The organism is Blautia sp. OM07-19 (genome assembly GCF_003481595.1).
Classification (GTDB): Bacteria; Bacillota; Clostridia; order Lachnospirales; family Lachnospiraceae; genus Blautia_A; species Blautia_A intestinihominis.
The window spans coordinates 58,085-173,427 of sequence record NZ_QULA01000002.1 but is presented as its reverse complement, the minus strand read 5'-3'; the positions used below and the strand labels follow the sequence as shown (position 1 = coordinate 173,427).

At 46.6% G+C, this 115,343-nt stretch carries 98 protein-coding genes, 1 tRNA gene, 2 pseudogenes and 1 other annotated feature (2 of these 102 running past the window's edge); of the genes and pseudogenes, 81 read left to right on the top strand and 20 right to left on the bottom strand.

Annotated features, from left to right (window positions below; genetic code table 11):
* From DXC01_RS03425 to DXC01_RS20495, 12 genes are all read left to right on the top strand, one after another.
* Positions 1 to 134: the final stretch of a transglutaminase domain-containing protein gene (locus DXC01_RS03425; protein WP_118252280.1), read on the top strand. 592 nt of this gene lie to the left of the window's left edge; the window shows 134 of its 726 coding nt (coding positions 593-726); its start codon lies beyond the left edge, outside the window; it ends in the stop codon at positions 132 to 134.
* 21 nt (positions 135 to 155) lie between these two features.
* Positions 156 to 968, top strand: a complete 813-nt coding sequence (locus tag DXC01_RS03420) for a hypothetical protein (RefSeq protein ID WP_118698262.1) — start codon at positions 156 to 158, stop codon at positions 966 to 968.
* Between the two features lie 72 nt (positions 969 to 1,040).
* Positions 1,041 to 2,552 (top strand): MBOAT family O-acyltransferase, encoded by a 1,512-nt coding sequence (locus tag DXC01_RS03415; RefSeq protein ID WP_118698261.1) that lies wholly within the window; start codon positions 1,041 to 1,043, stop codon positions 2,550 to 2,552.
* Positions 2,539 to 3,507: a hypothetical protein gene (locus tag DXC01_RS03410; protein ID WP_022213748.1), complete on the top strand. Its 969-nt coding sequence runs from the start codon at positions 2,539 to 2,541 to the stop codon at positions 3,505 to 3,507. Before DXC01_RS03415 ends, DXC01_RS03410 begins: the two co-directional genes overlap by 14 nt.
* A 123-nt stretch (positions 3,508 to 3,630) precedes the next feature.
* Positions 3,631 to 3,885: a binding site (T-box leader), on the top strand.
* Between the two features lie 62 nt (positions 3,886 to 3,947).
* Positions 3,948 to 5,603 carry a 2-isopropylmalate synthase gene (locus DXC01_RS03405; RefSeq protein ID WP_118698260.1) on the top strand — a complete coding sequence of 552 codons (1,656 nt, stop codon included), beginning with the start codon at positions 3,948 to 3,950 and terminating at the stop codon, positions 5,601 to 5,603.
* 187 nt (positions 5,604 to 5,790) lie between these two features.
* Positions 5,791 to 6,609 carry an FAD binding domain-containing protein gene (locus tag DXC01_RS03400; RefSeq protein ID WP_118698259.1) on the top strand — a complete coding sequence of 273 codons (819 nt, stop codon included), beginning with the start codon at positions 5,791 to 5,793 and terminating at the stop codon, positions 6,607 to 6,609.
* Positions 6,599 to 7,066: a (2Fe-2S)-binding protein gene (locus DXC01_RS03395; protein ID WP_022213745.1), complete on the top strand. Its 468-nt coding sequence runs from the start codon at positions 6,599 to 6,601 to the stop codon at positions 7,064 to 7,066. The genes DXC01_RS03400 and DXC01_RS03395 overlap by 11 nt, the downstream gene beginning before the upstream one ends.
* A 1-nt stretch (position 7,067) precedes the next feature.
* Entirely contained in the window at positions 7,068 to 9,362 is a 2,295-nt protein-coding gene (locus DXC01_RS03390; RefSeq protein WP_118698258.1) for a xanthine dehydrogenase family protein molybdopterin-binding subunit, read from the top strand.
* Positions 9,363 to 9,364: 2 nt separating this feature from the next.
* Complete coding sequence (locus tag DXC01_RS03385) at positions 9,365 to 10,396, top strand: DUF6077 domain-containing protein (RefSeq protein ID WP_118698257.1); 1,032 nt, start codon at positions 9,365 to 9,367, stop codon at positions 10,394 to 10,396.
* A 13-nt stretch (positions 10,397 to 10,409) separates the two neighbouring features.
* A complete protein-coding gene (locus tag DXC01_RS03380; RefSeq protein WP_118252273.1) occupies positions 10,410 to 11,216 on the top strand; it encodes a hypothetical protein in 807 nt (268 codons plus the stop codon).
* Between the two features lie 102 nt (positions 11,217 to 11,318).
* Positions 11,319 to 11,390, top strand: a tRNA-Arg gene (locus DXC01_RS03375).
* A 55-nt stretch (positions 11,391 to 11,445) separates the two neighbouring features.
* On the top strand, positions 11,446 to 12,366 hold the full coding sequence (locus tag DXC01_RS20495; protein WP_022213741.1) for an SH3 domain-containing protein: 921 nt from the start codon (positions 11,446 to 11,448) through the stop codon (positions 12,364 to 12,366).
* Positions 12,367 to 12,463: 97 nt separating this feature from the next.
* Here the strand turns inward: DXC01_RS20495 and DXC01_RS03365 are convergent, their stop codons facing one another.
* Positions 12,464 to 13,672: a polysaccharide deacetylase family protein gene (locus tag DXC01_RS03365; protein WP_022213740.1), complete on the bottom strand. Its 1,209-nt coding sequence runs from the start codon at positions 13,670 to 13,672 to the stop codon at positions 12,464 to 12,466.
* Between the two features lie 187 nt (positions 13,673 to 13,859).
* On the opposite strand from DXC01_RS03365, the pseudogene DXC01_RS03360 reads away from it, so the two are divergent.
* From DXC01_RS03360 to ybaK, 10 genes and pseudogenes are all read left to right on the top strand, one after another.
* Positions 13,860 to 14,534: pseudogene (locus DXC01_RS03360) on the top strand (pseudouridine synthase); the annotation flags it as partial.
* Between the two features lie 91 nt (positions 14,535 to 14,625).
* On the top strand, positions 14,626 to 16,584 hold the full coding sequence (gene ligA, locus DXC01_RS03355; protein WP_118698256.1) for an NAD-dependent DNA ligase LigA: 1,959 nt from the start codon (positions 14,626 to 14,628) through the stop codon (positions 16,582 to 16,584).
* Between the two features lie 35 nt (positions 16,585 to 16,619).
* On the top strand, positions 16,620 to 17,561 hold the full coding sequence (gene metA / locus DXC01_RS03350) for a homoserine O-acetyltransferase MetA (protein ID WP_022213738.1): 942 nt from the start codon (positions 16,620 to 16,622) through the stop codon (positions 17,559 to 17,561).
* A gap of 29 nt (positions 17,562 to 17,590) precedes the next feature.
* A complete protein-coding gene (locus tag DXC01_RS03345; protein ID WP_118698255.1) occupies positions 17,591 to 19,093 on the top strand; it encodes a Na+/H+ antiporter NhaC family protein in 1,503 nt (500 codons plus the stop codon).
* A 30-nt stretch (positions 19,094 to 19,123) separates the two neighbouring features.
* Complete coding sequence (locus tag DXC01_RS03340) at positions 19,124 to 19,732, top strand: C39 family peptidase (RefSeq protein ID WP_118698254.1); 609 nt, start codon at positions 19,124 to 19,126, stop codon at positions 19,730 to 19,732.
* Positions 19,733 to 19,819: 87 nt separating this feature from the next.
* A complete protein-coding gene (locus DXC01_RS03335) occupies positions 19,820 to 20,419 on the top strand; it encodes a zinc dependent phospholipase C family protein (protein WP_227221891.1) in 600 nt (199 codons plus the stop codon).
* Between the two features lie 175 nt (positions 20,420 to 20,594).
* Positions 20,595 to 22,607: an NlpC/P60 family protein gene (locus DXC01_RS03330; RefSeq protein ID WP_118698282.1), complete on the top strand. Its 2,013-nt coding sequence runs from the start codon at positions 20,595 to 20,597 to the stop codon at positions 22,605 to 22,607.
* 152 nt (positions 22,608 to 22,759) lie between these two features.
* The gene (locus tag DXC01_RS03325) at positions 22,760 to 24,013 is read left to right on the top strand and encodes a transglutaminase domain-containing protein (RefSeq protein WP_243111543.1); all 1,254 of its coding nucleotides are present in this window, start codon (positions 22,760 to 22,762) and stop codon (positions 24,011 to 24,013) included.
* A 10-nt stretch (positions 24,014 to 24,023) separates the two neighbouring features.
* Entirely contained in the window at positions 24,024 to 25,190 is a 1,167-nt protein-coding gene (locus DXC01_RS03320) for a TM7S3/TM198-like domain-containing protein (RefSeq protein ID WP_118698253.1), read from the top strand.
* 21 nt (positions 25,191 to 25,211) lie between these two features.
* Positions 25,212 to 25,691: a Cys-tRNA(Pro) deacylase gene (gene ybaK, locus DXC01_RS03315; RefSeq protein ID WP_022213731.1), complete on the top strand. Its 480-nt coding sequence runs from the start codon at positions 25,212 to 25,214 to the stop codon at positions 25,689 to 25,691.
* An 85-nt stretch (positions 25,692 to 25,776) separates the two neighbouring features.
* Here the strand turns inward: ybaK and DXC01_RS03310 are convergent, their stop codons facing one another.
* Positions 25,777 to 27,417: an ABC-F family ATP-binding cassette domain-containing protein gene (locus tag DXC01_RS03310; RefSeq protein ID WP_022213730.1), complete on the bottom strand. Its 1,641-nt coding sequence runs from the start codon at positions 27,415 to 27,417 to the stop codon at positions 25,777 to 25,779.
* A 300-nt stretch (positions 27,418 to 27,717) separates the two neighbouring features.
* Here DXC01_RS03310 and DXC01_RS03305 point away from each other — a divergent pair, with 300 nt between their 5' ends.
* From DXC01_RS03305 to yqeC, 19 genes and pseudogenes are all read left to right on the top strand, one after another.
* Positions 27,718 to 28,149, top strand: coding sequence for an RrF2 family transcriptional regulator (locus DXC01_RS03305; protein WP_118698252.1), 432 nt, complete (start codon positions 27,718 to 27,720; stop codon positions 28,147 to 28,149).
* Positions 28,150 to 28,376: 227 nt separating this feature from the next.
* The gene (nifJ, locus tag DXC01_RS03300) at positions 28,377 to 31,913 is read left to right on the top strand and encodes a pyruvate:ferredoxin (flavodoxin) oxidoreductase (RefSeq protein WP_118698251.1); all 3,537 of its coding nucleotides are present in this window, start codon (positions 28,377 to 28,379) and stop codon (positions 31,911 to 31,913) included.
* 81 nt (positions 31,914 to 31,994) lie between these two features.
* On the top strand, positions 31,995 to 34,742 hold the full coding sequence (locus DXC01_RS03295; RefSeq protein WP_118698250.1) for a YfhO family protein: 2,748 nt from the start codon (positions 31,995 to 31,997) through the stop codon (positions 34,740 to 34,742).
* Between the two features lie 5 nt (positions 34,743 to 34,747).
* Positions 34,748 to 35,710 (top strand): glycosyltransferase family 2 protein, encoded by a 963-nt coding sequence (locus DXC01_RS03290; protein WP_022213468.1) that lies wholly within the window; start codon positions 34,748 to 34,750, stop codon positions 35,708 to 35,710.
* A gap of 12 nt (positions 35,711 to 35,722) precedes the next feature.
* Positions 35,723 to 36,145, top strand: coding sequence for a GtrA family protein (locus DXC01_RS03285; RefSeq protein WP_022213467.1), 423 nt, complete (start codon positions 35,723 to 35,725; stop codon positions 36,143 to 36,145).
* Positions 36,146 to 36,180: 35 nt separating this feature from the next.
* Positions 36,181 to 37,233 (top strand): nicotinate-nucleotide--dimethylbenzimidazole phosphoribosyltransferase, encoded by a 1,053-nt coding sequence (cobT, locus tag DXC01_RS03280; protein ID WP_118698249.1) that lies wholly within the window; start codon positions 36,181 to 36,183, stop codon positions 37,231 to 37,233.
* Between the two features lie 2 nt (positions 37,234 to 37,235).
* A complete protein-coding gene (locus DXC01_RS03275) occupies positions 37,236 to 37,787 on the top strand; it encodes a bifunctional adenosylcobinamide kinase/adenosylcobinamide-phosphate guanylyltransferase (RefSeq protein ID WP_118698248.1) in 552 nt (183 codons plus the stop codon).
* Entirely contained in the window at positions 37,768 to 38,544 is a 777-nt protein-coding gene (gene cobS, locus DXC01_RS03270) for an adenosylcobinamide-GDP ribazoletransferase (protein ID WP_118252265.1), read from the top strand. The genes DXC01_RS03275 and cobS overlap by 20 nt, the downstream gene beginning before the upstream one ends.
* A gap of 11 nt (positions 38,545 to 38,555) precedes the next feature.
* Positions 38,556 to 38,936, top strand: a complete 381-nt coding sequence (locus DXC01_RS03265; protein ID WP_022213463.1) for a bifunctional adenosylcobinamide kinase/adenosylcobinamide-phosphate guanylyltransferase — start codon at positions 38,556 to 38,558, stop codon at positions 38,934 to 38,936.
* Positions 38,929 to 39,528, top strand: a complete 600-nt coding sequence (locus tag DXC01_RS03260) for a histidine phosphatase family protein (RefSeq protein ID WP_118698247.1) — start codon at positions 38,929 to 38,931, stop codon at positions 39,526 to 39,528. The genes DXC01_RS03265 and DXC01_RS03260 overlap by 8 nt, the downstream gene beginning before the upstream one ends.
* A gap of 487 nt (positions 39,529 to 40,015) precedes the next feature.
* On the top strand, positions 40,016 to 41,347 hold the full coding sequence (gene ssnA / locus DXC01_RS03255; protein ID WP_118698246.1) for a putative aminohydrolase SsnA: 1,332 nt from the start codon (positions 40,016 to 40,018) through the stop codon (positions 41,345 to 41,347).
* A 50-nt stretch (positions 41,348 to 41,397) separates the two neighbouring features.
* Positions 41,398 to 42,777: pseudogene (locus tag DXC01_RS03250) on the top strand (selenate reductase); the annotation flags it as partial.
* A 406-nt stretch (positions 42,778 to 43,183) separates the two neighbouring features.
* Positions 43,184 to 45,766: a selenium-dependent xanthine dehydrogenase gene (xdh, locus tag DXC01_RS03245; RefSeq protein ID WP_118698244.1), complete on the top strand. Its 2,583-nt coding sequence runs from the start codon at positions 43,184 to 43,186 to the stop codon at positions 45,764 to 45,766.
* Between the two features lies 1 nt (position 45,767).
* Complete coding sequence (locus DXC01_RS03240; RefSeq protein WP_118252260.1) at positions 45,768 to 46,259, top strand: 4Fe-4S binding protein; 492 nt, start codon at positions 45,768 to 45,770, stop codon at positions 46,257 to 46,259.
* 264 nt (positions 46,260 to 46,523) lie between these two features.
* A complete protein-coding gene (xdhA, locus tag DXC01_RS03235) occupies positions 46,524 to 48,800 on the top strand; it encodes a xanthine dehydrogenase subunit XdhA (protein ID WP_118698243.1) in 2,277 nt (758 codons plus the stop codon).
* Between the two features lie 15 nt (positions 48,801 to 48,815).
* Complete coding sequence (gene xdhB, locus DXC01_RS03230; protein ID WP_022213456.1) at positions 48,816 to 49,724, top strand: xanthine dehydrogenase subunit XdhB; 909 nt, start codon at positions 48,816 to 48,818, stop codon at positions 49,722 to 49,724.
* Positions 49,721 to 50,215 carry a xanthine dehydrogenase subunit XdhC gene (gene xdhC, locus DXC01_RS03225; RefSeq protein ID WP_022213455.1) on the top strand — a complete coding sequence of 165 codons (495 nt, stop codon included), beginning with the start codon at positions 49,721 to 49,723 and terminating at the stop codon, positions 50,213 to 50,215. Before xdhB ends, xdhC begins: the two co-directional genes overlap by 4 nt.
* Before the next feature lie 7 nt (positions 50,216 to 50,222).
* A complete protein-coding gene (gene yqeB, locus DXC01_RS03220) occupies positions 50,223 to 51,026 on the top strand; it encodes a selenium-dependent molybdenum cofactor biosynthesis protein YqeB (protein WP_022213454.1) in 804 nt (267 codons plus the stop codon).
* The gene (yqeC, locus tag DXC01_RS03215) at positions 51,026 to 52,414 is read left to right on the top strand and encodes a selenium cofactor biosynthesis protein YqeC (protein WP_118698242.1); all 1,389 of its coding nucleotides are present in this window, start codon (positions 51,026 to 51,028) and stop codon (positions 52,412 to 52,414) included. The genes yqeB and yqeC overlap by 1 nt, the downstream gene beginning before the upstream one ends.
* Positions 52,415 to 52,477: 63 nt before the next feature.
* On the opposite strand, the gene DXC01_RS03210 is transcribed toward yqeC, so the two are convergent.
* Positions 52,478 to 52,933: a hypothetical protein gene (locus tag DXC01_RS03210; protein WP_199704957.1), complete on the bottom strand. Its 456-nt coding sequence runs from the start codon at positions 52,931 to 52,933 to the stop codon at positions 52,478 to 52,480.
* Here DXC01_RS03210 and DXC01_RS03205 point away from each other — a divergent pair.
* Complete coding sequence (locus tag DXC01_RS03205; protein ID WP_118698240.1) at positions 52,913 to 53,356, top strand: Panacea domain-containing protein; 444 nt, start codon at positions 52,913 to 52,915, stop codon at positions 53,354 to 53,356. The two genes, DXC01_RS03210 and DXC01_RS03205, sit on opposite strands and share 21 nt — an antisense overlap.
* A 66-nt stretch (positions 53,357 to 53,422) precedes the next feature.
* On the opposite strand, the gene DXC01_RS03200 is transcribed toward DXC01_RS03205, so the two are convergent.
* On the bottom strand, positions 53,423 to 53,746 hold the full coding sequence (locus DXC01_RS03200; protein WP_022215284.1) for a BMC domain-containing protein: 324 nt from the start codon (positions 53,744 to 53,746) through the stop codon (positions 53,423 to 53,425).
* Between the two features lie 39 nt (positions 53,747 to 53,785).
* Complete coding sequence (locus DXC01_RS03195; RefSeq protein ID WP_022215283.1) at positions 53,786 to 54,085, bottom strand: BMC domain-containing protein; 300 nt, start codon at positions 54,083 to 54,085, stop codon at positions 53,786 to 53,788.
* 270 nt (positions 54,086 to 54,355) lie between these two features.
* Here DXC01_RS03195 and DXC01_RS03190 point away from each other — a divergent pair, with 270 nt between their 5' ends.
* Positions 54,356 to 55,360 carry an acyltransferase family protein gene (locus DXC01_RS03190; protein ID WP_118698239.1) on the top strand — a complete coding sequence of 335 codons (1,005 nt, stop codon included), beginning with the start codon at positions 54,356 to 54,358 and terminating at the stop codon, positions 55,358 to 55,360.
* Between the two features lie 16 nt (positions 55,361 to 55,376).
* Positions 55,377 to 56,738: an MATE family efflux transporter gene (locus DXC01_RS03185; RefSeq protein WP_243111541.1), complete on the top strand. Its 1,362-nt coding sequence runs from the start codon at positions 55,377 to 55,379 to the stop codon at positions 56,736 to 56,738.
* A gap of 136 nt (positions 56,739 to 56,874) precedes the next feature.
* Here DXC01_RS03185 and arcC read toward each other — a convergent pair whose 3' ends face one another.
* The 4 genes from arcC to dpaL form a co-directional block, all read right to left on the bottom strand.
* Entirely contained in the window at positions 56,875 to 57,819 is a 945-nt protein-coding gene (arcC, locus tag DXC01_RS03180; protein ID WP_022215281.1) for a carbamate kinase, read from the bottom strand.
* A gap of 182 nt (positions 57,820 to 58,001) precedes the next feature.
* A complete protein-coding gene (gene ygeW / locus DXC01_RS03175) occupies positions 58,002 to 59,195 on the bottom strand; it encodes a knotted carbamoyltransferase YgeW (protein ID WP_022215280.1) in 1,194 nt (397 codons plus the stop codon).
* Positions 59,196 to 59,456: 261 nt separating this feature from the next.
* On the bottom strand, positions 59,457 to 60,767 hold the full coding sequence (locus tag DXC01_RS03170; RefSeq protein WP_118698238.1) for a YgeY family selenium metabolism-linked hydrolase: 1,311 nt from the start codon (positions 60,765 to 60,767) through the stop codon (positions 59,457 to 59,459).
* A 225-nt stretch (positions 60,768 to 60,992) separates the two neighbouring features.
* Positions 60,993 to 62,222 (bottom strand): diaminopropionate ammonia-lyase, encoded by a 1,230-nt coding sequence (gene dpaL, locus DXC01_RS03165; RefSeq protein WP_022215277.1) that lies wholly within the window; start codon positions 62,220 to 62,222, stop codon positions 60,993 to 60,995.
* Between the two features lie 237 nt (positions 62,223 to 62,459).
* On the opposite strand from dpaL, the gene DXC01_RS03160 reads away from it, so the two are divergent.
* From DXC01_RS03160 to DXC01_RS03135, 6 genes are all read left to right on the top strand, one after another.
* Complete coding sequence (locus DXC01_RS03160; RefSeq protein WP_118698237.1) at positions 62,460 to 63,704, top strand: DUF1015 domain-containing protein; 1,245 nt, start codon at positions 62,460 to 62,462, stop codon at positions 63,702 to 63,704.
* 74 nt (positions 63,705 to 63,778) lie between these two features.
* Positions 63,779 to 64,996, top strand: coding sequence for an SPFH domain-containing protein (locus DXC01_RS03155; protein WP_118698236.1), 1,218 nt, complete (start codon positions 63,779 to 63,781; stop codon positions 64,994 to 64,996).
* A 19-nt stretch (positions 64,997 to 65,015) separates the two neighbouring features.
* Positions 65,016 to 66,116, top strand: a complete 1,101-nt coding sequence (locus tag DXC01_RS03150) for a hypothetical protein (protein WP_243111540.1) — start codon at positions 65,016 to 65,018, stop codon at positions 66,114 to 66,116.
* The gene (locus tag DXC01_RS03145) at positions 66,117 to 66,959 is read left to right on the top strand and encodes a TPM domain-containing protein (protein WP_118698235.1); all 843 of its coding nucleotides are present in this window, start codon (positions 66,117 to 66,119) and stop codon (positions 66,957 to 66,959) included.
* A gap of 320 nt (positions 66,960 to 67,279) precedes the next feature.
* Positions 67,280 to 68,677 carry a sodium:proton antiporter gene (locus DXC01_RS03140; protein WP_417192236.1) on the top strand — a complete coding sequence of 466 codons (1,398 nt, stop codon included), beginning with the start codon at positions 67,280 to 67,282 and terminating at the stop codon, positions 68,675 to 68,677.
* 12 nt (positions 68,678 to 68,689) lie between these two features.
* Positions 68,690 to 69,691 (top strand): cytidylate kinase-like family protein, encoded by a 1,002-nt coding sequence (locus tag DXC01_RS03135; RefSeq protein WP_118698233.1) that lies wholly within the window; start codon positions 68,690 to 68,692, stop codon positions 69,689 to 69,691.
* Between the two features lie 52 nt (positions 69,692 to 69,743).
* On the opposite strand, the gene DXC01_RS03130 is transcribed toward DXC01_RS03135, so the two are convergent.
* On the bottom strand, positions 69,744 to 70,394 hold the full coding sequence (locus DXC01_RS03130) for a helix-turn-helix transcriptional regulator (protein WP_022215270.1): 651 nt from the start codon (positions 70,392 to 70,394) through the stop codon (positions 69,744 to 69,746).
* A 233-nt stretch (positions 70,395 to 70,627) separates the two neighbouring features.
* Between DXC01_RS03130 and hydA the strand changes: the two genes are divergently transcribed.
* The 3 genes from hydA to DXC01_RS03115 all read left to right on the top strand — a co-directional run bounded on the left by hydA (position 70,628) and on the right by DXC01_RS03115 (position 73,619).
* A complete protein-coding gene (gene hydA, locus DXC01_RS03125; protein ID WP_118698232.1) occupies positions 70,628 to 72,001 on the top strand; it encodes a dihydropyrimidinase in 1,374 nt (457 codons plus the stop codon).
* A 25-nt stretch (positions 72,002 to 72,026) separates the two neighbouring features.
* Positions 72,027 to 73,073 carry a [FeFe] hydrogenase H-cluster radical SAM maturase HydE gene (gene hydE, locus DXC01_RS03120; protein WP_022215268.1) on the top strand — a complete coding sequence of 349 codons (1,047 nt, stop codon included), beginning with the start codon at positions 72,027 to 72,029 and terminating at the stop codon, positions 73,071 to 73,073.
* 87 nt (positions 73,074 to 73,160) lie between these two features.
* On the top strand, positions 73,161 to 73,619 hold the full coding sequence (locus tag DXC01_RS03115; protein ID WP_022215267.1) for an SH3 domain-containing protein: 459 nt from the start codon (positions 73,161 to 73,163) through the stop codon (positions 73,617 to 73,619).
* A gap of 108 nt (positions 73,620 to 73,727) precedes the next feature.
* Here DXC01_RS03115 and DXC01_RS03110 read toward each other — a convergent pair whose 3' ends face one another.
* Complete coding sequence (locus tag DXC01_RS03110; protein WP_022215266.1) at positions 73,728 to 74,207, bottom strand: S-ribosylhomocysteine lyase; 480 nt, start codon at positions 74,205 to 74,207, stop codon at positions 73,728 to 73,730.
* A gap of 179 nt (positions 74,208 to 74,386) precedes the next feature.
* Here DXC01_RS03110 and DXC01_RS03105 point away from each other — a divergent pair, with 179 nt between their 5' ends.
* Complete coding sequence (locus tag DXC01_RS03105) at positions 74,387 to 75,115, top strand: peptidylprolyl isomerase (RefSeq protein ID WP_199704956.1); 729 nt, start codon at positions 74,387 to 74,389, stop codon at positions 75,113 to 75,115.
* Positions 75,116 to 75,120: 5 nt separating this feature from the next.
* Here DXC01_RS03105 and DXC01_RS03100 read toward each other — a convergent pair whose 3' ends face one another.
* Positions 75,121 to 75,684, bottom strand: coding sequence for a class I SAM-dependent methyltransferase (locus tag DXC01_RS03100; RefSeq protein ID WP_118698231.1), 564 nt, complete (start codon positions 75,682 to 75,684; stop codon positions 75,121 to 75,123).
* A gap of 169 nt (positions 75,685 to 75,853) precedes the next feature.
* Between DXC01_RS03100 and coaBC the strand changes: the two genes are divergently transcribed.
* The 3 genes from coaBC (at position 75,854) to DXC01_RS03085 (ending at position 78,585) form a co-directional block, all read left to right on the top strand.
* Positions 75,854 to 77,059 carry a bifunctional phosphopantothenoylcysteine decarboxylase/phosphopantothenate--cysteine ligase CoaBC gene (coaBC, locus tag DXC01_RS03095; RefSeq protein WP_022215263.1) on the top strand — a complete coding sequence of 402 codons (1,206 nt, stop codon included), beginning with the start codon at positions 75,854 to 75,856 and terminating at the stop codon, positions 77,057 to 77,059.
* 95 nt (positions 77,060 to 77,154) lie between these two features.
* Positions 77,155 to 77,793, top strand: a complete 639-nt coding sequence (locus tag DXC01_RS03090) for an ECF transporter S component (protein ID WP_022215262.1) — start codon at positions 77,155 to 77,157, stop codon at positions 77,791 to 77,793.
* A gap of 27 nt (positions 77,794 to 77,820) precedes the next feature.
* A complete protein-coding gene (locus DXC01_RS03085; protein WP_022215261.1) occupies positions 77,821 to 78,585 on the top strand; it encodes a type III pantothenate kinase in 765 nt (254 codons plus the stop codon).
* Between the two features lie 82 nt (positions 78,586 to 78,667).
* On the opposite strand, the gene DXC01_RS03080 is transcribed toward DXC01_RS03085, so the two are convergent.
* Positions 78,668 to 79,549, bottom strand: coding sequence for an RluA family pseudouridine synthase (locus DXC01_RS03080; protein ID WP_022215260.1), 882 nt, complete (start codon positions 79,547 to 79,549; stop codon positions 78,668 to 78,670).
* 216 nt (positions 79,550 to 79,765) lie between these two features.
* Here DXC01_RS03080 and DXC01_RS03075 point away from each other — a divergent pair, with 216 nt between their 5' ends.
* From DXC01_RS03075 to DXC01_RS03025, 11 genes are all read left to right on the top strand, one after another.
* Positions 79,766 to 81,208: a L,D-transpeptidase family protein gene (locus DXC01_RS03075; RefSeq protein ID WP_118698230.1), complete on the top strand. Its 1,443-nt coding sequence runs from the start codon at positions 79,766 to 79,768 to the stop codon at positions 81,206 to 81,208.
* 375 nt (positions 81,209 to 81,583) lie between these two features.
* Complete coding sequence (gene cbiD, locus DXC01_RS03070) at positions 81,584 to 82,759, top strand: cobalt-precorrin-5B (C(1))-methyltransferase CbiD (protein ID WP_118698229.1); 1,176 nt, start codon at positions 81,584 to 81,586, stop codon at positions 82,757 to 82,759.
* Positions 82,759 to 83,517 carry a precorrin-4 C(11)-methyltransferase gene (gene cobM / locus DXC01_RS03065; RefSeq protein ID WP_118698228.1) on the top strand — a complete coding sequence of 253 codons (759 nt, stop codon included), beginning with the start codon at positions 82,759 to 82,761 and terminating at the stop codon, positions 83,515 to 83,517. The genes cbiD and cobM overlap by 1 nt, the downstream gene beginning before the upstream one ends.
* On the top strand, positions 83,501 to 84,583 hold the full coding sequence (locus DXC01_RS03060) for a cobalt-precorrin 5A hydrolase (protein WP_330427625.1): 1,083 nt from the start codon (positions 83,501 to 83,503) through the stop codon (positions 84,581 to 84,583). The genes cobM and DXC01_RS03060 overlap by 17 nt, the downstream gene beginning before the upstream one ends.
* Entirely contained in the window at positions 84,576 to 85,307 is a 732-nt protein-coding gene (cobJ, locus tag DXC01_RS03055; RefSeq protein ID WP_022215255.1) for a precorrin-3B C(17)-methyltransferase, read from the top strand. Before DXC01_RS03060 ends, cobJ begins: the two co-directional genes overlap by 8 nt.
* A complete protein-coding gene (cobK, locus tag DXC01_RS03050) occupies positions 85,300 to 87,303 on the top strand; it encodes a precorrin-6A reductase (protein ID WP_118698226.1) in 2,004 nt (667 codons plus the stop codon). The genes cobJ and cobK overlap by 8 nt, the downstream gene beginning before the upstream one ends.
* Complete coding sequence (locus DXC01_RS03045) at positions 87,300 to 88,703, top strand: cobyrinate a,c-diamide synthase (protein ID WP_118698225.1); 1,404 nt, start codon at positions 87,300 to 87,302, stop codon at positions 88,701 to 88,703. Before cobK ends, DXC01_RS03045 begins: the two co-directional genes overlap by 4 nt.
* Complete coding sequence (cbiB, locus tag DXC01_RS03040; protein WP_022215252.1) at positions 88,700 to 89,680, top strand: adenosylcobinamide-phosphate synthase CbiB; 981 nt, start codon at positions 88,700 to 88,702, stop codon at positions 89,678 to 89,680. The genes DXC01_RS03045 and cbiB overlap by 4 nt, the downstream gene beginning before the upstream one ends.
* 30 nt (positions 89,681 to 89,710) lie before the next feature.
* Positions 89,711 to 90,787 carry a threonine-phosphate decarboxylase CobD gene (gene cobD / locus DXC01_RS03035; RefSeq protein WP_118698223.1) on the top strand — a complete coding sequence of 359 codons (1,077 nt, stop codon included), beginning with the start codon at positions 89,711 to 89,713 and terminating at the stop codon, positions 90,785 to 90,787.
* A gap of 1 nt (position 90,788) precedes the next feature.
* Positions 90,789 to 92,312 (top strand): cobyric acid synthase, encoded by a 1,524-nt coding sequence (locus DXC01_RS03030; RefSeq protein WP_118698222.1) that lies wholly within the window; start codon positions 90,789 to 90,791, stop codon positions 92,310 to 92,312.
* On the top strand, positions 92,312 to 92,953 hold the full coding sequence (locus tag DXC01_RS03025; protein ID WP_118698221.1) for a precorrin-8X methylmutase: 642 nt from the start codon (positions 92,312 to 92,314) through the stop codon (positions 92,951 to 92,953). Before DXC01_RS03030 ends, DXC01_RS03025 begins: the two co-directional genes overlap by 1 nt.
* A gap of 49 nt (positions 92,954 to 93,002) precedes the next feature.
* Here DXC01_RS03025 and pdxR read toward each other — a convergent pair whose 3' ends face one another.
* On the bottom strand, positions 93,003 to 94,313 hold the full coding sequence (gene pdxR, locus DXC01_RS03020; protein WP_022215248.1) for a MocR-like pyridoxine biosynthesis transcription factor PdxR: 1,311 nt from the start codon (positions 94,311 to 94,313) through the stop codon (positions 93,003 to 93,005).
* A gap of 104 nt (positions 94,314 to 94,417) precedes the next feature.
* On the opposite strand from pdxR, the gene DXC01_RS03015 reads away from it, so the two are divergent.
* Positions 94,418 to 95,284 carry a pyridoxamine kinase gene (locus DXC01_RS03015; RefSeq protein ID WP_118698220.1) on the top strand — a complete coding sequence of 289 codons (867 nt, stop codon included), beginning with the start codon at positions 94,418 to 94,420 and terminating at the stop codon, positions 95,282 to 95,284.
* 205 nt (positions 95,285 to 95,489) lie between these two features.
* Here DXC01_RS03015 and DXC01_RS03010 read toward each other — a convergent pair whose 3' ends face one another.
* From DXC01_RS03010 to cobI, 3 genes are read right to left on the bottom strand one after another with little or no spacing between them, the layout of a single operon-like run.
* Positions 95,490 to 96,221, bottom strand: a complete 732-nt coding sequence (locus tag DXC01_RS03010) for an ABC transporter permease (RefSeq protein ID WP_022215246.1) — start codon at positions 96,219 to 96,221, stop codon at positions 95,490 to 95,492.
* 13 nt (positions 96,222 to 96,234) lie between these two features.
* Positions 96,235 to 97,080: an ABC transporter ATP-binding protein gene (locus tag DXC01_RS03005; RefSeq protein ID WP_022215245.1), complete on the bottom strand. Its 846-nt coding sequence runs from the start codon at positions 97,078 to 97,080 to the stop codon at positions 96,235 to 96,237.
* Between the two features lie 2 nt (positions 97,081 to 97,082).
* Positions 97,083 to 97,769 carry a precorrin-2 C(20)-methyltransferase gene (cobI, locus tag DXC01_RS03000; protein ID WP_118252626.1) on the bottom strand — a complete coding sequence of 229 codons (687 nt, stop codon included), beginning with the start codon at positions 97,767 to 97,769 and terminating at the stop codon, positions 97,083 to 97,085.
* A gap of 154 nt (positions 97,770 to 97,923) precedes the next feature.
* On the opposite strand from cobI, the gene DXC01_RS02995 reads away from it, so the two are divergent.
* The 12 genes from DXC01_RS02995 to DXC01_RS02940 all read left to right on the top strand — a co-directional run bounded on the left by DXC01_RS02995 (position 97,924) and on the right by DXC01_RS02940 (position 112,687).
* Positions 97,924 to 98,475: a hypothetical protein gene (locus tag DXC01_RS02995; protein ID WP_330427624.1), complete on the top strand. Its 552-nt coding sequence runs from the start codon at positions 97,924 to 97,926 to the stop codon at positions 98,473 to 98,475.
* 221 nt (positions 98,476 to 98,696) lie between these two features.
* Positions 98,697 to 100,094, top strand: a complete 1,398-nt coding sequence (locus tag DXC01_RS02990; protein WP_118698219.1) for a PTS mannitol transporter subunit IICB — start codon at positions 98,697 to 98,699, stop codon at positions 100,092 to 100,094.
* Between the two features lie 248 nt (positions 100,095 to 100,342).
* Positions 100,343 to 101,869, top strand: a complete 1,527-nt coding sequence (locus tag DXC01_RS02985; protein ID WP_118698218.1) for a PTS mannitol transporter subunit IICB — start codon at positions 100,343 to 100,345, stop codon at positions 101,867 to 101,869.
* Positions 101,866 to 103,971 (top strand): BglG family transcription antiterminator, encoded by a 2,106-nt coding sequence (locus DXC01_RS02980; protein ID WP_118698217.1) that lies wholly within the window; start codon positions 101,866 to 101,868, stop codon positions 103,969 to 103,971. The genes DXC01_RS02985 and DXC01_RS02980 overlap by 4 nt, the downstream gene beginning before the upstream one ends.
* Before the next feature lie 195 nt (positions 103,972 to 104,166).
* A complete protein-coding gene (locus tag DXC01_RS02975) occupies positions 104,167 to 104,655 on the top strand; it encodes a PTS sugar transporter subunit IIA (protein WP_022215239.1) in 489 nt (162 codons plus the stop codon).
* Positions 104,656 to 104,659: 4 nt separating this feature from the next.
* On the top strand, positions 104,660 to 105,589 hold the full coding sequence (gene pfkB, locus DXC01_RS02970) for a 1-phosphofructokinase (protein WP_118698216.1): 930 nt from the start codon (positions 104,660 to 104,662) through the stop codon (positions 105,587 to 105,589).
* A 45-nt stretch (positions 105,590 to 105,634) separates the two neighbouring features.
* Positions 105,635 to 106,900: a zinc-binding dehydrogenase gene (locus tag DXC01_RS02965; RefSeq protein WP_118698215.1), complete on the top strand. Its 1,266-nt coding sequence runs from the start codon at positions 105,635 to 105,637 to the stop codon at positions 106,898 to 106,900.
* A 255-nt stretch (positions 106,901 to 107,155) separates the two neighbouring features.
* Positions 107,156 to 108,676, top strand: a complete 1,521-nt coding sequence (locus tag DXC01_RS02960) for an amino acid adenylation domain-containing protein (protein WP_118698214.1) — start codon at positions 107,156 to 107,158, stop codon at positions 108,674 to 108,676.
* The gene (locus tag DXC01_RS02955; RefSeq protein ID WP_022213471.1) at positions 108,676 to 109,857 is read left to right on the top strand and encodes a diaminopimelate decarboxylase family protein; all 1,182 of its coding nucleotides are present in this window, start codon (positions 108,676 to 108,678) and stop codon (positions 109,855 to 109,857) included. The genes DXC01_RS02960 and DXC01_RS02955 overlap by 1 nt, the downstream gene beginning before the upstream one ends.
* Before the next feature lie 2 nt (positions 109,858 to 109,859).
* On the top strand, positions 109,860 to 110,087 hold the full coding sequence (locus DXC01_RS02950) for a phosphopantetheine attachment site (protein ID WP_022213472.1): 228 nt from the start codon (positions 109,860 to 109,862) through the stop codon (positions 110,085 to 110,087).
* A gap of 1 nt (position 110,088) precedes the next feature.
* Positions 110,089 to 111,684, top strand: coding sequence for an MBOAT family O-acyltransferase (locus DXC01_RS02945; protein ID WP_243111539.1), 1,596 nt, complete (start codon positions 110,089 to 110,091; stop codon positions 111,682 to 111,684).
* Positions 111,671 to 112,687, top strand: coding sequence for an SGNH/GDSL hydrolase family protein (locus DXC01_RS02940; protein ID WP_118698212.1), 1,017 nt, complete (start codon positions 111,671 to 111,673; stop codon positions 112,685 to 112,687). The genes DXC01_RS02945 and DXC01_RS02940 overlap by 14 nt, the downstream gene beginning before the upstream one ends.
* Positions 112,688 to 112,703: 16 nt before the next feature.
* Here DXC01_RS02940 and bioA read toward each other — a convergent pair whose 3' ends face one another.
* The 3 genes in view from bioA to bioB are tightly spaced (at most 7 nt apart) and all read right to left on the bottom strand, a layout consistent with a single transcriptional unit that may run on beyond the window.
* Positions 112,704 to 113,888 (bottom strand): adenosylmethionine--8-amino-7-oxononanoate transaminase, encoded by a 1,185-nt coding sequence (bioA, locus tag DXC01_RS02935; RefSeq protein WP_118698211.1) that lies wholly within the window; start codon positions 113,886 to 113,888, stop codon positions 112,704 to 112,706.
* Positions 113,885 to 114,583: a dethiobiotin synthase gene (gene bioD / locus DXC01_RS02930; protein WP_022213476.1), complete on the bottom strand. Its 699-nt coding sequence runs from the start codon at positions 114,581 to 114,583 to the stop codon at positions 113,885 to 113,887. The genes bioA and bioD overlap by 4 nt, the downstream gene beginning before the upstream one ends.
* Before the next feature lie 7 nt (positions 114,584 to 114,590).
* Positions 114,591 to 115,343 carry the 3' portion of a biotin synthase BioB gene (gene bioB / locus DXC01_RS02925; protein ID WP_118252618.1) on the bottom strand. Its footprint extends 231 nt past the window's final position, so the window shows 753 of its 984 coding nt (coding positions 232-984); its start codon lies beyond the right edge, outside the window — the gene reads right to left on this strand; the stop codon is at positions 114,591 to 114,593.

Here is a 115,343-nt window from a genome sequence, read left to right as displayed (position 1 = left end):
TTAAGGTCAAAAACAACACTTATGTATATGATCCAAACTTCCAGAAGGAATACGGACCGAAAGGTTACACAGGATATGCAGTCAAATACGGACAGAAAGGTACTTTGAAGTATATCAAGAAAAAAGTCTACTAAAAAGAGAGGCAGGACAGGTAAATGAAGAAAAAAATCGTAACAATTTTAATGACAGCGGCAATTGGAACCAGTCTGTTAGCAGGCCAGGCTGTTATGGCAGCAGACACAGAAACAGCGACAGAAGCCAAAGCAGATGATACCGGGGATTCCAAAGAAACAGAAGAAGAAAAAACAATCGGTAAAAAACCGGAAACAGATAAAGACGCAGAGGGTGTTTTCAGCCTGAAATTCAAGAACCTTACAGGTAAGGTGATTACAGAAGTGACTGTCAAGAATGAGAAAGATGAGAAATATCCGGATAATTTCCTCGAAAAAGATGACAAGTTTGCAGCAGATGAAGAAAGAACACTCTGGTTTGACCCGAATGCAGACACAGAAGATGCAGCAGAGACAGCAGATGACAAGGACACAGAAGAAGCATCTGAAACATCTGAGCCGGAAGTTCAGAAATATGATATGCAGATTACATTCGAAGATGGAACAACTGCAACACTTCATACACTTCCGTTTGGCGATACAGAGGAAGCGGAACTTCATCTTGAAGGAGAAGTTGCTTATATTGTATTTGACAGCAAGGATCTGAAGAAATCTGTCAATACAAAGGAAACAGAGCAGGCACTGGCACCGAAACCGACAGAAGCACCGGCACAGCAGACATCCTCACAGACAGAGGATTACAGCTATGATTACAGCTATGATGACAGTTATGATGATTACAGCTACGATGACTACAGTTATGATGATTCCGGAGATTCTGACGGCGGAAGCGATGATTCCGGAGATTCTGACGGCGGAAGCGATGATGGATGTCTGGACAATGCAATTTTGAATTAATCAGTCAGGCAGGGGCACTGCATTAAGTAATTAGTGCAGTGCCTTATTCTGGCTTATGCAGGAGAAAATATCATGTCATTAGTATCAAATCTTTTTTTATTGTTTGTAGCGGCAGGAGTTATTGTATATTATCTTGTGCCTGCAAAGTGGCAATGGCTGGTGCTGTTGGCTTTCAGTTATATTTATTACATAGCGGGAGGCATCAGATATGTTGGCTTTCTGCTGTTTTCCACGTTTGTAACCTGGCTGACTGCGCTTGCCATAGAAAAAATGGAAACAGCAGGGAAACACAAAACCGCAAGGAAATTTGTGATCCTTGGGCTGGTACTTAATTTTGGAATGCTTGGTCTTGTGAAATACACAAACTTTGCAATAGAGAATCTGAATGCCCTGTTTCATATGAATCTGAGGGGAATGCAGATTCTGCTTCCACTGGGCATTTCCTTTTATACCTTTCAGTCTTCGGGATATATTCTGGATGTATACTGGAAACGATGCAAGGCAGAACATCATCCCTTGAAATATGCGCTGTTTGTATCCTTCTTCCCGCAGATCCTTCAGGGACCGATCGGAAGATACAGCAGACTGGCACATCAGCTTTATGAGCCTCATAAATTTGAGAGCGCGAATATTACAAGAGGTCTTGAGAGAATTCTCTGGGGCTTTTTCAAAAAAATGATCCTGGCAGATTGGTCAGCGGTTTTTGTAGATGCAATTTTTGATAATCCGAATCAGTATGGCGGCTTGGCAATCTTTGGAGTCCTGTTTTATACGATACAGCTGTATGCGGATTTTTCCGGTGGAATGGATGTTGTAATTGGTATTGCTTCCATGTTTGGAATTGAACTGGATGAGAACTTTACCCGTCCGTTTTTTGCAACGTCTATTACAGACTTCTGGCATCGCTGGCATATCACCCTTGGTACATGGATGAAGGACTATGTTTTTTATCCGGTGACGCTTTCTGGATGGATGAAAAAATTTGGAAGATGGGCAAAAAAAGTCTTTGGAAAGAAAACAGGTCGTACTTTACCGATCTGTCTGTCAAATCTGATTGTATTTTTTGTAGTTGGTGTGTGGCATGGTGCAGCATGGAAATATATCGTATATGGTATGTATAACGGTATTATCATTGCATTCAGCGGCCTTATGGCAGGAAACTACAAGAACTGGAAGAAAAAGCTCAATATTACGGGCAAAGAGAACTGGTATTATGTGTTTATGATCATCAGGACTTTTGTTCTGGTAAACATCAGCTGGTTCTTTGACCGTGCAGATACCGTTGGACAGGCACTTCATATGATGAGACTGGCGGTGACCAGATTTGCGCCGGCAGAACTGCTTCTGATTCCGGCAGGCAAGGAGGGAACAGCATTTACACCTTATGCATTGCTGATTCTTGCAGTTGGATGCATGATTCTGTTTATTGTCAGCGTTCTTCAGGAACGTGGTATCAGAATCAGGGAGACGCTGTCCAGATGTAGTTTACCGGTCACAGTGGCAATTTATTTTTGCCTGCTGTTATCCATTGGTTTCTTCGGATCAACAGCGGCAGTAAGGGGATTTATCTATGCACAGTTTTAAAAAATTTTCAAAAGCAGTTCTCGTCATTGCAGTCTGCACAGCAATACTGATACTGCTGGATACAGCACTTTATCCCTGCACTTTTATGAGAAACGATGTACATACAGTTGTAACACAGCAGTTTGATGACATTATTCTGGGAACTTCTCATGGTAAAATGGATATTGATCCGGAGTCCATGGAGGAAGTGAACGGACGTACAGGACATAATCTCTGCGTAGGTGGTGAATATGGGATTGATGCATATTATCTTACAAAGCTGATTACAGAGAAGCAGAAACCGAAACGAATCATTTATGAAGTGGATCCGGGATATTTTGTTACCGAAAAAGAAGAAGGAAACAACTATCTGCTGTTTTATCATGAATTTCCAGTCACAAAAGCGAAGGCAGAGTACTTCTGGAATTCTATTGTGAAATGTAATTTCCGAACAGTTTTGTTTCCGTGGTATGAATATTCACTTAGCTATGAAGTTCCAAAGATCAAAGAGACTTTCACACAGAAATTGAAAAAAGATTACAGCATCGAAGGGTTAAAGAGTGATTCTCAGGAATATCATGAGAGTGGATTTATCGAAAGGTATCCGGTGGATGTAAAGAAAATAAAGAAAACAGAGCCAAAACTGTTTGAACAGGATAAAGTCAGCAGCCAGAATATGGAATACCTCCAGAAGCTGATTTCATTCTGTAAAGAAAATGACATTGAGTTTGTGGCAGTAACCACACCGGTTCCAATTGCGGCATTGAAGGATTACAGTGATAATTATAATGCGGCGTGGAAGTATTTCGGTAAATTTTTTGAAGAGCAGGATGTAGAATATCTGAACTTTAACACACAGTACTTCAAGGTATTTACACATGACATGAAGGCATACACAGATTATGATGGTCACATGAATGGTGACGCGGCAAGACAGTATTCCAGAATCCTGGCAGAACTTCTGGATAAAAAATAATATTTACGTACCGGATTTCAAATAAGGAATCCGGTATATTGTTTTAAAGGGAACTTTTGAAATTCACCCTTGACAAGAATGAAATGTCATGTTAGTCTTACTACATCAGAAAAAGCAAAATGATGAAATGCAATGATAAGGAATAGTACATGCAAACCGGAGCGCAGAGAGCTGTCGGCTGGTGTAAGGCAGCAGAAGGAATCCATGGAACTCGCCTTTGAGCATCTGTCCGAAATCCGATAAGGAGAGTAGACACAGACGGTATCCACCGTTATATGGAGAGGATATAAGGATCCAATGATCCCGTATCCCTTGAGTGTATGAAACCGTTCATAAATAAGAGTGGTACCGCGAAAGTTACTGTCTTTCGTCTCTTACAATAGTGTAGAGATGAGAGATTTTTTTTTGCACAGAATTTTTTACAAGATGGAGGAAAGATCATGGAAAACGTAACAAAATATCAGAGACAGTATTTTATGCCGCCAGTGAGATGCATGAAATGGGCAGAGAAAGAATATGTAGACAAAGCTCCAATCTGGTGCAGCGTTGACCTTCGTGATGGAAACCAGGCCCTGGTCATCCCGATGAGCCTGGAGCAGAAGATCGAATTCTTCAAACTGCTCGTAGAGATCGGTTTCAAAGAGATCGAAGTTGGCTTCCCGGCAGCATCTGAGACAGAATACACCTTTATCCGTACTCTGATCGAACAGAACCTGATCCCGGATGACGTAACCATCCAGGTACTGACTCAGGCGAGAGAGCATATCATCCGCAAAACTTTCGAGGCTGTCAAGGGCGCACCGAAAGCGATCGTTCACGTATATAACTCTACTTCCGTAGCACAGCGCGAGCAGGTATTCAAGAAATCCAAAGAAGAGATCCTGAAGATCGCTGTAGACGGAGCAAAACTCCTCAAAGAACTGGCTGACCAGACAGAAGGAAATTTCCAGTTTGAATACAGCCCGGAGAGCTTTACAGGAACAGAACCGGAATACGCGCTGGAAGTCTGCAACGCAGTTCTGGATGTATGGAAACCGACCGCAGACAACAAAGCGATCATCAACCTGCCTGTTACCGTACAGCATTCCATGCCTCATGTATATGCAAGCCAGATCGAATACATGTGCGAAAACATGAAATACCGTGAAAACGTTATCGTTTCCCTTCATCCACACAATGACCGTGGCTGCGGTGTCGCAGATTCTGAGATGGGTCTGCTGGCAGGCGCTGACAGAATCGAGGGAACCTTATTCGGAAATGGAGAGCGTACCGGAAACGTGGATATCGTTACTGTTGCAATGAACATGTTCTCCCAGGGCGTAGATCCGAAGCTTGACTTTTCCGATATGCCGCATGTATGCGAAGTATACGAAGAGTGCACAGGCATGAAAGTTGACGAGAGAAGCCCGTACAGCGGTGCACTTGTATTCGCAGCTTTCTCCGGATCCCATCAGGATGCGATCGCTAAAGGAATGCACTGGAGAGAGGAAAAAGACCCGAGCCGCTGGACAGTTCCATATCTGCCGATCGACCCGACCGATGTTGGAAGAAACTACGATGCAGATGTTATCCGTATCAACAGCCAGTCCGGAAAGGGCGGCGTAGGCTATATCCTGGAGACCAAGTACGGTCTGAATCTGCCGCCTAAGATGCGTGAAGCTATGGGTTATGCAGCCAAAGCCGTATCCGACCACAGCCACAAAGAACTTCATTCGGATGAGATCTTTAACCTGTTCAAATCCACTTTCGAAAATGCGGTCAGCCCATACAGCATCAGCGAAGTACATTTCCAGCAGAAAGACGGTGGAATCGTTACTCAGGTAACTTCCAGCTTCAATGGAAAGACAGTTACAACAGAGGCAACCGGAAATGGTCGTCTGGATGCAGTCAGCAATGCACTGAAGAAAGCTTACGAACTGAAATTTACACTGGTTACCTACCAGGAGCATGCGCTTGAGAAGAGCACCAGTTCCAAAGCGATTGCTTACGTAGGAATCCAGAAACCAGACGGAACTCTCTCCTGGGGAGCCGGCGTTGACCCGGATATCATCCGTGCATCCATCGATGCACTTGTAACTGCGATCAACAACCGCTAAATGAAAATCAATCATCTCTTTCTTTTCCGCAGTTCTCCGCAAAACTGCGGATCAGAAAGGGATTTTTTTATGCATGTTTCACAGAAAAATCGATCCCTCTGGAAATTTCGGAATTTTTCTGCTAAAATTAAATAATGTATGCCTTTATACCTTTAAAATTGGATGAAAGAAAGGAATCGATGCACAGATGCTAAAGATTAAAAGCTATGTGAAAGTAAACAGCATTGAGGAAGCATATGAGCTGAATCAGAAAAAAACAGCGATCGTGCTTGGCGGAATGGTATGGCTTAAGATGGGAAATCGAAATATTTCCACAGCCATTGATCTTTCCGGACTTGGACTTGCTGGCATTCAGGAAACGGATGAGGAATTCGTGATCGGATGCATGACGACTTTGAGAGAACTTGAGACTGATAAGAGACTGAATGAATATACGCAGGGGGCTGTGAGAGAAAGTGTCCGGCACATTGTTGGCGTGCAGTTCCGAAACTGTGCGACTGTCGGCGGCAGTATCTGGGGACGATACGGTTTCTCGGATGTACTGACCATGTTCCTGGGGATGGATACCTGGGTAGAACTTCACAATGCAGGAAAAATTCCGCTGACAGAGTTTGTGGATCGGAAGAAAGATAACGATATCCTTGTAAATATTATTGTAAAGAAGCAGCCTCTCCGCGTCTGTTATATGAGCCAGAGAAATACAAAGACAGACTTTCCGGTACTGACCTGCTGTGTTTCTCTGATCGGAAACGAAGCGAGGACAGTGATCGGTGCAAGGCCTGCCCGTGCCATGGTCGTAGAGGATCAGGAAGACATCCTTGGAAATTTTGATCAGAAGAGTGAAGAAGCAAAGAAAGAAGTAATTCAGAAATTTGCAGACTATGCAGCAGAACATGTTCCGACTAGCGGAAACATGAGAGGATCCAAAGAATACAGAACCCTTCTTGTAAAAGTTCTTACGAGAAGAGCCTGGGAAGTAGTAGGGGGAATGAAGGATGAATATTAAATTCTGGCTGAATGGAATACAGCGTCAGGAAGAAGTCGATCCGGGAATGCTCCTGATCGATTTTCTGAGGGAAAAAGGCTGTTACAGTGTCAAGAGAGGCTGTGAGACAGCAAACTGTGGTCTCTGTACGGTGTTGATGGATGAGAAACCGATCCTTTCCTGTTCCATGCTCGCTGTAAGGATCGATGGAAAGAAGATCGTGACACTGGAAGGACTTCAGAAAGAAGCAGAGGAGTTTGGAACTTTTCTTGCAAATGAAGGTGCAGAACAATGCGGCTTCTGCAATCCGGGATTTATCATGAATGTGATCGCGATGCTCCGTGAACTCGAGGAACCGGATGAAGAGCAGATCAAGGAATACCTTGCAGGAAATCTGTGCAGATGTTCCGGTTTTGTCTCCCAGACCGCAAGTATCCTGAAATACCTTAATTATAAGAAAACACAGGAGGAAGCATAAAATGAAATATGTAAATCAACCTGTCCAGAAAACAGATGCCATGGCACTGGTAACAGGAAAGCCTGTGTACACGGACGACCTGGCACCGAAAGATTCCCTGATCGTCAAAGTCCTGCGAAGCCCTCATGCCAATGCATGGGTCGACACGATCAAGACGGATACAGCAAAGAAAGTTCCTGGCATCGTCTGTGTTTTTACCTATGAAGATGTTCCGCAGAAGCGTTTTACACTTGCAGGACAGACTGCACCGGAGATGAGCCCGGATGACAGACTGATCCTTGACCGTCATGTGCGTTTTGTCGGAGATGCAGTTGCGATCGTTGCAGGTGAGACAGAGGCGGCTGTTGATCTGGCACTTAAGCGGATCAAGGTCAAATATCAGGTGGAAACACCGGTCTTCGACATCCATACTGCAAAAGATAATCCGATCCTGGTGCACCCGGAGGAGGACTGGAAACTCAAGATCCCGCTTGGCGGCGATAATAAGAGAAACTTATGTGCTACAGCAAGGGAAGAACATGGTGATGTAGATAAAGTCTTAAGTGAATGTGCATATACGGTAGAACACACTTATCACACCAGGGCAAACCAGCAGGCTATGATGGAAACTTTCCGCACAGCATGTTATATGGACCATTTTGGACGTCTGATCGTACTTTCTTCTACACAGATTCCTTTCCATATCAGAAGAATCGTAGGCCGTGCACTGGATATTCCGGCATCCAAAGTTCGTGTCATCAAACCAAGGATCGGCGGTGGCTTTGGCGCAAAGCAAACTTCTGTCAGTGAGATCTACCCGGCATTTGTAACCTGGAAGACAGGCCGTCCGTCCAAGATGATCTATTCCAGATATGAATCGATGATCTGCTCCACACCGCGTCACGAGATGGAGATCACTGTCCGTGCAGGTGCAGATGAGAACGGTATCATCCGTGCACTGGATGTCTATACACTGTCAAATACCGGTGCGTATGGAGAACACAGTTCTACAACCGTAGGATTAAGTGGTCACAAATCCATTGGACTTTACCGACATACCGAAGCATATCGTTTTTGCTTTGATGTCGTTTATACGAATGTGCAGGCAGCAGGAGCTTACCGTGGATATGGAGCAACGCAGGGTATTTTTGCGGTTGAATCTGCGGTCAATGAACTGGCACACAAGATGGGAATGGATCCGGCCAGGATGAAAGAATTGAACATGCCGGTAGAGGGCGGTCCGCTTCCGGGATATCCAGATGTCCCATATGCACAGAGCTGTGCAATGGATCGCTGTATGGCAAGAGCAAAGGAAATGATGAACTGGGATTCCAGATCACTCTCTCAGGATATGGGCAATGGCAAAGTACGCGGTCTGGGTGTTGCGATGGCAATGCAGGGTTCTTCTATTGCAGGTGTTGATGTCGGCGGTGCAGACATCAAGCTGAATGAAGATGGTTCCTACACTCTGGCACTTGGCTGTACAGACATGGGAACCGGATGCGATACTGTCATGGCACAGATTGCTGCAGACTGTCTGGAGACTCCGATGGAAAATATCGTAGTATTCAGTGTAGATACTGATATTTCTCCATATGACTCAGGTTCCTATGCATCTGCAACAACCTATACAACCGGTATGGCAGTCGTAAAAGCCTGCCAGGAGCTCCGCAAAAAAATCTGTGAACTCGGAGCAGAAATGCTGCAGACAGAGCAGGAGAACGTTGATTTTGACGGCTCTTATGTATTCTGTATCGAGGATGAGAATAAAAAAGTTTCTCTCGAGGAAATTGGGCTTAAGAGTACTTTCTTTAACAATATAGAACTGCAGGTAGTGAAACAGCATTCCTCACCGCTGTCCCCTCCGCCGTTCATGGTCGGAATGGTCGAGGTCGAAGTAGACAAAGAAACAGGAAATATAGATGTTCTTGATTATGTTGCTGTTGTTGACTGTGGAACACCGATCAACCCGAATCTTGCCCGGGTGCAGACCGAGGGCGGTATCGCACAGGGAATCGGAATGGCACTGTTTGAGGATGTACAGTATACAGATAAGGGAAAGATCCGCAACAATTCCTTCATGCAGTACAAGATCCCGAGCAGAATGGATATCGGTAAGATCCGTGTTGATTTTGAGAGCAGTTACGAGGAGAGTGGCCCATTCGGAGCGAAATCCATTGGAGAGCTTGTCATTGATACCCCGTGTCCGGCACTTGCAGAAGCAATCTATAATGCAACAGGAGTCCGTGTACGTGAACTTCCGATCACTCCGGAGAAGATCGCGATGGGGATCCTTGAAAAAGAGATGGAGAAATAAATATGGAAATGGCAATGAAGGGAATCCTGGCTGTTTTCTGGCTTATCCTTGTACCGGTTGCAGTGGGAAGACTGCCGTTTGTCAAAAGACGGCAGCCCCTTCTGACTGAACGTTTCGTGAGCGGTTATCTGATCCTTTTTTCGATCATGGAGGTTCTGACCCTTCCAATGACGTTTCTGAAAATGCCGCTGCATGTGCTGGTGATTTCCTATGGAAGTATCGCACTGATCCTGTCTCTGACAGGTGTTTTTGTGACGGTGAAGGCGAAAGATACTATTCGTCTGTCCGGTATTTTTGACAGAGAAAAAATCTATTTCTGGATCGCACTGATCCTGATTCTGGCACAGATGGCAATGTGTGTTCTACTGGCACATATGGATGCAGATGATGCTTTTTATGTGGCTCAGGCGACCTCTGGTGTACAGACGGATACGATCTTTGAAATTATCCCATATACAGGACAGAAGTATTATGGTATTGCAAGCAGATATATACTTTCTCCGTTCCCTGTATTTCTTGCGGTGGTAAGCCAGCTCAGTGCGGGACTTCATCCAGCGATCATGGCGCATATGATTTTCCCGGCAGTTTTTCTTCCGGTAGTTTACAGTGTTCAATATCTTCTTGGAAAGAAATGGTTTCCCGGTGATAAAAGAGCGCAGGGAATGTATTTGTTCCTGACAGCATGTATCTGTAGCTTTTCAGCATATTCTGTATATAATTCAGGAAGCTTTCAGATGATTCGTATCTGGCAGGGCAAGGCACTGCTGGCATCTGCTTTTCTGCCGCTTCTGCTTTATATCTGCCAGTCTGTGCTCATGGAGAAAAAACCGGAATATCCCTGGGTTCTTCTTGCAATGGCAGATTTAAGCTGCTGCCTTCTGTCATCTATGGGAATCATTCTGGGGACAATGATGCTTGGAGTTTTTCTACTGCTTTGCCTGGTGATTCGCAGGGACTGGAGAACTTTTTTGAAGGGAATCATCTGCTGCATTCCTTCTCTGGTGCTCGGAGTTTTTTACATTTTGATTGTGTGAAGGATAAAAGAATATGATGAAAGAAATGATTAAAAAATCTTTGGGATTCTGGAATAATTACTGGGGGAGCAGCATTTTTCCATATCTTCTGGTAATTGCACTTCTTTATCTGCTGATTTTTAAACACAAAAAGAAAACGACCCGGTATGTACTGGCATATGTTTTTCTGATGCTTTTTCTGTTCTTTTTTCCATATACGGCAAAAATCATACAGAAATGTATAGGAGAGAATGTTTACTGGAGAGTTTTGTGGCTTGTACCATCAACATCGGTGATCGCACTGGCATTGACAGAGTTTATCCGTGGAAGGAAAAGCTTCCTGCAGCCGGTTCTTCTGGTGCTTTTTGCAGGAATGATCGCCTGGGGCGGCAAAGAGTTTTATACAGAGGGCTACTATCATAAGGTAAATAATTATCAGCAGGTTCCGGACGTAGTTGCAGGAATCTGTGAACTTGCGAAGCAGGATGCAGATGGAAAGAAATTCCTGCTGGTGGCAGATGAGTATGTCAGTTCGTATATTCGTGTTTACGATCCATCGGTTTATCTTCCGTTTGGAAGAAGAGGATCCGGCGGTGCGGTAGGGGCGAGGAGACAGTTGTACTTCGAAATCAATGCACCTGCATTTAATTACGCAAATATTGCAAAATATGCTGAATGGGTTAAATGCAACTATCTTGTGGTAAAAATTCCAAATGAACAGCAGAAAGAGGAACTGGAAGCCTGTCACTATCAGGAGCTTGGAGTAGTCGGAGAATACAGTGTTTATCGGCTTGGAAATTCAGTAGAAGAATACAGAAGTCCTTTGCTTGGAGAATCGTAACTACAATTTTATGCAATTGTGTATATAAAATAAAAAACTTTACTTTTCAAGTAAGATGTGATAATATATCATGTGTTAAGAGTATTGCGTCTTAACACATTTGCACCTGTAGCTCAGTGGATAGAGCAGTGGTTTCCGGTACCATGTGCGGGGGTTCGATTCCCTTCAGGTGTGCTGCACTGGGTAATGGGTCTGCCTCGGTGCGTTGTAATTTAAGGAGGACAAGAACTTGGATAATTTCAGGGAATGGTTATCGGATAACCTTCGCTATTTTATGCTTGGCGGAGCAATTCTGATAATCGTAGCTGTATTGTTCTTTGGCGTTCGTGCCTGTATTGGAAGTGGGAAGGGTACTTCTAAGAAAGAACAGAATACAGTGGAGGACAACAGCCAGGGAAATGATCCTTCTTCTCCGGAAGATGATGGGGAGACAAACGACGGGAAGAAAGAAGAAGACACGAATCCCTTGGAAGAAGGCAGTGACGAGATCACCGCACTTATGAAGAGCTATTATCAGGCTTTAGGGGAAAGAGATATTACCACACTGAGAACACTGGTCAGCAATCTGACGCCTTCTGATGAGTCGCGAATTACAAATGCCAAAGATTATATAGAAGGATATCAGGTTGACCATGTATATGCGAAGAAGGGCATGGACGAGAATTCCTATGTAGTATATACACGTGGAAGTTTTATTTGTAAGGGGATAGATACATCTGCGCCTTCATTATGGAGTTCTTATATAGTCAGAGACAGTGACGGCAGTTATAAGATTCTGGGCGATCTGGAACAGAATAAGGAAGTTTCCGATTACATGGACTCACTGAAATCCGATGAGGATGTTAAGAAACTTACAGCAGAAGTTCAGGCAGATTATGAGAAGGCACAGCAGGATGACACAGCACTTGCTGCATTTTTGAATGGACTGGGAGAAGAGGTGGATTCCACCACATCACAGACATCGGATGGTACGACAATGACTGTTGCAGAGGGGTGCAATGTGAGATCTGCTGCCAACAGCGATGAGGATAATATCATCGGTGGTCTGGATGAAGGAGATCAGGTACAGGTTCTCGGTCAGGAAGGTGACTGGATTCAAATTGAATATGACGGGCAGACTGGATATGTATACAGTGGATTGCTTCAGTAACGTAAGGCAAAGGCACAGATTTTCTGTGCCTTTTGTTATGTCCGGGTTTATGGACCAAAAAAGAATCTGCGTTTTGGTGTATACGCAGATTTCTTTTTTATTGACCGGTAAAATCACCGTATGCGATGCCGGTGGTAAGTTCTGTGCCTTTGATTTTGGCAAGTTCGTGAATCGTGACTAACTGGTAGCCTTCCTCGATTAATTTCGGGATAAAAATCTCAGCAGCATCTACAGAAGTACTGAAGATGTCGTGCATCAGAATAATTGAACCATCCTGAACCTGAGACATGACAGCCTCTGTGATCTGACTGGCATCCTGCGTTTCCCAGTCCAGTGTGTCGATCGACCAGAGAATCATAGGGGTGCCAACGGTTGATCGTACAGAATCATTGATGTTTCCATATGGAGGACGAAGTACCGTGGCACCGTGTCCGACCAGATTGACGAGATCTTCATCTACACCTGCAATTTCGGCAGACATATCTTCCGGGGCAAGTGTTGTGAGATCTACATGGGAATAAGTATGGTTTCCGAGTTCACAGCCCAGAGATTCCATGCGTTTAACTTCATCAGGAAAACTGTCGATTTCTTTGCCGACCATAAAAAAGGTAGCTTTGGAATTGTTTGCTTCCAGACAGTCAAGCAGTCTGTTCGTAAAAGAACTTGGACCGTCGTCAAAGGTCAGAGCCACATATTTATCGGCTGTTTTTTCAGACGATTTATTTTTGGACTTTGAGGCTTTTGCTTTGGCAGTGGGTGTTGTCGTGGCCTTTTTTGTCTTTGCTTTGTAGCCTTTCAGTGAACCGTCATCAAGAAGTTCATAGCTTTTTCCGTCGACAGTGACAACACCAGTCTGCATGATACCGTCCAGATCCATATAGTAACGTTTGCCGTCTGCATCTACCCATCCGGTTTGCATAATACCATCTTTGTTGAAATAGTATGTTTTGCCGTCTGTGTCTGTGAGCCATCCGGTATAGGCTTTGCTGTCTACCATAAAGAGCCAGTCGCTTCCACTGGAAGTCCAGACTCCGGAAGCTGCCACATCAGAAATTTTGCGTTCAGATGAAGATGGCTTCTCTGTAGGAGAAGGTGTGGCAGTTTCGGAAGGTGAAACGGATTTCTGGTCAGAATCAGGCTCGTTCTGTTCCTGGCTGTCAGATACAGAAGCAACTGACTGAGAAGGTTTCTCGCTGAGAACAGAAAAATCAGCATTTGACTGTCTGAGCGTGACACCAAGAACGAGACAGATAGCGATGGCAATGAGCAGCAGAAACGGATTTGTATGTTTTTTGCGGCTTGGCATGCCGTTTCCTCCTAACATTTATGAAAATAATACCGGGTCTGTCTGAGAAGACAAAAGCCCGGACTTCTATACATGATACAATAATCGACACAAAAATACAAGAGTCCGTCAAAATTAAGGCTGGAATTAAAAGGAAAACCTGAAACTCTTTGTTGCGGTCAAAAAGAAAAAATTATATAATAGAACAATGGATAAAAAAATCAAAACAGAAAATACAGAAACGATCAGAATAAATAAATACTTAAGCAACGCAGGCGTATGTTCCAGGCGGGATGCCGATCAGCTTACCGATGCGGGGAGAGTTACGCTGGATGGCGTTGTGATAAAAACAGGAGAGAGGATAACGGCAGATGCAGAACTCTGCCTGGACGGACACCCGATCACGAGAGAGAATAAAAAAGTCCTTCTGCTGTTTTATAAGCCGAGAGGAATTGTCTGCAGCACCAAGAAACAGCGAAATGAAACGACGGTGACGGAGTACCTTAACTATCCGCTGCGTGTCTATCCGGTCGGACGGCTGGATAAGGATTCGGAAGGGCTGCTGCTTCTGACGAATCAGGGCGATCTTGTGAATCGGATCATGCGTGCAGGGAATTATCATGAGAAAGAATATCTTGTGACAGTAAATAAGGAGATTACGGAGGATTTCCTTAAGGGCATGCGGGGCGGCGTTCCGATCCTTGACACGGTGACGAGACCCTGCACGGTAAAGAAAACCGGACGGAGAAGTTTTCAGATCATTCTGACGCAGGGGCTGAACCGTCAGATACGCAGGATGTGCGAATATTTTGGATATCAGGTGCAGACACTTAAGCGAGTCCGGATCATGAACCTGACCCTTGATGGGCTGGATCCGGGAGAATACCGTGAGATCCGAAAGGAAGAATGGAAGGAATTAGAAAAACGGATCCGAAATTCATCAAGTGAAACGATCAAAGAGACAGGAGGACATCATGGAAACAGCAGCCGTAAACCAAATGAAAGAACTGGTAAAAAAACTGAACGAAGCGGCAAAGGCCTATTATCAGGAAGACCGGGAGATCATGAGCAACAGAGAATACGACGCTCTGTACGATCAGCTGGAGCAAATGGAAGCAGAAACAGGCATCGTTCTGGCAGACAGTCCGACTGTTAATGTAGGATATGAGGCAGTAGATGCACTGCCAAAGGAAACACACGAATCTCCGATGCTCTCTCTCGACAAGACCAAAGAGCGAGAGACACTCAGAGCTTTTATAGGAACCAATCCGACACTGCTTTCCTGGAAAATGGATGGACTGACCATTGTCCTTACCTATGAGAACGGGGAACTTCAGAAGGCGGTCACCAGAGGAAACGGGATCGTCGGAGAGGTCATTACTAATAATGCAAGGACATTCAAGAATATCCCGCTTAAGATCGCCTATCAGGGAAGGCTTGTGCTGAGGGGCGAGGCAATCATCACCTATTCCGATTTTGAGAGGATCAATGAAACGATCGAAGATGTCGATGCCAAATACAAAAATCCGCGAAATCTCTGTAGCGGATCGGTCAGACAGCTGAACAATCAGATCACCGCGGAGCGAAATGTAAGGTTTTATGCGTTTGCGCTGGTATCTGCACAGGATGTGGATATGCATAATTCCAGGGCATATCAGATGGAATGGCTGAAATCTCAGGGCTTTGAGGTGGTGGAATACCGTATGGTGACAGGCGAAAGCCTGGACGAAGCGATGGATTATTTTTCTCATGCGATCGAGAATAATGATTTTCCATCCGATGGACTTGTTGCGCTTTATGATGACATTGCATATGGAGATTCACTTGGAAGTACTGCGAAATTCCCGCGAAATGCGTTTGCTTTCAAATGGGCAGATGAGATCCGCGAAACGACGCTTCGTGAGATTGAGTGGAGCCCGTCGAGAACAGGACTGATCAATCCGATCGCAGTTTTTGATCCGGTGGAACTGGAGGGGACGACCGTCAGCCGTGCAAGTGTCCACAATGTCAGCATTGTGAAGGAATTACAGCTTGGGATCGGCGATACGATCCAGGTCTACAAGGCAAATATGATCATTCCGCAGATCGCAGAGAATCTGACCAGGAGCAGTAATCTGGAAATCCCGCATATCTGTCCGGTCTGCGGTGAGGAAGCCAGGGTCATTCAGGAAAATGAAGTAGAATCTCTCTACTGCATGAACCCGGACTGTGTTGCGAAGAAGATCAAGGCATTCACACTCTTTGTAAGCAGAGATGCCATGAATATAGACGGATTGTCTGAAGCTACACTGGAGAAATTCATCGCCAAAGGTTTTATCCATGATTTCGGAGATATTTTTGAGATCGCGAAGCATCGCGAAGAGATCGTGACAATGGAAGGATTTGGAGAGAAATCTTATGACAATCTTATAGCAAGCATTGACAAAGCAAAGGAGACAACACTTGCGAAGGTGATCTACAGTCTTGGAATCTCTAACATCGGACTTTCCAATGCGAGAGTGATCTGCCGGCATTTTGATGATGATCTGGACAAGATCCGGACAGCCGAGGAAGAGGAGATCAGTGCGATCGATGGAATCGGCCCGGTGATCGCAAAGAGCCTCACGAAATATTTCAAAGATCCGGAAAACAACCGCAAGCTGGATCATCTGCTTGGATATCTTCATATTAATAAAGAAGAAGTTTCTGAGAACCAGACACTGGCAGGAATGAATTTTGTTATCACAGGAAGCCTGGAGCATTTCAGCAACCGCGGCGAAGCCAAGAAGCTGATCGAATCCTTGGGCGGCAAGGTGACAGGTACCGTCACAGGCAAGACAAATTACCTGATCAACAACGATACCACATCCAATTCATCCAAAAACAAAAAAGCCAGGGAACTTGGGATTCCAATTTTGTCTGAGGAAGACTTTATCAAAATGACAGAACAATAATATATAGAAAGAAGCACATAAAGGAGGAACGGAAAATGCCTATTAAAATACAGGGGGATTTACCGGTAAAAGAAATTCTGGAAAGAGAAAATATATTCGTCATGGACGAGGGAAGGGCTGTGCATCAGGACATTCGTCCGATCCAGATCCTGATCCTGAACCTGATGCCACTCAAGGAGGAGACAGAGCTTCAGCTTTTGCGTTCTCTCTCCAACACACCGCTGCAGGTGGATGTGACTTTTATGGCAGTGGAGAGCCATGAGGCAAGAAACACTTCGATCAGTCATCTGAATAAATTCTATGAGACTTTTTCTGATCTCAAAGACAGACGTTTTGACGGAATGATCATTACAGGAGCTCCGGTCGAGCAGATGGAATTTGAAGAAGTAGACTACTGGAACGAACTCCAGGAGATCATGGACTGGACTTCTGACCACGTGACCTCTACGATCTTTCTGTGCTGGGCTGCACAGGCGAGTCTTTATCATTTCTATGGACTTAAGAAACGCCAGCTTGACCACAAGATGTTCGGTCTGTTCTGGCACAAAGTCCTGAACCGCAAGATCCCGCTGGTAAGAGGGTTTGACGATATGTTCCTTGCACCACATTCCAGACATACAGAGGTCCCGATCGAGGACATCCGTGCCTGCAAGGACATCACGATCCTGGCAGAATCCGAGGAAGCTGGACTTTTCCTGGCAATGGCAGAAGGTGGAAGGAAGATCTTTGTGATGGGACATCCGGAATATGACCGTGTCACACTGGACGGCGAGTACAAGCGTGACATGAGCAAGGGACTCCCGATCGAAATCCCGGAGAATTATTATCGCGAAAACGATCCGGCAAACAAACCGCTGCTTATGTGGAGAGCACATGCAAACAATCTGTATACAAACTGGCTGAATTATTACGTATATCAGAGTACACCGTTCGACCTGTACGGAACACCTGATTTCGACAGTATTAAAGGGCATTGATAAATTAAAAAATAAGAGGGGGAAACGAAATGAATGGATCAATGTTTATCGGAACCTGGTGGTCACTGGTTCCACCGCTGCTGGCGATCGCGCTGGCGCTGATCACGAAGGAGGTTTACAGCTCACTGTTTATCGGTGTGGCAATGGGAGCACTGCTTTATACGGGCTTTCATCCGTGGAATGCGTTTGTAGCATTGTTTGACATCATGAAGAGCAGTATGAATCTGAATATTCTGATCTTTGACGTTCTGCTTGGAATGATCATTGTACTGATGGCGAAGTCAGGAGGATCAGCGGCGTATGGACGCTGGGCGGGCAGTAAGATCAAGAATAAAAAGAGCGCAATGTTTGCAACAACAGGACTTGGTATCCTGATCTTTGTGGATGACTATTTTAACTGTCTGACCGTAGGCTCTGTTATGCGTCCGGTCACAGACAAGTACAGAGTATCGCGTGCGAAACTTGCTTACATAATCGACGCGACTGCAGCACCGGTTTGTATTATCGCACCGATCTCAAGCTGGGCGGCAGCAGTCAACTCTTATGTGCCGGCAGATGCAGGGATCACAGGATTCCAGCTTTTTCTCTGGACGATCCCGTATAACCTGTATGCACTTCTTACCCTGGTCATGGTATTTTATATGATCGGTACCGGATTTGATTTCGGACTTATGAAGAAACATGAACAGAATGCGGCAAGAGGAGATCTTTTTACTTCCGGCGGAGAAGAATTTGATCAGGTCAAGGAAGAAGAGATTTCTTCCAACGGTCATGTCATCGATCTGATCCTTCCGGTCCTGGTACTGATCGGAACTGCGATCGGTGCGATGATCTATACAGGATTCCTTGGCGGAGCGACAGATATCGTCACTGCTTTTTCCGGCTGTGATGCAGAGACCAGTCTGATCTTTGCAACGATGATCACCGTATTATTTATGCTCGTGCTGTATCTTCCGCGAAAAGTTGTCACATTCAAGGGGTTTATGGACAGCTTTGTAGAAGGATTCAAGATGATGATCCCGGCGATCGCGATCCTGATCTTTGCATGGTCCCTGAAAGGAATGGGCGATGCACTTGAGATCGGAACTTTTGTCAAGACGATCGTAGGCACCAATGCATCTGCAAGTGTGATCCTTCCGGCGATCCTGTTCCTGGTGGCGATCTTCCTTTCTTTCTCAACAGGAACAAGCTGGGGGACGTTTGCAATCCTGGTTCCGATCGCGATTGCGATGTTTCCGGGTGCCGACAATATGCAGATGATGATCATTGCAGTATCCGCGGTTCTTTCCGGAGCTGTCTGCGGAGACCATGTTTCGCCGATCTCTGACACAACGGTTATGTCCTCAGCAGGTGCACAGAGTAATCATATCAATCATGTAACGACACAGATGCAGTACGCGGCTGTAGTTGCAGTGGTATCCGCAGTGGGCTTCCTGCTTGCAGGCTTTGTCCATGTATGGTGGATCGTCCTGGGAGTCAGCCTTATCCTGCTGCTTGCGGTCCTTACTGTGCTCCGCAAAGTTGCAAAGTAGATGATATCTGACAGGAAAGAGACAGGAGATATGACGAAGATCAAAGTACCTTATATCGACCAGAGCGGCAGATATCCGACAGGATGCGAGAGCGTCACTGCTGTCATGCTTCTCCGTTATCTTGGGTGTGATATTACGGTAGATGGTTTTATCCGGAACTGCCTCAGGTGCAGGGCGATGGAGCAGAGAGAGGACGGACTTTATGGACCGGATCCGAACGAATTTTTCTGTGGAAGTCCTTATGATGATGAGGCTTTTGGATGCTATGCACCGGCACTTAAGGGAGCACTTGAGCGGGCGGCAGGAGATACTTTTGCATTTGTCAATGAGACAGGAACTTCCATAGAAGAGTTGTGCAGAAAGTACATTGACCGCGGGATGCCGGTAGTTTTCTGGGCCTGCATCAATATGCGAAAGGAGATCCCGGGGCCGGAGTGGAAACTTCTGGATTCCGGTGAGCGGTTTGAATGGACTTCCAATGAGCATTGTATGCTTCTGGTGGGATATGATGAGAATGGCTACTGGTTCAACGATCCATATGATCATAATGGTGTGATCTTTTACGAAAAGGAACTGACAGAGCAGCGTCATGCGGCACAGTACAGTATGGCGATCGGTGCTTCGAAGAAAAAAATTTAAAATTCACAAAATCTCTATTTTCAAATGGCCGGATATCTGTTATAGTAGATGTTGGTTACAGCAAACAATTTATTTGCACAGAAAGAAGTGTTTATTTTGCGAAAGAAATCACACATACTGTTAGCAAGATATCTGGCAGACCAGATGCCTGCTAATGAAAGCTTACAGTCACATAGAAAAGCATTTTGTCTCGGAAATATCCTTCCGGACATCCAGCCATCCTTTGTAACCAAGAGACATGAATATTTTGGCACCTTTGACGAGGTACAGGGAAAGATCAGCCGTCTGGTAGAGAACGGTCTGGTAGAATACAATGACCGTGTGTTCTGGAGAAGAGCAGGCGAGATCATGCATTACATTGCAGACTACTTTACATTTCCGCATAACAAGACATTTGACGGATCTCTGCGTCAGCACAATACGTATGAGAAGCATCTGAAGAATGAACTCAAGGTCTTTGTTGAGAGTGGAAGAGCAGATATTTATGCGGAGAAGAATCTTCGCTTTGATACACTGAACCAGCTTCTTGATTATATCAGAGAGCGTCACAACGTTTACCTTGACCGCAAGCGTTCGATCGAGGAGGATATCCATTATATCTTAAGTGTATGCTTTCAGGTATTCCAGGGATTGTTCCAGCTTTGCCTCCGTGTAGTAGCATCAGGTGTACCGGCAGTAAATATCTGAAAATATGAAAAAAATATGAAATTTACCCAAATCCGCCGGAGTGTTACACTCCGGCGGTTGATTTTGAAAAAACAGTATGCTAAAATAAGCACAGTTATTATGTAAGTTAGAAGATTTTAACATATTCCTTTCAGGAAATGGGAATATGGTCACAGAAGGGAGTTTTTTTGGCAGAATGAAGAATAAATATCTGACAAAGTATTTATGCATCTCGATGATTTCAGCAATGGTTTTGTCCAGCCCGATGTCTATTCTGGCTGCGGATGAAGGAATAGAGGCTTCAAGCGATTTTGGAGACGGCAGTGATCTGAGTGATGGTTCCGGGGAGGAGACACCGGCACCAGAACCAACAACAGCGCCAGATCCGGAACCAACAGTCGCACCGGAACCAACAACGGCACCGGAACCGACAACAGCGCCAGAACCAACGACGGCACCGGAACCGACAACAGCACCGGATCCAACAGCAACTGTGACACCGGTTCCAACTACAGCGCCTACGTCAACACCAACGCCGACTCCGACAACAGATAATTCAGCAGTGACTGCGCTGATCAGTCAGATCAATGCCCTGGCAGGGGAGACACTTACTTTGAATCATGCATCCAGAGTAGAGGCACTTCGGACAGCTTACAATAATCTGTCAGATGAACAGAAAGCAATGGTTACCAACTATCAGACCCTGGTAAAACTTGAGGCAAAGATTGCAGAACTTAAGAAGAAACAGAACAGCAGCAACAGCAATACTACTGATATTTCAGATGGAACGAAAGCGACAGATGTGACAGGTAAGACCGGTACACCGGTTTATTATGTGTCAAACCTTCATGCAGGAAAGGACTTTTATCTGGACAGCCTGAAGGAGAATTATCAGCTCAGCTTTTCTGATGATTTTTCATCTGTAATGGACGAAATTGAGAAAGAATATAAAGAAAAGAACAAACTGACAGATGCCAGTGACAGCAGAACGGATGGAATGACTACATCTGCGGATTCTCTGCTCGTGCGAAACTGGCAGGATATTCTGGCGATTTATGTGTATGAGCAGAGCCAGAAAGGTACCAAGGAATTTAAATTGGATTCTTCCAGCAAGGATGAGCTTGCTGAGATTTTTGCAAAGATGAATCCGGTAGTTCGTGACAAAGAAAATATCACCCATGTTTCCTATGGAAACTATCATATTAATACGTACATCAAGCAGAATAATATTGCACAGGACAAGAGAACTGCTCTCAAGAAATACACAGAAACAGACTGTAAGCTCCTTTGTGCGATCGTTACAGATGCCAAAGGATTTGTACGTCAGAGTGTTGGAGATGATGTTTCGGAAGAACGTGTCAATGTCATTACAGCGGCATATTCTCTGGTAGGTGAGGTCGGCTATTTCTGGGGCGGCAAGTCTACTACGATCGGCAAGGATCCGAGCTGGGGAAATGCAGAGAAGGTTTCAGCAGCCGGAAGCCCGAGCACAGGAACGACCAGAGCCTATGGTCTGGACTGCAGCGGCTTTGTTACCTGGGCAGTCATCAATGGATATGACAGCACAGATATGGAAGGCAGTGTTGGAGATGGAACTTCTGATCAGTGGGAAAAGGCAGATGTAGTCAGCGAGCAGGATGCGCAGCCTGGCGACCTGGTGTTCCAGAATGGTCCGGAATCAGGAAGCAATAATCATGTGGGTATCATCTGTGGTAAGACAGATGCGGGCGACTGGATCGCAGTACATTGTTCTTCCAGCAAGAACGGGGTTACAGTAGGAGAGGCATACGGTGCAAGTTTCCGTTACATCCGTCAGCCATCTTTCTATCCGACACAGGAAGAACTTGCCCAGATGGTAAGTGATGGAACGACTGCAAGTAATGCAGAGGCACTGGATACTGCCGCAGATGTAACAGAAACATCGGATGGTGATTTCACAGCCAATACAGAAACAAAAACAGACACTAAGAAAGCAGAAGAATCCAGCGAAGATACATCAGGAATTGATATTAGTTTTGAGAATGATGTGGAAGCAGGAACAGAGGATGCCGGGCTTTCTGACGGAATCACTTCAGGAAGTACAACAGTAGAAGTGACAGGTACACTTAAAGAAATTCTCGAAAAGGGAATGACAGTTTCTTCCGGCAGTGCCGCAATTTATCCACAGCAGCCGGATAACAGTGATATTCAAGTGGAATTCGAAGATTAATACCTGAGAAAAGCCCGTGAAGATCGGTATATGATTTTCGCGGGTTTTTTGACATCGGGATTTGTCGGTTGTTCGTGAATATCCGTAATACAGACCCTTTTTTCGGTATGCTATAATAAAAAGAAACTATCAGGAAGACAGAGGAGTGGGAAATGAGAAAGCACAGGTTGCCTCAGAAAGTATGCCTGTTTGTGATTTTGCTTGCCGTTCTGGGATGGGGACTGAATACACGGATCCACAGATCTGGAGAGACAGGCAGTGATACAGAACAACAGTCTGTGATCATGGATGTGGCGAGGGGGATTTTTGACAGAGAACCTTCAGAGGTACAGGATTTACGAGAACAGAGTATAGCAGAGACGGACGAGGGTGGATATCAGGAGTATTATTTTAATCTTCTCGGGGATGATGAAAGAAGAATCTACCGGGAAATGTTAGATGGAATTGAGAAAAGAGAGAATAATTTTTATCTGACAACTTCAGAAGAAACGAAGATCAACAAGGTTTATCATGCACTTCTTAAGGACCATCCGGAATTGTTCTGGGTACATAACCGGCAGGAAGTATATACAACTTCCTATCAGGGGAAAGATTACTGTGAATTTGCCCCGGGCTATACTTACACAGATCAGGAAGTCGAAGAAATTCAGCAGGCAATGCAGAATGCCTGTCAGGAAGTTCGAAGTCTGATTCCAGAAGGAGCAGATACTTACGAGAAAGTCAGGACAGTTTACGCTTATCTTATTGATCATGCAGAATATGCATCTTCTGAGGATGATCAGAATATTGCGGGGATTTTCTGGAAAGGGCAGGCAGTCTGCGCCGGTTATGCAAGGGCTGTACAATACCTCCTGGAACAGCTTGATATCCCCTGCATTTATGTCGAAGGGGATACCAGGGACAGTGATGAGGGACATGCATGGGATATTGTTCAGATAGAAAGGCAGTATTATTATGTGGATGCAACCAATGGAGATCAGCCGCAGTTTCTGGAGGGAGATGCTGTTCAGTTCGCAGAACACAAAACAATTATTTATGACTATCTCTGTCCGTTTCCTCAGGAGTATGAGCTGGTTTATACAGCTTCGGATGAATTTCCTGTACCGGAATGTACGGCAACAGATAAGAATTTCTACATGTTAAATGGAGCATGCTTTGACAGTTACGATTACCAGTCGCTATATGAATTTTGCTGTATGCGTCTGGATAACGGGGCTGCGGTAGTTCGTTTTAAGTTCAGAAATCAGGAAGATTTTGACGAAGTTTATCGGCAGTGGATTCAGAGCGACGGAGATGAATATATTCAGGATGTGGCACGATATTATATGGGACTGTATGGGCTTAGTACAGTAGAGTATCATTATGGAGTTCTGGATAATCTCAAAACAATGTATTTTATGTTTTAGGAGGAGCGTTATGACAGGAATTTTACAACAGATAATGAGTACCATGGAGCAGACCAGGTCCGTTTCGGTTCTGGACAGCGTTTCTATGATTGGATTTGCAGCCCTTCTTGTTCTTGGTGTGATCAATTGCGTATTGGGATACCGGCTGCTCCGCTTCTGGATGATGCTGTTTGGCTTTCTGATCGGAGGTGGTATCGGACTTGGCGTGGCATATACCATGGGAATCCAGGAAAAATATATGTACGCAGTGATCATGATCGGTGTGGGCATTCTGCTCGCAGTGATCGCTTTTCTGAGCTACAAGGTCGGAATTTTTATTATCGGTGCAGGCATCGGACTGGGACTTGGAATCTATGTTCTCCATCCGACAACTTCTCTGGTATTTTTCTTCTGCCTGCTGCTTGGCGTGGGACTTGGCGTGCTTGCCATGAAGTGGGCGGGGATTGTCCTGATCGTTGGAACCAGCCTGCTGGGCGGCGCCATGGCAGGTTTTTCCTTGGCGAAACTTGGAGGACTTGCAGATATTCCGTATGGACTTGGCTTGAGCGTGGGTTGTGCCCTTCTTGGTATGCTGATCCAGTTTGCGACAAACCGCCGTGTTGTGATCGAAGAAGAGGAATATGACCCGCAGGAATACGAAAAAGCTCGCAGAAGCTCAGACTATGTGGATACAGACGATTATCTTCCACGCAGAAAGAGAGAAAGAGCAACGGGTGAGGAACAGAAATCCCAGAGGAATCGTAAACGCCGTGAAGAGCATTCCAAAGAACATAATTCTGTTCAGCAGAAACAGGTAGTTGATGTTCCACTTGAGAAAAAAACACGTAAGCGCAGGCTCGATGATCCGGCACCGGAACGGGAGGAGACAGTTGTATACCGTCCAAAGAGAACCAGCGCATCTGCGGGAACAGGGCGCAGTGGCAGCGGTAATGTGAATGACAGAAATGTAAATAATAGAAATATAAATAACCGAAATGTCAGACGGAATACTTATGAGGATGATTATTACGATGATTACTATGATGACGAGCCGATCGATGAGGAGGATCTTGACGAGCAGATCATTCAGGAAATGATGGATGAGGATGACCGCGAAGGCGAAGAGATCTGGAACCGGATCTCCGGAAAGAATTCAAGAAATACAAAGAATACAAAACGAAACAGAAATGCCAGATAAGAGGCAGGAAAGAAGGACACAATGGCAAAGGAAGCAAAGACAAATGCAATGAGAATGTTGGACCGCCAGAAGGTGAAGTATGAGGCGTTCCCTTATGAATGTGATGAATTTATAGATGGACTCCACAGTGCAGACCTGATCGGTGCACCATACGAACAGTCCTTTAAGACACTGGTCATGGAGGGCAAAAGCGGCGGCTATTATGTGTTCGTAGTTCCGATCGAGAAAGAAGTAGACCGCAAGGCAGCAGCCAAAGCAGTCGGCGAGAAAGCAGTAGACATGATCCATGTCAAGGATATCCTCAAGATTACGGGATATGTCAGGGGTGGCTGCAGTCCGCTCGGAATGAAGAAAGCATATCCGACAGTTTATGATGCATCCGCGGGAAACTTTGATGAGATCTATGTGAGCGGCGGAAGGATCGGACTGACACTCAAGGTTCCGCTTGAACCACTTCTCAAGGTGACCAATGGGAAGCTTGCTGATATCACCATGAAATGATAAATATATAAAAATCCCCCGTTCCATGAGAAGTGTCTCGGGAACAGGGGATTTCTTGTATATGGAATAAATCAGATGCAAAGATTTAGTTATCCGCAGCGTCCTCTTCATTAACCTGGAAGACATGGCGTTTCTTGGCCATTTCGTCGCTTGCCAGATATTCGTCATAAGTTGTGATCTTGTCGATCAGCTTGCCGTCCGGAAGGATTTCCATGATACGGTTTGCAGTTGTCTGTACAAACTGATGATCGTGTGAGGTGAAAAGGATGACACCCGGGAATTTGATCAGTCCGTTGTTCAGGGCAGTGATGCTTTCCATGTCAAGGTGGTTGGTAGGCTCATCAAGGATCAGGATGTTCGCACCGGAGATCATCATCTTGGATAACAGGCAGCGGACTTTCTCACCACCGGAGAGTACACGGACTTTCTTGACACCGTCTTCGCCCGGAAAGAGCATTCTTCCGAGGAAGCCACGTACATAAGTAGCATCCTTGATCTCAGAGTACTGGGTCAGCCAGTCTGTAATGGTAAGGTCATTGTCGAATTCCTGTGTATTGTCCTTCGGGAAGTAAGCCTGGGAAGTAGTAACGCCCCATTTGTAGGTTCCTTCATCCGGCTCCAGCTCTCCTGTAAGGATACGGAAGAATGTTGTGATCGCCTGCTCATTGGCACCGACGAAAGCAACCTTGTCGTCATGACCGAGAGTGAAGCTGATGTTGTCAAGAACTTTCACACCATCGATGGTCTTGGAAAGGTTCTCGACCATAAGTACTTCGTTTCCAATCTCGCGGTTCGGACGGAAGTCGATGTAAGGATATTTACGGCTGGACGGACGCATGTCGTCAAGCTGGATCTTCTCCAGGGCACGCTTACGGGAAGTAGCCTGTTTGGACTTGGAAGCGTTGGCACTGAATCGGGAAATGAATTCCTGGAGTTCTTTGATTTTTTCTTCCTTTTTCTTGTTGGCTTCTTTCATCTGTTTGATGAGGAGCTGGCTGGATTCGAACCAGAAGTCGTAGTTTCCGGCATATAACTGGATCTTGCCGTAGTCGATATCTGCGGTGTGAGTACAGACTTTATTAAGGAAGTAACGGTCATGGGATACAACGATGACGGTATTGTCAAAGTTGATCAGGAATTCCTCGAGCCATTCGATCGCCGGGAGATCCAGGTGGTTGGTAGGCTCATCGAGGAGCAGGATGTCCGGGTTTCCAAAAAGTGCCTGAGCCAGAAGGACTTTGACCTTCTGGCTTCCTGTCAGGTCTGCCATCTGTGTGTAATGAAGATCGGTATCAATGCCAAGTCCGTTCAGAAGAGTAGCAGCATCAGATTCTGCTTCCCATCCGTTCATCTCTGCGAATTCGCCCTCGAGTTCACTGGCACGGATTCCGTCCTCATCTGTAAAATCTTCTTTAGCGTAGATCGCTTCTTTTTCTTTCATGATCTCGTACAGTCTGGCATTTCCCATGATGACGGTGTCGAGAACCTGATAAGCGTCATATTTGAAGTGGTCCTGCTGCAGGAAAGAAAGACGCTGGCCAGGAGTGATAACGATATCTCCGTTGGTCGGCTCAAGCTGTCCGGACAGGATCTTGAGGAAAGTAGACTTACCGGCACCGTTTGCACCGATCAGACCATAACAGTTTCCCTCTGTGAATTTGATGTTGACATCCTCAAAGAGAGCTTTCTTGCCAACACGCAGTGTGATATTATTTGCTGAAATCATAAAGTACCTCTTTTCTTGATTATGGTTTCTTGGTTTTCTTATTATTTTTATGCATTCACATCTCATTTTACAGTAAAAAGAGGATTTTGCAAGACTTAATCCTTGATTTTTGCGGGAAAAACGAAGAAGCTGTTGAAAATAATTAAAAATCCGGCTGAAAAATTAAAAATAATGTTGAATTTATACAATAAAATTGTTATAATCCATACCAATAGGCTGTAATAAGAAACAAAAGGTACGCAGACAGATAAGGACGCAAAGGAGAGGGACGTCCGAGACAGCAGAGAGAGGGCTTAAACTATGTTGATTACCAGAGAATGTGATTATGCAGTAAGGGTCGTGCGCGCACTGGCGGCAGGCGGGAGGATGAGTGTTGGGGATATCTGTGATAAGGAATTTATCACAGCACCTTTTGCCTACAAGATCCTTAAGAAACTTCAGAAAGCAGAGATTGTAAAGGGATTTCGGGGAGTGCATGGGGGGTATTCCCTGAACCGCAGGGCAGAGGATCTGACTCTTTACGATATTTATACAGCGATCGATCCGGAATTTCTGATCATCGACTGTCTGGAACCGGGATATGAGTGTCCGCGCAATGGTGAGGGTGACCATGCGTGTACCATACACTGTGAGCTGTGCAAGATCCAGAAGGAACTTTGCGGAATGCTTAAGAGCAGTAACCTTAAGGATCTTCTTCCATCGGACTTTATGGAAGAGCCGGTCGATTTCTGAAAAGCAGAACAGAATGTCATTTTTGGTACAAAACACCAGAGAATTTGTTACAGTTCACAAAAAGTAAGTGGACTGTAACTTTTTTTGTATGTAAATATGTACAGAAAAAATACAATCCAGATTGGACAATCCGAAAGGCGTATGCTATAATAATGAATGGACTTTTAGACCGCTTACTGGTCTAGAGATAAAAATTTTTCATCATACCTTTAAGGAGGAAACAAACTATGGCAAGAAAGATGAAAACCATGGATGGTAACCATGCAGCCGCTCATGCTTCTTATGCATACTCAGATGTAGCTGCTATCTACCCGATCACTCCTTCATCTGTTATGGCGGAAGCAACAGATGAGTGGGCAACTCAGGGAAGAAAGAACATCTTTGGACAGGAAGTACAGGTTACAGAGATGCAGTCTGAGGCAGGTGCTGCAGGTGCAGTACACGGATCTCTGGCAGCAGGTGCTCTGACAACTACTTATACTGCATCCCAGGGTCTTCTTCTGATGATCCCGAACCTTTACAAAATCGCTGGTGAGCAGCTTCCGGGCGTTATTAATGTATCCGCTCGTGCACTTGCTTCTCACGCACTTTCCATCTTCGGAGATCATTCCGACGTTATGGCCTGTCGTCAGACCGGATGCGCAATGCTCTGCGAATCATCCGTACAGGAAGTTATGGACCTGACACCGGTTGCTCATCTTGCAGCAATCAAAGGTAAAGTTCCGTTCATCAACTTCTTCGATGGATTCCGTACATCTCACGAGATCCAGAAGATCGAGACATGGGACTATGAGGACCTGAAAGACATGGCAGATATGGACGCTATCCAGGCATTCCGTGACCATGCACTCAACCCGAATCATCCATGCCAGAGAGGTTCCGCTCAGAACCCGGATATCTTCTTCCAGGCAAGAGAAGCATGTAACCCGTTCTACGATGCTCTTCCGGCAGTAGTTCAGGAATACATGGACAAAGTAAATGAGAAGATCGGAACAGATTACAAACTGTTCAACTACTACGGAGCAGAAGATGCTGAGCACATCATCATCGCTATGGGTTCCGTAAACGATACAATCGAGGAGACAATCGATTACCTTGCAGCAGCAGGCAAAAAAGTCGGTGTTGTTAAAGTTCGTCTTTACAGACCATTCTGCGCACAGGCACTGATCGATGCTATCCCGGATTCCGTTAAACAGATCAGCGTTCTCGACAGAACAAAAGAGCCAGGAGCACTTGGCGAGCCTCTGTACCTTGACGTTGTTGCTGCATTAAAGGACAGCAAGTTCAAAGATGTCAAGATCTTCACAGGACGTTATGGTCTTGGTTCCAAAGATACTACACCGGCACAGATCGTTGCAGTATACGAGAACACAACAAAAGAAAAATTCACAATCGGTATCGTTGATGATGTTACACACCTTTCTCTGGAAACAGGCGCTCCGCTTGTTACAACACCAGAAGGAACTACAAACTGTAAGTTCTGGGGACTTGGAGCAGATGGTACTGTAGGTGCTAACAAGAACTCCATCAAGATCATCGGTGACAATACAGACATGTACGCTCAGGCTTACTTCGATTATGACTCCAAGAAGTCCGGCGGTGTTACAATGTCTCACCTTCGTTTCGGTAAGAAACCGATCAAATCCACATACCTGATCCACAAAGCAAACTTTGTTGCATGTCACAATCCGTCCTATGTAAACAAATACAACATGGTTCAGGAACTTGTTGATGGCGGTACATTCCTTCTTAACTGTGCATGGGATATGGAAGGTCTTGAGAAACATCTCCCGGGACAGGTAAAAGCATTCATCGCTAACCATGGTATCAAATTCTACACCATCGACGGTGTGAAGATTGGTATCGAGACCGGCATGGGACCAACACGTATCAACACAATCCTTCAGTCTGCATTCTTCAAACTTACAGGAATCATTCCGGAAGAGCAGGCAATCGAACTGATGAAAGCAGCAGCAAAAGCTACTTACGGACGTAAGGGTGATGACGTTGTTCAGAAGAACTGGGCAGCTATCGATGCTGGTGCAAAACAGGTTGTAGAAGTTAAAGTTCCGGAGAGCTGGAAAGATGCAGCTGATGAAGGTCTCTTCATGGCTCACGCTAACCACGGTGCTCAGGATGCTCAGGACTTCGTAAACAACATCCAGTGCAAGATCAATGCTCAGGAAGGTAACTCCCTCCCTGTATCTGCATTCACAGAATATGTTGATGGTACTACACCGTCCGGAACAGCAGCATACGAAAAACGTGGTATCGCTGTAAACGTACCGGTATGGCAGCCAGAAAACTGTATCCAGTGTAACCGTTGTGCATATGTCTGCCCACACGCAGCAATCCGTCCGGTAGCACTGACAGAAGAAGAAGCAGCTAACGCTCCAGAAGGAATGGCTACTCTTCCAATGACAGGTATGAAAGATTACAAATTCACCATGACTGTATCAGCTTATGACTGTACAGGATGTGGTTCCTGTGCAAATGTCTGCCCAGGCAAGAAAGGTGCAAAAGCCCTTGCTATGGAAAACATGGAAGCAAACGCAGGACTTCAGAAATTCTTCGATTACGGAAGAGAACTTCCGATCAAAGAAGATGTTGTTGCTAAATTCAAAGAAACAACAGTTAAGGGAAGCCAGTTCAAACAGCCTCTGCTTGAGTTCTCTGGAGCATGCGCAGGTTGTGGTGAAACACCTTACGCTAAACTGATCACACAGCTGTTCGGTGACAGAATGTACATTGCAAATGCTACAGGATGCTCCTCTATCTGGGGTAACTCTTCACCGTCTACACCATACACAACCAACGCTAAGGGACAGGGTCCGGCATGGGCTAACTCACTGTTCGAAGACAACGCTGAGTTCGGTTATGGTATGCTTCTTGCTCAGAGAGCTATCCGTGATGGCCTCAAAGCAAAAGTTGAAGCTGTTGTAGCAGAAGGTAAAGACGAAGCAGTTAAGGAAGCAGGTCAGGAATGGCTGGATACATTCTCTGTTGGAGCAACCAACGGTGCAGCAACAGACAAACTGATCGCAGCTCTGGAAGCTTGTGGATGTGACGCAGCAAAAGAGATCCTTGCTCAGAAGAACTATCTGTCCAAGAAATCCCAGTGGATCTTCGGTGGTGACGGATGGGCTTACGATATCGGATTCGGTGGTGTTGACCATGTTCTCGCAAGCGGACGTGACATCAACGTTATGGTATTCGATACAGAGGTTTACTCCAACACAGGTGGACAGTCCTCTAAATCTACACCAACAGGTGCGATCGCTCAGTTCGCAGCTGGCGGTAAAGAAACCAAGAAGAAAGATATGGCTTCCATCGCAATGAGCTATGGCTATGTATACGTGGCACAGATCTCTATGGGTGCTGACTTCAACCAGACTGTTAAAGCAATCGCTGAAGCAGAAGCTTATCCGGGACCGTCTCTGATCATTGCATACGCTCCATGTATCAACCATGGTATCAAGAAAGGTATGGCAAAAGCTCAGACAGAAGAAGAACTGGCAGTTAAGTGCGGATACTGGCACAACTTCCGCTTCAACCCGGCAGCAGACAAGAAGTTTGCTCTGGATTCCAAGACACCGGATATGGAGAACTACATGGACTTCCTGAATGGCGAGGTTCGTTACAACTCCTTACAGCGTCAGAATCCTGAAAAAGCAGCTAGACTGTTTGCTAAGAACGAATCTGAAGCAAAAGCTAGATATGCATATCTGAATAAACTCGTAGCTATGTACGGCGAAGAAGAATAATTCAGAATCATTGGCCGCGGTACTTTATGTACCGCGGCTTTTTTGATACATGCAGGATGGATTTGTATAAGAGAGAATGGCATGAATAAAAAACTGGATAAAAAAAGAAATATAGATTTTTACCTGTTATATACGTTAGTTTTTTTGGCAGTTGCCCTGGCACTGTATCTGAAATTTTTTGCAAATGGGAAATCACTTGTCTGGAGCCATGACGGTGTGCCACAGCATCTCAACTCACTGGCATATTATGGAAAGTATCTGAGAAAGGTACTTCATACTTTGTTTATAGAACATAAGCTGTCCCTGCCTCTGTGGGATATGCATATTGGCTACGGTTCGGACATTTTGACGACCTTACATTATTATGTGATTGGGGACCCGCTGACACTTTTATCTGTGTTTGTCCCGGCATCAAAGACAGAAGCCCTCTATGCGTTTCTGATCTTTCTGCGTATTTATCTGGCTGGCATTGCGTTCAGCAGATACAGTTTTTATCATAAGAATTCAAAACAGGCGACCTTTATGGGAACGATGATCTACATCTTTGCAGGATGGACGATCTATGCGGCGATGAAACATCCGTATTTTTCCAATCCCATGATCTACCTGCCTCTGATTCTTCTGGGAATTGACAAGATCTATAAGAAACAAAAACCATATGTATTTATATGGTCCGTTGCCCTGGCAGGACTTTCAAACTTTTATTTCTTTTATATGCTGGGGATCTTTATGGTACTTTATGCGATTTTCCGCTACTTTGATCTGTTTGCGGACAGATCCATCAAAAATATCGGGAAATGGCTTGGCGTTTTTGCGGTATATTCCGTGATCGCAGTACTGATCGCTGCGGTGATCCTGCTTCCGGTGATTCTTCCGGTGTTTGGAACGGATCGTTTCAAGGCAGAGAACTATGTACCGCTGTTTTATGACAGAATTTACTACGAAAAATATCTTGGATGTCTGATCGGAGAAAACATGATCCAGTGGGGTGTTGCCGGTTATACGGCAGTTTCCCTTGCCGGTGTTTTCGTACTGTTTTCCAAAAAGAAAAAGTACACCGCACTCAAGGCTGGTTTTGTGCTTCTGAATGTGTTTTTGCTGCTGCCTTATGCAGGGCATGTCCTGAATGGACTTTCCTACGTTTCCAATCGCTGGATCTGGGCTTATGGAATGCTGATCGCGTACATCTTTGTAAAAATATACCCGGAACTTTTTGCTCTTACGCTTACAGAAAAGCGAAAAGTTTTTGTGATGCTTCTGATCTACTGTATTCTGGCGCTCCTTCCGGAGGCGGCAAGGACACAGCGAAATCTGATGGCGATGGTCCTTTTGTCACTTTCGACATTTACCGTGCTTTCCTTCGGAAATATCTTTACCAGGGAGCGAAATCTTACGGTGATGGTTGCAGGTTTCCTGATCGCAGGCATCCTGTTTAATATGCATTATCAGTATTCCTATGAGAAAGATTATCTCTCGGAATTCACCGACAGTGGAGAAGCCCTGGAGAAACTGGAAACAGGCGTTGACCGTGCGGTACTCAGTACCGATGATCCTTCGGTTTACCGTTATGACCAGATGGATACGAATTCCAGCGAAAACTCTTCGATGCAGATGGGAACGAACAGTACTGCTTATTATTTCAGTGTCGCAAGCTCAAGCATCGCGAATTTCTTTGACGAGATGTACCTGAATACACCGTGGGAACAGCATTATAACAATCTTGACGGACGGACGATCCTGGACCGCCTCGCTTCAGTGAAATATTTTGTAGTCAAAAAGGGCAAGGAATCAGATCTTCCATATGGCTATTCCAGACTCAGCGGCGAAGCAGAAAAGAATGGCAAGACTTATCTGGCATATGCAGATGAAGATGCATTGCCGCTTGGCTATACCTATGATTCCTGGATATCCAGAGAAGATTATGACAAGATGACTGTGACAGAGAAACAGCAGGCTCTTTTGCAGGGCGTGGTCCTCGATGACAGTTCCCTTCCAGAGACAGAGACACATTTCAATGACCGCGAAGTTTCCTATTATACATCAGAGGGCAAAGGCTGCCGCCTCAAGAATGGCAAAGTCGTGGTCACACAGGAAAATGCACAGCTCAAGCTGGTCTTTAAAGGAGAGGAAAATGCGGAGACATATCTGATCACGGAAGGCCTGGATTACGAAGGGCTTTCCCCAAGAGAAATGATCAGCGGCAAAAAATGGTCCAAAATGACAACTTACGAGCAGAACAAACTGCTGGAAGAAAACAGCAACTGGCGTTACTGGAAGGAGAGTCAGAAAGCTTCGATCCAGATCGGAGGACGTTTCCTCAAGAAAACGATCCAGATTTTTACAGATAAGTACAATGCATACAGTGGCAAGCATAATTTCCTCTGCAATACCGGATACAGCGAAAAAGGCAGACACACGATAACTCTGACTTTTGAAAATACGGGAGTCTACAGTTTCGACAGCCTCAAGATCTACTGCCAGCCAATGACAGAGATCGACAGTCAGACCAGCAAACTTGGCGAAGAAGTTCTGACCGATGTAAAAATTGGCAATAACGAGATCAATGGAAAAATCTCTCTTTCTGACACAAAAGCACTGGTACTTTCCATTCCTTACAGTGAAGGATGGACGGCGTATGTCGATGGAGAAGAAACAGAACTTAAAGAAGCAAATACCATGTATATGGCCCTGGAACTTCCGAAAGGTGATCACGAGATCCACCTGGTATACTGGACACCATATCTCAGAACCGGTCTGTGCTTGACTTGTATCGGTGTATTGTGCTACATTGTGTTGGTGTTAATAAACAGAAAGAAAAAGAGGTTTTAAAAATCATGAAGAATATGCTGTCAGTTGTGCTTCCGGCTTATAATGAGGGACTTATGATAGGAAAAACCTGCAGGGTTCTTCGGGAAGTACTGGAAGGAGCAGGAATTCCCTACGAACTGGTTCTGGTAAATGACGGTTCCAGCGACAATACCTGGGAAGAGATCCTTAAGGCGGGTCACAAAGACCCGGCAGTTCTCGGTGTGCGTTTTTCCAGAAATTTCGGGAAAGAAGCGGCAGTTTTTGCAGGAATGGCGCAGGCATCCGGAGATGTGGTCGCTGTTATGGACTGCGACCTCCAGCACCCGCCGGAAACACTGATAGAAATGTACGCACTCTGGAAACAGGGGTATGAAGTGATCGAGGGCGTCAAGAAAAGCCGTGGCAGAGAAAGTTTTCTGCACAAAGAAAGCGCAGGCTTTTTCTATGGCATCATGTCCAAAGTGACAGGCGTAAATATGCAGAACGCTTCCGATTTCAAGATGATGGACCGGCAGGTGGTGGATAATATCCTTGCGATGCCGGAGCGGAATATGTTTTTCCGTGCAACTTCATCTTGGGTGGGATTCAGGACGACATCTGTAGAGTTTGAGGTACGGGAGAGAGAAGCGGGAGAGTCCAAGTGGTCTACCTGGTCACTGGTCAAATATGCATTTACCAATATCGTGGCGTTCACAACATTGCCGCTTCAGTTTGTGACGGTGGCAGGTGGAATCTGTTTTCTTGGTTCACTGCTTCTGATCATTTATTCCCTGGTGCAGTATTTCTCAGGTCATGCAGTGGAAGGATACACAACGACGCTTCTCGTGCTTCTTCTGATCGGCAGCGCGATCATGCTGAGTCTTGGCATCATCGGATACTATATCGCCAAGATCTATGAGGAAGTCAAGCGCCGTCCGCGTTATATCGTTTCCAGGATCATGCGTGGTGGAGAAGACGTTTCAGAGACTGCCAGACACGATGGAAGATAGGAGCAAATGATTATGAAGAAACTAAAAGATATGATCCTGCGTTTTTACCAGAACGATGTGATCCGATATGTATTTTTTGGAGGATGCACGACCCTGGTCAATCTGGTCTGCTTTTTTGTACTCCGTAAATGTGGACTGGAGCTGAATATTGCAAATCTGATCTCGATCATCACAGCGATCCTGTTCGCCTATGTCGTTAATTCCAGATTTGTATTTCAGGACAAATGCGAGACACTTAGAGACCATTTCAGACCGTTCTGCAAATTTATCAGCGCGCGCCTTGTGACAATGGTGATCGAGGTCGGCGGTGTGTGGCTCCTCGTCGAAGTCTGCAAAATGAACGACATGGTGGGAAAATTCATCACACAGTTTATCGTTCTCGCTTTAAATTACATATTCAGCAAGTTTTTTGTTTTTACAACAGGAAAAAAATAATCTGGTCTTAAATATACGATTGGGGGATTTCAGAAATGACATTAGAAGAAACACTTCAGAAGATTCATCCACTGGATGAAAAAGCAATGGAAATTTCCAGAAAGAGATGGGACAGTATCGCTAAACCACTGCATTCTCTTGGAAAGATGGAAGATCTGGTCGTTCAGATCGCGGGCATCACAGGAAGCCCGGATATGAACCTTAAGAAACGTGCCCTGGTTGCGATGTGTGCAGACAACGGTGTGGTAGAGGAAGGCGTGACACAGACAGGACAGGAAGTGACCGCGATCGTTGCAGAGAATTTCCTGACAGGCGATACTTCTGCCTGCACGATGTGCCGTCAGTGCGGAACAGATGTTTATCCGGTGGATGTTGGAATGGCGGTAGATACCAAAGTCCCGACAGATCTCAAAGTTGCCATGGGTACCAGAAATATGGTCAAAGAACCGGCAATGACAAGAGAAGAAACAGTGAAAGGGATCGAGGCGGGGATCGAGATGGTTTCCCGACTCAAAGCGAAAGGATATGGACTCCTTGCTACCGGAGAGATGGGGATCGGAAATACTACGACCAGTAGTGCTGTTGCATCTGTTCTTCTTGACCGTCCGGTGGAGGAGATGACAGGACGCGGCGCAGGTCTTTCCAGCGATGGTCTGAACCGCAAGATCACCGCGATCAAAAAAGCGATCGACAAACACCAGCCGGACCCGAAGGATGCGATCGATGTCCTTGCAAAAGTCGGTGGTCTGGACATTGCAGGTATGGCAGGCGTATTTATCGGCGGTGCTGCCTTTAGTGTTCCGGTTGTGATCGATGGATTTATCTCCTGTGTGGCAGCCCTGATCGCGCAGCGAATCTGCCCGACCGTAGGTGACTATATGATCGCTTCCCATGTATCCAAGGAACCGGCTGCCCATCTGATCCTGGAGGCTCTTGGCAAAGAAGCTGTGATCCACGGTGACATGTGCCTTGGAGAAGGCAGCGGTGCTGTTGCCCTGTTCCCGTTCCTTGATATGGGAACCGCAGTTTATCAGTCTATGAGCACGTTTGATGACATTCATGTAGAACAGTATGAGGAGCTTGTCTGAGTATGATGATTCTTGTAACAGGAGGCAGCGGAAGCGGGAAATCTGCCTTTGCGGAAGATCAGGTCGTATCTTTTGGCGAAGCGGAGAGAGTCTATATCGCTACGATGTTCCCTTTTGATGAAGAGAGCAAAAAAAGAGTGCAGCGCCATCGGAATATGCGAAGCGGCAAGGGGTTTGAGACCATTGAATGCTACACCGATCTTGCACAGGTAAGAGTTTCAAAGGGCAGTACTGTCCTTCTGGAATGCATGTCGAATCTTGTTGCCAATGAAATGTTCCAGGAAAACGGAGCGCATGAGCGGACAGTCCAGGAGATCCTCAAAGGTGTGAAGTCTCTTCTTGCCCAGGCGGGGAATCTGGTGATCGTCACGAATGAGATCTTTTCGGAGGCGGCTTCCTATGAGGGAGAGACGGAAACTTACCAGAAATATCTGGGAAAGATCAACCAGGAGCTTGCACATCTTGCGGATGAGGTCGTGGAAGTAGTTTACGGAATCCCTGTCTATCACAAGAAATCAAAAGGAGGCACTTCCCATGAAAAGTCTGTGGAATAGTTTTAAGATCGCATTTGCCATGTTTTCCAAGATTCCCATGCCACAGGCAGAGTGGACAGAGGAAAACATGCGCTATATGCTGTGCTTTTTTCCATTTGTAGGAGCAGCAGCAGGCCTCCTCACGTTGGGAGTAAGCTGGCTGGGAGAGTACTTTGGATTTGGTACAGGCTTTATGGCAATGGCGCTGATCCTGGTTCCAGTCCTTGTGACGGGCGGGATCCATGTGGACGGGCTTCTGGACACTTCAGATGCCTTAAGTTCCTGGAGAGACCGTGAAAAACGTCTGGAGATCCTCAAAGATTCCCATGCGGGTGCATTTGCCGTGATCACAGCATGCGTGTATTTCCTGGTTCTGTATGGCGGATTCAGCCAGATCACGGGTGACTGGACAGCGATGAAACTTATCGCACTTGGCTATGTAGTATCGAGATGTTTTTCCGGACTCGGTGTGATCACCCTGCCAAAAGCCAACGCCGGCGGCACAGTGGCAGAGTTTTCACGCAAGGCACAGGATACCACGGTTCGAAATACACTGATCGTTTATCTCGTGCTTCTGGCGGCTTTGATGCTTCTGATCCAGCCGGTATGGGGAGCAGTGACTTTTGTGACGGCTGTGCTTGTTTCCCTTTTTTATAAACATAAGGCGATGAAATATTTTGGAGGAACGACCGGGGATCTGTCGGGGTATTTCCTGTGTCTCTGTGAGGCATGGATGGTACTTGCACTGGCAATCCTGACGGTAGTTTATCCGATATAGGAGTGTAGAGTATGGAAATAATAATTGGAGGGGCTTTTCAGGGAAAAAGCACCCTGGCAGAAAAAGATCATCCAGATGTAACATGGATAAACGGGGCACAGGCAGACTGGGAGAGCCTTTCCCATGCAGAAGGTGTCATGGGATTTCATGAATATATCCGAAAAGAAATGAAAGCAGGAAACGATATCAGCAGCCTTGCCGAAGACCTGATCCGTGTAAATCCGGATCTGATCCTGGTATCAGACGAAGTTGGTTATGGCGTTGTGCCGATCGATGCGTTTGACCGCGCCTACCGTGAGGCGGTCGGCAGGATCTGCACGAAACTGGCAGCATACAGCCACCGGGTAACGAGAGTTGCCTGCGGGATCGGGACGGTGATCAAGGATGCTTAAGTTATGGTTTGTCCGCCATGGAATGACGGAGGGAAACAGCCACCAGAGATATATTGGAGTGACAGATGAACCTCTCTGTGAGGAGGGACGGAAATTACTGGAGAAATTTACTTATCCTGCCGTACAGGCTCTGTTTGTAAGCCCTCTGAAACGCTGCAGGGAAACCGCATCGATCCTGTTTCCGAAGGGAGAGCAGAGGATAGTGCCGCTTCTTGCAGAGTGCGATTTTGGAGAATTTGAGAACAAAAACTATAAAGAACTTTCAGACAATCCTCACTATCAGGAATGGATCGACAGCAACGGAACCCTTCCGTTTCCGGGAGGCGAGAGTAAGGAAGAATGCGCGGACAGGAATCTGAAAGGTTTTGATGAAGTGCTCAAAGCCTGTAGAGATGAAGGCATTACCGAGGCAGCACTGGTGGTCCATGGGGGCACGATCATGAATATCATGGAAGCGTATGCCCTTCCGAAGAAAGCTTTTTATGAGTGGCATGTCGGAAACGGCTGCGGCTATCTGGTCGAGCTGGAGCTTCAGGACTGGAATGACGCAGAACGACATTTTACTCAGGTCACTGCCACTGCAAATAAGTAATTGCAAGAGTAATCATGCTCTGTCTCCAGGCAATCCTTCTTTTTATGAGTAGTATGCATCGGTTTGGCGGATTGCTTTATTTTCCGATGCCCGATGGGATGATTATATTAAGGTATGAGCATCGATTTATCAGTTTACATTATTTTCTGATGTCAAATCTGTTTGGTATGTTAGGGTATTGGCATCGGATTTAACGATAACATGGTTTGCGATGCAGAAATTTATTACAGCACTGTTTTTTATAAGAAAAATATGGTAGAATCAGATACACAGCGACGGAGCGAAAGCTTCGCCGCTTTTTCTGTATCCGGGATAAATGAGAAATTACTTTTGAATACAAAATTTTTTTGACAAACAAAAATATTTTGCGGATTATGGTTGAAATAAAATACAGAATATGATAGAGTATTAGTATAAAATATCTAAATCCTGTGGATGATAACAAACCTGTGTTGGAAAAAATTCACAAGACAAGGAGGAGATCTTTATGTTGATTGTTGGAAACGGAAGAATGATCACAAGGGACGCATCCTGTGCACTGCTTGAGAATGGTGCAGTTGCAATGGATGGTAACACCATAAAGATGGTGGGGGTAACTGATGAAGTAAAGAAAGCATATCCTGATGCAGAATTTATCGATGCACATGGCGGGATCATCATGCCGGCATTTATCAATGCGCATGAACATATCTACAGTGCATTTGCCAGAGGACTGAGCGTGAATGGATACCACCCACAGGGATTTCTGGATATTCTGGATGGCATGTGGTGGAACATTGACCGTCATCTGACTCTGGAGCAGACGAAGCTTTCTGCCTATGCAACTTACATCGATTCGATCAAGAACGGTGTGACAACAGTATTTGACCATCATGCAAGCTTTGGTCACATCACAGGTTCTCTGAATGCGATCGAGGAAGCTGCGAAGGATCTCGGTGTCCGCACCTGTCTGTGCTATGAGATCTCAGACAGAGACGGCATGGACAAATCCCGGGAATCCGTGATGGAGAACGTAAACTTTATTAAACATGCGAAGCAGGACGACAGCGATATGCTGGCAGCAATGATGGGTATGCATGCATCCTTTACAATTTCAGATGAGACAATGGCACTGTGCCAGGAATTAAAGCCGGACGGAGTCGGCTATCACATCCATGTGGCTGAGGGGATCTATGATCTTCACCAGTGTCTTAAGGAACACAGCAAACGTATCGTAGACAGACTCTATGACTGGGATATCTTAGGTCCGAAGACTCTGCTTGGACACTGCATCTATATCAATGAGCATGAGATGGATCTGATCAAAGAGACAGATACCATGGTCGTACACAATCCGGAATCCAATATGGGAAATGCCTGCGGATGCCCTCCTAGCATGGAGCTGGTACATAAGGGGATCCTGACAGGACTTGGAACGGATGGCTACACCCATGATATGATGGAATCCTGGAAGGTGGCAAACATCCTTCACAAACATCATCTCTGTGACCCGAATGCCGCATGGGGCGAAGTTCCACAGATGCTGTTTGAGGGAAATGCAAAGATCGCAAACCGTTACTTTAAGAAGGAACTCGGTGTACTTAAGGAAGGTGCAGCAGCAGATGTGATCGTTATTGATTATGATCCGCTGACTCCTATGAACGAGGGCAATATCAACAGCCATCTGCTGTTCGGCGTAAACGGTGCCATGGTGCAGACAACGATCTGTAACGGCAAAGTTCTCATGAAAGACCGTGAAGTGCTTGTATGTGATGAAGCCAAAGTCATGGCAGACTGCCGTCAGGCTGCAAAAGAACTTGCAGAGGATATCAACAGCTAAATGCTGACAATCACTATTTTTGTATTGGGAATTACAGGGAGAAATAAATTATGAGCGATATTATGAAGAGTATTCCATTTGGACAGTTAATGGAATGGATATTAGCAGAACACAAAGCAACAGGACAGGTCTTTGGAATCCAGAAAGCATATGTGGCTGATCCGGCCAGAACCGTAGAGATTTTTGGAAGAAAACTTGAAAATCCTGTCGGACCGGCAGCAGGTCCGCATACACAGCTTGCACAGAACCTTGTGGCAGCTTACTATGCAGGTGCGAGATTTTTTGAGTTAAAGACAGTACAGAAGATGGATGGACCGGAACTTTCCGCATGTATTCCGAAACCATGTATCGTGGCAGAGGATGAGGCATACAACTGCGAATGGTCTACAGAACTTTACGTTCCACAGGCAATGGGCGAATATATCAAGGGCTGGATGGCACTTCATGTGATCTCCAAAGAATTCGGACTTGGAAGCCCGGACGGATTCCAGTTCAACATGTCCTGCGGCTACAACCTGGAAGGAATCAAGGATAAGAAGATCGACGACTTTATCGAAGGACTCAAAGATGCCCGCGATACAGAAGTTTTCAAGGAATGTAAGACATGGCTTCTCGATCATGCAGATCTCTTTGAGCATGTGACAAAAGAAGATATTGAGGCAATTCCGTCAGAAATCTGTAATTCTATCACACTTTCTACCATGCACGGATGTCCTCCGCAGGAGATCGAAAATATTGTTATGTATCTCCTCAAAGAAAAACACATCAATACTTACGTAAAATGTAATCCGACACTTCTTGGTTATGAATTTGTCCGTAAAGCAATGGACGATCTGGGATATGACTACATGGCATTTACAGATTTCCATTTCAAGGATGATTTACAGTATGAGGATGCTGTTCCAATGCTGAAACGCCTCAAAGAAACAGCAGCACAGGAAGGCCTTTCCTTCGGTGTGAAACTGACCAATACCTTCCCGGTAGATATCAAACGCCAGGAACTTCCGGGTGAGGAGATGTATATGTCTGGTAAAGCCCTGTTCCCGCTTTCTATCACAGTGGCGGCACGTCTTGCAGAATCTTTTGACGGCGAGCTTCCAATGTCCTTTTCAGGCGGAGCTGACCAGAAGAATATCGATCAGATCGTGGGCTGCGGTATTTGGCCGGTCACAGTGGCAACTATTCTTCTCAAACCGGGTGGATACAAATGGATGACCCGCATTGCAGAGAAAGCAGATGAGTGCGAAGTTGGAGAATGTGGCAAAGTCAAAGTAGAAGAAGTGAAGAAACTTGCAGAATCTGCTCTTGCTGATGCTCATTATCAGAAGAACACAAAGAAAGCAGCAGGAAAGAGAAACGAAGAGAAATCCCCGCTTCTTGACTGCCTTAAGAAGAAAGATGCTCCGAACAAAAAAGATTTCACAGCACACAAACGTGTATGCGGAAACTGTGCAGACGTATGTCCGAACCGTGCAAACGTCCTGATCGAAGTACCGGAGATGGAACTTCTGCAGATCCTTCATGTAGACTATATGTGTAACGAATGCGGCAACTGCCGTTCCTTCTGCCAGTATGCGGGAGCACCATATAAAGACAAATTTACTTTATTTGCAACAGAAGAAGACATGAAAGACAGCACAAACAATGGTTTCACCGTACTGGATACAGAAAGCAAAGAAGTAAAAGTACGTATTGGAGACAAAGAAGAAATCGTAAAAGCAGACCAGCTGTCCGGCATCCTCACAGAAGGACTGTCACAGCTTATCTGCACAGTAATCAATGACTATGCTTACCTGTTGATGTGATATCCATAAAACAGGAAAAGGAGAATCCACTATGGCAATATTTAAAGTAAATGGACAAAGTGTTCAGCCGGAGAAGAATCAGAAGCTTTTGAGATTCCTCCGTGACGAACTTCACCTGACATCCGTAAAGGACGGATGCAGTGAGGGCGCATGTGGAGCCTGTACAGTGATCATTGACGGAAAAACCTGCAAAGCATGTGTCCCGGATACAGATTCCCTTGACGGAAGAGAGATCATAACCGTAGAGGGACTGACAGAATGGGAACAGCAGGTATACACCTATGCATATGGAAAGGCCGGAGCAGTACAGTGTGGATTCTGCATTCCTGGAATGGTAATGTGTACGAAAGCACTTCTCGATGAAAATATGGAGCCTACAGACGACGAGATCCGATATGCGCTGCGCAATAACTACTGCCGCTGCACAGGATACGTAAAGATCATGGATGCCGTCCGTCTGGCAGCAAAGATATTAAAAGCAGGCGAAATTCCAGATGATGGTGACCCGAACTGGACACTTGGCAATCGCGTGGCAAGGATCGATGTAGAGGAGAAAGTCCTCGGATACGGTAAATATCCGGATGATTTTTACCTGGATGGCATGCTTTATGGAGTCGCTCTCCGAAGTAAATATGCACGTGCGAGAGTGCTTTCCATCGATACTTCCAAAGCAAAAGCACTTCCGGGTGTGGAAGCAGTTGTAACTGCAGAGGATATCCCAGGCGAGAACAAGATCGGTCATCTGAAGCATGATCAGTACACTCTGATCCCGGTCGGCTCTCTCGTACATTATCTCGGCGATGCGATCGCACTCGTAGCGGCAAAAGACCGTGAAACCGCAGAAAAAGCGATCAAACTTATCAAGGTAGAGTATGAGGCGCTTCCTCATGTACATACGATTGAGGAAGCAGCAGCGCCGGATGCACCGAAGGTTTTTGACGAGGAAGAAAACAATATCTGTGCACACAAACACATCAGCAGGGGAAATGCCGAGGAAGCGATCCGAAATTCCAAATATGTGATCTCGCATCATTTCGAGACGCCATGGACAGAGCATGCTTTCCTTGAGCCGGAATGTGCCGTTGCTTTTTATGATGAGGACGGAGACGTATTTATCTATTCCACAGACCAGTCAGCACACCAGACCCTGCATGAGTGTTCTCTGCTCCTTGGAACGGATAAGGTCAAGGTGCAGAATGCACTTGTAGGCGGCGGTTTTGGCGGTAAGGAGGATATGACAGTACAGCATCTTGCAGCTCTCCTTACTTATGTGACAAAGAAACCGGTCAAAGTCAAATTTACCAGAGCAGAGTCTCTCCTTGTCCATCCGAAGCGTCATCCGTTCTATATGGATATGACGATGGGCTGTGATGAAGATGGTAATATCATGGGCGTAAAAGCAAGCGTCACTTCGGATACAGGTGCTTTTGCCTCCCTTGGCGGCCCTGTCCTGGAACGTGCCTGCACCCATGCAGCAGGTCCGTACCATTACGAAAACTTTGAGATCGAGGGAACTGCTTACTATACAAACAATCCGCCGGCAGGAGCTTTCCGTGGATTTGGTGTAACGCAGACCTGTTTTGCGACAGAGACCCTGCTTAATATGATGGCAGATAAAGTCGGCATCACTCCATGGGAGATCCGCTACCGCAATGCGATCCGCCCGGGAGAAGTCCTTCCGAATGGCCAGATCGTAGATGATTCCACAGGCCTTGTGGAGACTCTGGAGGCGGTCAAGGAAGATTATGACGCAGCGATGGCGGCAGGAAAACCGGTCGGAATCGGCTGTGCGATGAAAAATGCCGGTGTTGGCGTTGGTATTCCGGATACAGGACGTGTGAAATTGATCGTGGAGGATGATGAGAAACTTCATATTTATTCCGGAGCTTCCTGTATCGGTCAGGGACTTGGAACGGTTCTCGTACAGATGATCGTGACAAATACAGACATCAGACAGGAAGACATCGTATATGAGCGAAGCAATACCTGGATCTCACCGGATTCCGGAACGACTTCCGGTTCCAGACAGACGCTTGTTACCGGTGAAGCCTGCCGAAGAGCCTGCGAGAAACTGATGGAAGACCGAAGAGCCGGCAAGGAACTTAAGGATATGAAGGGGATCGTATACTACGGAGAGTACCTGGCAAAGACAGATCCTCTTGGTGCAAATGTGCCGAACCCGGTATCCCATGTTGCATACGGATATGCGACCCAGATGTGTGTCGTAGATCCAAAAACCGGTAAAATGGATCAGATCGTTGCCGCACACGATGTCGGCAAAGCGGTCAATCCACTGTCCTGCGAAGGTCAGATCGAGGGCGGTGTGGTCATGTCCATGGGTTACGCCCTGAGGGAGCAGTATCCGATCGATGAGAACTGCAAGCCGATACAGAAGTATGGTTCTCTCAGATTATTCCGTTCCCATGAAGTTCCAAAGATCAAAGCGATCGTTGTAGATAAACCGGGACTCAAAGTAGCCTGCGGAGCGATCGGTATCGGAGAGATCACATCGATCCCTACCGCACCGGCGATCGCAGATGCATATTTCCGCTATGACGGAATCCGCAGATACAGTCTCCCGCTTGTGAGCACACCATACGAAAGGAAGGTTTGATATGGCAGTCAAAAAGAAATTTCCATATAAGGCAGCCATTGTTTCCTGCAATGGTGGATGCAGGGCAGTCAAGGGGGAAGCAGGATGCAGTGAAGGCTGTATCGGCTGTGGAGCCTGTGTCGATGCATGTAAATTCGGCGCGATTTCCCTCAATGAATACGGAGTGGCAGAAGTCGACGAATCCAAATGCATTGCCTGCCAAAAATGTACCAAAGTCTGTCCGCAGGAGATCATTCATATTCATGAATGCGCGAATTATATCGTGGTCAAATGCTCCAATAAGAGCAAAGGTGCAGCGGCGAAGAAACAGTGCGAAGCAAGCTGTATCGGCTGCGGGATCTGCGAGAAGACCTGTACTGCAGGTGCTGTTAAAGTAACAGATAACTGTGCAGTGATCGATGAGGATGCCTGCTTAAGCTGCGGCATGTGTTCCGTCAAATGCCCGCGCCATGTGATCCATGACCTGCGAGGTATCTTTACACCTGCAAGATAAAGAAAGTAATAAAAGATAGACTAAAAATTCAGAAAATTCAACAGAAAAGATTGCAACTATGCAGTAAAATATGTTACACTATGGGTACGCAAAAAGAACTGAATACCTGAAGTGGAAAATAGCATGGTTCGGAGCCGGACGTAAGTTCAGAGGGGAACAGAGAAGTTTCTTGGGACTTGATCCGGCTCTTTTTATCAGAGGATTTTTCAGAAAATAAGTGCAGGTATTCCAAAGTTTACAATAAAAGCAGGCAGGTGAGAGGTTATGATAGGAAAAAGCGTTCCGCGTGTAGACGCATATGAAAAGGTAACCGGAAGAGCCAAATTTACAGAGGATCTGATACCGCCGAGATGTCTGGTCGCCAAAGTGTTGCATGCATCGATCGGAAATGGTATCGTGACATCCATCGACACAAGTGAAGCAGAAGCGCTGGAAGGGGTTGTCAAAGTTGTGACTTTTAAGGATGTGCCGGAGCACTGTTATCCGACACCGGGACATCCATGGTCAGTAGAACCGGCGCACCAGGATGTGGCAGACCGGAATCTTCTTACGGGACGTGTCCGTTATTATGGTGATGATATTGCGGCAGTTGTCGCAGAGGACGAGATCACGGCAGCCAGGGCACTGAAACTGATCAAAGTGGAATATGAGGAATATCCGGTTGAGATCCATCCACGTAAATCCATGCAGGGAAGCCATCCGCCGATCCATTTCGACAAGAAGGACAATGTTCTGGCACGCTCCAATTATTTTATCGGAGATGTCGATAAAGGTATGGAAGAATCAGAGACAGTTGTCCGGGGAACGTATAAGACCCCGATCGTCCAGCACTGTCATATCGAGAATCCAATTTCCTATGCTTACATGGAAAAGGGCAGGATCGTAGTAGTGACTTCCACACAGATCCCGCATATCGTCCGCCGTGTCATCGGCCAGGCACTGGGAATCCCGTGGGGCAATGTACGTGTCATCAAGCCGTATATCGGCGGAGGTTTCGGAAATAAGCAGGACGTTCTCTATGAACCGCTGAATGCCTTTCTGACCACGCAGGTTGGCGGCAGACCAGTCAAACTGGATATCAGCAGAGAAGAAACTTTCTGCAACACCAGGACCCGTCATTCGATCGAATTCGACCTTGCAGCAGGCGTGGACAAAGACGGTAAACTGCTTGCCAAGGATATGCATTCCTATTCCAACCAGGGAGCTTATGCCTCCCATGGACACGCGATCGCGGCGAACGGTCTGACTTCCTGGCGTTTACAGTATGCCTGTCCAAATATCCGGGGAGAAGCGTATACAGTTTATACCAACACCCCGGTCGGCGGCGCGATGCGAGGTTATGGGATCCCGCAGGTATGTTTCGCGATAGAAAGCTTCATGGATGATGTGGCAGCTGCGATCCATATGGATCCACTTGAATTCCGAAGAAAAAATCTGATCCAGGGATACTATGCAGACGTTTATCTGAAACCGATCGCGGCAAACTCAAACGGTATTTTTGAATGCCTCAAAAAAGGTGCAGATTACATCCACTGGGATGAGAAACGTAAGGAATATGCAAACCAGACCGGAGATGTACGAAGGGGAGTCGGTATGGCACTGTTTTCTTATAAAACAGGTGTATGGCCGATTTCTCTGGAGATCTCAGGAGCAAGGCTTTCCCTGAATCAGGATGGAAGCGTGCAGCTTACCCTTGGCGCGACAGAGATCGGTCAGGGTGCAGACACTGTATTCTCGCAGATGGTGGCAGAGACACTTCACACAGATATGGAACATGTACATATCATGTCCACACAGGATACGGATATTTCGCCATTTGATACGGGAGCTTATGCATCGAGACAGTCTTTCGTTGCAGGAACGGCAGTCCGCCATTGTGCGGAGATCCTGCGTGACAAGATCCTTGCCTATGCCAAGACACTGCTTCCGGAGATCGACACCACGGAACTTGAACTTCGGGACAACTGGATCTGGGCAGGCAAAGAGCAGGCGATCTCACTTGCAGCTCTTGCCGAGGAGAGCTATTACAGTCTCACCAATTCTTCTGTACTGACAGCAGAAGTTTCCGAGCAGGTGAAAAAAAATACGATCGCGACCGGCTGCTGTTTTGCAGAAGTCGAAGTAGATATGAAGCTTGGAAAGATCAAAGTCCTCCATATCATCAATGTGCATGACAGCGGCAAATTATTGAATCCGCAGCTTGCAGAGATGCAGGTACATGGAGGCATATCCATGGGTATGGGCTATGGTATCAGTGAGCAGCTCATTCTCGATGAGAAGACAGGACGGCCGCTGAATGGAAATCTCCTGGACTATAAACTGATGACCATGCTCGATACACCGGAACTCAAGGCAGATTTTGTCGAACTTGATGATCCGATCGGACCATATGGAAATAAGGCACTGGGTGAGCCGCCTGCGATCCCGTGTGCACCGGCGATCCGAAATGCCGTCCTGCATGCAACAGGAGTTGCTTTTAACGAAAATCCACTGACACCGCAGAGACTGATCGATGGTTTCCAAAAAGCGGGACTGATCTGAAAGGGGGAAGACATCATGTATGATATTGAAAATTATTATAATGCAAAAACCGTTTCAGAAGCAGTGGAGCTTCTTACGGAACATCCGGACGCAAGGATCATTTCCGGGGGAAGTGATGTCCTGATCAAGATCCGTGAGGGAAGGATGGCAGGCACTTCGCTGGTGTCGATCCGTGACATCGAAGAACTTAAGGGAATTGAGAAAAAAGATTCCGGGGATATTTATATAGGGGCAGGAACGGTGTTTTCACATATCACAGCAGATCCGATCATTCAGGAGTGTGTTCCTGTGCTTGGGGAGGCGGTAGACCAGGTTGGTGGACCGCAGATCCGAAATATTGGAACGATTGGTGGAAATATCTGCAACGGTGCAGTCAGTGCCGACAGTGTGCCGACGGTTTTTTCCTATAATTCACTTCTGCATATTGCAAATGCAGAGGGCGGCAGAGTGGTTCCGGTCAGGGAGTTCTATCTTGGTCCGGGACGTGTGGCTCTTAAGCAGGGAGAAGTGCTGATGCATGTTGTGATCCCGCGTGCCGAATATGAAGGGTATCATGGACATTACATCAAATATTCCATGCGAAATGCCATGGATATCGCAACGCTGAGCTGCAGTGTAGTCAGCAAAGTGAACCCGGAAACAAAGATCCTGGAGGATGTACGTATCACATTTGGTGTAGCTGCACCGGTACCGTACCGTTGCGTGGAGACAGAAGAACTTCTGAAGGGACGGAAACTTGGAGAAGAGCTGTACCGGAAACTTGAGGACAGCATCCGAAGTGAGATCCATCCGCGAGATTCCTGGAGAGCTTCGAAGGCTTTTCGTCTGCAGATCGGCGGAGAGATCGCCCGCAGGGCACTGATCCGGACTGTGGAACTTGCCGGTGTGCCGGCCGACAGTGTCAGTGGAGGTGAAATGGCATGAAGAGACAGAAAGTACTCGTACAGTGTATTGTAAACGGAGAAGAAGTTGCGGAGTATGTAGACCCGAGAGAATCGCTTCTGGATATGCTGCGTAATCATCTTGGTCTTACTTCCGTCAAAAAAGGCTGTGAAGTAGGCGAATGTGGTGCCTGTACCGTCATCATAGACGGAGAAACGATAGATTCCTGCATCTATCTTGCTGTCTGGGCAGAGGGCAAAAACATTCGCACCCTCGAAGGTCTGGAAAAAGACGGGCAGATCACAAGAATCCAGGAAGCGTTTATTGAAGAAGGTGCAGTTCAGTGCGGTTTTTGTACACCGGGATTTATCATGTCTGCGACTGTCCTTCTGGAGCAGGGCAAAGAACTCACCAGAGATGAGATCCGCAAAAAAATGTCCGGAAATCTCTGCCGCTGCACCGGATATCAGAATATCGTCAATGCGGTAGATAAAGTCATGCATGAAAATGCAGAAAGCAGCAGAAAGGAATAAAAGTAACATGGAACACAAGACAAAACTGATCGTTCGCGGAGGAGGAGATCTTGCCAGCGGGGTGATCCATCGATTATATCGATGCGGCTATCAGGTACTGGTACTGGAATGTAAGAGACCAAGCGCGATACGAAGAGAAGTTTCTTTTGGAGAGGCAGTCTACGATGGAACTTCCTGCGTTGAGGGAGTGACAGGAAGGCTGATCACGAAGGTCAGTGAATGCCAGAAAGTCTGGGAGAATGGAGAGCTTCCGATCCTTGTCGATGAGAGCGGGGAAGCGGTGAAAGAGTTGAAACCGGATGCGCTGATCGATGCGATCCTTGCAAAGAGAAATCTTGGAACAACGAGGGACATGGCACCTCTCACTGTCGCGCTGGGACCTGGCTTTGAAGCCGGAAAGGACGTAGATTTTGTCATAGAAACGCAGAGAGGGCATGACCTTGCAAGGATCATCTCCAAAGGGCCGGCAACGCCAAATACAGGAGTTCCGGGCATCATTGCCGGATACGGCAAAGAACGAGTGATCCATTCCCCGGCGGCAGGGATCATGCATAACCGCTCCAGGATCGGAGATATTGTAGAAAAAGATCAGATCATAGCGATGGTCGATGAGATGCCGGTCTATGCATCTCTGACCGGTGTTCTCAGAGGAATCATCCGCGATGGCTACAAAGTGCCGAAGGGAATGAAGCTCGCAGACATCGATCCACGTAAAGAGCAGAAGAAAAACTGTAATACTATCTCGGACAAAGCCCGCTGCATCGCCGGAAGTGTCGTGGAAGTCCTGATGGCGAACGGAGTGCTGCCGTGATGAAAAAGATACTTCTGGAAGTACTGGCGGTCAATACAGAAAAAATATCCACGATCGCTGTAGTTGGCGGCGGCGGCAAGACCAGCCTGATCTTTCGGCTGATGGAAAGCTTTGTTTCTATTGGAAAAAAAGTGATCGTGACAACGACCACACACATGGCATATGAGCCAGAGCGGCCGTTTGTGGAGGACGGAGATATTGACGGAGTTCGGAAGAATCTGCAGAGATATCACTATACGGTAGCAGCCAGTCTTGACCGCGCGACGGAGAAGATTGGCTGTCTTTCCGAGGAGAAATTAGAGGAACTGAGAGGACTTGCAGATGTACTTTTGATTGAAGCAGATGGTGCAAAACGCCTGCCACTCAAAGTACCGGGAGAGCGGGAACCAGTGATTCCGGAGTTTGCGGAGATGGTTGTCGGAGTTGCTGGTGTGGATGCTCTCGGAGAGCCAATCCAGAAGACCTGCCACAGACCGGAGAAAGTTGCGGATTTCCTTGGAAAAGGGATGGAAGAAGTGGTTACAGAGGATGATATCGTGAAGATTGCTGTTTCCGCGGAGGCATTAAGGAAATGCGTGGATGGACGCGAGTATTGTGTTCTGTTAAATAAAGCAGACATCCGGGGGAAAGCCGAGGCAGCAGAGAGAATCGCAGGAAAACTGGAAGAGCAGGGAGTTCATGCGGTCTGGGGGAGTTTACAGAAGCAAAATTATAATAGTATCTGTAATTGTATTGATAGGACAGAAGAAAAAGCAGAAGTGTGGATGAATAAGTTGCAGGAGCCGCAAAATAAAGGTAGCCAGGCACAGGAAAAGCCCACATTCATCATGCTGGCAGCAGGAAACAGCCGCCGTTTCGGCTCCAACAAGCTGCTGTACGAAATCGGCGGAGTGCCGATGTATCTGCGTACATTGCACAAGCTTCAAAAGGCAGCGTCAGAACTCGGAAACTGCGAGATCATAGTCGTCACCCAGTACGAAGAAATAGCTTCCAAAGCACAAGAATCAGGAGTCCGGGTCCTGATCAATTCACACCCGGAACGTGGCATTTCCTCATCCATGCAGATCGGCCTAGCCGCTGCAAAAGAATCGGCCGCCTGCCTTTTTATCGTATCCGACCAGCCCTGGCTCACCACAGAGACCATCGTCAATCTGGTGCACAAATTTCAATCAGAACACAAAGGCATGGCATGCACCCTCCTTAAAGACAAAACCGGAAACCCCTGCATCTTCTCCCGGAAATATTACCAGGAACTACAGGAGATCACCGGCGACAAAGGTGGAAAACAGATCATAAACAGACATCCCGAGGATGTGGCATATCTTGAGATCGAAGATGCGAAGGAGCTTGTGGATGTGGATACGCTGTATAATGATGGCAGACAATGAAGAAGGAGCCGATTTCCATAGAGAGGGATTTCGACTCCTTTATTATATGTTATGTTAGCATTGCTATGATTTTTCTGACTGATGCTTCGCAAGATAATCTGAAAATGATCTATATCCAAGTTTCCTTTTTCTGGCAAGCATATTAGCCCAGATAGTATTTCCCTGTGCTTCGTTGATGTACCCTGCATCAAATGCCATTTTCATAATGTCGCCTGTTGTAAGATGAGAAAGACCATATTCTGTAACATAAGCAGATATATCTCTCAAATTATTGCTGGCAAGTATGCCTTGTTTCTCTTTTGCAAGTGAAATGGAAGCAGCTTCTCCGCGACCGATGATTTTGTGTCCGGGGTCTGGATGACTTGTAAGCTTTCGGTAAAGTTCATATGTATCAGTACCCACCATAATGGACTCGATTGTTGCATTCCCTGCCTGGAGCATTAAATCGACTTGCGCCTTTAATCCTTTAAAGGGTTCGATTATGAAAAACTCTGTGCTATGGTTCTGTTTTTTGCACATAAGAGCTCAGAATTATTAAAAACAAAATTAATGAAACTACTCAATTATTCGGATATGATTTTTTATAAAGAAAATGGGATATCGATGTCCGGTTTGAAGTATGTACATTTTCCGTATGGACCTGTTCCAGAGAATTTTGATATACTTTTGGGGAAGATGGCAACAGATCACATTGCGCACATTGAAGTTGTATATGAAAATGGATATGAAAAACATCAGGTAATTCCAGAATGTGATATTCCAGAAAATATTTTTTCGGAGGGTGAGTTGGAAGTGCTTGAGAGAATAGATGCTAAATTTAAGGACTTTGGTTCTGTTGATATTTCCAATTATTCACATAAAGAAAAAGGATATTGTGCTACAAAAAAAGGCGAAATTATTTCATATGCATATGCAAAAGACATTCAACTGGATTGCCAGTAGGGAACAAATGGAGGAGGCACCATCGGTGCCTCCTCTGCTCATGTCCTGAAATTCATCCTCAGGTTCTTATTTCTTAGCTCCAGCCTTTTTAGCCGGTTTCTTCAGAAAGCCGTGTTTCTCAGCATCCTCCTCCGCGAGACGGATCGTCTCTTCGGATGGATTGGAGATTACGGCTGCGAAAACGATCTCGCATGGCGGGTTTTCTTTGACTGCCTGGACGGCAGCGGTGACTGCGGATACATCGCCGGTCATAAAAACAGTTTCGTGTCCGCCGCATTTACCGTTCCAGGTAAGGAAGGATACATCGGCGGTCTTCAGCATTTGGTCGATCACGATCACTGCATTGCTGCTTCCGACAACTTCCACTAATCCAAATGCTCCATATCTCATAACAGAATCCTCATTTCATTATAGTATTTAACGATCATATTACTTATTTGCGGTCATGTACATTGCCGGTTCTGTGTCGTGAGCCGGGGATGCGATCACCGTGTGGGAAACAACCTTCGCAATTGGTTCTGCGGTGCGGAGTGCAACGTCCATTGCGGCGTTTACGTCGGAGACAGAACCACGCATCTTCACGCAGGCACCTGCACCAAGACGATTACGCTCGATGTTCTGGATCCTTATATTTGCTGCTTTAGAAGCAGCGTCCAGTGCTACGAAGCAGGCAGCAAAACTGTCAAGTTCAAAGATCCCCACTGCCATGCCATTATAATTCTCAGCCATAATACCTCCATCCATTCTACAGGAATATTTTATTTCGGTTCATATACTGTAATTATACCTGCTTTTCCCGCAAAAAACAAGCTAAAATACGTTTTTTGTGGATTTTATCGCGGATTAAATGTGGGTTTATGACAATAATAAAAAGAAAAATATTGTATTTGTGTTGATTTTGCAAAAAGAAAACGACTGGAATGAAAAAACACAAAGTGCTATAATAAGGACAGTTAAAACTTCTGCACAACAGAAGAAAATGAAGGGAACAAACAGGAGATGAGTAAAGAAAAACAGGGAATTGATTTATTGAAATTTATTGGAAGTATCATGATCTTTACGATACATATGGCAGTTTTCGAGAGTTTTGGAGAAGTTCAGTCTGCATGGGAACTGCTGGGCAGGTGGGCTGTGCCAGTATTTTTTATTGCATCTGCGTATTTTTTGTTTTCGGCGAACAATGGCAGTGTGGAATATGCGAATATCAAAAAATATATATACCGGATCGGAATGCTGTATCTGTTCTGGTTTATATTCAACCTTCCTAATTTTATCTGCGTCCGCTTTTTGAAGAGACCGCCTCATACAATGTATGACTTCCTCATGATCGCAAAAAATTCAGTGCTGTCATCTACATTTACAGGATCCTGGTATCTTCTCAGTAGTATATTTTGTGCATGGCTGCTCTTTGTACTTAAGAAAAAAATGAATACGAAGCAGATCTGCCTCATTGCGTTCCTTTTTCAGATCATTTGTATCTTTACTTCGGTGTATAAAGGAATTCTCCCTGATCAGATCAGACATATTTTCTCTTTCTGGCAGTTTCCCTTAAATATCTTTGGAGGATTATTTTATTTTGCAATTGGCCTGTTTCTGGCAGAGAATCAGGATCTTATTTATAAAGCTCCAAAATGGAAGTATTCATCCATTGCTGTGATGAGTTTCCTTACGTATATTGGTGAAATAAACTTTGCAAAACACTTTGCCATTTATGGCGGTTCAGATGAGGCTTTTTCATTGATTCCGTTGAGCGTTTCTGTTTTTATCCTGGGAATGCGAAGTTCTGTGAAAATCAGAAATGCAAAAAAATTGCGTAATATCAGCACCATCATATACTGCGCGCAGGCAGATATCCTGCTTGCGAAAGTTGCGATTTCAAGAATTTTTGGAATTAATTTTAGTCTTTTCCTGTTCGGGATCTGCAGTGTGATCATGGTCTGTATTATAGCTGCGGTATTCTGGCTGCAGGAAAGAAAAATATGGTGGGCGAAATATCTGACTTAAAGGAGGGGGATTTGGTGTGAAGACACATCAGACAGATTTTTCGAAGGGAAATGTATATCGGAATATCCTGGAGCTGTCGATTCCTATGACATTGGCGCAGCTTCTGAATCTTTTGTATAATGTGGTAGACAGAATGTATATCGGCAGGATTCCGGAGACAGGAAGGATCGCGCTGACGGGAGTCGGGATCTGTTTTCCGATCATTACGATGATCATGGCATTCACTTATCTATATGGAAATGGCGGCAGTCCGCTCTGTGCGATGGAGCTTGGACGGGGAAATGAGGAAGAAGCAGAGAAACTGCTGGGAAATACATTCTCCATGCTTCTGATGACAAGTGTAGTTCTGATGGCAGTTGGATATCTTTTTTATAAGCCGATCCTGTATGCGTTCGGCGCGAGTGACACGACTTATGTCTATGCAGGAGCGTATATCCAGATCTATCTGGTCGGAACACCGTTTGTGATGATCTCGCTGGGGCTGAATCCGTTTATCAACTGCCAGGGCTTCGGAAATATGGGAATGCTGACGATCCTGATCGGTGCAGCCTTAAACATCGTTCTAGATCCGATCTTTATCTTCGTATTCCATATGGGCGTGCGCGGTGCAGCACTTGCAACGATCCTGTCACAGTTCTGTTCCGCAGTCTGGGTGCTGAAATTCCTCACAGGCAAAAAAGTCACACTTCGCATCAGGAAAGAAGCGATGCAGATAGAGTGGAAGAGAGTAAGAGCGATCATGGCACTTGGCGTTTCAGGTTTTATGATGCAGTTTACAAACGGACTGGTGCAGATCTTCTGCAACGCAACGTTGCAGAGCTACGGTGGCGACATCTATGTAGGAGTCATGACGGTTCTCAATTCCGTCCGTGATATCGCGACGATGATGGTACATGGACTGACAAACGGTGCGTCCCCGGTCATGAGCTTCAATTATGGCGAAAAGGCCTACGACAAAGTAAAAAAAGCGATCAAATTTGTGACCGTTGTCTGCTTTTCCTATGCTCTGTTTGTATGGGGGATCATCAAGATCGCACCGGAATTTTTTATCCGGATCTTTAACAGCGAACCGGCACTTCTGGAAAAGGGTGTCCCGGCATTACATATCTATTTCTTTGGATTTTGCTTTATGGCCCTGCAGTTTACCGGGCAGTGTGTATTTGTGGCACTTGGCAAGGCGAAGAGAGCGACATTTTTCTCGATCTTCCGCAAAGTCATCATTGTTGTGCCGCTGACTGTGCTTCTTCCACGTATCGGAGGACTTGGGGTGGACGGTGTTTTCTGGGCAGAACCGATATCCAATCTTGTCGGTGGAAGTGCCTGCTTTTTCACGATGCTGCTGACAATCCTGCCTGAACTAAAACAGAAACAAAACTGAAATAAAAATCAGATAAACAAAAAGCCGCAGAAGCATGTTCCGGAGGGGAAGCTTTTGCGGCTTTCGTTTATGTGTAGATGGATTGAGGTAAATATAGCAAATTATTTGGATCGATCCAAAACGGATCAGAAACAGATCAGATGTGGATCTTGGTACCGGTCTTGCCCTGGATACCGTCTTTGGCTTTTTCGAGAAGGGTGATCATGGCAGTACGTCCTTCCCCTGAAGCTGCGAAGTCCATAGCAGCCTGTACTTTCGGAAGCATGGAGCCAGGTGCGAACTGACCTTCTTCTACATATTTCTGGGCTTCTTCGACAGACATTTCATCCAGCCATTTTTCGTCTTCTTTGCCGAAGTTTACGGCGACTTTTTCGACAGCGGTGAGGATGATCAGCATGTCTGCATCGAGCTCTTTTGCGAGCAGGCAGCTTGCAAAGTCTTTATCGATAACGGCAGAAGCACCTTTGAGGTGATCTCCCTGAAGAGTAACCGGGATTCCACCGCCACCGCAGCAGATCACGATCTTATTTGCGTCAACAAGGCTGTTGATCGCATCCTGTTCAACAATCTCAACCGGCTTCGGGGAAGCAACAACACGGCGGTATCCGCGTCCTGCGTCTTCTTTCATGACATAGCCGTATGCTTTCTCTGCATGTTCAGCCTGTTCTTTGGTCATGAAGTGACCGATCGGCTTGCTTGGATTCTGGAATGCAGGGTCATTCTCATCTACACGGACCTGTGTAACGACAGTAACAACCGGTGTACGCATAAATCCACGTTTGCGAAGTTCTTCGCGAAGTGCATTCTGCAGGTCATATCCGATATATGCCTGGCTCATCGCAACACAGACGGAGAGAGGAGTGTTCGGCTGATTTTCGTCTTCTCTGGAAAGAGCAGCCATAGCATTGTTGATCATGCCTACCTGTGGTCCGTTTCCATGAACAACGACTACCTGATGTCCTTCTTCGATCAGGTCACACAGAGCTTTTGCTGTGGTCTTTACAGCCTGCATCTGCTCCGGGAGAGTGTTACCCAGTGCGTTTCCACCAAGAGCGATAACGATTCTTTTTCTTTTATACATTGAAAAAACCTCCTGAAATACATAAATTAACAAACAATACAAGAAAAAAGAAGAAATATTCTAATATATTGGAAAACAGAAAGAGCCTTGCAGAACATATCCGCAGGGCCCTTAATCTGTTTATCTTATATGAGAAAGAAGATTCTCATATTTATAGCCTGGCGTTGTAAACAACCTGTATTTTATTCGAAAATTCTCGGAGCAGCTTTTACTTCCAGTTTCTTCAGGATATCCTGTGGTTTTTCGAATTTGGAGAGCATGATCATAGCTGCGATCACATATGGTTTGAAGCTTGCTTCTTTGTAAAGCGGGATTCTGTAACGATCGAATACAGATGCATCAACCTCACCTGTCTCGCAGCTTACACCAGTGATGTCAGCCGGCAGGCAGTGCAGATACAGAGCTTTTCCGTCTTTTGTTGTCTTCATAAGCTCTTCTGTGCAAGCCCAGTCTTTGTGCTCTGCGTTCTGAGCAAGAAGTTCTTTTTCCAGTTTGTCGATTCCGTCGAAGTCACCTTCTGCGTACAGATTTGTACGTTTTTCCATAGCTGCGAATGGAGCCCAGCTCTTCGGATATACGATATCAGCATCCTTGAATGCTTCTGCCATATCGTTTGTCTTTGTGAAGGATCCGCCTGTAGCTTCAGCGTTCTTCTTAGCGATCTCTTCAACTTCCGGCATTACATCATATCCTTCCGGATGAGCCAGAACAACGTCCATACCGAAACGAGTCATCAGACCGATAACACCCTGCGGAACGGAGAGTGGTTTACCATAAGAAGGAGAGTAAGCCCATGTCATAGCAAGTTTTTTGCCTTTCAGGTTCTCAACACCGCCGAACTCATGGATGATGTGGAGCATATCAGCCATACACTGTGTCGGATGGTCAACATCACACTGCAGGTTTACAAGAGTAGGTCTCTGCTCAAGGATACCATCTTTGTTTCCTTCTGTAACAGCGTCCATGAACTCTTTCTGATAAGCATGACCTTTACCGATGTACATATCATCACGGATACCGATTACATCAGCCATAAAGGATACCATGTTAGCTGTCTCACGAACAGTCTCACCATGAGCGATCTGAGATTTCTTCTCATCCAGATCCTGAACCTCAAGACCAAGCAGGTTGCAGGCAGAAGCGAAAGAGAAACGAGTACGGGTAGAGTTATCACGGAAAATAGAAATACCAAGACCACTCTCAAATACCTTAGTAGAGATGTTGTTCTCTCGCATAAAACGAAGAGCATCAGCTACAGTAAATACAGCCTCAAGTTCCTCATCAGTCTTATCCCATGTCCAGAAAAAGTCATTATTGTACATTTCCTTAAAGTTTAAGCTGTTAAGTTTATCAATATAATCCTGTAAAGTTTTCATTCGAAAATTCTCCTTTAAAAATATTTTTTATTTTAGCGGAATCGCAGCAGCCACACTACGATTCCTGTCCCCAAATACAACCAACAAAACCTTCCTCAAAAAATCCAATAAAGAAATCAATGCATATCCCCACAACATCAATTTCCGTTCTTCCAATCAAAGTAAAGTCAGCCAACTTCATATCTGAAACAAGAAGAACTATTTAACAAAAAGCCCGAAGGGTATGCAGAGGGAGCAGGGCGCTGCTCCCTTTGCGGTTTTTTATTTGCAATAAGAAGTAGGTAAAGCTGCATAAACAGCTGCGCATCTCACGAGATCGACCTTCCAAGTTTTCTCATTCGGAGCATGTGCCTGAGCCTCAGCACCAGGTCCAAATCCAATACAAGGAATTCCATTACGTCCCATAATAGAAACACCATTTGTAGAGAATGTCCATTTATCAGTAAGCGGACGAGCTTTTCTCATTTCCTCTGTTTCTGCGTTTCCAAGACGAGTTTCCCCATAAAGGTTCTTATAAGCATCCTCAAGAGCCTTAGTTACCTTATGATCCTTCGGAATAGCCCATGTCGGGAAGTAGCACTCGATCTCATATTTGCATCCTGTATAAGACGGTCTGTCGTAGTTGTACATAGAAACAACTACATCATCGCCATATTTCTTAACGCTCGGAAGAGCACGGATCTCATCCAGGCAGCTTTCCCATGTTTCTCCGAATGTCATACGACGGTCAAGAGATACTGCACAGGAGTCAGCTACTGCACAACGGCTAGGAGAGGTGTAGAAGATCTGGGATACAGTTACAGTACCGCGTCCAAGGAAACGAGCCTCTTCCCAGTCAGGGTTGAATTTCGGGTTGAGCATTTTAACAAGACCTTTGATTTCTGTCTCATCAGCATCATCGTTCTCGTTGAGGGAACGTACATCCTGAAGGATGTCAGCCATTTTGTAGATAGCGTTGTCACCACGTTCCGGAGCAGAACCATGGCAGGAAACACCTTTCACATCGATACGGATCTCCATACGTCCACGCTGTCCTCTGTAGATACCACCGTCTGTCGGCTCTGTGGAAACTACGAATTCCGGACGGATCTTGTCTTCGTTGATGATGTACTGCCAGCAGAGACCGTCACAGTCTTCTTCCTGAACAGTTCCGACTACCATGATCTTGCATCCTTCCGGAATCAGATCCATGTCTTTCATGATCTTTGCACCGTATACAGCAGATACGAGACCGCCGCACTGGTCAGATACGCCACGTCCACCGATTTCTTCTTCTGTTTCGTATCCTTCGTATGGATCAAAGTTCCAGTTTTCAATGTTACCGATACCAACAGTGTCGATATGAGCATCAAAAGCGATGATCTTGTCGCCGGTTCCCATGTAACCGATCACGTTACCCTGTGGGTCGATCGTAACTTCGTCGAAGTTCAGTTTTTTCATTTCAGCTTCGATTGTCTCGATATGTTTTCTTTCGTCGCAGCTTTCTCCAGGATTCTTAACGATCGCCCTTAAGAATTTGGTCATATCCTCCTGATAATTCTGAGCAGCTTCTTTGATTTTGCCGTAATCCATTTTAAAATTCCTCCCATGTGTATATAGAAATTGTTTTAAAGTTCTTAATTATTTGATGATACTTACGGATTATTCCGCAGTAAACTGCCCCCACAATCCTTCAAACATTCGGAATCCGCTGATTTACTATGTAAATCGCTGCTTCCTCATGTTTGGCGGGTTCCAAATTCAAATGCTTTATCGTGCAAGCACGAACATCATTTGAAATTTTTGACCATGGTATCATCATTTGCTTAAAGACTCGTTTGTTCCGTACAGGCCATCCCATACGATCTCGCGGTAACGAACCGGATCAGTGTCACCCTCTGTGGAGATTACAAGAACGTTGGAGTTCTCATCCAGTTTCAGGGCTTCTTTAAGATCTTTTGCATCTTCGTCGTGAAGAGCAGTGAAGCACAGACCAAGCGGAACAGATCCGGATTCACCGGAAACGATGTGCGGGTCATTGCCGAGCGGGTTAGCATAGATTCTTGTTGCCTTGGCACTCATCCAGTCAGGGCAGGATGCAAATACAGAAACATGGTTCCTTAAGATATCCCATCCGATGGTGTTTGCTTCGCCGCATGCGAGACCAGCCATGATCGTCTGAAGGTCGCCGCCTACATTTACAAGATCTCCGGATTCTTTCATAGCGGAACGGTACAGGCAGTCAGCAGCACTTGCTTCGCAGACAACCATAACCGGCGGGTTTTCTTTGTATTTGTGAGCGAAGTATCCAACAACTGCTCCTGCAAGAGAACCAACACCTGCCTGAACGAATACGTGTGTCGGGCGGTCGATGCCGGCTTCTTTGAGCTGCTGGTCAGCTTCCATGACCATAGTTCCGTAACCCTGCATGATCCATGACGGGATCTCTTCGTATCCGTCCCATGCAGTATCCTGAACGATGATGCCGTGCTCTGTCTTGGCAGCCTCAGCTGCAGCCATTCTTACGCAGTCATCATAGTTGACTTCTTCGATGGTAACAGTAGCGCCTTCTTTGGCGATGTTGTCAAAACGTGTCTTGGTTGTGCCTTTTGGCATACGAACAACTGCTTTCTGTCCAAGACGTTTGGCAGCCCATGCAACTCCACGTCCGTGGTTTCCGTCTGTTGCTGTGAAGAAGGTAGCCTGTCCGAATTCTTTTCTTAATTCCTCGGAAGAGAGAACAGCATATGGAAGTTCGCTGATATCCTTACCAACTTCTTTAGCTATGTAACGTCCCATTGCGTAGGAACCGCCAAGAACCTTAAAAGCGTTCAGTCCGAAACGATAGGACTCATCCTTGCAGTGGATGCTCTTAACACCCAGGTAGGATGCCAGTTCAGCAAGATCCTGAAGAGGAGTTACTGTATACTGTGGGAAACTTTTGTGAAATTCATTGGCTTTTTTCACGTTTTCCTCTGACATTAACTCGAGATGTTTGTCGTCAGACTTTGCAACGTGATTGACAGTCCATTTTAAACCTTCTGTCATTATAAAAACCCTCCTTAAAAAATTTATTTTGAACTCATAATTATTGCTTGTCTTTTATATCTCTATCATACCATAAATAAAAGATTTTGCAAGAGGAAATACAAAATTTTTTAGGTTTTTACAAAAAAAGTTAGCACATAATAAAAAAAGTGATGTTCATTGCAACGTACTGGGGGATGTGATAAAATAAAAATACATTTTACATAAGAAAAATGAAAGCACAAAGGAGATATAAAAATGGCTATTTTTCAGGCATTCCGTGCCCTCAGACCTGTTCCTGACAAGGCAGAGGCAGTAGCGGCACTTCCATATGATGTAGTGACGAGGGAGGAGGCAAAGGAGATCGGAGATCAGAATCCTGATTCTTTCCTGCATGTGGACCGTGCAGAGATGGACCTTCCGGCAGATACGGATCTTTACGATCAGAAAGTCTATGACCGTGCACGTGAAAACCTCATCAATATGGAGAAGAATGGAATTTTGGTTCAGGACGGAGCACCGTGTTATTACATCTATGAGCTGACCCGCAAGGGTAAAACGCAGACCGGTCTGGTCGGCTGCTGCTCTATTGATGACTATATGAATGGCGTTGTCAAGAAACATGAGCTTACTAGAGAGGATAAGGAGCAGGACCGTATCCATCATGTGGATGTATGTGATGCAAACACAGGTCCGATCTACCTTGCCTGCAAGTACCCACAGGAACTTCTTGACCTGATGGAAACCTGGAAAGCATCCCATGATGCCATTTATGATTTTGTGGCAGAGGATGAGATCGGACATCGCGTGTGGGTGATCGACGGGGAAGCAGAGAAGAAAGTGATCGCAGAACAGTTTGGAAATATTCCGTATATATATATTGCAGATGGACACCACAGAGCTGCCTCCGCAGTCAAAGTAGGACTCAAGAGGAGAGAGAAACACCCGGATTACGATGGAAGTGAGGAATTTAATTATTTCCTTTCTGTTGTCTTTCCGTATGACCAGCTTACGATCCTTTCTTATAACAGAGTGGTACGCGATTTGAATGGAATGGATGAGCATGCGTTTATTGCCAGCCTCAAATTTAACTTTGAGCTGATGATCATGCCGGGATTCCCGTGCAAACCGGTTGAGAAGCACTGCATGGGAATGTATGTCGGAGGAAACTGGTATCATCTCAAAGCCTGGGAGGATGTCTATGTGAAGAAGGATGTAGTAGGACAGCTTGATGTCTCCATCCTTCAGGAGAAGGTTCTTTCTCCGATCCTGGGGATCGGAGATCCGCGGACAGATCAGAGGATCCGTTTCGTAGGAGGAAGCCACAAACTTAAAGAACTGGCAGAGATCGCGGACAGAACAGGTGGAGTGGCTTTTGCCATGTATCCGACAGCAATGGAGGATCTGATGCAGATCGCGGATGAAGGCAAACTGATGCCGCCGAAATCCACCTGGTTTGAGCCGAAACTGAGAAGCGGTCTGTTTATCCACAAGCTTTTCTGAAAAACAGCCTGAAACAGTCGAATAAGATGACAAGAAACTATTTAAGGTAAAACAAGAAAGAGGAGGATTTTTTTATGGGACTTATTAAAGCAGCTCTTGGTTCAGCAGGCGGTGTTCTGGCGGACCAGTGGAAGGAATATTTTTACTGTGAATCCATGCCGGCAGATGTGCTGGTCACCAAGGCACACAAGAAAGTATCTGGAAGGTCATCAAACAGACACGGTTCTGAGAATATCATCTCCAATGGTTCTGTGATTGCAGTCAGTGACGGACAGTGCATGCTGATCGTAGAGCAGGGAAAGGTCGTGGATGTATGTGCAGAGCCAGGAGAGTATACATATGACACCTCCTCGGAGCCATCTATTTTCTGCGGAGGGCTTGGAAAGGGCGTGAAGGAAGCATTCCAGCAGATCGGCAAACGTTTTACCTTTGGAGGAGAGCCGCCGAAGGATCAGAGAGTATATTTTGTAAATACCAAGGAACTTGTCGGTAATAAATATGGCACACCGAATCCGGTTCCGTTCCGTGTGGTGGATATGAATATCGGGCTGGATATGGACATCACGATCAAGTGTTTTGGCGAATACAGCTATCAGATCGCCAATCCGGTTCTCTTCTATACAAATGTCTGCGGAAATGTGGAGCAGGATTATACGAGAGATGAGATCGATGGACAGCTCAAGAGCGAACTGATGACAGCCCTGCAGCCGGCTTTTGCCAGGATCTCAGAGATGGGGATCCGCTACAGTGCACTTCCGGGACATACACAGGAACTTTCGGATGTGTTAAATAAGGTTCTGTCCGATAAATGGGATAATCTTCGCGGCATCCGTATCGTGTCTCTCGGTGTATCCAGTGTAAAGGCCTCTGAGGAAGACGAAGCCATGATCAAGGAACTGCAGAGGAATGCTGTTTTCCGCAATCCTACGATGGCGGCAGCCCAGATGGTGGGTGCACAGGCGAGTGCGATGCAGTCAGCGGCTTCCAATCAGAAGACGGGACCTGCGATGGCATTTGCGGCAATGAACATGGCGGCAAATGTCGGTGGAGCGAGTGCACAGAATTTATTTGCGATGGGACAGCAGCAGGCGACACCGCAGATGCAGCCACAGTACCAGCAGCCTTCCCAGACAGCACCAAAGACAGAATGGACCTGTGCCTGCGGTGCAGTAAATACCGGTAAATTCTGCTCTGAGTGTGGAAGTCCGCGTCCGGCGGGACCATGGACCTGCAGCTGTGGAACTGTAAATACGGGTAAATTCTGCCAGGAATGCGGCAAACCGAGACCATAGGAGGAAGGGGGCAGATGCGATGGCAGATACTTTGAACTACAAGTGCCCCAACTGTTCAGCCGGTCTTACTTTTGACAGCAAGTCACAGAAGATGAAATGTGAGTACTGTGGAAGAACCTATTCTCTGGATGAACTGGATAAGATCGCAGAGCAGGAGGAAGAAGTAAAGGAAGTTAAGGGGGATCACTGGGAAGGATTTGAGCCGGAGCAGTGGCAGTCAGACGAGAAATCCAATATGGCTGTCTGGAGCTGCCCGTCCTGCGGCGCGGAGATCCTTGCAGAAAAGACGACAGGTGCGACTGTGTGTCCTTATTGCGACAATCCAATGATCATGCCGGAGCAGTTTGTGGACAGCTATCGTCCGGATTATATCATTCCGTTTCAGAAATCCAAAAAAGAAGCAGTTGAGGCACTTAAGAAACACTATGAAGGGAAACCACTGCTTCCAAAGGTGTTCAAAGACCAGAACCATCTCGAAGAGATCAAGGCGGTTTATGTCCCGTTCTGGTTATTTGACCTGGATGCGGCAGGGCGTTTCCGCTATGAGGCCACCAGAAACCGTTTCTGGGAAGATTCTGATTACCGGTATACAGAGACGAAATTTTATCATGTTGTGCGCTCAGGCAGCATGAAATTTGAAAAGATCCCTGTCGATGGCTCGAAAGCTATTGATGATACCACGATGGAGGCAATTGAGCCGTATGATTACAAGGATCTGACAGAATTTAACTTTTCCTATCTTTCCGGTTATATGGCAGACAAATACGACCAGGAGCCGGATGCCCTCACAGAACGTGTTTATGAGCGCATGGAGAGGAGTGTGAAGGACAGTTTTGAGAGGACTGTCCATGGATATGCAACGGTAACTCCAAAGCAGGAGAAGGTCACAGTGACCGGGAAAGGCAAGGTCAGATACGCCTTGTTTCCGGTCTGGTTCCTGAATACGAAATGGAATGGCAAAAATTATTCTTTTGCGATGAATGGACAGACGGGACATCTGATCGGGGATCTTCCTATGGCGAAGGATCTGGCAGTCAAATACTGGTTCAAACGTCATATCCCGCTGACCATTGCAGCGACAGCAGTAGTTACGGCTCTGCGTCTTCTGGGGGTGATATAGATGAACAGATCAGGGTGGATATTAAAAGGAACGATGCTGTGTCTTGGACTGGGACTTCTGATGCCGCTTTCTGTGCCGGCATCCTCTGAGAACGATGCGGCAGGCACGGAAGAGATCTCCTGGGTATTTGACGATTATGGACTCCTGGATGAGACAGAGCAGGCACAGCTGGATCAGGAACTGGGGGATATTTATGAGGAGTATGGTTATGATGCCGTACTTCTGATCTCACCGGATATCGGGGAAGACCAGGATTACCGGAAATATGCGGCAGAATTTATGCAGGAAAATGATATCGGATACGGCGACACTTATGAGGGAATGTGTGTTTTCCATCAGCCGGATGCCAGAAATATCACGATCGTCTTCCGCGGGGACACGCAGGATGATTTTCCTCCAAATGTCCAGGAAGAAATGCTCGACAAGTGCAAGAAATATCTCAAGGCAGATGATCCGGTGAGCGGCTATCAGTCGCTGATCACAGACCTTCGGACCGGCCTTGACCGGATCTGCGAGGGTAAGAAAGTACGCCCGATGGATATCAGAGAAGGTTCTTTTGCGGGAACATTTGCAGTCGATCTGCTGCTATGTTTCCTGGTGATGGCGATCCCAACGGGATTTATGACCTGGATGCAGATGCGCAAGATGAAGACAAGAGTGCAACAGGCAAATGCAAATGCCTATACCGCACAGGGCGGACTGGATCTCAGTGAGAAGAGGGATATTTTCCTGTACAGCACAGTCAGCCAGACAGCCAAACCAAAAGACAATGATAATAACAATGATTCCGGCAGCTTTTCCAGTGGCGGAGAGAGCTTTTCCGGGTCGAGCAGTGATTATTAAAAAGGACAAAAAAGCAGCGAAATAAAGAAGCTGCTTTTTTTTGCGCTCATAATTATGCAAAAAATAAATAAAATGTTAAAAATATAACAAAAAGAAACAACAAAAATGATAAAATATTGTCAGAATTTTGACAATGTACAGGCAAAAATACAATATATAGGGAAAATGCACAAAAAGATATAGGAGATGTACAAATTTATTGAAGAAAAGTGCAATTGTATTTTGAAGTGCTTATGTTATAATTGCAACTGGTTAAAAACTTAAACGAGGGGGCGACAGCTTTGAAGAAATTAGTAACATTTTTGGGAATGCTGCTGACGATGCTGCTTGCCTGGCCGACAGGTGTATGGGCTGCCGGCGGGGAAACAACAGCATCGGTGCCGATCTGGCTCTGCATTCCTTTTGCGGGACTTCTGCTCTGCATTGCGATCATGCCGCTTGTCAAAGCAGAGTGGTGGGAAGCACATCAGCCGCATGTGGTAGCTATGTGGATCCTTCTGATGGTGATTCCTTTTGCCGTCGTTTATGGTGTGGGCGATGCCGCTGAGACAGTCCTTGACTGTATCATAAATGACTATCTTACTTTTATTATCCTCCTTTTTGGACTGTTCTGTGTATCCGGTAACATTACCATGGAGGGCGATTTTGCAGGTTCTCCACGAGTTAACGTCTGCCTTCTGGCATTCGGTACACTGTTATCCAGCTGTATCGGAACAACAGGTGCCAGTATGCTGATGGTCCGTCCAGTGATCAAGATGAATTCCTGGAGAAAAAGAAAAAGCCATATCATGGTATTCTTTATCTTCATGGTATCCAACATGGGCGGCTGCCTGACTCCGATCGGAGACCCGCCGCTTTTGATGGGATTCATGCGAGGCGTGCCGTTCTTCTGGAGTCTGCATCTGTTTCCGGTGCTGATCTTTAATATGGTGGTACTGCTGTTTGTGTTCTACCATGTAGATAAACTTGCATATCGCAAAGATATCGCACAGGGACGTAAACCGGACATCAGCAAACCGGGTACGGAGTTCCATATTGACGGACTTCATAATATTATTTTCCTGGTGATGATCGTTGTGGCGGTTATCTTAAGTGGTGTACTTCCGGGACTTTCCGCATTCCAGAATGCAGAAGGTGCAGTAAGAGGAATCCATCTCTTTGGCGAAGTGACACTGACCTTCCCGGCACTGATCGAGATCGTGCTGATCCTTCTTGCGGCGTTCTTATCCTTCAAGACAACGGACAAGAGTGTGCGCAGGAGAAACCATTTTACTTGGGGTGCGATCCAGGAGGTTGCTGTACTGTTTATCGGTATCTTTATTACCATGCAGCCGGCATTGATGCTTCTTAAGGCAGTCGGACCGAACCTTGGTATCACCAAGCCGCTTGAAATGTTCTGGGCGACTGGTGCGCTGTCCAGTTTTCTGGACAATACGCCGACTTACCTTGTATTCCTTACAACAGCAGGAACACTTGGATTTACGAGTGGGATCGCAACAACACTTGGTACTGTGCCAGTGAAACTTTTATCCGCGATTTCCTGTGGTGCGGTATTCATGGGCGCGAACACTTATATCGGAAATGCACCGAACTTTATGGTCAAGTCCATTTCTGACGAGAACGGTGTCAACATGCCGTCCTTCTTCGGATACATCCTGTGGTCACTGGTATTCCTTGTTCCGGTATTTATTCTGGACATGCTTGTGTTCTTTATGTAAGGAGGGGGAAGAATGTCAGATAAAATCAACAAAGAAATTTATACAAAACTTGCAAACCGTATCTACGACCTGGACGGTGAAGTCTACAGAGTCCTTGGTTCTTCTCTTGGACGTACCTTTACCGGAAACCGTGATACAACGATCCGTACCTTAAGCATGATGATGTACACGAAGCCGGATGGACATCTGCTCCGAAGCGAACTTGCCCTGATCAGCAACATGGCACGTACCATCAAGGATGAGAGCGAAAGAAGCCGGTTGATGACAGAGTATGATGAGATTCTTAAGGAGATCGAGCAGCTTCCGAATATGTTCGGTTCCACAGATATCATTGATGCTGAACGTGTGGCACTGAACCTTGCAGCGAGAAGGGAAAAAATTTCCGAGAATGACCATCTCGTGATCTGTATCAGCCGTACACAGGGAAGTGCGGGAAATGATATCGGATTCGAGCTTGCAGATAATCTTCATATTAACTATTATGATGTGGAGATTTTTGATCAGGTACTGAAACGCCTTGAAGCAGAGAAGGGCGATGTACAGGATAAAGAAAACTTTACCGAATTCAACAAATACGGAAAGAAATCACATGAAAGTTTCAGGACGAAGCTCAAAGAGCTGAACCGTTATCACGGACTGAACAAGCAGGACGCAGTTTTCTTCAATATGAGTGACCTGATCTGCGAACTCGCCCGGACAGAGGACTGTTTGATCATGGGACGCTGTGCAGATGCGATCCTCAAGAATAATCACATCCCGCACATTAGCATTTTTATCAGCGCTCCGCTTCAGGTGCGTACACAGCGTGTCATGGATGTCCGGAATATGGACATGAAACAGGCTGTGCGCTTCCTCAAAAAAATGGACAAGCAGCACCGCAAATACTACGAATTCTACACCGGAGAGAAGTGGGGAAAACCAGAGAACTACGACCTCTGTATCAACAGCGCGAATTACGGTATCAAAGAGACGATCGACGTGATCAAACGACTCCTGAACCAGCAGACACAGTAAACAAAAAACCTGTAATGCTGTCATGAAATGTGGCAGACATTACAGGCTTTTTTTATTTGTTTACATCAATATAGCTGTACAGGGTGTACTTGGAAATGCCGAAATAATTGGCAACTTTATCCCCGGACTTGGTGATGAGGAAAGCACCGGAATCATTGAGAAACTGGATCGCAGTGACCTTGTCCTCTTTATTCATAAGTGCGACCGGTTTGCCAACCAGAGCAACAGATTCCTCGATCAGATGATCCAGTAGATCGTTGACACTGTGTGTGATCTCCTTTGGTTTTTCTTCCTTGTTGACCGGTGTGATCAGAGAGTGGAGTGCGCTTTCGATCATGGTCAGCTTGGTGATATCATAGTTGATGCCGAATACATAATGAAGGCTTCCGTCATCATCTCTGATATAGGAAGTGCTGCATTTCAGGATCTTGCCATCGGCAGTTTTCATCAGATAACCGGCGTGATCCTTTAATTCTTCTTCCTGCTCAGGTTTCTTTTTCTTGTTGTTGTGACGGATCACATCAAAAACGGCATTGGAAGGTCCATCTCCGATTCCGCGGCCTGTCACATGTCCGTTTTCAATATGGACGATGGAATGTTCCGGATCGTTTGTTTTAAGGTCATGTATCACAATCTCACATTCCGGACCAAACTGAAAAGCCAGATCCCGCGCGATCTGTTTGAGTACAGTAAGTCGTCCCATTGTTCTTCCTCCTCTTTTTAAAATTTTGGTGTTATAAATACTATATCACAATTTTTTTTTAATATAAAGTTTTTTTTGCCATACCTAAATATTATTGTATAAAGGAATCAGATAGTGGTTGCTGAGGGGGCAAATTGGTGATATATTTGTTGTAATAAGTAGGTTCTGATGAAGGATTCGTCAGAAAAAGTGCAGGGGTACATCAGCTTATGAATGACAAAGGAGGGTATACTATGAAATATTTACTCAAAAACGGAACGGTAGTATCCGGAGATAAATCTGAGAAACTCGATGTCCTGGTGGATGGAGAAAAGATCGTAAACGTAGGAAAGGACCTTGAAGCAGGCGATGCAGAAGTGATCGATGTCGAAGGAAAGCTTCTGTTTCCGGGATTTATCGACGGTCATACACATTTTGACCTGGAAGTGGCAGGGACTGTCACAGCAGATGACTTTGAGACAGGAACAAGGGCTGCACTTCTCGGCGGAACGACACTTGTCATTGATTATGCATCACAGGACAAAGGCGGCCATACACTGAAAGAAGGTCTCGATAAATGGCACAAAAAAGCCGATGGTAAATGCTCCTGCGATTATTCTTTCCATATGTCTATCGTAGAATGGAACGATGAGACAGAGGCAGAAGTGCAGGATATGATCGACCATGGAATCACCAGCTTCAAACTTTACATGACTTATCCGGCAATGATCGTAAATGACTGCGATATGTACAAGATTCTCAAGAAACTTGGGGAATGCGGCTGCTTCGCCGGAGTTCACTGTGAAAATGCGGGCGTGATCGATGCCCTGATCTCTGAAGCAAAGAAAGAAGGACGCCTCGGACCGGAAAATCATCCACTCGTAAGACCAGATATCATGGAAGCAGAGGCTGTCCACCGTCTTCTCGTGATCGCCAAAGAAGCCAATGCACCAGTCATGGTCGTTCACCTGACCAACAAGAAAGCTTACGAAGAGGTTATGAACGCAAGGAAAAATGGACAGGAAGTCTATGCAGAGACCTGCCCGCAGTATCTCCTTCTGGAAGACAGCGTATACTCCAAGCCGGACTTTGGAGGTGCTGTTTATGTATGTGCACCGCCGATCCGCAAGAAAGAAGATCAGGACTGCCTGTGGAAAGCTCTGGCAGACGAGGAGATCCAGACGGTGGCAACAGACCAGTGCAGCTTTACTCTGGCACAGAAAGCCCTCGGAAAAGATGACTTCACCAAGATCCCGGGAGGACTTCCGGGTGTACAGACAAGAGGAACTCTTCTCTATACTTATGGAGTTAAGACCGGAAAGATCACCCAGGAACAGATGTGCAAAGTCCTCTGTGAAACCCCGGCCAAACTGTACGGTGTATATCCAAACAAAGGCGCGATCACAGCAGGAAGCGACGCAGATATCGTAGTGCTTGATCCGGCAAAAGAAAGCGTGATTTCCGCAGCGACTCATGCATACAATACAGACAATAACCCGTTCGAGGGCTTCAAACTTGAGTGCGGCATCGACAAAGTTTTCCTCCGCGGAAACCTTGCAGTCGAGGAGGGTAAGCTTGTAAAAGAAAAACTCGGCAAATACATCGCCAGAGGTAAAAAACAGCTTTAAGGGCTGCATACGGGGAGAAAATATTATGAAAAAACTGATCGACAAACTGCATCAGGAGCAGATCCTGTCAGCAGAAGAATTCCGGACACTTCTGACAGACCGTTCAGAAGAAACAGATCTGTATGCACGGGAACTGGCAGACCAGGTGCGGCAGCAGGTCTATGGAAACCAGATCTATGTACGTGGACTGATCGAGTTTACCAATTACTGCAAAAATGACTGCTATTACTGTGGAATCCGCCGGAGCAACCGAAATGCCCAGCGTTACCGCCTGACAGAAGAAGATATCCTTGCCTGCTGCAAAGAAGGCTATGAACTGGGATTCCGTACTTTTGTCCTTCAGGGAGGAGAAGACGGATATTATACAGATGAGAAGCTGACAGCTCTGATCCGTAAGATCAAAGAAGTCTATCCGGACTGTGCCCTGACACTTTCCATCGGGGAGAAATCCGAAGAAAGCTACCGTGCCTACAAAGAAGCCGGTGCAGACCGCTATCTTCTGCGGCATGAGACCGCGCGTGAAGAGCATTACCGCAAACTCCATCCAGAAGAAATGTCCTGCGAAAACCGCAAAAACTGTCTTCGCACCCTCAAAAAACTGGGCTATCAGACAGGTGCAGGCTTTATGGTGGGTTCTCCTTACCAGACCATCGATGATCTGGTAGAGGATTTCCTGTTCCTCAAAGAACTGGATCCGGAGATGGTCGGGATCGGACCGTTCATTGCACATCAGGATACTCCTTTCCATGATGAAAAGAGTGGAACACTTGAAGACACGCTTTTTTATCTGGCACTCCTTCGTCTGATGCTTCCGAATGTGCTCCTTCCGGCAACTACAGCACTGGGAACGATCTGTCCGAAGGGACGTGAACTCGGCGTAAAATCCGGCGCAAATGTCGTGATGCCGAATCTTTCTCCTGTTTCTGTGCGAAAGAAATACATGCTCTATGACGGAAAAATCTGCACCGGAGATGAGGCAGCAGAATGCCGTTTCTGCCTCAGCCGGCGCATGGAACTGATCGGCTGCCAGATCGTGACAGACCGCGGGGATTACAAAAAAGTCTTGCAATAGATACTGTATATGGGGTATAGTGGTCATATGGTTACTGTGAATGAAGTGAACAGTAACATTGTATGCTATAAAGGAGGATTATTTTTAATGAAGAAATCCAGATTACTGATCGTGCTGGCTGGTCTGGCTGTGTTTGCATCCGGATGTGGTTACAGCACAGGAGGAGAAGACTCTACTGTGACTGTGATTGAAGCGACTCCGACTCCGACCGCTACTCCTACACCGGAAGCAACTCCGACTCCGGAAGTTCCAGAGGCAACCCCGACTCCGGCGCAGGAAGTCGCACAGACAGCAAGCGGTGTGAATATCATAAAGCAGAATGCTACCTATTATGTTGTGGAGGGCGTAAATGTCCGCTCTGACTGCAGTACAGAGGCAGAGATGATCACAGGAACAACTGTTGGTCAGGAACTGACAAGTACAGGTGTCAGCGAGGACGGACAGTGGATCGAAGTAACGGTTAATGGTCAGACAGGTTACGTCAATGCACAGTATGTTTCCACAACCGCTCCGGCAGGTGCTGCTGCACAGACTACAGCTCAGTAAAAAGAACGAAATACTTCAAAGAAAAACGCTGAACTTCTTTAAAAGAAATTTTTCTGAAAAGAAGCACAGCGTTTTTTATTTGGCATTTATGATACGAAAGAAAATGACTTACTCCGGATAAACAAGACGATCCGGTTTGATATCGTAGAGAACTTCGCGGAGATATTTATCGGCAAGATATTTTGCCATGCCGAGGTTCATGTCGAGGTAGTTTCCACAGTCTTTGGCAGAAGCTCCCGGGATCTCGCCTTCAAAATCACGGATAAATTCAAACATCTCTGTCATGAGCGGCACGATATCCTTGGATTCGTAATCGCCTGCAAGGAGAAGATAGTTTCCGGTACGGCATCCCATCGGTCCCCAGTAGATGATCTTGCTTCCGAATTCAGCGTGATTGCGGAGAAAAGTAGCTGCGAGATGTTCCATTGCGTGAAGCTCGGCAGTGTTCATGACAGGCTCCTCGTTCGGGGAAGTCATGCGGATATCAAAAGTAGTGATGACCTGATCTCCGAGATAATCCTTGCGGGAAACATAGATTCCCGGCTGGAGTTTGATATGGTCTATGGTAAAGCTGGCTATTTTTTTCATAGGTGTTATTCCTTTCTGTATTTTGATATAAAGTCGTTAATCCTTATTGTAACAGAGCTTTGACATGCTTACAAGTAGTTGGAGAAAAATCCCCGGCATTGACTTTACTTCTTCGTGATGTTAAACTGTTGCACAAGACAAAGTTATGAAAGTAATGTCAGAAGAGGAGGAATTTTATTATGAAATCCAGAGTTTTGGCGGCAGTTTTCGCAGTTGTCCTTACAGCAGGCACCCTTACCGGCTGTGGAAGCACAAAGACAGCTGATACTGCAAAAACAGAAGATACAAAAGAAGAGACTTCTTCAGATAAAGAAGTGACACAGGAACCGGTAAGCGAAGAAGAAGCAGAGGCAGACGGTTTCAGTGACGGTACAGACGGGGAAACGACCTTGGATACCAGCAAGGAACTGACAGGAATCCATCATGCAGGAATTGTTATCAAGGATTACGGAAGCATCGAGGTAGAACTGGATGCAGACACAGCCCCGATCACAGTGACAAACTTCGTGAAGCTTGCACAGGACGGTTTCTATGACGGACTGACTTTCTGGCGTATCATAGACGGTTTTATGATGCAGGGTGGTGACCCGAAGGGCGATGGAACTGGCGGCGCAGATGAGACGATCAAGGGAGAATTCTCCAGTAACGGTGTGAAGAATGATATTTCTCACGTAAGAGGAACCATCTCCATGGCGAGATCTTCAGACCCGGACAGCGCAAGCTCCCAGTTCTTCATCGTACAGTCTGACAGTACCTTCCTGGATGGCGACTATGCAGCATTCGGTCATGTGACAGAGGGAATGGATGTCGTAGACCAGATCTGTAAGGATGCAAAACCTACAGATGACAACGGAACGATCAAGGCAGACGAGCAGCCGGTGATCGAGAGCATCCAGATCAAAGACTGATCGTTTTACAGTTTTATGATCAGAACCGGAATCGGAGGATTGTTCGGGCGGTTATAGTAGTCGCTCCGGATGACAAGATATTTATGCGGGTCGAGGGAGGCAAGCCATGCAAGTACCGCGTCCCGCTCCTCAAATCCGGAATCGCCGCCGCTGTAAATACAAAGTGAGATCAGGCCGCCTTTTCTGAGAAGGGAAAGCCCCTGGGTCAGAGCCTCAATGCTGGTGTCACCTTTTGTCGCTTTGGCGTGATCCCCACCGGGAAGGTAGCCGAGATTGAAGGTGATGCAGCTTACAGAATTTTCCTGGGCATGCGTTTTCATTTGCGTATGGGATTCCAGAAGCAGAGTATAGTTGTCTGGTGCACCTGCGCTGATGAGGTGCTCTTTTGTACTTTTTAATGCCTGTTCCTGAATATCAAAAGCAAGTACTCTGCCCTTTTCGCCGCAGAGCGTACTCAGAAGCAGTGTATCATTTCCGTTTCCCATCGTTGCATCAATACAGAGATCGCCCGGAGAAACCTGTTCTTTTATAAAACGCGCACACCATTGTGTGATCTGATAATTTTTCATAAAAATCTTAGTCCTTTCTTATTCATTACTCCCATTATAATAAAAATCTAACATGAAAACGAGTACAAAAAAAGAAACACAGCAAAAATTCATTGCAATTGTCGCTGGGGCTGTTATAATGTAACAGACATGAAAACTGTGAAAAACTCGTAAAAGGAAGGAAAATCTTATGTTAAAGGGTAAAACCGTTCTTCTGGGAGTGACCGGAAGCATTGCGGCATACAAAATCGCATATCTTGCAAGTGCACTGAAGAAACTTCACGCAGAGGTCCATGTGCTGATGACGAAGAATGCAACCAATTTTATCACACCGATTACATTTGAATCGCTTACCGGAACGAAATGTCTGGTAGATACCTTTGACAGAAATTTTCAGTTCCAGGTAGAACATGTTTCCATTGCAAAGAAGGCAGACGTAGTCATGATCGCACCTGCCAGTGCCAATGTGATCGGCAAACTTGCACATGGGATCGCAGATGATATGCTGACAACAACGATCATGGCATGCAAATGTAAGAAATTCATTTCCCCTGCCATGAATACAAATATGTTTGAAAATCCGATCCTGCAGGATAATCTTAAGACGCTTGAGCATTATGGATACGAAGTGATCCAGCCAGCGAGCGGCTACCTTGCCTGCGGGGACACCGGAGCCGGTAAGATGCCGGAGCCGGAAACACTGCTTTCTTATATCTTGAGGGAGATCGCAGCGGAGAAGGATCTTGAGGGAAAGAAGGTTCTGGTCACAGCCGGACCTACCCAGGAATCCATTGATCCGGTGCGCTACATCACCAACCATTCTTCCGGCAAGATGGGCTATGCACTGGCAAAAGCAGCTATGCTCCGTGGCGCAGATGTCACTCTGGTCAGCGGACCATGCAGCATCACGCCGCCGCCTTTTGTAAAGGTGGTACCGGTCGTGACCGCGAAGGATATGTTTGATGCGGTGACTTTCGTAAGTGCAGAGCAGGACATCATCATCAAGGCAGCAGCCGTGGCAGACTACCGCCCGAAGCAGGTTTTTGATGAGAAGGTCAAGAAGCAGGACAAAGAAATGAGTATTGAACTGAAAAAAACGGACGATATTCTCAAATACCTGGGAGAACATCGTACTCCGCAGCAGTTCCTCTGTGGATTTTCCATGGAGACTCAGAACATGATCGGTAATTCCAGGGCGAAGCTTGGTAAGAAACATCTGGATATGGTGGCAGCGAACAACCTCAAGGTTGCAGGCGCCGGTTTCCAGGGTGATACCAATGTGCTGACCCTGATTACACAGGATGAGGACGTATCACTCCAGCTTATGAGCAAGGAGGATGCAGCCAACGTCATTCTGGATAAGATCCTTTCTATCATGAAAGAAAGGGAACAGTAACCCGTTCACCAGGAGGCGGGTAAATAAAATCACATACCCGCAGTTCCGCACCGTATTGTATCCCCATGGAGGGAACGATAACAAGGAGGAAAAACATGAAAAGTAACAAATTTACCACATCACAGCTCACCATTCTTGGTCTGATGTCAGGAATCCTTTTTCTGATGGCGTACACACCACTTGGATATCTGAACATAGGACCTCTGGCAGTCACCTTTAATGTCATTCCGGTCGCAATCTGCGCGGTCGTTCTCGGACCGACAGGCGGAGCCGTAGCCGGAGCCGTTTTTGGACTGACCAGTTTCTTACAGGCAATGGGAATCGGCGGTACCAGCGCACTGGGAGCAGCCCTGTTTCAGATCAATCCATTCTTGAGTGCAGTTCAGTGTTTTGTACCTCGTATTCTTGATGGATTACTTATCGGTTTCATCTACAGAGGAATGAGAAAGAAAACAAATGTATATGCATCCTGTGCAGTAACCGGATTCTTTTCCGCATTCCTGAATACTCTGTTCTTTATGACCGCACTGGTTGTAATGTTCGGAAACACAGAAGTGATCCAGAATCTTATGGGTGGAAGAAATGTGATCATTGGATGCTGTATGATGGTAGGTGTTAATGCAATCAGTGAGATGGTTTCTTCAACAATCATCACAGCAGCTGTAGGAACCGCACTTTCCAAGGCTCATCTGATTCCGGCATCTCAGATTGCAAAACCTGACACTGCCGCATAAAAAGCATATAGACAGGAATGAGAATATATGATTTTAGCCATTGATATCGGAAACACCAACATTGTAGTTGGCTGTATCGAAGAAGAGAAGATTTACTTTATAGAGAGGATTTCCACGAACCACACCAAGACAGAACTGGAGTATGCGATCGACCTCAAGACGATCCTTGACATCCATCACATCAAACGTTCTGAGATCGAGGGTGCGATCATTTCTTCCGTAGTTCCGCAGATCACCAATGCAGCGAAGCTTGCGGTCGAGAAGATCCTCAAAAAAGAACCGATGGTCCTGGGACCAGGAGTCAAGACAGGACTGAATATTGTCCTGGATAATCCGGGAGAGATGGGAGCAGACCGTGTGGCAGACGCAGTTGCGGCGCTGGCACAGTATCCGGTACCGCTGGTCATCGTGGATATGGGAACAGCGACTACGATTTCTGTTCTGGATGATAAGAAACGCTATATCGGCGGAATGATCCTTCCGGGTGTACGGATCTCTCTGGATGCGCTGACTTCCAGAGCATCACAGCTGAGCGGGATCAGTATTGAAGAGCCGAAACGGCTCATTGGAAGAAATACGGTAGACTGCATGAAGAGCGGGATCCTTTATGGAAACGCAGCTGCGGTGGACGGTATCGTGGACAGGATCGAAGAAGAACTTGGACAGAAAGTCACCGTGATCGCAACCGGTGGAATGTCCAAAAAGATTATTCCTCACTGCAAAAGAGAGATGATCTGGGATGGAGACCTGCTCCTCAAGGGACTTCAGATCATTTACGACAAGAACAAATAATAAAAATCAGTAACTATAAAATCACTTCTTTTGACTGTGTGAAACAGCAGAGGAAGTGATTTTTTTGTTGCGAAAAAATTTTTCAGAATGCCTGTGCCATGTCTTTTGGGACGGGGGCAGTGAAGCAGAGGTTTTTGCCGGTCAGCGGATGCCGGAAATTAAGCTGGAAAGAATGCAGAGGCTGTCTTTTGAAATGGTCATAGACCGGATGGTAGAGATAATCTGCCGGGAGTGGATGTCCGATGTATCCCATATGCACCCGGATCTGGTGGGTGCGTCCTGTTTCCAGATGGATCTCCAGGAGGGAATGATCATTTCGGACGGCGAGCCGTTCATAATGTGTGACAGCGGATTCTCCATGTTCCGGATCGACCTGCCGCTGGATCACGGAATCGGAAACACGTCCGATCGGGGCAGAGACTGTCCCGGATGGAGGGGTGACACCGCAGACAACTGCCAGATAGGTGCGGCGGATCTCACGGTTTCGCATCTGTGCGGAAAGGATCGCGGCGCTGAGCGCGTTTTTTGCAAGGATCAGTGAACCGGAGGTATCACGGTCCAGCCGGTTGATGCAGCGGAACGGGCAGAGTTCGTTTTTTTGCTGGAAATAGAATGCTGCAGCATTGGCGAGGGTGTTTGTATAATTTCCGATCGAAGGATGCACAGGCATATCAGCCGGTTTATTTAAGACAAGGATGTCTTCATCTTCATAAAGAATATCAAGGGGCAGGGGAGCAGGAACGATCCCTTCCATGCTGCCTGTTTCCATGACGCGCACCCGGAAATGGTCTCCTTCTTTGAGAATGCTTCGTCCCCCGGCGCGCATTCCGTTTACGAGAAGTGCTTCTTTATCCGGCTTCATGGAAGTCAGGATGTGCCGGGAAAACCCTTTTGACCGCAGGAATTCAAGTACCTGCATGCCGTCCTCCTGCGGGGTGATGGTATATGTTAAAATTCTGTCCATATGGTTAGTTTCTCCAGTTTGTTTTTTTATCTGGCATCAGTATAGGGCAACAGGAAAAAAAATTCCACAGATTTTGCAAAAATAAATGGAAAACAGAATCGCAATCTGGTATAAAATAAGGTAAATAGCGGTTACAGGGGATTTATGGTCCACCGCTATAATAAAAAGGAAGATTTTTACATAAGCTGAAATACATAAGGCCGGGGGAATGAGACAATGAGTGAAGAAAAAAAGATCAGCAAAAAGACACTGAAGATCATCTTGGGAGTATGCGTTGGTGCAGTAGTGGCACTGGTAGTGGGATTTTTTGCCTATATCCATGTGGCAGATACGAATACACTGGGGCGCAAGATCACGATCTATGGACTGGATGTGTCGAAACTGGGTGTGGAGGATGCAAAGCAGAAGATCCTGACTACATTCCAGGATAAGAAGATCGTTTTTAAGGAAAACGGAGCGGATGTCTACAGTCTGACTCTGAAAGATCTGGGTTACAGCCTGGATGAAAATGACCTTACGACGCAGCTTACAGAACTTCAGAAGAAGAGAGAGGCAAACCGCAAGATCTTTGCAGAACAGGAGAATGTAAATATCTCTTACAAAGTCAACAAGGATGCCGAGCAGGAAAAGAGTGCACTGACAGTAGACCATTTTGGTGACAGGGAACGTACCTCTTCTACAAATGCATCGATCCAGTATGATGACGCAAAGAAAGAATTTACGATTACCAGTGAGGTACAGGGCGATGAGATTGATGAAAGCCGTCTGATGAGCTTTGTGGATCAGACACTGGATGCGGATTTTACTTCTGCACTTCTTGATGCAGAAGCAGATATTACGATGGGTACAGAATGTTATCAGCTCCCGGATGTTTCCGCAGATGAGAAGATGCAGAACAAGCTGACCAGCCTGAATGACCAGCTTGACAAATACAGAAGTACAACAGTTACCTATACATTTGGAGAGAGTACAGAAGTCCTGGATTCCCAGACCATTGATTCCTGGATCACGATCGACGGAGAAAATATCGGAATTGACCAGGAAGCAGCGAAGGCATATATCCAGAATCTTGCGAATACCTATAATACGATCTATGTACCGAGAACTTTCCATACTTCCTATGGAAATGATGTGACGATCTCAGGAAATGAATACGGCTTCCAGATCGACCAGGACGGAGAACTTGCACAGCTTCTCGAGGACTTAAAGAGCGGCACCGCAGTTTCCAGAGATCCGGTATACAGCATTCAGGGAATGCAGCGCAACGGGACCGACGACCTGGCGGGCAGCTACATAGAAGTCAGCCTGGATAACCAGCATCTGTGGCTTTACAAAGACGGTGCGCTTGTGACAGAAACCGACATCGTAAGCGGTGCTCCGACCAAAGGCAGAGAGACCTACCGTGGTGCATGGCCGATCGCATACAAGGCAAGTCCGTTTGAATTATCAAGCGAAGAATATGGCTACAATGTCAAAGTAAACTACTGGATGCCGTTCGTATACGGTCAGGGACTTCACGACGCATCCTGGCAGTCTTCCTTCGGAGGAAACCGCTACAAATCCGGCGCCGGCAGCCACGGCTGCATCAACCTCCCTGAAGACCAGGCAGCTCTGATCTACAATACGATCGATGGTGGCTATCCGATCATCATCTATTAAATAAGAAGACCGACCCGGCTTGCGGGTCGGCCTTTTTTGCGTAAGCTCCGGCCAATTTTCTCTTCTAACAATCATCCGGCATCGATTTATATGTTATGAAGCATTCCCGATGCCGGAAGTGCCTGTTATGTTGACTTTGGGGCATCGCATTTGTTTATGGTACATTTTTTCGATGCAGAGGGCTATTCCTGACCTTCTTTGAGTTTAAAGACTTCTTCGACACTTAGGCCGGAGAAATTGGAAATGTTCTCCAGAGAGAAACGGGAAACTCTCGGTGTTTTAATTTTTATAGGCATTGCCCGAAAACAGGTGCATTTCGTTGACTTTTTTTATACAAAATAATATAATTAGTGAGCGGATACAAGGAGGAGATTTATGGTACAGAAAAACGGACTGGAAGATTATTATGTAATCAGAAACCAGAAGAAATTACGCTTTGGTTATACGACTGGTTCCTGTGCGGCTGGGGCTGCCAGGGGAGCAGCACGGCTTCTGTTTGGAGAGGATGAGATCAGTGAAGTGGAGCTGATGACTCCGAAGGGAATCCTTCTTCATCTGGAGATCCTGGACAGGAAACGAAGTGAGAACGCGGCAAGCTGCGCGGTCCGTAAGGATGCAGGAGACGATCCGGATACCACAAATGGAATCCTGGTTTATGCGAAAGTTGAGAAATTTTTGATACGGTCAGATATGGAAGACCGCATCGTGATAGATGGAGGTATCGGAGTAGGACGGGTGACGAAGCCCGGGCTTTCCCAGAAGGTCGGGGAGGCTGCGATCAATCCGGTGCCGAGAGCTATGATCTTACAGGCAGTCGAAGAAATTGCAGATCAGTATCACTATGAGGGCGGACTCAAAGTGACGATCTCTGTGCCGGAAGGGGAGAAGATAGCCAGAAAGACCTTCAATCCCCGTCTGGGAATCGTGGGCGGAATATCGATTCTTGGAACATCCGGTATCGTAGAGCCTATGAGTGAGAAAGCTCTGATCGACAGTATCCGGGTGGAAATGACACAGCATGCAGCAATGGGTGAGCAGTACATGCTTGTGACACCTGGAAACTACGGAGCCGATTATCTGAGGGAGCACATGGAGCTTCCTTTCGAAAAAAACATCAAATGCAGCAACTATGTAGGTGAGACGATCGACATGGCAGTAGATATGGGCGTGAAAGGGATTCTTTTTATCTCTCATATCGGCAAATTTGTCAAGGTTGCGGCAGGGATCATGAACACCCATTCACACAGTGCAGATGCACGTATGGAGGTACTTTGTTCCAATGCCATCCGTGCAGGCGGGGATCTTGCATGTGCCAGATCCATTCTGCAGTGTAATACCACAGACGAAGCATTGCGAGTCCTCGACGAGAACCACATTCTTAAGGAAACGATGAAGGAGATCACAGACAGGATTCAATTCTATCTGGACCATCGCTCCTACCAGCAGATCCTGCTCGGAGCAGTGATCTTTTCCAATGAATATGGATACCTCGGACAGACAGCAAATGCAGCGGAATTGATCGATAAAATTAGCAAAGGAGAAAAGGAATAATGGTTCATTTTGTAGGAGCAGGACCGGGAGCACCGGATCTTATCACAGTCAGAGGAAAACAGTATCTTGAGGAGGCGGACGTGATCATTTATGCAGGATCTCTTGTAAATCCGCAGCTTCTTGAATACAGCAAGGACGTATGTACGATCCACAACAGTGCCAAGATGACACTGGAAGAAGTAATTTCTGTCATCGAAAACGCAGAGGCAGAGGGTAAGATGACCGTACGTCTTCACACCGGCGATCCGTGTATCTACGGTGCGATCCGTGAGCAGATGGACATTCTCGATGAGAAGGGGATTTCCTACGATTACTGTCCAGGAGTCAGCGCATTCTGCGGTGCAGCAAGTGCACTGAATCTGGAGTACACACTTCCGGAGATCTCACAGAGCGTGATCATCACCAGAATGGAAGGACGTACACCGGTTCCGAGCAAAGAGAGCATCCAGTCTTTTGCGGCACATCAGGCAACCATGGTCGTATTCTTGAGTACCGGAATGCTCGAAGAACTGAGCAGACGACTGATCGAGGGCGGCTACACAGCAGATACACCGGCAGCGATCGTTTACAAGGCAACCTGGCCGGATGAGAAGAAATTTGTCTGCACAGTCGGAACACTTGCGCAGACAGCAGCAGAGAACAACATTACCAAGACTGCACTTATGATCATCGGAGATTCTGTCAAGGCAGCCCAGTATGACCGTTCCAAGCTTTATGATCCAGGATTTACTACAGAATTCCGTGAAGCGACCAAATAAGAGTAATATGGATATTTCTATCATATGCTTCAGCCTTACCGGATTTCAGACAGCTCTGAAACTCCAGGAAGGACTGAACGCACAAGGGTATCACACCGAACTTTACAAAAAGAGTAAATATCTGGAAGATTCTGTTACGGAAAGTACAGGAAACTGGACAGCAGAGCATTTCCAGAAGGATGACGGGATGATCTTTGTCGGAGCCTGCGGGATCGCCGTACGCAGCATCGCACCACAGGTTGCCAGTAAGAAATCAGATCCGGCAGTTCTTGTCGTGGATGAGTGCGGACAGTTTGTGATCTCACTTTTGTCCGGACACCTGGGCGGGGCGAATGCACTGACTCTTGAAACGGCAGAGATTCTGGAGGCACAGCCGATCGTGACGACAGCGACTGACCTTCATAAGCGATTCGCAGTTGATGTTTTTGCCAAAAAAAACGGCTGTGAGATCTTCTTCATGAAAGCAGCGAAGGAAGTCTCAGCGGCACTGCTTGCGGGTGAGTCCGTGGGATTTTATAGTGAATTTCCATTTGAAGGATCTCTTCCGGAAGGACTGACAGCGTGCAGCGCGGATGGAACCCCGTTCGATGGAGGAACTGCCCCGGAGATCGGTGTTGCGGTTACGATCCACCCGTCCTGTCTGCCGTTTGCCTCTACCACGCAGGTAGTTCCGCCGGCAGTCACACTCGGAATGGGATGCCGTAAGAACAAAGAAACAGAAGTCATCCTGAGAGAAGCAGAGAACTGCCTCAGGGAAGCGGACATCTATCGTCAGGCAGTTGGAAATCTCGCAAGCATTTCCCTTAAGAAAGACGAGCCGGGGCTGAATGCCTTGGCAGAGGAATGGAAGATTCCTTTTATTACCTATACAGAAGAAGAACTAAAAGAAGTCGAAGGAGAATTTACTCCATCTGCTTTTGTCCGGACCATCACAGGCGTAGAGAATGTCTGTGAGAGAAGCGCAGTACTTGCATCCGGCAATGGCAGCCTTATCAGAAAAAAGACCGGGAGAGAGGGCGTGACGACAGCTCTGGGACTCCGGAAATGGGAGGTACATTTTGAATAAAATATATGTTGTAGGAATCGGACCGGGAGGCTGTGACCAGATGACCGGTATAGCAATGGAAGCTCTGAAAAAAAGTGATGCGATCATCGGATATACCGTCTATGTAGATCTTGTCAAAGACACATTTCCGGACAAAGAATTCCTGACCACACCAATGAAAAAAGAAGTTGACCGCTGCGTTCTGGCATTTGAGGAAGCAATGAAAGGCAAAGTTGTTTCCATGATCTGCAGTGGAGATGCCGGTGTTTACGGTATGGCAGGCCTTATGTATGAAGTTGGCGTAAATTATCCGGAAGTAGAACTTGAGATCGTCCCTGGTGTCACAGCAGCACTTGGCGGGGCAGCAGTCCTTGGTGCACCACTGATCCATGATTTCTGTCTCATCAGTTTAAGTGACCTTCTCACTCCGTGGGAAAAGATCGAGGCAAGACTTCTCGGCGCATCTCAGGCAGATTTCGTGATCTGTCTCTATAACCCATCCAGCAAAAAACGTCATGATTATCTTCAGAAAGCTTGTGACCTGATGATGCAGTACAAATCCCCGGACACTGTCTGCGGAACTGTCTGCAATATCGGACGTGAAGGAGAAGAATATCATCTGATGACTCTGAAAGAACTTCGTGACACACAGGTGGATATGTTTACAACCGTATTTATCGGAAATTCTCAGACAAAAGAAATCAACGGCAAGATGGTAACACCACGAGGATACAGGAATGTATAAAGTCATTGTATTTGCCGGGACGACCGAAGGATACGAGATCAGTCGTTTCCTCGGTGAAAACCAGATCCCGGTGCTGGCATGCGTGGCGACAGAATATGGTTCCAGATCCCTCAAAGAGAGTTCCAGTCTGCATGTACAGGCGGGACGTCTCGACGAGAATGAGATGAAAGAGCTTTTTTCCAGAGAAAAACCGGAACTTGTTCTGGATGCGACACATCCTTACGCAGCAGAAGTGACAAGAAATATCCGAAAAGCCTGCGAGGAAGCCGAAGTCTCTTATACGAGGATCCTCCGTACAGGCAGCGGACAGCAGAACGCTGTCTATGTTAAGGATACACAGGCAGCGGCAGAGTACCTGAAAGGAACTACAGGGAATGTTCTCCTGACCACAGGAAGCAAGGAACTGGCGGCATTTACCTCCGTTCCGGATTATAAGGAGCGCTTGTTTGCAAGAGTGCTGTCCCTTCCGTCCGTGATCGAATCCTGTCAGGCACTTGGTTTTGAAGGCCGGAACCTGATTGCGATGCAGGGACCTTTTTCCATGGAAATGAATCGGGCGATGCTTACGCAGTATGAGTGCAGATATCTGGTTACCAAGGATTCCGGCAAAGCCGGCGGCTTTCTTGAGAAGATCCAGGCGGCCGAAGCCTGTGGTGCAACTGTTGTGATCATCGGAAGACCTCTCGCAGAAGAGGGTCTGTCTCTGCGGGAATGCAGGCATATGCTGATCGAACGCTACGGACTTACCAGAAAACAGAAGGTCACACTTCTCGGAATCGGCATGGGAAGCCCGAAGACTCTGACGCAGGAGGGTCAGGAAGCTGTCCGAAACGCGGATCTTATCGTAGGCGCAAAGCGAATGGTCGATGCTGTCCGGCTTTCTGGACAGGATGTTTTTTATGAATATCGGAGCAAAGAGATCGCAGAGTATCTGATCGCACATCCGGAGTACACCAAAGTTGTAGTTGCACTTTCCGGTGATGTTGGATTTTACAGCGGGGCGAAGAAACTTGCAGAACTTCTCGGACCGGATACGGAAATGATCTGTGGGATCTCATCTGTGGTTTATTTTATGTCAAAGATCGGCCTGTCCTGGGACGACGCAAAGATCGTCAGCGCGCATGGAAAAACCTGCAATCTCATTTCCCTGATCCGCACGAACCGCAAGGTTTTTGCAATCCTCGGAACGGGTGACGGAGTGCGTAAACTGGCAGAGAAGCTTATATTTTACGGAATGGGCGACGTTATTCTTCATGTCGGAGAAAATCTTTCCTATGATAACGAGAAGATCCTGGCGAAACCAGCCAGAGGACTTGTTTCCTATGAGGGAGATCCTTTGAGCGTAGTCTGTGCATATAATCCACAGGCAGAACTGGAACTGGCAACTCATGGAATTCCAGACGAAGAATTTATCCGCGGCAAGGCACCGATGACCAAGACAGAAGTGCGTACCGTTTCTCTCTCCAAACTGAGACTTCCAAAAGATGCCATCTGCTACGACATTGGTGCAGGAACAGGTTCTGTTTCTGTCGAAATGGCACTTCGCGCATCTGAAGGCGGGGTCTATGCGATCGAGAAAAAGGAGGATGCCCTGGCACTCCTTCAGGAGAATAAGAAGAAATTTGCACTGGACCATATGTACATCGTTCCGGGAACCGCACCGGAGGCACTTGAGGAACTTCCTGTGCCGACACACGCTTTTATTGGCGGATCTTCCGGAAATATGAAGGAGATCGTGGAGCTTCTGCTGAATAAGAACCCACAGGTGCGTATTGTGATCAACTGCATTACTCTGGAAACCGTGGGCGAGGCACTTGACTGCATCCGTGAACTTGAGAAGCAGGAAACTTATCAGTGCGAGAGCGAAGTCGTACAGCTCTGCGCTTCCAGATCCAAAAATATCGGACGTTACCATATGATGATGGGCGAAAATCCAATCTATATCATCACGGTACAGGCACACGAGAAATCCGAAACACAGGAGGAACAGGTATGAAGATCCCGAGAATCCTTCTGGCAGCAGGCTCCAGCGGAAGCGGCAAGACCCTGATCACCTGCGGGCTTCTTGAAGCACTGGTGGAGCGCGGTCTTAAGACGGCGTCCTTTAAATGCGGGCCGGATTACATCGATCCGATGTTCCACAGCCGGGTGATCGGGACAAAGTCCCGGAATCTGGACACCTTTTTTACAGGATCAGAGGTAACGAAATATCTTCTGACCCGAAATGCCAGAGACTGTGAGATCGCAGTCATGGAAGGTGTCATGGGCTTTTATGACGGCGTTGCGGGAACTACGACCACAGCCAGTGCCTATGACCTTGCCAAAGTGACCGATACACCAGTCATCCTGATCGTAAACAGCCGTGGGATGAGTGTGTCCCTGGCTGCCTATGTCAAAGGTTTCCTGGAATATAAGAAGGACAGCCACATCAAAGGTGTGATCTTTAACCAGATGTCTCCCATGCTCTATCCGAGAATGAAGAAACTTCTGGAAGAAGAACTGGGTGTTGCGGTTCTTGGTTATGTACCGAAGGTTGAGGACTGTGTGATCGAAAGCAGACATCTTGGTCTGGTCCTTCCGGATGAGATCCCGGAACTGAAAGACAGGCTTCATAAGCTTGCAGGCGTTCTGGAAGAGACACTTGACATCGACCGGATCCTGGAACTGGCGGGCGAGGCACCGGATCTTCTGGATGCGAAGCCGGAGTCAGTGACCGATTTCAGACTCTCCGAGCCGGTGCGTATCGGCGTTGCGGAGGATGAGGCGTTCTGCTTTTTCTATGCAGACAATTTCCGTCTTCTGGGCGAGATGGGGGCAGAGATTGTTCCATTTTCACCGATGGAAGATAAGCAGCTTCCGGATGATCTGGACGGGCTTTTGTTATACGGCGGCTATCCGGAATTAAACGGAAAAAAACTGGAACAAAATACCACAATGAAAGACATGATACGGGAAAAACTGAAAGCAGGGATGCCATGTATGGCAGAATGCGGAGGCTTTATGTATCTCCACGAGGAAATGGAGGGCATGGATGGGAACTTCTACCAGATGGCAGGGGTGATCCCGGGAAAAGCATACCGCACACCGAAACTTTCCAGATTTGGCTATGTGACACTGACACAGAAAAAGCCGGCTCTTGGAATGGAAGATTTCGGAGAGATCCCGGCACATGAGTTCCACTATTTTGATTCCGAAAACTGCGGCGGGGATTTTCATGCGGCGAAGCCGGAGAGTAAGCGTGGATGGGACTGTATCCATGGAACGGACACGATGCTGGCTGGTTTTCCACATCTTTATTATTATGGAAATCCCGAAGTACCGAAGGCATTTCTTAAAAAATGCCTCGCATACAAAAAACAACGATGTTCCTGCAAGCAGGAAGGTCAGGAAGAGTGACAAATGTGATCTATCATACGATAGCCCTGGCAGCAGGGTTTTTACTTGATCTGATATTTGGAGATCCCAGGTGGTTGTATCATCCGGTCTGCCTGATCGGAAATCTGATCTCCGTTCTTGAAAAGGGAATCCGCAGGATCTTTCCGAAGACAAATGCAGGAGAACTGGCTGGCGGAGTTGTGGAAACGATTCTCGTCTGTCTGTTTTCCTTTGGCGTGCCGGCTGTGCTCCTGTCTCTTCTGTACGGACATTTCCCGGTGGCGGGTGTGATCCTGGAGACATTCTGGTGCTACCAGCTCCTTGCTACCAGATCGTTAAAGGATGAGAGCATGAAGGTCTATGACCGGCTGGTAAACGGTACGATCGAGGAGGCGCGTTATGCAGTGTCCATGATCGTAGGACGTGATACCCAGGAACTCACCGATACAGGTGTCACAAAGGCAGCCGTGGAGACTGTGGCAGAGAACTGTTCTGACGGTGTGATCGCTCCGATGATCTATATGGCGATCGGCGGCGCACCGCTGATGTTTCTTTATAAAGGGATCAATACCATGGATTCCATGCTCGGCTACAAAAATGACAAGTATCTGTACTTTGGAAGATGCAGTGCCAAGCTTGATGATGTGGCAAACTTTTTTCCGGCAAGGATCTCTGGCTGGCTGATGGTTGCGGCAGCTTTTGTCTGTGGAATGGATGGCAAAAACGCAGCAAAGATCTACCGGAGAGACAGAAGAAACCATGCAAGCCCGAACTCTGCACAGACAGAGGCAGCAATGGCAGGAGCGCTTGACGTACAGCTTGCCGGCAATGCCTGCTATTTTGGCAAATTATACGAAAAACCGACGATCGGAGACCCGATTCGCGCTGTGGAACCGGAGGATATCAGACGCTCCAACCGTCTGATGTACGGAACTGCTTTTCTTGGCATTCTGATCTGCCTTATCATCCGCATCGCCGTCGGGTTCTGGATCCTGTAATACCACAACAGGCAGCAAAGGAGAAATGAAATGAAACACGTACATGGGGGAAATATCTATACTTACAAAAACTGTCTTGATTTTTCTGCAAACTGTAATCCCCTTGGAACACCGGAGAGTGTCAAGCAGGCAGTCCGGGACAGTCTGGACCATCTTAAAGACTATCCGCAGGTGGGATACGCGCCGCTGAAAGAAGCAATCGCTGCCTATGAGGATGTCAAACCGGAGAATATCATCTGTGGAAACGGTGCGGCGGAGCTGGTCTTTTCACTGTGCCATGCACTCAAACCGAAGAAAGCACTGATTCCGGTTCCTACATTTGCAGAATATGAGCAGGCACTGGAAAGTGTCGGGGCAGAGGTGGAGCATGTGCTTCTCAAGGAAGAAGATGAATTCCGTGTTCAGGACAGTTTTATTGACTGGCTGCACAAAGATCTGGATATGGTATTTCTTTGTAATCCCAACAATCCGACGGGGATACTGACGGACAGAGAATTTCTGTTCAGACTGCTCCGTGTCTGTCGGGAAATGGGAATCTTTCTGGTGGTGGATGAATGTTTTCAGGATTTTATCCGCGAACCGGGACAGTACAGCCTCAAGGCACAGCTTCCGAGGTATCACAATCTGTTTCTTCTCAAAGCATTTACAAAGCGTTATGCGATGGCGGGTGTGCGTCTTGGATATGGAATTACAGAAAATGAGGAACTTCTTGAAAAGATGACACAGGCTACACAGCCATGGAATATTTCGATTCCTGCACAGGCGGCAGGAATTGCGGCACTTGGTGAAGTCGAATATGTCGAAAGAGCGAGAAAACTGATCTTTGCGGAATCTGAATATTTAAGTGAAGAATTATATAAGCTTGGGATGACCGTTTTTCCTTCTCAGGCAAATTATCTGTTTTTCAAGGGACCGGACGATCTTTTTGAGATCTGCGTGGGACAGAATGTTCTGATCCGCGACTGCAGTAACTATCCGGGACTTGGTAAGGGATTTTACAGAGTGGCAGTACGCACCCATGAGGAAAATGAGCGTTTGATCCAGGCAATCCATGACGGTCTCATGGAAGCAAGAAAGAAAACACAGGAAGAAGAGGGGGAGGAGTAAAATGGCAAAAGCGATCATGGTGCAGGGAACGATGTCAAATGCGGGCAAGAGCCTTCTGGCAGCGGGACTCTGCCGTATCTTTAAACAGGATGGATACCGTGTGGCTCCCTTTAAGTCACAGAATATGGCATTGAATTCCTTTATCACAAAGGAAGGACTGGAGATGGGAAGAGCGCAGGTCATGCAGGCAGAGGCTGCCGGGATCGAACCGTCCGTCCTTATGAACCCGATCCTTCTGAAACCGACCAACGATGTGGGTTCTCAGGTCATTGTAAACGGAGAAGTCCTTGGCACAATGAGCGCAAGGGATTATTTTGCTTACAAGAAAAAACTTGTCCCGGACATCATGAAAGCATTTGATGCACTTGCAGCAGAGAATGATATCATCGTGATCGAAGGTGCAGGAAGCCCGGCAGAGATCAACCTCAAAAAAGAGGATATCGTAAACATGGGAATGGCGAAGATGGCAAAAGCACCGGTCCTTCTGGTCGGAGATATCGACCGCGGCGGTGTGTTTGCACAACTTTACGGAACCGTGGAGCTTCTGGAGGAAGACGAGCGAAAGATGATAAAGGGTCTGATCATCAACAAATTCCGCGGTGACAAGACGATCCTTGATCCGGGCGTGGAGATGCTGGAGAGCAAATGCAGGATCCCGGTTGTCGGTGTCGCACCGTATCTTAACATCCAGGTGGAGGACGAGGACAGCCTGACAGAGCGTTTTGACCGTCCGCAGGAAGTTGGGATGATCGATATGGCAGTCATCCGTGTGCCGAGGATCTCCAATTTCACAGATTTTAACCCACTGGAGAGCATACCGGGAGTTTCTCTTCGCTATGTACAGCATCCGTCCGACCTTAAGAATCCGGATGTGATCTTCCTTCCGGGAACAAAGAATACGATGGATGACCTTAAGTGGCTCCGTGAGAGCGGGATGGAGGCTCTGATCCTCAAGGCAGCAGCTTCCGGTACCCTGATCTTTGGTGTCTGCGGCGGCTATCAGATGCTGGGCGAGACTTTAAGTGATCCGCATGGTGTGGAAGCGGGAGGTTCCATGCGTGGAATGGGACTTCTGCCGATGGATACCGTATTTGCGGAGAAAAAGACAAGGACACAGGTTACCGGACGTTTCCTTTCCCTGGAAGGCGATTATGCACCGCTTAAAGATGTCGAATTTACAGGATATGAGATCCATATGGGCGAGAGCACCTGGAAAGAGGGCGCCTCTGCCAGCACCTTTACGAAGGATACCGTGACAGGAAACGAGAAGAGAGAAGGTACGTTCTACCACAATATCTGCGGTACTTATGTGCATGGAATCTTCGACAAGGAAGAAGTTGCACTCGGTCTCGTAAAAGCGGTGGGCGACAAAAAGGGAATCGATGTATCCGAGATGGAGGGCGTGGATTTTGCGGCATTTAAGGAGACACAGTATGATATCCTGGCAGCAGAACTGCGGAAACATCTGGACATGAAAAAAATCTATGAGATACTGGACGAGGGAATCGAGGAGGAGAAAGCCTGATGAAAGTAGAACTTGAAAATGTAAAACCGATGGACATCGAGAAGAGAAGCTTTGAGATCATCACGGAAGAACTCGGGGATACCCCGCTGCTCCCGGGAACAGAACTGGTGGTGAAACGCTGCATCCATACAAGTGCAGATTTTGACTATGCCAGAAATCTTTGTTTTTCCCCGGATGTTATCGAGAAGGCAATGAATGCGATCAAAAACGGAGCCTGCATCGTCACAGACACACAGATGGCTAAATCCGGCATTAACAAACGCGCCCTTGCCCGTTATGGCGGTGAGGTTTACTGCTTCATGTCCGATGAAGATGTGGCAAAGACCGCAAAAGAAAACGGAACCACGAGAGCGACTGCAAGCATGGACAAAGCAGCTACTCTCGATAAAAAGCTGATCTTCGCGATCGGAAATGCGCCGACGGCACTGGTGCGTCTCTATGAACTGATCGAGGATGGCAAACTGGATCCGGAACTGATCATCGGTGTTCCGGTAGGATTTGTCAATGTGGTGCAGTCCAAGGAACTGATTATGCAGTCCGGAGCACCGTATATCGTTGCAAGAGGACGCAAGGGCGGCAGCAATATCGCAGCCTGCATCTGCAATGCACTTTTGTACATGATCGACAATCGAAGGGATTAAAGAAAAACACCTGTTCCAGAGAAAAGGAGGGACAGGTGTCAGGTGATCATTATTTATTAAGAAGTTCTTTCAGGAGCCGGCATGCCGGGGCAAAATCGTCTGCGGGGATCGAGGAACAGGAAAGCAGGAGCGTGATCGTGTCTGCGCCTTCCTCGAGAATCAGCAGATCGAAGCCCTTCATGCGGGTTTCTTTTTTTAGTTCCAGGCCGGTCCGGGCGTAGGGAACAGTCAATGCGAGGCTTGTTCCGGCGGCACCTGTCTGGATCGTACAGTCACTGCCAAAGGTGTTCCGCACTTCGTTTTTCAGTTTTTTGAGTTTCTGCGCGTAGAGTTTCTTGAGCTTTTTGGTCTGTGAAGTCAGGTGACCGTCGCGGATAAACTGGCAGAGTGCGATCTGTTCGGCCTTGGAGGCAGTCTGGCTGTAGCGGTCTGCGACAGCAGCGTATTTCCTGGAAAGATTCGGTGGCAGGACCATGAAACTTAAGCGGATCGACGGAAGCAGCAGACGGGAAAATGACCCGATATAAACAACTCCATGTCCACCGGCAAGGTTAAAAAGGGACGGGGTCGGCCGCTGAAAATTGACGAATTCATTCTCAAAGTCATCCTCGATGATCAGACTGCCCTTCTGAGCCGCGTAATGTACCAGTTCCATACGGCGGCTGACCGGCATGATCTCGCCCCATTTGGTCATATGGGCAGGAGAAACGTAGATGACATCACAGTCCTTGTTGCGGTACTGCACTTCAAAACCATAGCCTGCAAAGATCGTACTTCCCTGTACAAAAGAAGCATTCGGGAAAGAAACGGACTTTCTGTCCCGGATCAGAGGACAGAGAAGGTTCAGAAGACTCTGCACACCGGCTCCGATCACGATATCATCGGCAGAGCAGTTGACATTCCTCCGCTGTCGGATATAGTCAGCGAGCACCTGACGGAGATCCGCCTCACCCTGCGGTTCGCCGTAAGAGAGAAGACGGTCACTCTGGCGCAGCGCACTCTTGATATAACGCTGCCACAGATCGAAGCGAAAGCTTTCCCGGTCGACACCGTTGGAGGCAAAATCATACTGCACCGGCGGAAGATCTGCATGCCAGGAAGCGGTGGACACTGGTTTCTGGTCGGCGATACTGGTTACGTAGTAACCGCTCTGGGCACGGGCGACGATGTAGCCGTCTGCGGCAAGCTGAAGGTAGGCATTCTCGATCGTGGTGCGGCTGAGTTTCAGTTCTGTGGCGCATTTACGCAGGGAAGGCATACGGCTTCCGGCAGGAATGCGATGCTCCATGATCAGATTTTTGTAATGGTCGTATACCTGGAGATACAGGCTTTCTTTGGTGGAATGGAATGCTAGACTCATAAACTGTCCCCTCAAAAATGAATAAAAGTGGTTATTTTTATAAATACACTTAGGTGCTATTCTAAATCAGAATATGACAAAAAGCAAGACAAGGAGACAATACTTTGAAGAAAATTGCAGTTCTCAATGACCTGTCCGGGATGGGAAAATGCTCCCTGACAGCAGCGATACCGGTGATCTCGGTGATGGGGGTGCAGGCATGTCCGCTTCCTACTGCTATTTTGAGTGCACAGACCGGTTTTCCGTCTTATTATTGTGATGATTATACAGACCGTATGGATATCCTGATGGACGAATGGCAGAAGATGGATTTTCACCCGGATGGCATTTATACAGGATTCCTGGCTGATGCTGCACAGGCAGACAAGGCGGTGGATTTTATACAGAGATTTAAGAAAAAAGAAACAAAAGTCCTCGTTGACCCGGTCATGGGTGATGATGGGGAGGAATACCCGATCTATACAGAAGAACTGTGCGAAAAGATGAGAATGCTTGTCAGAGAGGCAGCAGTGATCACTCCGAACATCACGGAAGCGTTGCTTCTTCTCTATGGAAGAGAAAAAATGCACACAGAATGGCAGAAGATTTCCGGTTTCTCCGGAGAGGAACTTCTGAAATATGTCCAGACGATCGGCAGCCTGCTTACAGAGAAATTTGATGTGGAAGCCGTGATCACGGGCATCAGCCATGAAGAAGATGGTGCGAAGTACATCAGCAACCTTATCTGCAAAAAAGCAGCGCAGACCTGGGTGACAACGAAGAAAGAGGGCGGCAGCTATTCTGGTACGGGAGATCTGTTTGCTTCTATCTTAAGTGCAGGGATGGTCAAGGGGACTGATACCGCTGCTTCCGTACAGAAAGCGGTGAATTTCCTTGCAAAAGGAATCCATGATGCTGTAGAAGAAGGAACAGATCGAAATGAAGGAATCTGTTTCGAAACTTATCTCTATGAGCTTGCAGATGTAAAATAACAGAAAAATACCCGCCGGTGGTCGCAGTCGATCGATCCGGCGGGGATTTTTTATTTAAAGATTCTTGTAACTATTTAGTAGGTAGTATCCCGCGAGGTGTTTTGGCATGTTTTTTGCCAAAATCCCGAGACATACAAGGCAAAATGCTATCACCGAAGGTGATCTGGAATGCATTTTGACTCGTAACTGTAAGGGTACTGAACAGTTACAGATTCTTTTTCTTATAGATAAACCAGGAGGCGATCCCTGTAAATACCAGAAGGTAAACAAGCAGGATCACAATTCCCGAAAATGCAAAGCCTTCACCAGCAGAAATGCTTCGGATCATGTGGCTTGTCTGGGAAAGCGGAAGCGCGGCTACGAACTTTCCGATAAAGCCAGGAAGCTTCTCAGTGGAAAAGAAGGTGTTGCAAAGATAAGCCATCGGCATGATGATGTAGTTGGAAAAACGCGGTACATCGGCGTGGTTTTTTGCAAGGAAAGAAACAACCACTCCGATCGCAGAAAACACTGCTCCGTTTAAGAACATCACCAGGAAGGACCATCCATTGAAGATCAGTCCTGTGTCGATCGGCAGAGTCAGGATCAGGATCACACCTCCGGCATAAAATCCACGGAGACTTCCTCCGATGATCTGACCGGCAATAAACTGCCACAGAGGCGTCGGTGAGATCATGACCTGGTCGAATGCTTTTTCGTACAGTCTCTGTACGTTCAGGTTCTGGGCGATCGCATTGAAACTTCCGTTCATGGTCGTCAGAGATACGACACCGGGGATCAGGAAATTCAGATAAGGCTGTCCGTGGGACGTTGTCTGGATCCCCATTCCAAATACGACAAGATACATCAGAGGCGCGATCATGGCTGCCAGGGTGATCTTGTAGAAATCTCTGCGGAATTCTACCCATTTTTCCCATAAAATCGTTATAATTCCCATAATTGACCTCCCTTTATGACGGCATCAGATGACGGCCGGCACGTTCCACAAACACATCTTCCAGTGTGGTCTCACGAAGAGAAGCCTGTCCCGGAATGCCGGACAGATAATCAATGGCTTCCTGACGGCTGTGGAAATAGCGGCTGACAGTATTTCCATCCGGTCCGGGCTCATCGATCGTGTAGGCTCCAAGACTCTCGATCAATGCGGAAGGTGTGCTGATTTCCTCAAGTTTACCGTGATCCATCAGGGCGACGCGGTTGCAGAGGTTCTGGGCTTCTTCCATATAGTGTGTGGTCAGAAGGATCGTCAGGTTTTTGCCGTTCAGCTTGCGGAGAAGGTTCCACATCTGTCGTCTGGAAAGCGCGTCCATTCCGGCGGTCGGCTCATCCAGAAGAAGGATCTCCGGATCTGTAAGAAGGGCGCGGCAGACCATCAGTTTACGCTTCATACCGCCGGAAAGCTTGCGGACGGTACGTCTGCGGAATTTGATCAGGTCACAGAACTCCAGAAGTTCCTCTGTACGCCGTTTGATCTCCTTGCGCGGCATGAAATAAAGCCTGCCCTGATATTCCATGATCTCGTCCATGGTCATATCCTGGCGCATGGAATATTCCTGGGTGATCACGCTGATCTTGCGTTTCAGGTCCGGGCGGTTTCGTTTCAGTGTCTGGCCATCGATCAGGATCTCTCCCTTTGTAGGAAGGAGCAGGGTGGACAGAAGACTGATCGTCGTTGTCTTTCCTGCACCGTTCGGACCAAGAAGACCGAAAAACTCTCCCGTTTCAATCTTGAGATCCAGGGAATCCACGGCTGTGAAATTATCAAATGTCTTGGTCAGATTTCTGGTTTCGATCATTTTTATTTTTTCTCCTTTGCGATGATCAGGGAATAATAACCTGCATCATCCGGAATTTCCTCAACACTTCTGTAAATATGTTCTTCTGGCATACCGCAGTTCTCGACCATCAGGACATCACGGTCGCTCTTTGCGAGGATTTCCTTGACCTGGTTCATCTTTTTGCCTGATTTCATGAGTATATAGTTGCCGGATTCGCTGAGGTCGCTGTCCAGGCGGTGAACAGCCGGCACGATATGAAGCTGCTCATTCCACTCGGAAAGAGAAATGTTCAGGCGGGCAGCAGCGGCACAGAAAGAAGTGATCCCGCTCACCAGCTCTGTGTGATATCCGTCAGCCTCCACACGGTGCTGCAGATAGGAAAAAGTGGAGTATACACAAGGATCTCCAAGTGTCAGGAAGACAACGTTTTTGCCCTGGTCAAGACAGGCTTCCAGAGTTTTGGCTCCCTTTGCGTGGTTTTCTTCGAGTTCTTTTGCGTCGTGTGTCATTGGCATGTAGATCGGAAGAAGTTCTTTGTCGGCTAATTCCGGCACTGCCTGGACTGCGATCTTGTAGGCAACGGTTTCTTTGACATCTGCTCCCGGTACGGCGATGATCTCATTCTCGCGGATCATGCGGACTGCCTTCAGTGTCATTAATTCCGGATCCCCAGGTCCGACTCCTACGCCATATAATGTTCCTTTCATTGGTAAAAAACCTCCTGATATTTAAAAATATTAATTGATATAATTACTCACATTCTTTTTATTATACTAGAACCTTATATAGTTTGCAATGTGTGATTTGCTGTGTTATAGTAGTTTTCAGAGTAATGAAAAATGAAACGGGGTTTGAAGTACGATGCATAAATATAAGAAATTTCTGACAGTCTGTTCTCTGGCAGCACTGTTATCCTCCTGTACTGCACCATTTGTCTGTATGGCGGCAGCAGATACGACAGAAATGCAGGCGGTAGAATTTGACAGGGAAGATGGAGAATATTCCATTCAGGTAGATCTGGAGGGCGGAAGCGGCAAGGCGAGCGTGACTTCCCCGACACTTTTTACCGTGAGGGACGGAAACGGATACGCACAGATTCAGTGGAGCAGTTCAAATTATGATTACATGATCGTGGACGGGGAGAAATATCTTCCGACGAATGAAGAGGGCATGAACTCTGTATTTGAGATCCCGATCCTTACACTTGATGAGGCAATGCCGGTGGTGGCAGACACAACAGCGATGGGAACACCGCATGAGATTGATTATACATTAACTTTTTATTCAGATTCCATCGGCTCCAAGAGCCAGCTCCCGCAGGAGGCTGCCAAGAGAGTCGTTGGCGTTGCAATGGTAATCATCGTTGGCGGCGGGATCCTGAATTATTTTGTCAACAAACGCAACAGATGTTAGGGACATTTATGAAAAACATTAAGGAGATTTGGCACTAAGGGATGGTGCCAAATCTCTTTTTCTATTTCTTGAAAAGTACAATGGTTTTTCGCTATAATGAACTCATCAAGAAGAGAGTAACTGGCCGGTTACACCTCAGAAAAAAAGTAAAACAAAACCGAAAAGACGGACAGAGAGAAGGGAATCTGTTCACAAAAAAATCAAAATGAGGTGTAAACACAATGAAAGAAAAAGTTCAGGTATTTGGAAGGTTTTTGAGCGGAATGGTCATGCCGAACATCGGCGCATTCATCGCATGGGGGCTCATCACAGCGCTTTTTATCGAGACAGGATGGTGTCCGAATGAGAAACTCGCACAGTTTGTAACTCCGATGTCAACCGTACTGCTGCCGCTTCTGATCGCATACACTGGCGGTTCTGCCGTAGCAGGACAGCGCGGCGGCGTGATCGGTGCGATCGCGACCATGGGTGTGATCGTCGGTTCTGACATCCCGATGTTCATCGGTGCCATGATCGTCGGACCGCTGGCTGCATGGATCATCAAGAAATTTGACAAAGCAGTTGAGGGTCACATCAAAGCCGGCTTTGAAATGCTGGTAAATAACTTTTCGCTTGGTATCATCGGTGCGATCCTTGCATGTCTTGCCATGTATGGAGTTGCCCCGCTCGTAACAGGAATGAACTCCGTTATGAGAGCCGGTGTAGATGTCTTTGTTTCACACGGACTTCTTCCGCTGGCAAGTATCTTTATCGAACCTGCAAAAGTATTATTCTTAAACAACGCGATCAACCACGGGATCTTATCCCCAATGGGAATCCAGCAGGTAGAGGAAACAGGAAAATCCATTTTCTTCCTGCTTGAAGCAAACCCGGGACCGGGACTTGGAATCCTGCTTGCTTACTGCATCGCAGGCAAAGGAAATGCGAAGAGCTCTGCACCTGGAGCAGTGATCATCCATTTCCTCGGCGGAATCCATGAAATCTATTTCCCGTACATCCTTATGAACCCGTTGCTTCTGATCTCTGTCATCGCAGGCGGCGCAAGTGGAATCTTCTGCTTCAACTTATTTAACGTAGGTCTTACTGCTCCGGCTTCACCGGGAAGTATCATCGCGATCATGATGATGGCAGAAAAACATAGCTATCTTGGACTGATCGTCGGCGTTGCAGTGGCAGCACTTGTCTCCTTTGCAATCTCCGTGCCGATCCTCAAATTCATGGGCAAGGATACATCACTGGAAGATGCACAGCGTCAGAAAGATGCCATGAAAAAACAGGCAAAAGGAATCGCAGCAGAAACAGCAGCTACTGTACCGGCAGCAAATACAGGAAAAGTAACAAAGATCGCTTTTGCATGCGATGCAGGAATGGGCTCCAGCGCAATGGGAGCAACGGTCCTCAAGAAAAAACTTGCAGCAGCAGGTCTTGAGGAAATCGAAGTTATCCACACTCCGGTATCCAGCATCCCGGCAGATGTACAGATCGTTGTCACACATGAGGAACTGGGAGAGCGCGCAGCACACAGTAATCCGAATGCAGAACGCATCCTGATCACCAACTTCCTTGCTGCACCGGAATATGCAACACTGGTAGAAGATCTGAAAAAGAGAAATTTATAATTTATCAGATGCCCTCTAAAATTTTAATATAACCGCAATGATCCCACACGTAACTGTTCACGGGTAATATCCCGCGAGGTGTTTTGCCATGAATATGGCAAAATCCCGAGACATACGGGGCAAAATGCCATCACCGAAGGTGATTTGGAATGCATTTTGACCAAGTTACTGTGAACGGAGTGAACAGTAACATCCCACACGTTGGTTATGCACCTTAACCGGAGCGAATTGACGGGTGGGATTGTTGTATGATAAAATTATTTACAGAATTAAAACGGGTAGCAGACAGGCGGCGGGGAGTCTGTCTGACGCGGGGGAACGTTATGAATGTGATACAGAAAACAGGAAAATTTTATTCAAGGATCATCATGAAAAACATCGGCATTTTTGTCTTTATCGGTCTTCTGTCTGTGGTATTCCAGACCGAAGGGTGGTTTCCGAATGAAGATATCTATGCGATCTCACAGGTTGCTTATCGCTATGTCCTGCCATGCATGATCGCCTATGAGGGCGGAAACCTTCTCAGCGATTCATTTGGAGGGCTGGCGGCAGTCATGGCACTCTGCGGGATCCTTCTGCGGGATCCGGAGGCAGGGATCTTTGGGGCAATGGTCTCGGCACCACTCGGAGGATACCTCTGGAAAAAAGAACGGGAATTTCTGGAGCGGGACTGTTTCGCAGAGACCAAGATGCTGTTCCGAAATCTGCTCCTGGGGCTTACCGGGGCGGTTCTTGCGGTCGGGGAATATTATCTTCTGGCAGAAGCAGTGACTGTCTTTGCAGTAGCAGCCGGCAGCTGCATCGGATGGATCCTGGAGCATGGCTATATCGCAGTCCTAAATGTCCTGATCGAGCCGGCGAAGGTTTTTTTCCTGAACAATATCATGAACCATGGAATCCTTGTTCCGCTGGGGATGAGCCAGGCAGAGCAGAATGGAGGTTCGCTCCTTTTTCTGCTTGAGACGAACCCGGGACCGGGACTTGGGATGCTGCTTGGACTGCTTTTATACAAAAGAAAAAATGTCAAACGCCGTCAGGAACTGGCGACAGCTGCATTTACACAGGCGATCGGAGGAATCCATGAAGTTTATTTTCCCTTTGTACTTGCGGATCTGGGACTTCTGCTTCCATTGATCGTGGGTGGTGTTGCGGGAAGTATCTGGTTTTCCGTTTTTCACTGTGAGACAGCGGGCGTGATTTCGCCGGGAAGTGTTCTGACCATTTTGATCATGGCAGGAAGAAGCAGTATGCTGCCGGTGCTTGGAGGGATCCTTGTTTCTACGGCTGTGTCCGGCGTTGGAAGTTATCTGTATCTGTGCTGGAGAGGTGAGAGGAAAGAAGTGCCGCAGTCGGAAATACCGGAGAGTGAGAAGCAGGAAGAACTTGAGAAAGAAAATACAGAAATGTCCGGACTGGAGCGTGAACTGGAAACTGCATCAGAACAGGAGGAGAAACCCATGCCAGAAAATATTTATCAGAACTTACATAAAATAGGCTTCGTCTGTAACGGAGGAATGGGCTCCAGCGCAATGGGTGCGGCTCTGTTCCGACGCGCACTCAAAACAGCCGGTATCACCGGGATCCAGGTGGGAGTTTATGCCGCAGACCTGATCGAAGAGGACATTGACCTGATCGTCTGTCAGAAAGAATTTTATGCGCTGAATCCACAGCTGCATGAGAAAGCCTGTCATGTGATCGCCGGATTTACCGACAGAGAAGAATACACAAAACTGATCCAGTGCATCCAGGATGCACAGAACGGGGGAACACGATGAAGTTAAGCAATATTTCGCCCCGCGTCAGCCAGATCCTGCAGATCCTTCTGGAACAGAATGCGCCGATCTCTGTGAAAGCACTTGCAGAGCAGATGAATTTAAGCAAGCGCACGATACAGAGGGAGATGGATTCTGTCAATGCGATCCTTAAGGGATATGAAATTATATTGAATTCCAAAACAGGAGTCGGCATCTGGCTCGAGGGCAGCGAGGACAAAAAACAGGAACTGCGGCACGATCTGTCGATGGATGACCGCCTGGATGTCAGCAACCGCGAAGAACGCAGGAAGCGTCTGACGCTTGAGATCCTCAAGGAAAAAGAACTCCGCAAACTGTTTTATTACAGCAGCCGTTTCCAGGTAAGTGAGGCGACGATCAGTGCAGATCTGGAGGCAATCGAAGGATGGCTGACCAGATACGGGCTCCGGATCACGCGCAAGCCGGGAAGCGGGATCTCCATTTCCGGAAGTGAGGAAGCATACCGCCGTGCGATCCGTGCATTTATCAACGAAAATATTGATACCCATATGCTGAGAGAAGCCTACGAGTCTACAGAGAGTGACGCAGAGGGTTATGCATCGCTGCAGTACGGAGATATCGGTAAGATCTTGAATGATGATATCGTGAAGCGTGTGATCGCCTGCCTGTCAGGGATGGACAATACCCGTGTGATGACTCTGACAGAGAGTTCCTATGTCGGTCTGGTGATCCATATTGCGATCGCGATCAACCGGATCCTCAAGGATGAAGTGATCGACACGGATGCATCCTGGCAGCAGGGACTTGTGGAGGATGCAGATTATCACCTTGCAGAGCAGATCGTAGAAGAGCTGGAGGAAGAGTTTGAGATCGAGATCCCGGCAGTGGAGGTTTCCTATATCTGCCTGCACATCAAGGGAGCAAAGCATGAAAAGATCCAGTGGGACGGACAGAAGATCAATGCGATCGAGAACAGGGAACTCCGGGGGATTCTTAATGAAATGGTGGATGCTTTTGACCCGGAAAGTGCGTATCTTCTGAAGCAGGATGAGGAATTTATCCAGGGTCTTCTCGCACACTTACGTCCGACTTTGATCCGCCTGGATCACGGTATGCAGATCCAGAATCCGGTGCTGGATGATATTAAACAGAATTATATGGATATTTATCAAAAATGCCTGAACGTTTCCAAAGTGCTGGAACGTTTTACCGGAAAGCCGGTTCCGGAGGAGGAGACAGGATTTCTGACCGTGCATTTCGGTGCGGCTATGGTGCGTCAGGAAGGACGCAAAGAAGAGATCCGGCAAGTGGATGTGGGAATCGTCTGCTCGAGCGGGATCGGTATTTCCCGTCTGATGCTGTCGAAGCTCAATAAGCTGTTTGGCGACCGCGTGAACCTTACTGCTTATGGCAAAAACGACATTACTTCCTATGTACAGGGAAAAACAGACTTTTTTGTATCCAGTCTTCCGATCGAAAAAGCGGAGATCCCGGTGATCCATGTCAACCCGCTTCTGAATGAGGAGGACATCGATCAGATCCGTAAGATGATCTATCAGTATCAGCGGATGCCGACCAAACATAAACAGGAAGATCTTTTTTCCGTGCAGCTTGACCAGATCAACCAGATGGCGGCACAGATCAACATTGTCATTAAGGATATGGAGTTTTTTTATGTGGATGTGGACATTACGTTTGAGGAACTTCTGCATCAGATCGGTGAGAGACTTTCGCCATATTCCGACCAGAGCCAGATCATCCAGGAGGATCTGATGCGGAGGGAGCAGGTGTCCTCGCAGATCTTTGCGGAGTTTGGCTTTGCGCTCCTGCATACCAGAACAAAAGGCGTGACGCGCCCGGTATTTGCCGTGTGCATGCCGGAGGAAAATGTGGCATTTAAAGATCCGTATTTCAAACAGATCACGGTGGCTTTTGTCATGCTGGTACCAGACGATGAGCTGGTAAAGATCAACAATGACATCATGGGACACATCAGCGGCATGCTCATCGAAGAACCGGAATTTATGGAGGTCGCAGAGCAGGGCGACAAGGAGCAGATCCGCACGCTGCTGTCCAGACATCTAAAACAATATTTCAGGAAATACATTTCAGGACTGTCATAAACGGCAGTCCTTTTTGTTGTTATAAAACGTCTTTTTTCTTCAATTTTGGCACTAAGGGATGGTGCCAAATCCCCCTTTCTTTAAATTGAAATTTCCCATTTGCCATGCGTATAATAAAGTCACAAAGAGGGAAGCAAAAACAAATCGGAACTTCAAAAAATAGAAAATGAAAAAGAATTCAGGGAGGTAACTTACATGTTTTTTAAATCAAAAAAAGAAAAAGCTCAGAAAGCAGAAACAGCACCGGTGATCGAAAAGAAAGAACTTCTGTACCGTGAGAACATCCGCACAGGCTGTGCACCGGCGACAAAGCAGGAAGCGATCATGGCAGCAGGAAAGATGCTTGTGGAGACAGGTTATGTAGAGCCGGAATATGCAGAGGCGATGCTCGAGAGAGAAAAAACATGTTCCACATTTATGGGAAACGGACTTGCTCTTCCGCACGGTGTTGAAGCTGCAAAGAAGAGAGTTTTACAGTCAGGGATCTCCGTACAGACCTTCAAAGAACCGATCGACTGGGACGGCAATCCGGTCCGCATCGTGATCGGGATCGCAGGAGTCGGAGATGCACATCTCGACATTCTGGCACAGATCGCAGAAGCAATGCTTGATGAAGAAGTGAGTGCAAATATTGCAGATTATGACGCAGATAAAATTTACAAAGTCCTCACAGGAAAGGAGTAAAGAAATGATCATAACAGTAACAATGAACCCGGCGATCGACAAGACCGTAGAGATCGAACAGCTCGTGCCAAACGGACTGAACCGCATCCAGAAGGTAGAATACGATGCCGGAGGAAAAGGAATCAACGTTTCCAAAACGATCCACGAACTTGGCGGTGAGAGCCTTGCGATGGGATTCCTCGGAGGAAATGCAGGAAAGACGATCGAGAACGTACTTACATCCTGGAACATCCAGCACGATTTTATCTGGGTGGAAGGCGAGACAAGAACCAACACCAAAGTTTTTGAAAAAAGCGGCGGTGTGACAGAATTAAATGAGCCAGGACCGGTCATCAACGAAGCACAGGTGGAAGAACTGATCCAGAAGATCTGTGAGCACACAGACAAAGAAACTCTGGTCGTTCTCGCAGGAAGCATTCCGGCAGGTGTCGACAAAAACATTTACGCAGCGATCACAGAGAGTGTCCATGAAAAAGGCGGTTCCGTCCTGATGGATGCAGATGGAGAACTGTTCCGCAATGCGCTGAAAGCATCTCCGGACATCATCAAACCGAATCAGGTAGAACTGGAAGAATACATCGGAGCAGATTACAGGCTTTCCATGGGAGAACTCAAAGCTCTGGCAGAAAAATTCCAGAACAACGGAATCAAAACTGTAGCGATCTCCATGGGAAAAGGCGGCGCGATGATCGTAAGAGACAAGTTTGTGGCAAGATGCCCGGCATTGTCCGTCAAAGCACATTCCACCGTAGGAGCCGGAGATGCAATGGTAGCAGCCCTTGCATATTCCTGGGACAAAAAACTCGGTGATGAAGAAACCGTAAGATTCTGCATGGCAACGTCCGCAGGAGCCGTGACAACCGTCGGAACAAAGCCGCCGGCAAGAGCAGTTGTAGACGAGCTGATCCCGCAGGTGGAGATGGAGATTTTATAAAAAACTTACTTCAAATATATAAAGAATAGAAAAGGAGAATTTATCATGAAAACAAAAGCAGTGAGAATGTATGGAACAAGAGATTTAAGACTGGAAGAGTTTGAATTACCGCAGATCAAAGACGACGAGATCCTCGTAAAGATCATGAGTGACAGTATCTGCATGTCCACCTACAAACTTGCAGAGCAGGGTAAGAAACACAAAAGAGCACCACAGAACATCGACACCAACCCGATCATCATCGGACATGAATTCGCAGGTGTGATCGTAGAAGTCGGTGAAAAATGGAAAGATCAGTTCAAACCGGGCATGAAATTCGCACAGCAGCCGGCACTGAACTACAAAGGAAGCCTTGCATCTCCTGGATATTCCTATGAATACTTCGGTGGAGCCTGCACTTACTGCATCATCCCTCACGAAGTTATGGAACTTGGCTGCCTGATGCCATACGAAGGTGACAGCTTCTTCGGAGCGTCCCTTGGTGAGCCGATGAGCTGTATCATCGGAGGATACCACGGAAACTACCACACAAACAAACGCAACCATGACCTTTCCGTAGGAACAAAAGCAGGCGGCAATATCATCATCCTCGGCGGCTGCGGACCGATGGGACTTGGTGCAGTCAGCTACGGTATCCAGATCGAAAACCGCCCGAAACGGATCGTTGTAACAGATATTGACGACGCCAAGATCGAGCGTGCAAGAGAAGTTATCCCGGAAGCAAAAGCAGCAGAAAACGGCGTAGAACTTCTCTATGTAAACACCGCAAAAATGGCTGATCCGGTTGAAGAATTAAAAGCGATCACCGGCGGCAAAGGCTATGACGATGTATTCGTATACATTCCAAACAGAGCGGTTGCAGAAATGGGCGACAAGCTCCTTGCATTCGATGGCTGCATGAACTTCTTTGCAGGTCCGACAGACAACCAGTTCAAAGCAGAGATCAATCTGTACAACTGCCATTATACAAGCACACATATTCTCGGTACTACAGGTGGAAACAACGATGACCTGATCGAAGCGAATGAACTGGCTGCCAAAGGAAAGATCGAACCGGCAGTTATGGTAACACACGTCGGCGGTATCGACAGTATTGCAGAGACAACCCTGAACCTGCCAAAGATCCCGGGCGGAAAGAAGTTAAGCTATACACAGTTTAACATGCCAATGACAGCAATTGAAGATTTCGGAAAACTCGGCGAGACCGATCCTCTCTTCAAGAAACTGGACGAGATCTGCAAAGCAAACCGCGGTCTGTGGAGCGCAGAAGCAGAGAGAGTATTATTCGATCACTTTGGTGTGGAATACTAAAAAACAATTGAAAAATCACATTTTCTGCCAGCTGGCTTGTCCGGCTGGCAGTTTTTCTCTGCATATAAAAATTTCCTGTTAAAAATTCCCGGAAAACATTGACTTAAAACGATTTATGACATACAGTAATGTATTATGGTGTACACCACATTTCTTGCATAAAAAAGTCTGAACTTAAGAAAAATTAAGAAATTATTCAGAAAAAGGTAATATTATTATGCAAAAATGATATGAGTAAAGGCAGGTGAATAGGCAATGGATAATATACTAAAATATCTGGAAAATACAGCAGAGAAATTTCCGGACAAAACAGCAGTGGATGACGGAAATCAACAGTTTACCTATCAGGAACTTCTGAACCGGGCGAGACATTTTGGTCTGTCTTTCCTGAACAGGACAGAACCAGGCAGACCAGTGGCAATCCTGCACGAAAAAAGCTCCGAGGTTTTATCCGCTATGTTTGGCGTTGTTTATGCAGGATGTTTTTATGTAATGATCGATCCGGAACAGCCGCTTGAAAGGCTTAAGGATATCCTTACTGTTCTTGAAACAGATTTGGTGATTACAGACAGTACATACAGACATCAGCTTGATGATGCCGGCTATCAGGGACAGATCTATCTTCTGGAAGAGGAACCATCTGATGAAGCAGTTACTGCACAGGAACTGGACAAACTGATGGAACGACGTTCTTTTGCAAAAAATACAGATCTTCTTTATGGTATTTTTACATCAGGTTCTACCGGAAAACCGAAATGTGTGGCAGTCAGCCATCAAGCAGTCATTGATTTTATTGGTCATTTTACGAAACAGTTTCAGATTACGGACAGGGACCGCATTGGCAATCAGGCTCCGTTTGATTTTGATGTTTCGGTCAAGGATATTTATTCCGCAATTACAACAGGAGCAACGCTGGTGCTGGTTCCGAAGCGTCTGTTTGCACTTCCGCCGAAGCTTCTCGACTATCTCTGCGACAAAAAGGTTACAGTTATGGTCTGGGCTGTTTCTGCCCTGTGTCTGATCTCTTCCCTGAAGGGACTGAAATATAAGATCCCGGAAGATGCAAGACTGATCATGTTCAGCGGCGAAGTTATGCCGGTGAAGCAGATGCGCCTCTGGCAGCAGGCTCTGCCACAGACCGAATTTGTCAATCTGTACGGACCATCAGAGATTACCTGTAACTGTACCTGGTATCCGGTACAGAGGGAATTCCAGGATGGCGAAGTGATTCCGGCAGGTAAGGCATTCAATGGACGAACTGTATTTCTTCTTGATGATACCGGCGCAGAGATTACAGAACCTGGCAAAACAGGTGAGATCTGTGTTGCAGGAGAGTCTCTGGCAGATGGCTATTATCATAATGAAGAGGAGACTGCACGCAGATTTGTACAGGGAATCATTGCATCTACAGGAGAAACTGCAAGATATTACAAGACAGGTGACCTTGGTTACTACGGAGAGGATGAGAATCTGTATTTTGCAGGAAGAAAAGATTTCCAGATCAAACACATGGGACATCGTATCGAACTGGAAGAAATCGAGAGAGCCTTTGAGAAACTTGACGGAGTATCAAGATGCTGCTGTCTGTTTGACAAAAAACGCAACAAACTTCTGGGATTTTATACTGGCGACAGCGAGGAGAAAGAAGTTCATCAGGAACTGAAACGTTATCTCCCTGTATATATGATTCCGGCAAAGATCCGAAAGATCGACAAAATGCCTCTCAACAAAAATGGCAAGATTGACCGTAAATATCTTGCAGAGGAATGGAGCTGATGGAAATGCAGACAAACGAGCTCAAAAAAGCAGCAGAATTTGGAACACCGCTTTATGTGTTCCATGAAGAAGAGTTACAGGAAACAACCAGACGTTTTCAGAATACTCTTGGCAAAGTAGCAGGTCTCTGTTATGCGATGAAGGCAAATCCTTTCCTTGTAAAAGTGATGGAGCCTATCGTTGATCGTATTGAAGTATGTTCGATGGGAGAATTTGCAATCTGCGAGGAACAGGGAGTTGCCCCGGAGAAAATTCTGGTGTCCGGTGTACTCAAAAAAGCAGAAAAACTGAATGCAGTACTGGACAAATATGGGAATTCCTGTATGTACACAGCGGAATCTCTGCAGCAGTTTGAACTTCTTAAGAACTGGTCAGCGGAGCACAGGCAGGAAATTTCAGTGTTTCCGAGACTGACAAGCGGCAATCAGTTCGGAATGGATCAGAAGACGATCGAAGAGCTTATTGAAAATCGTCAGAACTATCCTTTCCTTAAGATCCGTGGGATTCACTATTTTTCCGGTACACAGAAACGTTCTGTCGGAAAGATCCAGAAGGAACTGGAGAAACTCGATGTTTTTCTTACTGAACTGAAGCAGAAATATGATTTTGAACCAGAAGAACTGGAGTATGGTCCGGGAATGCCGGTTCCTTATTTTGATCCATCCAAAGCAATCGGGGATGATGGTCTCCTAGAGCTGGTACAGACTCTGGAGCAGATGAACTTCTCCGGCAGGGTAACTCTCGAGATGGGAAGAGCCTTTGCAGCGGACTGTGGATATTATCTTACAAAGATCATGGATGTCAAATCAAGTGATGACAGAAATTACTGCATTACAGATGGGGGAATCCATCAGCTTAATTATGACGGACAGATCAGAGGAATGTATGAGCCACCAATGGAAGTTCTTGCCGAAGAGAGACAGGGAGAACAGAAGAACTGGACAATCTGCGGAAGCCTTTGTACTGTAAATGATATTATGGTACAGAAACTGCCGCTTACAGATCCGAAGCCGGGAGATGTTCTGGTATTTAAGAAGACAGGAGCTTACTCCTGCATGGAGGGCATGCTGCTGTTCTTGAGCCACAGCCTTCCGAAGATTATGCTGTATAATAATACAGATGGATTCAGACAGGTAAGAAAAGCATACAAAACCTATAAATGGAATATGGAGGAAAAATAATAATGGAAACTTTACTGGAAATTTTAAATGATATTGATGATACTGTAAACTGGGAAGATGAAACAGCCCTGATCGATGACCGTATTCTGGATTCTTTTGGAGTGATCAGCCTTATTTCTGAGCTGGAAGATCAGTTCGAAATTGAAATTGATGCATCTGAGATCGTTCCGGAAAACTTTAATTCCGCAGATGCTATGTGGAAAATGATCCAGAGATTACAGGAGAACTGATATGGCATTGGCATATCATACAGAGTTATATCTGTTTGTGTTTTTGCCGCTGGTAGTTCTTGTATATCATTTTTCATCACAAAAAATGCGCAGAGCAGTTCTGATCCTTGCAGGATATATGTTTTTCTGGTCCTTCAGCCAGTGGCTTGTGGGATATCTGATTGCGGTTTCAGGACTGGTCTACGGAGCAGGGCGCTGGATGGAGCAGCTCAAAGAAACCGGAAAAACCAGGTCAAAAGGGCTTCCCTCCAAAGAACGTTCTGCCGTAAAAAAACAGTACAAAGCAAAAGAAAAAAGAGTTCTTATAGCCGGGATTGTTATTTTACTTGGAATCCTGGCATATTTAAAGTACTGTAATTTTTTTATACAGAATATAAACAGAATCTTTGCAGCATCAGGAAGCGGCTTTCATCTGAACCCACAGAACCTTCTGATCCCGATAGGAATTTCTTTCTATACGCTGGAGGCAATTGGCTATATGGCAGATGTTTACTGGGGTAGGATCAAAGCAGAACATAATTTTGGCAAAGTAGCCCTTTTCCTGGGCTTTTTTCCGCAGATCATGGAGGGACCGATCAGCAGCTGGAATGATACAGCAGATGCACTCTGGGAGTGCAGACCGGTTCGAAGCGAAAATCTTACAAAGGGAATCATCCGTATTGCCTGGGGACTGTTCAAAAAAATTGTTGTGGCGGACAGACTTTCTGTTCTGGTAGCAGCGATTTATGACGATTATACCAGCTATCATGGTGTTATGATCGTGGTTGTCGCCATTGCATATACGCTTCAGCTTTATATGGAATTTTCCGGCTGTATGGATATCGTGATCGGCAGTGGCAACCTTTTTGGTGTGGATCTTCCGGAGAATTTCCGGCAGCCGTTTTTTGCCGGAAATGCATCTGAATTCTGGAGAAGATGGCATATTACACTTGGCGCATGGCTGAAAGCATATGTTTTTTATCCGGTTTCAGTTTCGGGGCTGGTCAAGAAATGGAACCACTTTGCGCGGAAACATGTTGGGAAATATCTGACCAAGATGGGAATCTTTGCAATGACTTTGTTCCCGGTATGGATGTGCAATGGTCTGTGGCATGGTGCACAGTGGAATTACATTCTTTATGGAATGTATTATTTTGTAATCCTTCTGGCAGGAGAAGCAGTTGCACCGGTCAGGGAGATGGTTCTTGAAAGATTTCATCTGGACTGTCACGCATTGTACTGGAGAGTGCCGCAGATCCTGAAAACCTGGATGATCATTTTTACAGGTGAAATGTTTTTCAGGGCAGAAGGTGCAGCAGCCGGATTTCACATGTTCCGAAGCATCTTTCAGGGGTTTGAACTACAGAAACTGTGGGATGGAACTCTTCTGGGAATGGGATTAAACGCCGCAGATTTTGCAGCTGTTGGTTTTGGAATTCTTATTGTCGCTGTGGCAGATATATTAAAAGAAAGGAAACTGCTGAACTGGGATAAACTGCAGGAGATGAAGCTTCCGGTACGCTGGATACTTTATTATGGACTGATTTTTGCAGTACTTCTGTTAGGTGCTTATGGTACAGGATATCAGCAGGTTGATTTGATTTATGCAGGATTTTAAACAGAAAATGAGAACTTTAAAGAAACCGGCAGTGTTTCTGGCAATTTTTCTCTGCCTGATTTTGATCCTGTCTGCTTTCTTTGTAAATATGGCAAAAAAACATCCGGAGTTTGTACAGTCAAGAAACAGACCCTGGCTTAATATTCAGAATGAAAAGAAAAACAGCATAGATGTTCTTGTTCTGGGAGACAGCGAAAGCTATACGACATTTTCACCGCTGGAGATCTGGAAACAGAATGGAATTGCTTCGTTTGTCTGCGGTCAGACCGGACAGGAAGTGGAAGAAACCTATTATATGCTCAGGAGAGCTCTGCGCACGCAGGAACCGAAGGTTGTTGTATTCGAAACGAACAGTATGTTTCAACCGCAGAATGCTGCAGAGGGGTTCAGTAAGACGATTGCACAGACAGTTAATTATTATTTTCCGGTGTTTCTGCTTCACAGCATGTGGCAGAACTGGCTTATGGGCCCGGAAAAACAGCAGGTTTACTATAAGGGGTTTGTTGTCCGGGATATTGTGGAGCCTTATGACGGCGGCAGATACATGGAAAAAACGGAGCGCAGAGAGTACATGTCCCGGGCTGTCCGCTCTTACATGGACAAAATGCTTGCAATGTGCAGAGAAAAAGGAATTTCGGTGATCCTGTATAGTGCACCGTCTCCGAATAACTATAATTATGCAAAGCATAATACACTGACAGATTATGCAGAGCAGAATGGTGCGGAATATCTTGATTTTAATCTGATGACAGAGGAATTAGGGATTGACTGGGAAAAAGACAGCCTTGATAATGGCGATCATCTGAATGTTCTCGGAGCAGAAAAACTGAGCCGGTATTTCGGAAGTTATCTGGAAGAACATTATGATCTTGAAGACCACCGCAAGGATCCAGAGTACAGTTCCTGGAACGAAGATGTGCAGAAATATCAGAATGCCGAAAAAAATGCAATCCGCAAAATAGAGGTTATTCTGGAATATCTGAGAAAAAAGAAACAAAAGTAAAACAGAAGGGCTGGTTTCAGTGAAACCAGTCCTTCATTACGTCAAAGATCTGAATCAGTTCCCCGTCTGAGATCACATAAGGAACCATGGAATACATATAGTTTAAGAAGGGTCTGCAGAAGACACCACGCTCATAAGCAAACTGCTGGAAGCCTTCCAGGGTCTTGGGATCGTGGACTTCGACGCAGGTACAGCCGCCCATGATGCGGACTTCTTTGATGCGCGGGTCAGAGAAATTTTCCATTTCCTGACGGGAGATCTGTTCGATATGCCGGATCTTGCTCATATAATCGTCACGTTCAAAGATCTCGATTCCCTTAAGTGCAACGGCGCAGGCAAGTGGATTTCCCATAAAGGTCGGACCGTGCATCAGGGCAAGGCGGTCATCGTCGCTGTAAAAAGCGTCAAAGACTTTGTGGTTTGCAACCGTGACAGCATGTCCGATATAACCGCCAGTCAGGGCTTTCCCGAGAACCAGGATGTCCGGAAGGACAAGGTCTGCCACAAAGCGGTTTCCGGTACGGCCAAATCCGGTCGCAACCTCGTCAAAGATCAGAAGCACATCATACTGATCACACAGTTCTCTGGCACGTTTCAGGAAAGAAATATTATACATCCGCATGCCGCCGGCACCCTGAAGGAGCGGTTCTACGATAAAGCAGTTCAGCCTGTCATGGTAAAGTTCAAATGCTTCCTCAAGCGCCGGGATCTCTGTCGGTATATGGACAACGCCTTCTTTTTTGTCAAAAGCGAAATGATAATCTTCGTCATCGCCGACTTCCATTGCCTTGAAGGTATCTCCGTGGTAGGCATGTTCCAGAGCCAGCACCAGGGGGCGTTTTCTTCCCTGATTGGTGTTGTACTGGAGAGCCATCTTGAGGGAAACTTCTACCGCAACGCTTCCGGAATCAGAAAAGAAGCAGTAGTCCAGGTCACCCGGAAGAAATTCCTGGAGCTTATCAGAAAGTTTTTCTACCGGCTCATGGGTGAGACCGCCGAGCATCACATGGCAGAAACGGTCAGCCTGTTCTTTGATGGCAGCGGTCAGTTCCGGGTGTTTGTAGCCGTGGATCATACACCACCAGGAAGAGATCGAATCGATCAGTTTCTGGTCTTTGGTGTAGAGATGCACGCCTTCTGCATCCAGGATCTTGTAAGGCTCTTTCATTGTTTTCATCTGTTCATAAGGATACCATATCATCTGATCTTCACCTCGTCATAAAGTGCACTCAGCACATCTGCATCTGTCTCAAGTTCTGTGGCATTGTCCTGTACCTTTGCAAGCACAGGAAGCCCTGTCATATGTTCACACATGAAAATATTATCTTCTTCCATGATGTTTCCCGGATGGTAATGATTAAAAATGATACCCTTAAGCGGAAGGTTGTGTGTCTTCATATATTCAAAAGTCAGGACAACACTGTTGATCGTGCCAAGACCGGCATCGGCGACAAGGATACTGGAAAGTCCAAATTCCCGGATCACATCTTCAAGCTGGATCTTGCGCTCATCAAAACAGAGAGGGCAGAGGATCCCACCGCTTCCTTCCATCGTGATGTAGTCATAGTTCTCAGCGACTTTCGTAAAACCTTCGTGGACAACAGCGAGGTCAACAGGATTTCCCTCCACGCGGGAGGCAAGGTGTGGTGACCAGGCATTTTCATATACATAAGGGCACATTTCGCCAAGCGGCTGTGAGATACCGGACATCTGCCGGACAAAAAGTGCATCGCCCGGGATCAGGCTTCCGTCTGGGCGGCGGTCATTTCCGCTCATGGCTGCCTTGTAATAGGCAGGATTCTTGCCCGCCTGTGCAAGTTTTTTTACGATCAGTCCGGCGATGAAGGTTTTGCCGATATCTGTACCAGTTCCGGTGAGAAAAATTGCTTTGCTCATTTTTATTTTACACTTCCTTCCAGTATTCAGGAGTCACGTCACGTCCCATGTCAGCGAGCATCTTGCGGTCACTTCGGATCGTCGCGCAGGCAACGGTGGTCAGCATGTTTCCGGTGATGGAAGCGGAGGCTCCGGCCTTGAATGCAGTTTCTCCGTCGTTGGTGAGAAGGGCGCGTCCGGCGGCGAGACGGATGTTTGCCTCCGGGTTGATATAGCGGAAGAAAGCGATCGTACGGAGGATATCCGGCTCAGAAAGTTCCGGGAGATGTTCCAGAGGCGTTCCCGGGATCGGCATCAGAGCATTGATCGGGATGGAGTCGATGCCAAGTTCAGCAAGGCTGATCGCCATATCCAGACGGTCTTCCCAGGTCTCACCCATGCCGATGATGCCGCCGGAGCAGGCGCACATGCCTTCGGCTTTGACTTTTTTGAGGGTTTCGATCTTCATGTCGTAAGTGTGTGTGGTGCAGATGTTCGGGAAATTTCTGCGGGAGGTCTCGATGTTGTGATGGTAGCTGGTCACGCCTGCCTCGTGAAGACGGTGAAGCTGTTCTGCGGAGATAAATCCCATGGAAGCGCAGAGGTCGATCTTGTATTCTTTATGCATGGTCTCATAGGCATGGATCGCCTGGTCGAATTCTTTTCCTGTCAGAGCTTTTCCGGCGGTGACGATGGAAAAACGGTCAACACCTTCGGACTCGTTCATCTTACAGGCTTCAAGGATTTTTTCCTCCGGAAGAAAATCATAAACTTCGCAGGA

What these genes read in the sequence shown, in the direction of transcription:
- DXC01_RS03420 (WP_118698262.1), top strand. Translation starts at nt 156, where the DNA reads ATGAAGAAAAAAATCGTAACAATTTTAATGACAGCGGCAATTGGAACC.
- DXC01_RS03415 (WP_118698261.1), top strand. Translation starts at nt 1,041, where the DNA reads ATGTCATTAGTATCAAATCTTTTTTTATTGTTTGTAGCGGCAGGAGTT.
- DXC01_RS03410 (WP_022213748.1), top strand. Translation starts at nt 2,539, where the DNA reads ATGCACAGTTTTAAAAAATTTTCAAAAGCAGTTCTCGTCATTGCAGTC.
- DXC01_RS03405 (WP_118698260.1), top strand. Translation starts at nt 3,948, where the DNA reads ATGGAAAACGTAACAAAATATCAGAGACAGTATTTTATGCCGCCAGTG.
- DXC01_RS03400 (WP_118698259.1), top strand. Translation starts at nt 5,791, where the DNA reads ATGCTAAAGATTAAAAGCTATGTGAAAGTAAACAGCATTGAGGAAGCA.
- DXC01_RS03395 (WP_022213745.1), top strand. Translation starts at nt 6,599, where the DNA reads ATGAATATTAAATTCTGGCTGAATGGAATACAGCGTCAGGAAGAAGTC.
- DXC01_RS03390 (WP_118698258.1), top strand. Translation starts at nt 7,068, where the DNA reads ATGAAATATGTAAATCAACCTGTCCAGAAAACAGATGCCATGGCACTG.
- DXC01_RS03385 (WP_118698257.1), top strand. Translation starts at nt 9,365, where the DNA reads ATGGAAATGGCAATGAAGGGAATCCTGGCTGTTTTCTGGCTTATCCTT.
- DXC01_RS03380 (WP_118252273.1), top strand. Translation starts at nt 10,410, where the DNA reads ATGATGAAAGAAATGATTAAAAAATCTTTGGGATTCTGGAATAATTAC.
- DXC01_RS03365 (WP_022213740.1), bottom strand. Translation starts at nt 13,672, where the DNA reads ATGCCAAGCCGCAAAAAACATACAAATCCGTTTCTGCTGCTCATTGCC.
- ligA (WP_118698256.1), top strand. Translation starts at nt 14,626, where the DNA reads ATGGAAACAGCAGCCGTAAACCAAATGAAAGAACTGGTAAAAAAACTG.
- metA (WP_022213738.1), top strand. Translation starts at nt 16,620, where the DNA reads ATGCCTATTAAAATACAGGGGGATTTACCGGTAAAAGAAATTCTGGAA.
- DXC01_RS03345 (WP_118698255.1), top strand. Translation starts at nt 17,591, where the DNA reads ATGAATGGATCAATGTTTATCGGAACCTGGTGGTCACTGGTTCCACCG.
- DXC01_RS03340 (WP_118698254.1), top strand. Translation starts at nt 19,124, where the DNA reads ATGACGAAGATCAAAGTACCTTATATCGACCAGAGCGGCAGATATCCG.
- DXC01_RS03330 (WP_118698282.1), top strand. Translation starts at nt 20,595, where the DNA reads ATGAAGAATAAATATCTGACAAAGTATTTATGCATCTCGATGATTTCA.
- DXC01_RS03325 (WP_243111543.1), top strand. Translation starts at nt 22,760, where the DNA reads ATGAGAAAGCACAGGTTGCCTCAGAAAGTATGCCTGTTTGTGATTTTG.
- DXC01_RS03320 (WP_118698253.1), top strand. Translation starts at nt 24,024, where the DNA reads ATGACAGGAATTTTACAACAGATAATGAGTACCATGGAGCAGACCAGG.
- ybaK (WP_022213731.1), top strand. Translation starts at nt 25,212, where the DNA reads ATGGCAAAGGAAGCAAAGACAAATGCAATGAGAATGTTGGACCGCCAG.
- DXC01_RS03310 (WP_022213730.1), bottom strand. Translation starts at nt 27,417, where the DNA reads ATGATTTCAGCAAATAATATCACACTGCGTGTTGGCAAGAAAGCTCTC.
- DXC01_RS03305 (WP_118698252.1), top strand. Translation starts at nt 27,718, where the DNA reads ATGTTGATTACCAGAGAATGTGATTATGCAGTAAGGGTCGTGCGCGCA.
- nifJ (WP_118698251.1), top strand. Translation starts at nt 28,377, where the DNA reads ATGGCAAGAAAGATGAAAACCATGGATGGTAACCATGCAGCCGCTCAT.
- DXC01_RS03295 (WP_118698250.1), top strand. Translation starts at nt 31,995, where the DNA reads ATGAATAAAAAACTGGATAAAAAAAGAAATATAGATTTTTACCTGTTA.
- DXC01_RS03290 (WP_022213468.1), top strand. Translation starts at nt 34,748, where the DNA reads ATGAAGAATATGCTGTCAGTTGTGCTTCCGGCTTATAATGAGGGACTT.
- DXC01_RS03285 (WP_022213467.1), top strand. Translation starts at nt 35,723, where the DNA reads ATGAAGAAACTAAAAGATATGATCCTGCGTTTTTACCAGAACGATGTG.
- cobT (WP_118698249.1), top strand. Translation starts at nt 36,181, where the DNA reads ATGACATTAGAAGAAACACTTCAGAAGATTCATCCACTGGATGAAAAA.
- DXC01_RS03275 (WP_118698248.1), top strand. Translation starts at nt 37,236, where the DNA reads ATGATGATTCTTGTAACAGGAGGCAGCGGAAGCGGGAAATCTGCCTTT.
- cobS (WP_118252265.1), top strand. Translation starts at nt 37,768, where the DNA reads ATGAAAAGTCTGTGGAATAGTTTTAAGATCGCATTTGCCATGTTTTCC.
- DXC01_RS03265 (WP_022213463.1), top strand. Translation starts at nt 38,556, where the DNA reads ATGGAAATAATAATTGGAGGGGCTTTTCAGGGAAAAAGCACCCTGGCA.
- DXC01_RS03260 (WP_118698247.1), top strand. Translation starts at nt 38,929, where the DNA reads ATGCTTAAGTTATGGTTTGTCCGCCATGGAATGACGGAGGGAAACAGC.
- ssnA (WP_118698246.1), top strand. Translation starts at nt 40,016, where the DNA reads ATGTTGATTGTTGGAAACGGAAGAATGATCACAAGGGACGCATCCTGT.
- xdh (WP_118698244.1), top strand. Translation starts at nt 43,184, where the DNA reads ATGGCAATATTTAAAGTAAATGGACAAAGTGTTCAGCCGGAGAAGAAT.
- DXC01_RS03240 (WP_118252260.1), top strand. Translation starts at nt 45,768, where the DNA reads ATGGCAGTCAAAAAGAAATTTCCATATAAGGCAGCCATTGTTTCCTGC.
- xdhA (WP_118698243.1), top strand. Translation starts at nt 46,524, where the DNA reads ATGATAGGAAAAAGCGTTCCGCGTGTAGACGCATATGAAAAGGTAACC.
- xdhB (WP_022213456.1), top strand. Translation starts at nt 48,816, where the DNA reads ATGTATGATATTGAAAATTATTATAATGCAAAAACCGTTTCAGAAGCA.
- xdhC (WP_022213455.1), top strand. Translation starts at nt 49,721, where the DNA reads ATGAAGAGACAGAAAGTACTCGTACAGTGTATTGTAAACGGAGAAGAA.
- yqeB (WP_022213454.1), top strand. Translation starts at nt 50,223, where the DNA reads ATGGAACACAAGACAAAACTGATCGTTCGCGGAGGAGGAGATCTTGCC.
- yqeC (WP_118698242.1), top strand. Translation starts at nt 51,026, where the DNA reads ATGAAAAAGATACTTCTGGAAGTACTGGCGGTCAATACAGAAAAAATA.
- DXC01_RS03205 (WP_118698240.1), top strand. Translation starts at nt 52,913, where the DNA reads ATGGTTCTGTTTTTTGCACATAAGAGCTCAGAATTATTAAAAACAAAA.
- DXC01_RS03210 (WP_199704957.1), bottom strand. Translation starts at nt 52,933, where the DNA reads ATGTGCAAAAAACAGAACCATAGCACAGAGTTTTTCATAATCGAACCC.
- DXC01_RS03200 (WP_022215284.1), bottom strand. Translation starts at nt 53,746, where the DNA reads ATGAGATATGGAGCATTTGGATTAGTGGAAGTTGTCGGAAGCAGCAAT.
- DXC01_RS03195 (WP_022215283.1), bottom strand. Translation starts at nt 54,085, where the DNA reads ATGGCTGAGAATTATAATGGCATGGCAGTGGGGATCTTTGAACTTGAC.
- DXC01_RS03190 (WP_118698239.1), top strand. Translation starts at nt 54,356, where the DNA reads ATGAGTAAAGAAAAACAGGGAATTGATTTATTGAAATTTATTGGAAGT.
- arcC (WP_022215281.1), bottom strand. Translation starts at nt 57,819, where the DNA reads ATGTATAAAAGAAAAAGAATCGTTATCGCTCTTGGTGGAAACGCACTG.
- ygeW (WP_022215280.1), bottom strand. Translation starts at nt 59,195, where the DNA reads ATGAAAACTTTACAGGATTATATTGATAAACTTAACAGCTTAAACTTT.
- DXC01_RS03170 (WP_118698238.1), bottom strand. Translation starts at nt 60,767, where the DNA reads ATGGATTACGGCAAAATCAAAGAAGCTGCTCAGAATTATCAGGAGGAT.
- dpaL (WP_022215277.1), bottom strand. Translation starts at nt 62,222, where the DNA reads ATGACAGAAGGTTTAAAATGGACTGTCAATCACGTTGCAAAGTCTGAC.
- DXC01_RS03160 (WP_118698237.1), top strand. Translation starts at nt 62,460, where the DNA reads ATGGCTATTTTTCAGGCATTCCGTGCCCTCAGACCTGTTCCTGACAAG.
- DXC01_RS03155 (WP_118698236.1), top strand. Translation starts at nt 63,779, where the DNA reads ATGGGACTTATTAAAGCAGCTCTTGGTTCAGCAGGCGGTGTTCTGGCG.
- DXC01_RS03150 (WP_243111540.1), top strand. Translation starts at nt 65,016, where the DNA reads ATGGCAGATACTTTGAACTACAAGTGCCCCAACTGTTCAGCCGGTCTT.
- DXC01_RS03145 (WP_118698235.1), top strand. Translation starts at nt 66,117, where the DNA reads ATGAACAGATCAGGGTGGATATTAAAAGGAACGATGCTGTGTCTTGGA.
- DXC01_RS03140 (WP_417192236.1), top strand. Translation starts at nt 67,280, where the DNA reads ATGCTGCTTGCCTGGCCGACAGGTGTATGGGCTGCCGGCGGGGAAACA.
- DXC01_RS03135 (WP_118698233.1), top strand. Translation starts at nt 68,690, where the DNA reads ATGTCAGATAAAATCAACAAAGAAATTTATACAAAACTTGCAAACCGT.
- DXC01_RS03130 (WP_022215270.1), bottom strand. Translation starts at nt 70,394, where the DNA reads ATGGGACGACTTACTGTACTCAAACAGATCGCGCGGGATCTGGCTTTT.
- hydA (WP_118698232.1), top strand. Translation starts at nt 70,628, where the DNA reads ATGAAATATTTACTCAAAAACGGAACGGTAGTATCCGGAGATAAATCT.
- hydE (WP_022215268.1), top strand. Translation starts at nt 72,027, where the DNA reads ATGAAAAAACTGATCGACAAACTGCATCAGGAGCAGATCCTGTCAGCA.
- DXC01_RS03115 (WP_022215267.1), top strand. Translation starts at nt 73,161, where the DNA reads ATGAAGAAATCCAGATTACTGATCGTGCTGGCTGGTCTGGCTGTGTTT.
- DXC01_RS03110 (WP_022215266.1), bottom strand. Translation starts at nt 74,207, where the DNA reads ATGAAAAAAATAGCCAGCTTTACCATAGACCATATCAAACTCCAGCCG.
- DXC01_RS03105 (WP_199704956.1), top strand. Translation starts at nt 74,387, where the DNA reads ATGAAATCCAGAGTTTTGGCGGCAGTTTTCGCAGTTGTCCTTACAGCA.
- DXC01_RS03100 (WP_118698231.1), bottom strand. Translation starts at nt 75,684, where the DNA reads ATGAAAAATTATCAGATCACACAATGGTGTGCGCGTTTTATAAAAGAA.
- coaBC (WP_022215263.1), top strand. Translation starts at nt 75,854, where the DNA reads ATGTTAAAGGGTAAAACCGTTCTTCTGGGAGTGACCGGAAGCATTGCG.
- DXC01_RS03090 (WP_022215262.1), top strand. Translation starts at nt 77,155, where the DNA reads ATGAAAAGTAACAAATTTACCACATCACAGCTCACCATTCTTGGTCTG.
- DXC01_RS03085 (WP_022215261.1), top strand. Translation starts at nt 77,821, where the DNA reads ATGATTTTAGCCATTGATATCGGAAACACCAACATTGTAGTTGGCTGT.
- DXC01_RS03080 (WP_022215260.1), bottom strand. Translation starts at nt 79,549, where the DNA reads ATGGACAGAATTTTAACATATACCATCACCCCGCAGGAGGACGGCATG.
- DXC01_RS03075 (WP_118698230.1), top strand. Translation starts at nt 79,766, where the DNA reads ATGAGTGAAGAAAAAAAGATCAGCAAAAAGACACTGAAGATCATCTTG.
- cbiD (WP_118698229.1), top strand. Translation starts at nt 81,584, where the DNA reads ATGGTACAGAAAAACGGACTGGAAGATTATTATGTAATCAGAAACCAG.
- cobM (WP_118698228.1), top strand. Translation starts at nt 82,759, where the DNA reads ATGGTTCATTTTGTAGGAGCAGGACCGGGAGCACCGGATCTTATCACA.
- cobK (WP_118698226.1), top strand. Translation starts at nt 85,300, where the DNA reads ATGTATAAAGTCATTGTATTTGCCGGGACGACCGAAGGATACGAGATC.
- DXC01_RS03045 (WP_118698225.1), top strand. Translation starts at nt 87,300, where the DNA reads ATGAAGATCCCGAGAATCCTTCTGGCAGCAGGCTCCAGCGGAAGCGGC.
- cobD (WP_118698223.1), top strand. Translation starts at nt 89,711, where the DNA reads ATGAAACACGTACATGGGGGAAATATCTATACTTACAAAAACTGTCTT.
- DXC01_RS03030 (WP_118698222.1), top strand. Translation starts at nt 90,789, where the DNA reads ATGGCAAAAGCGATCATGGTGCAGGGAACGATGTCAAATGCGGGCAAG.
- DXC01_RS03025 (WP_118698221.1), top strand. Translation starts at nt 92,312, where the DNA reads ATGAAAGTAGAACTTGAAAATGTAAAACCGATGGACATCGAGAAGAGA.
- pdxR (WP_022215248.1), bottom strand. Translation starts at nt 94,313, where the DNA reads ATGAGTCTAGCATTCCATTCCACCAAAGAAAGCCTGTATCTCCAGGTA.
- DXC01_RS03010 (WP_022215246.1), bottom strand. Translation starts at nt 96,221, where the DNA reads ATGGGAATTATAACGATTTTATGGGAAAAATGGGTAGAATTCCGCAGA.
- DXC01_RS03005 (WP_022215245.1), bottom strand. Translation starts at nt 97,080, where the DNA reads ATGATCGAAACCAGAAATCTGACCAAGACATTTGATAATTTCACAGCC.
- cobI (WP_118252626.1), bottom strand. Translation starts at nt 97,769, where the DNA reads ATGAAAGGAACATTATATGGCGTAGGAGTCGGACCTGGGGATCCGGAA.
- DXC01_RS02995 (WP_330427624.1), top strand. Translation starts at nt 97,924, where the DNA reads ATGCATAAATATAAGAAATTTCTGACAGTCTGTTCTCTGGCAGCACTG.
- DXC01_RS02990 (WP_118698219.1), top strand. Translation starts at nt 98,697, where the DNA reads ATGAAAGAAAAAGTTCAGGTATTTGGAAGGTTTTTGAGCGGAATGGTC.
- DXC01_RS02985 (WP_118698218.1), top strand. Translation starts at nt 100,343, where the DNA reads ATGATAAAATTATTTACAGAATTAAAACGGGTAGCAGACAGGCGGCGG.
- DXC01_RS02980 (WP_118698217.1), top strand. Translation starts at nt 101,866, where the DNA reads ATGAAGTTAAGCAATATTTCGCCCCGCGTCAGCCAGATCCTGCAGATC.
- DXC01_RS02975 (WP_022215239.1), top strand. Translation starts at nt 104,167, where the DNA reads ATGTTTTTTAAATCAAAAAAAGAAAAAGCTCAGAAAGCAGAAACAGCA.
- pfkB (WP_118698216.1), top strand. Translation starts at nt 104,660, where the DNA reads ATGATCATAACAGTAACAATGAACCCGGCGATCGACAAGACCGTAGAG.
- DXC01_RS02965 (WP_118698215.1), top strand. Translation starts at nt 105,635, where the DNA reads ATGAAAACAAAAGCAGTGAGAATGTATGGAACAAGAGATTTAAGACTG.
- DXC01_RS02960 (WP_118698214.1), top strand. Translation starts at nt 107,156, where the DNA reads ATGGATAATATACTAAAATATCTGGAAAATACAGCAGAGAAATTTCCG.
- DXC01_RS02955 (WP_022213471.1), top strand. Translation starts at nt 108,676, where the DNA reads ATGGAAATGCAGACAAACGAGCTCAAAAAAGCAGCAGAATTTGGAACA.
- DXC01_RS02950 (WP_022213472.1), top strand. Translation starts at nt 109,860, where the DNA reads ATGGAAACTTTACTGGAAATTTTAAATGATATTGATGATACTGTAAAC.
- DXC01_RS02945 (WP_243111539.1), top strand. Translation starts at nt 110,089, where the DNA reads ATGGCATTGGCATATCATACAGAGTTATATCTGTTTGTGTTTTTGCCG.
- DXC01_RS02940 (WP_118698212.1), top strand. Translation starts at nt 111,671, where the DNA reads ATGCAGGATTTTAAACAGAAAATGAGAACTTTAAAGAAACCGGCAGTG.
- bioA (WP_118698211.1), bottom strand. Translation starts at nt 113,888, where the DNA reads ATGATATGGTATCCTTATGAACAGATGAAAACAATGAAAGAGCCTTAC.
- bioD (WP_022213476.1), bottom strand. Translation starts at nt 114,583, where the DNA reads ATGAGCAAAGCAATTTTTCTCACCGGAACTGGTACAGATATCGGCAAA.